At 59.1% G+C, this 113,186-nt stretch carries 109 protein-coding genes, 1 tRNA gene and 4 pseudogenes (2 of these 114 cut by a window edge); 84 read left to right on the top strand and 30 right to left on the bottom strand.

The genetic code is table 11. From position 1 onward, the window contains the following. The 37 genes and pseudogenes from AMM33_RS02070 to AMM33_RS01895 form a co-directional block, all read left to right on the top strand. Positions 1-377, top strand: the end of a protein-coding gene (locus AMM33_RS02070; protein WP_090138308.1) for a lipoprotein-releasing ABC transporter permease subunit. 892 nt of this gene lie to the left of the window's left edge; only the last 377 of its 1,269 coding nucleotides appear in the window; its start codon lies off the left edge, out of view; it ends in the stop codon at positions 375-377. Positions 378-600: 223 nt separating this feature from the next. Next, positions 601-1,296: a lipoprotein-releasing ABC transporter ATP-binding protein LolD gene (gene lolD, locus AMM33_RS02065; protein WP_090138736.1), complete on the top strand. Its 696-nt coding sequence runs from the start codon at positions 601-603 to the stop codon at positions 1,294-1,296. Between the two features lie 18 nt (positions 1,297-1,314). Next, on the top strand, positions 1,315-2,160 hold the full coding sequence (locus tag AMM33_RS02060) for a TatD family hydrolase (protein ID WP_090138306.1): 846 nt from the start codon (positions 1,315-1,317) through the stop codon (positions 2,158-2,160). Next, positions 2,157-2,717 (top strand): DNA-deoxyinosine glycosylase, encoded by a 561-nt coding sequence (locus tag AMM33_RS02055; RefSeq protein ID WP_090138304.1) that lies wholly within the window; start codon positions 2,157-2,159, stop codon positions 2,715-2,717. The genes AMM33_RS02060 and AMM33_RS02055 overlap by 4 nt, the downstream gene beginning before the upstream one ends. Further along, positions 2,714-3,484, top strand: coding sequence for a class I SAM-dependent methyltransferase (locus tag AMM33_RS02050; protein WP_090138302.1), 771 nt, complete (start codon positions 2,714-2,716; stop codon positions 3,482-3,484). Before AMM33_RS02055 ends, AMM33_RS02050 begins: the two co-directional genes overlap by 4 nt. 158 nt (positions 3,485-3,642) lie before the next feature. Then, positions 3,643-4,131 (top strand): tripartite tricarboxylate transporter TctB family protein, encoded by a 489-nt coding sequence (locus AMM33_RS02045; RefSeq protein ID WP_090138301.1) that lies wholly within the window; start codon positions 3,643-3,645, stop codon positions 4,129-4,131. A gap of 13 nt (positions 4,132-4,144) precedes the next feature. Continuing rightward, positions 4,145-5,656 carry a tripartite tricarboxylate transporter permease gene (locus tag AMM33_RS02040; protein ID WP_090138299.1) on the top strand — a complete coding sequence of 504 codons (1,512 nt, stop codon included), beginning with the start codon at positions 4,145-4,147 and terminating at the stop codon, positions 5,654-5,656. A gap of 431 nt (positions 5,657-6,087) precedes the next feature. Next, positions 6,088-6,387 carry an H-NS histone family protein gene (locus AMM33_RS02035; protein WP_090138297.1) on the top strand — a complete coding sequence of 100 codons (300 nt, stop codon included), beginning with the start codon at positions 6,088-6,090 and terminating at the stop codon, positions 6,385-6,387. A gap of 362 nt (positions 6,388-6,749) precedes the next feature. After that, positions 6,750-7,304 (top strand): transcription termination/antitermination protein NusG, encoded by a 555-nt coding sequence (locus tag AMM33_RS02030; protein ID WP_090138296.1) that lies wholly within the window; start codon positions 6,750-6,752, stop codon positions 7,302-7,304. Positions 7,305-7,361: 57 nt separating this feature from the next. Next, the gene (gene uppS, locus AMM33_RS02025; RefSeq protein WP_255350660.1) at positions 7,362-8,081 is read left to right on the top strand and encodes a polyprenyl diphosphate synthase; all 720 of its coding nucleotides are present in this window, start codon (positions 7,362-7,364) and stop codon (positions 8,079-8,081) included. Between the two features lie 246 nt (positions 8,082-8,327). Continuing rightward, entirely contained in the window at positions 8,328-9,200 is an 873-nt protein-coding gene (gene rfbA / locus AMM33_RS02020; protein WP_090138294.1) for a glucose-1-phosphate thymidylyltransferase RfbA, read from the top strand. Positions 9,201-9,302: 102 nt separating this feature from the next. Then, entirely contained in the window at positions 9,303-9,710 is a 408-nt protein-coding gene (locus tag AMM33_RS02015) for a type VII toxin-antitoxin system MntA family adenylyltransferase antitoxin (RefSeq protein ID WP_194945180.1), read from the top strand. Further along, a complete protein-coding gene (locus tag AMM33_RS02010; protein WP_090138290.1) occupies positions 9,700-10,116 on the top strand; it encodes a type VII toxin-antitoxin system HepT family RNase toxin in 417 nt (138 codons plus the stop codon). Before AMM33_RS02015 ends, AMM33_RS02010 begins: the two co-directional genes overlap by 11 nt. Before the next feature lie 6 nt (positions 10,117-10,122). Continuing rightward, positions 10,123-10,407, top strand: coding sequence for a nucleotidyltransferase domain-containing protein (locus tag AMM33_RS02005; protein ID WP_090138288.1), 285 nt, complete (start codon positions 10,123-10,125; stop codon positions 10,405-10,407). Further along, entirely contained in the window at positions 10,404-10,865 is a 462-nt protein-coding gene (locus AMM33_RS02000) for a hypothetical protein (RefSeq protein WP_090138286.1), read from the top strand. Before AMM33_RS02005 ends, AMM33_RS02000 begins: the two co-directional genes overlap by 4 nt. A gap of 66 nt (positions 10,866-10,931) precedes the next feature. Then, on the top strand, positions 10,932-11,231 hold the full coding sequence (locus AMM33_RS01995; protein WP_228767896.1) for a nucleotidyltransferase domain-containing protein: 300 nt from the start codon (positions 10,932-10,934) through the stop codon (positions 11,229-11,231). Further along, on the top strand, positions 11,228-12,589 hold the full coding sequence (locus AMM33_RS01990) for an RNA-binding domain-containing protein (protein ID WP_090138285.1): 1,362 nt from the start codon (positions 11,228-11,230) through the stop codon (positions 12,587-12,589). Before AMM33_RS01995 ends, AMM33_RS01990 begins: the two co-directional genes overlap by 4 nt. A gap of 4 nt (positions 12,590-12,593) precedes the next feature. Next, positions 12,594-12,785: pseudogene (locus AMM33_RS01985) on the top strand (dTDP-4-dehydrorhamnose 3,5-epimerase family protein); the annotation flags it as partial. A 121-nt stretch (positions 12,786-12,906) separates the two neighbouring features. Continuing rightward, positions 12,907-13,353, top strand: coding sequence for a DUF2442 domain-containing protein (locus AMM33_RS01980; protein WP_090138283.1), 447 nt, complete (start codon positions 12,907-12,909; stop codon positions 13,351-13,353). Between the two features lie 125 nt (positions 13,354-13,478). Further along, positions 13,479-14,825, top strand: coding sequence for an ATP-binding protein (locus tag AMM33_RS01975; protein ID WP_053170384.1), 1,347 nt, complete (start codon positions 13,479-13,481; stop codon positions 14,823-14,825). Between the two features lie 8 nt (positions 14,826-14,833). Beyond that, a complete protein-coding gene (rfbC, locus tag AMM33_RS01970; protein WP_090138281.1) occupies positions 14,834-15,385 on the top strand; it encodes a dTDP-4-dehydrorhamnose 3,5-epimerase in 552 nt (183 codons plus the stop codon). A 7-nt stretch (positions 15,386-15,392) separates the two neighbouring features. Continuing rightward, positions 15,393-16,853 carry a phosphomannomutase gene (locus AMM33_RS01965; protein WP_090138279.1) on the top strand — a complete coding sequence of 487 codons (1,461 nt, stop codon included), beginning with the start codon at positions 15,393-15,395 and terminating at the stop codon, positions 16,851-16,853. A 6-nt stretch (positions 16,854-16,859) separates the two neighbouring features. After that, positions 16,860-18,344 carry a mannose-1-phosphate guanylyltransferase/mannose-6-phosphate isomerase gene (locus AMM33_RS01960; RefSeq protein ID WP_090138277.1) on the top strand — a complete coding sequence of 495 codons (1,485 nt, stop codon included), beginning with the start codon at positions 16,860-16,862 and terminating at the stop codon, positions 18,342-18,344. Beyond that, complete coding sequence (locus AMM33_RS01955) at positions 18,344-19,135, top strand: ABC transporter permease (RefSeq protein ID WP_090138275.1); 792 nt, start codon at positions 18,344-18,346, stop codon at positions 19,133-19,135. Before AMM33_RS01960 ends, AMM33_RS01955 begins: the two co-directional genes overlap by 1 nt. Next, complete coding sequence (locus AMM33_RS01950; protein WP_090138274.1) at positions 19,135-20,358, top strand: ABC transporter ATP-binding protein; 1,224 nt, start codon at positions 19,135-19,137, stop codon at positions 20,356-20,358. The genes AMM33_RS01955 and AMM33_RS01950 overlap by 1 nt, the downstream gene beginning before the upstream one ends. Next, on the top strand, positions 20,355-21,737 hold the full coding sequence (locus tag AMM33_RS01945; protein ID WP_090138272.1) for an FkbM family methyltransferase: 1,383 nt from the start codon (positions 20,355-20,357) through the stop codon (positions 21,735-21,737). Before AMM33_RS01950 ends, AMM33_RS01945 begins: the two co-directional genes overlap by 4 nt. After that, positions 21,734-25,378 carry a glycosyltransferase gene (locus AMM33_RS01940; RefSeq protein WP_090138270.1) on the top strand — a complete coding sequence of 1,215 codons (3,645 nt, stop codon included), beginning with the start codon at positions 21,734-21,736 and terminating at the stop codon, positions 25,376-25,378. Before AMM33_RS01945 ends, AMM33_RS01940 begins: the two co-directional genes overlap by 4 nt. A gap of 15 nt (positions 25,379-25,393) precedes the next feature. Then, on the top strand, positions 25,394-26,431 hold the full coding sequence (gene gmd / locus AMM33_RS01935; RefSeq protein WP_090138729.1) for a GDP-mannose 4,6-dehydratase: 1,038 nt from the start codon (positions 25,394-25,396) through the stop codon (positions 26,429-26,431). A 41-nt stretch (positions 26,432-26,472) separates the two neighbouring features. Beyond that, positions 26,473-26,895, top strand: a complete 423-nt coding sequence (locus tag AMM33_RS21695) for a hypothetical protein (RefSeq protein ID WP_194945179.1) — start codon at positions 26,473-26,475, stop codon at positions 26,893-26,895. 169 nt (positions 26,896-27,064) lie between these two features. Then, entirely contained in the window at positions 27,065-27,331 is a 267-nt protein-coding gene (locus tag AMM33_RS21690) for a helix-turn-helix transcriptional regulator (RefSeq protein WP_194945178.1), read from the top strand. After that, positions 27,324-27,770 (top strand): DUF6941 family protein, encoded by a 447-nt coding sequence (locus tag AMM33_RS01920; RefSeq protein ID WP_090138264.1) that lies wholly within the window; start codon positions 27,324-27,326, stop codon positions 27,768-27,770. Before AMM33_RS21690 ends, AMM33_RS01920 begins: the two co-directional genes overlap by 8 nt. Before the next feature lie 292 nt (positions 27,771-28,062). Continuing rightward, entirely contained in the window at positions 28,063-28,347 is a 285-nt protein-coding gene (locus AMM33_RS01915; protein WP_090138727.1) for a DUF2442 domain-containing protein, read from the top strand. A 255-nt stretch (positions 28,348-28,602) separates the two neighbouring features. After that, on the top strand, positions 28,603-28,800 hold the full coding sequence (locus AMM33_RS21685) for a hypothetical protein (protein ID WP_194945177.1): 198 nt from the start codon (positions 28,603-28,605) through the stop codon (positions 28,798-28,800). Positions 28,801-28,925: 125 nt separating this feature from the next. Continuing rightward, complete coding sequence (locus AMM33_RS01910) at positions 28,926-29,783, top strand: NAD-dependent epimerase/dehydratase family protein (RefSeq protein ID WP_090138263.1); 858 nt, start codon at positions 28,926-28,928, stop codon at positions 29,781-29,783. Further along, positions 29,780-30,913, top strand: coding sequence for a glycosyltransferase family 4 protein (locus AMM33_RS01905; protein ID WP_090138261.1), 1,134 nt, complete (start codon positions 29,780-29,782; stop codon positions 30,911-30,913). The genes AMM33_RS01910 and AMM33_RS01905 overlap by 4 nt, the downstream gene beginning before the upstream one ends. A 48-nt stretch (positions 30,914-30,961) precedes the next feature. Then, on the top strand, positions 30,962-31,282 hold the full coding sequence (locus AMM33_RS01900) for a type II toxin-antitoxin system PrlF family antitoxin (RefSeq protein WP_090138259.1): 321 nt from the start codon (positions 30,962-30,964) through the stop codon (positions 31,280-31,282). Next, positions 31,282-31,730, top strand: a pseudogene (locus tag AMM33_RS01895) (type II toxin-antitoxin system YhaV family toxin). The gene AMM33_RS01900 and the pseudogene AMM33_RS01895 overlap by 1 nt, the downstream one beginning before the upstream one ends. A gap of 116 nt (positions 31,731-31,846) precedes the next feature. On the opposite strand, the gene AMM33_RS01890 reads toward AMM33_RS01895, so the two are convergent. From AMM33_RS01890 to galE, 5 genes are all read right to left on the bottom strand, one after another. Further along, positions 31,847-32,977 (bottom strand): glycosyltransferase, encoded by a 1,131-nt coding sequence (locus tag AMM33_RS01890; RefSeq protein WP_090138257.1) that lies wholly within the window; start codon positions 32,975-32,977, stop codon positions 31,847-31,849. Between the two features lie 19 nt (positions 32,978-32,996). Then, the gene (locus AMM33_RS01885) at positions 32,997-34,217 is read right to left on the bottom strand and encodes a hypothetical protein (protein WP_090138255.1); all 1,221 of its coding nucleotides are present in this window, start codon (positions 34,215-34,217) and stop codon (positions 32,997-32,999) included. Further along, positions 34,217-35,287, bottom strand: coding sequence for a sugar transferase (locus AMM33_RS01880; protein ID WP_228767895.1), 1,071 nt, complete (start codon positions 35,285-35,287; stop codon positions 34,217-34,219). The genes AMM33_RS01885 and AMM33_RS01880 overlap by 1 nt, the downstream gene beginning before the upstream one ends. 261 nt (positions 35,288-35,548) lie before the next feature. Continuing rightward, complete coding sequence (locus AMM33_RS01875; RefSeq protein ID WP_194945176.1) at positions 35,549-36,748, bottom strand: O-antigen ligase family protein; 1,200 nt, start codon at positions 36,746-36,748, stop codon at positions 35,549-35,551. Between the two features lie 147 nt (positions 36,749-36,895). Continuing rightward, a complete protein-coding gene (gene galE / locus AMM33_RS01870; protein WP_090138250.1) occupies positions 36,896-37,909 on the bottom strand; it encodes a UDP-glucose 4-epimerase GalE in 1,014 nt (337 codons plus the stop codon). Positions 37,910-38,324: 415 nt separating this feature from the next. Between galE and AMM33_RS01865 the strand changes: the two genes are divergently transcribed. Further along, the gene (locus tag AMM33_RS01865; RefSeq protein ID WP_090138247.1) at positions 38,325-39,926 is read left to right on the top strand and encodes a capsule assembly Wzi family protein; all 1,602 of its coding nucleotides are present in this window, start codon (positions 38,325-38,327) and stop codon (positions 39,924-39,926) included. A gap of 133 nt (positions 39,927-40,059) precedes the next feature. On the opposite strand, the gene AMM33_RS01860 is transcribed toward AMM33_RS01865, so the two are convergent. Next, positions 40,060-40,959 carry a DMT family transporter gene (locus tag AMM33_RS01860; protein ID WP_090138245.1) on the bottom strand — a complete coding sequence of 300 codons (900 nt, stop codon included), beginning with the start codon at positions 40,957-40,959 and terminating at the stop codon, positions 40,060-40,062. A gap of 121 nt (positions 40,960-41,080) precedes the next feature. On the opposite strand from AMM33_RS01860, the gene AMM33_RS01855 reads away from it, so the two are divergent. After that, the gene (locus AMM33_RS01855; RefSeq protein WP_090138243.1) at positions 41,081-42,064 is read left to right on the top strand and encodes a quinone oxidoreductase family protein; all 984 of its coding nucleotides are present in this window, start codon (positions 41,081-41,083) and stop codon (positions 42,062-42,064) included. Between the two features lie 158 nt (positions 42,065-42,222). Here the strand turns inward: AMM33_RS01855 and AMM33_RS01850 are convergent, their stop codons facing one another. The 4 genes from AMM33_RS01850 to AMM33_RS01835 all read right to left on the bottom strand — a co-directional run bounded on the left by AMM33_RS01850 (position 42,223) and on the right by AMM33_RS01835 (position 48,159). Continuing rightward, the gene (locus AMM33_RS01850) at positions 42,223-43,377 is read right to left on the bottom strand and encodes an aminotransferase class V-fold PLP-dependent enzyme (RefSeq protein ID WP_090138241.1); all 1,155 of its coding nucleotides are present in this window, start codon (positions 43,375-43,377) and stop codon (positions 42,223-42,225) included. 173 nt (positions 43,378-43,550) lie between these two features. Next, the gene (gene lspA, locus AMM33_RS01845) at positions 43,551-44,066 is read right to left on the bottom strand and encodes a signal peptidase II (RefSeq protein WP_090138239.1); all 516 of its coding nucleotides are present in this window, start codon (positions 44,064-44,066) and stop codon (positions 43,551-43,553) included. Between the two features lie 31 nt (positions 44,067-44,097). Continuing rightward, positions 44,098-46,989: an isoleucine--tRNA ligase gene (ileS, locus tag AMM33_RS01840; RefSeq protein WP_090138237.1), complete on the bottom strand. Its 2,892-nt coding sequence runs from the start codon at positions 46,987-46,989 to the stop codon at positions 44,098-44,100. A gap of 132 nt (positions 46,990-47,121) precedes the next feature. Continuing rightward, positions 47,122-48,159, bottom strand: a complete 1,038-nt coding sequence (locus AMM33_RS01835) for a bifunctional riboflavin kinase/FAD synthetase (RefSeq protein WP_090138725.1) — start codon at positions 48,157-48,159, stop codon at positions 47,122-47,124. A gap of 185 nt (positions 48,160-48,344) precedes the next feature. Between AMM33_RS01835 and AMM33_RS01830 the strand changes: the two genes are divergently transcribed. From AMM33_RS01830 to AMM33_RS01815, 4 genes are all read left to right on the top strand, one after another. Next, positions 48,345-48,902 (top strand): HNH endonuclease, encoded by a 558-nt coding sequence (locus tag AMM33_RS01830; RefSeq protein ID WP_090138724.1) that lies wholly within the window; start codon positions 48,345-48,347, stop codon positions 48,900-48,902. Positions 48,903-49,036: 134 nt separating this feature from the next. Further along, positions 49,037-49,996 carry a DNA ligase gene (locus AMM33_RS01825; protein ID WP_228767894.1) on the top strand — a complete coding sequence of 320 codons (960 nt, stop codon included), beginning with the start codon at positions 49,037-49,039 and terminating at the stop codon, positions 49,994-49,996. Between the two features lie 63 nt (positions 49,997-50,059). Continuing rightward, entirely contained in the window at positions 50,060-50,350 is a 291-nt protein-coding gene (locus AMM33_RS01820; RefSeq protein WP_228767893.1) for a BrnT family toxin, read from the top strand. Beyond that, the gene (locus tag AMM33_RS01815; protein ID WP_090138235.1) at positions 50,316-50,609 is read left to right on the top strand and encodes a BrnA antitoxin family protein; all 294 of its coding nucleotides are present in this window, start codon (positions 50,316-50,318) and stop codon (positions 50,607-50,609) included. The genes AMM33_RS01820 and AMM33_RS01815 overlap by 35 nt, the downstream gene beginning before the upstream one ends. 191 nt (positions 50,610-50,800) lie before the next feature. Here AMM33_RS01815 and AMM33_RS01810 read toward each other — a convergent pair whose 3' ends face one another. Together AMM33_RS01810 and AMM33_RS01805 are read right to left on the bottom strand one after the other, a co-directional pair. Then, positions 50,801-51,916 (bottom strand): acyl-CoA dehydrogenase family protein, encoded by a 1,116-nt coding sequence (locus AMM33_RS01810; protein ID WP_090138233.1) that lies wholly within the window; start codon positions 51,914-51,916, stop codon positions 50,801-50,803. Positions 51,917-51,926: 10 nt separating this feature from the next. After that, positions 51,927-53,108 carry an acyl-CoA dehydrogenase family protein gene (locus tag AMM33_RS01805; RefSeq protein ID WP_090138231.1) on the bottom strand — a complete coding sequence of 394 codons (1,182 nt, stop codon included), beginning with the start codon at positions 53,106-53,108 and terminating at the stop codon, positions 51,927-51,929. 153 nt (positions 53,109-53,261) lie between these two features. On the opposite strand from AMM33_RS01805, the gene purN reads away from it, so the two are divergent. Then, positions 53,262-53,849: a phosphoribosylglycinamide formyltransferase gene (purN, locus tag AMM33_RS01800; RefSeq protein ID WP_090138229.1), complete on the top strand. Its 588-nt coding sequence runs from the start codon at positions 53,262-53,264 to the stop codon at positions 53,847-53,849. Positions 53,850-53,993: 144 nt separating this feature from the next. On the opposite strand, the gene AMM33_RS01795 is transcribed toward purN, so the two are convergent. After that, positions 53,994-54,230, bottom strand: a complete 237-nt coding sequence (locus AMM33_RS01795) for a DUF1653 domain-containing protein (RefSeq protein ID WP_090138228.1) — start codon at positions 54,228-54,230, stop codon at positions 53,994-53,996. Positions 54,231-54,282: 52 nt separating this feature from the next. On the opposite strand from AMM33_RS01795, the gene AMM33_RS01790 reads away from it, so the two are divergent. Beyond that, the gene (locus tag AMM33_RS01790; protein WP_090138225.1) at positions 54,283-55,575 is read left to right on the top strand and encodes an RsmB/NOP family class I SAM-dependent RNA methyltransferase; all 1,293 of its coding nucleotides are present in this window, start codon (positions 54,283-54,285) and stop codon (positions 55,573-55,575) included. A gap of 112 nt (positions 55,576-55,687) precedes the next feature. Beyond that, positions 55,688-56,902, top strand: a complete 1,215-nt coding sequence (locus tag AMM33_RS01785; protein ID WP_090138719.1) for a DesA family fatty acid desaturase — start codon at positions 55,688-55,690, stop codon at positions 56,900-56,902. A 258-nt stretch (positions 56,903-57,160) separates the two neighbouring features. Here the strand turns inward: AMM33_RS01785 and rpmG are convergent, their stop codons facing one another. From rpmG to trxB, 3 genes are all read right to left on the bottom strand, one after another. Beyond that, positions 57,161-57,331 (bottom strand): 50S ribosomal protein L33, encoded by a 171-nt coding sequence (rpmG, locus tag AMM33_RS01780; protein ID WP_006298735.1) that lies wholly within the window; start codon positions 57,329-57,331, stop codon positions 57,161-57,163. Positions 57,332-57,357: 26 nt separating this feature from the next. Further along, positions 57,358-57,591, bottom strand: coding sequence for a 50S ribosomal protein L28 (rpmB, locus tag AMM33_RS01775; RefSeq protein WP_026039317.1), 234 nt, complete (start codon positions 57,589-57,591; stop codon positions 57,358-57,360). Between the two features lie 396 nt (positions 57,592-57,987). Further along, the gene (gene trxB / locus AMM33_RS01770; protein WP_090138717.1) at positions 57,988-58,947 is read right to left on the bottom strand and encodes a thioredoxin-disulfide reductase; all 960 of its coding nucleotides are present in this window, start codon (positions 58,945-58,947) and stop codon (positions 57,988-57,990) included. A 162-nt stretch (positions 58,948-59,109) separates the two neighbouring features. Here trxB and AMM33_RS01765 point away from each other — a divergent pair, with 162 nt between their 5' ends. The 10 genes from AMM33_RS01765 to AMM33_RS01720 all read left to right on the top strand — a co-directional run bounded on the left by AMM33_RS01765 (position 59,110) and on the right by AMM33_RS01720 (position 70,700). Next, positions 59,110-61,581, top strand: coding sequence for a DNA translocase FtsK (locus tag AMM33_RS01765; RefSeq protein WP_090138223.1), 2,472 nt, complete (start codon positions 59,110-59,112; stop codon positions 61,579-61,581). 56 nt (positions 61,582-61,637) lie between these two features. Next, complete coding sequence (gene lolA / locus AMM33_RS01760; RefSeq protein ID WP_228767924.1) at positions 61,638-62,252, top strand: outer membrane lipoprotein periplasmic chaperone LolA; 615 nt, start codon at positions 61,638-61,640, stop codon at positions 62,250-62,252. Positions 62,253-62,268: 16 nt separating this feature from the next. Beyond that, entirely contained in the window at positions 62,269-63,561 is a 1,293-nt protein-coding gene (locus AMM33_RS01755; RefSeq protein WP_090138220.1) for a replication-associated recombination protein A, read from the top strand. A 189-nt stretch (positions 63,562-63,750) separates the two neighbouring features. Next, positions 63,751-64,680: a branched-chain amino acid ABC transporter permease gene (locus AMM33_RS01750; RefSeq protein ID WP_053170323.1), complete on the top strand. Its 930-nt coding sequence runs from the start codon at positions 63,751-63,753 to the stop codon at positions 64,678-64,680. Between the two features lie 17 nt (positions 64,681-64,697). Beyond that, positions 64,698-65,774 (top strand): branched-chain amino acid ABC transporter permease, encoded by a 1,077-nt coding sequence (locus tag AMM33_RS01745; RefSeq protein ID WP_090138218.1) that lies wholly within the window; start codon positions 64,698-64,700, stop codon positions 65,772-65,774. Between the two features lie 11 nt (positions 65,775-65,785). Continuing rightward, a complete protein-coding gene (locus AMM33_RS01740; protein WP_090138715.1) occupies positions 65,786-66,559 on the top strand; it encodes an ABC transporter ATP-binding protein in 774 nt (257 codons plus the stop codon). A 1-nt stretch (position 66,560) separates the two neighbouring features. Beyond that, a complete protein-coding gene (locus AMM33_RS01735) occupies positions 66,561-67,277 on the top strand; it encodes an ABC transporter ATP-binding protein (protein ID WP_053170317.1) in 717 nt (238 codons plus the stop codon). 290 nt (positions 67,278-67,567) lie between these two features. Then, entirely contained in the window at positions 67,568-68,791 is a 1,224-nt protein-coding gene (locus tag AMM33_RS01730; RefSeq protein WP_090138216.1) for an efflux RND transporter periplasmic adaptor subunit, read from the top strand. A gap of 9 nt (positions 68,792-68,800) precedes the next feature. Further along, positions 68,801-70,024: an ABC transporter permease gene (locus tag AMM33_RS01725; protein WP_090138713.1), complete on the top strand. Its 1,224-nt coding sequence runs from the start codon at positions 68,801-68,803 to the stop codon at positions 70,022-70,024. 1 nt (position 70,025) lies between these two features. Beyond that, positions 70,026-70,700 (top strand): ABC transporter ATP-binding protein, encoded by a 675-nt coding sequence (locus AMM33_RS01720; RefSeq protein ID WP_228767923.1) that lies wholly within the window; start codon positions 70,026-70,028, stop codon positions 70,698-70,700. A gap of 9 nt (positions 70,701-70,709) precedes the next feature. Here the strand turns inward: AMM33_RS01720 and AMM33_RS01715 are convergent, their stop codons facing one another. Together AMM33_RS01715 and radC are read right to left on the bottom strand one after the other, a co-directional pair. Then, positions 70,710-71,708 carry an adenosine kinase gene (locus AMM33_RS01715; protein ID WP_090138711.1) on the bottom strand — a complete coding sequence of 333 codons (999 nt, stop codon included), beginning with the start codon at positions 71,706-71,708 and terminating at the stop codon, positions 70,710-70,712. 249 nt (positions 71,709-71,957) lie between these two features. Continuing rightward, complete coding sequence (gene radC, locus AMM33_RS01710) at positions 71,958-72,629, bottom strand: RadC family protein (RefSeq protein WP_090138212.1); 672 nt, start codon at positions 72,627-72,629, stop codon at positions 71,958-71,960. 130 nt (positions 72,630-72,759) lie between these two features. Here radC and AMM33_RS01705 point away from each other — a divergent pair, with 130 nt between their 5' ends. The 7 genes and pseudogenes from AMM33_RS01705 (at position 72,760) to ltrA (ending at position 78,299) form a co-directional block, all read left to right on the top strand. Continuing rightward, entirely contained in the window at positions 72,760-73,203 is a 444-nt protein-coding gene (locus AMM33_RS01705) for an FKBP-type peptidyl-prolyl cis-trans isomerase (RefSeq protein WP_090138210.1), read from the top strand. Continuing rightward, positions 73,203-74,135, top strand: coding sequence for a 4-hydroxy-3-methylbut-2-enyl diphosphate reductase (gene ispH / locus AMM33_RS01700; RefSeq protein WP_090138208.1), 933 nt, complete (start codon positions 73,203-73,205; stop codon positions 74,133-74,135). Before AMM33_RS01705 ends, ispH begins: the two co-directional genes overlap by 1 nt. A 191-nt stretch (positions 74,136-74,326) precedes the next feature. Further along, a complete protein-coding gene (gene serS, locus AMM33_RS01695; RefSeq protein WP_090138206.1) occupies positions 74,327-75,637 on the top strand; it encodes a serine--tRNA ligase in 1,311 nt (436 codons plus the stop codon). Continuing rightward, positions 75,637-76,116, top strand: a complete 480-nt coding sequence (locus AMM33_RS01690; protein WP_228767892.1) for a hypothetical protein — start codon at positions 75,637-75,639, stop codon at positions 76,114-76,116. Before serS ends, AMM33_RS01690 begins: the two co-directional genes overlap by 1 nt. A 37-nt stretch (positions 76,117-76,153) precedes the next feature. Continuing rightward, a tRNA-Ser gene (locus tag AMM33_RS01685) sits at positions 76,154-76,244 on the top strand. Positions 76,245-76,333: 89 nt separating this feature from the next. Then, a complete protein-coding gene (locus AMM33_RS21680; RefSeq protein WP_194945174.1) occupies positions 76,334-76,507 on the top strand; it encodes a hypothetical protein in 174 nt (57 codons plus the stop codon). 427 nt (positions 76,508-76,934) lie between these two features. Next, a pseudogene (gene ltrA / locus AMM33_RS01675) lies at positions 76,935-78,299 on the top strand (group II intron reverse transcriptase/maturase). Between the two features lie 103 nt (positions 78,300-78,402). On the opposite strand, the gene AMM33_RS01670 reads toward ltrA, so the two are convergent. The 5 genes from AMM33_RS01670 to AMM33_RS01650 all read right to left on the bottom strand — a co-directional run bounded on the left by AMM33_RS01670 (position 78,403) and on the right by AMM33_RS01650 (position 83,403). Beyond that, positions 78,403-79,005, bottom strand: coding sequence for a LuxR C-terminal-related transcriptional regulator (locus AMM33_RS01670; RefSeq protein ID WP_090138709.1), 603 nt, complete (start codon positions 79,003-79,005; stop codon positions 78,403-78,405). 102 nt (positions 79,006-79,107) lie between these two features. After that, entirely contained in the window at positions 79,108-80,400 is a 1,293-nt protein-coding gene (locus tag AMM33_RS01665; protein ID WP_090138202.1) for a tryptophan--tRNA ligase, read from the bottom strand. Between the two features lie 41 nt (positions 80,401-80,441). Next, on the bottom strand, positions 80,442-81,110 hold the full coding sequence (locus AMM33_RS01660) for a site-2 protease family protein (protein WP_090138200.1): 669 nt from the start codon (positions 81,108-81,110) through the stop codon (positions 80,442-80,444). 82 nt (positions 81,111-81,192) lie between these two features. Further along, positions 81,193-82,404, bottom strand: a complete 1,212-nt coding sequence (locus tag AMM33_RS01655) for a M20 aminoacylase family protein (RefSeq protein ID WP_090138199.1) — start codon at positions 82,402-82,404, stop codon at positions 81,193-81,195. Between the two features lie 21 nt (positions 82,405-82,425). Beyond that, on the bottom strand, positions 82,426-83,403 hold the full coding sequence (locus tag AMM33_RS01650) for a tripartite tricarboxylate transporter substrate binding protein (RefSeq protein WP_090138197.1): 978 nt from the start codon (positions 83,401-83,403) through the stop codon (positions 82,426-82,428). 121 nt (positions 83,404-83,524) lie between these two features. Between AMM33_RS01650 and AMM33_RS01645 the strand changes: the two genes are divergently transcribed. Further along, entirely contained in the window at positions 83,525-84,508 is a 984-nt protein-coding gene (locus AMM33_RS01645) for a LysR family transcriptional regulator (protein WP_090138195.1), read from the top strand. A 126-nt stretch (positions 84,509-84,634) separates the two neighbouring features. Here AMM33_RS01645 and AMM33_RS01640 read toward each other — a convergent pair whose 3' ends face one another. Then, a complete protein-coding gene (locus AMM33_RS01640; RefSeq protein ID WP_090138193.1) occupies positions 84,635-84,916 on the bottom strand; it encodes a type II toxin-antitoxin system RelE family toxin in 282 nt (93 codons plus the stop codon). Next, entirely contained in the window at positions 84,906-85,154 is a 249-nt protein-coding gene (locus AMM33_RS01635) for a type II toxin-antitoxin system Phd/YefM family antitoxin (RefSeq protein ID WP_090138192.1), read from the bottom strand. The genes AMM33_RS01640 and AMM33_RS01635 overlap by 11 nt, the downstream gene beginning before the upstream one ends. Before the next feature lie 148 nt (positions 85,155-85,302). Between AMM33_RS01635 and AMM33_RS22315 the strand changes: the two are divergent. Further along, positions 85,303-85,533: pseudogene (locus AMM33_RS22315) on the top strand (DUF6429 family protein); the annotation flags it as partial. 36 nt (positions 85,534-85,569) lie between these two features. Here AMM33_RS22315 and AMM33_RS01625 read toward each other — a convergent pair. After that, positions 85,570-87,573: an AsmA family protein gene (locus AMM33_RS01625; RefSeq protein ID WP_090138190.1), complete on the bottom strand. Its 2,004-nt coding sequence runs from the start codon at positions 87,571-87,573 to the stop codon at positions 85,570-85,572. Between the two features lie 11 nt (positions 87,574-87,584). On the opposite strand from AMM33_RS01625, the gene AMM33_RS21675 reads away from it, so the two are divergent. Both AMM33_RS21675 and AMM33_RS01620 read left to right on the top strand, forming a co-directional pair. Then, positions 87,585-87,908, top strand: a complete 324-nt coding sequence (locus AMM33_RS21675; protein ID WP_194945173.1) for a hypothetical protein — start codon at positions 87,585-87,587, stop codon at positions 87,906-87,908. A 282-nt stretch (positions 87,909-88,190) separates the two neighbouring features. Next, positions 88,191-89,492: a PQQ-dependent sugar dehydrogenase gene (locus AMM33_RS01620; protein ID WP_090138707.1), complete on the top strand. Its 1,302-nt coding sequence runs from the start codon at positions 88,191-88,193 to the stop codon at positions 89,490-89,492. A gap of 30 nt (positions 89,493-89,522) precedes the next feature. Here AMM33_RS01620 and ppc read toward each other — a convergent pair whose 3' ends face one another. Then, entirely contained in the window at positions 89,523-92,378 is a 2,856-nt protein-coding gene (gene ppc, locus AMM33_RS01615) for a phosphoenolpyruvate carboxylase (protein WP_090138188.1), read from the bottom strand. A 167-nt stretch (positions 92,379-92,545) separates the two neighbouring features. Here ppc and hemC point away from each other — a divergent pair, with 167 nt between their 5' ends. From hemC to AMM33_RS01595, 4 genes are read left to right on the top strand one after another with little or no spacing between them, the layout of a single operon-like run. Next, positions 92,546-93,463: a hydroxymethylbilane synthase gene (gene hemC / locus AMM33_RS01610; RefSeq protein WP_090138187.1), complete on the top strand. Its 918-nt coding sequence runs from the start codon at positions 92,546-92,548 to the stop codon at positions 93,461-93,463. Positions 93,464-93,483: 20 nt separating this feature from the next. Beyond that, positions 93,484-94,299: a uroporphyrinogen-III synthase gene (locus AMM33_RS01605; protein WP_090138705.1), complete on the top strand. Its 816-nt coding sequence runs from the start codon at positions 93,484-93,486 to the stop codon at positions 94,297-94,299. Then, a complete protein-coding gene (locus tag AMM33_RS01600) occupies positions 94,296-95,339 on the top strand; it encodes a uroporphyrinogen-III C-methyltransferase (RefSeq protein WP_090138186.1) in 1,044 nt (347 codons plus the stop codon). Before AMM33_RS01605 ends, AMM33_RS01600 begins: the two co-directional genes overlap by 4 nt. Before the next feature lie 9 nt (positions 95,340-95,348). Continuing rightward, a complete protein-coding gene (locus AMM33_RS01595) occupies positions 95,349-96,635 on the top strand; it encodes a heme biosynthesis protein HemY (RefSeq protein ID WP_090138183.1) in 1,287 nt (428 codons plus the stop codon). Positions 96,636-96,876: 241 nt separating this feature from the next. Here the strand turns inward: AMM33_RS01595 and AMM33_RS01590 are convergent, their stop codons facing one another. After that, positions 96,877-99,936, bottom strand: coding sequence for an Rne/Rng family ribonuclease (locus tag AMM33_RS01590; protein WP_090138182.1), 3,060 nt, complete (start codon positions 99,934-99,936; stop codon positions 96,877-96,879). Positions 99,937-100,514: 578 nt separating this feature from the next. On the opposite strand from AMM33_RS01590, the gene AMM33_RS01580 reads away from it, so the two are divergent. From AMM33_RS01580 to AMM33_RS01565, 4 genes are read left to right on the top strand one after another with little or no spacing between them, the layout of a single operon-like run. Further along, a complete protein-coding gene (locus AMM33_RS01580) occupies positions 100,515-101,516 on the top strand; it encodes an RluA family pseudouridine synthase (protein WP_090138178.1) in 1,002 nt (333 codons plus the stop codon). Further along, on the top strand, positions 101,488-102,156 hold the full coding sequence (locus tag AMM33_RS01575) for an HAD family hydrolase (protein WP_090138176.1): 669 nt from the start codon (positions 101,488-101,490) through the stop codon (positions 102,154-102,156). The genes AMM33_RS01580 and AMM33_RS01575 overlap by 29 nt, the downstream gene beginning before the upstream one ends. A 14-nt stretch (positions 102,157-102,170) precedes the next feature. Next, entirely contained in the window at positions 102,171-102,536 is a 366-nt protein-coding gene (locus AMM33_RS01570; RefSeq protein ID WP_090138174.1) for a Rieske (2Fe-2S) protein, read from the top strand. 2 nt (positions 102,537-102,538) lie between these two features. Continuing rightward, positions 102,539-103,549 (top strand): S49 family peptidase, encoded by a 1,011-nt coding sequence (locus AMM33_RS01565; RefSeq protein ID WP_090138172.1) that lies wholly within the window; start codon positions 102,539-102,541, stop codon positions 103,547-103,549. Between the two features lie 108 nt (positions 103,550-103,657). On the opposite strand, the gene AMM33_RS01560 is transcribed toward AMM33_RS01565, so the two are convergent. Then, a complete protein-coding gene (locus tag AMM33_RS01560) occupies positions 103,658-104,416 on the bottom strand; it encodes an SAM-dependent methyltransferase (RefSeq protein WP_090138170.1) in 759 nt (252 codons plus the stop codon). Further along, the gene (locus tag AMM33_RS01555) at positions 104,413-105,039 is read right to left on the bottom strand and encodes a Maf family nucleotide pyrophosphatase (protein ID WP_090138703.1); all 627 of its coding nucleotides are present in this window, start codon (positions 105,037-105,039) and stop codon (positions 104,413-104,415) included. Before AMM33_RS01555 ends, AMM33_RS01560 begins: the two co-directional genes overlap by 4 nt. 41 nt (positions 105,040-105,080) lie before the next feature. Between AMM33_RS01555 and AMM33_RS01550 the strand changes: the two genes are divergently transcribed. The 9 genes from AMM33_RS01550 to AMM33_RS01510 form a co-directional block, all read left to right on the top strand. Continuing rightward, positions 105,081-105,626 carry a YceD family protein gene (locus AMM33_RS01550; RefSeq protein ID WP_090138168.1) on the top strand — a complete coding sequence of 182 codons (546 nt, stop codon included), beginning with the start codon at positions 105,081-105,083 and terminating at the stop codon, positions 105,624-105,626. Between the two features lie 141 nt (positions 105,627-105,767). Continuing rightward, on the top strand, positions 105,768-105,950 hold the full coding sequence (gene rpmF / locus AMM33_RS01545; protein WP_005794249.1) for a 50S ribosomal protein L32: 183 nt from the start codon (positions 105,768-105,770) through the stop codon (positions 105,948-105,950). 112 nt (positions 105,951-106,062) lie between these two features. Next, on the top strand, positions 106,063-107,124 hold the full coding sequence (plsX, locus tag AMM33_RS01540; protein WP_090138166.1) for a phosphate acyltransferase PlsX: 1,062 nt from the start codon (positions 106,063-106,065) through the stop codon (positions 107,122-107,124). Continuing rightward, positions 107,121-108,098, top strand: coding sequence for a beta-ketoacyl-ACP synthase III (locus tag AMM33_RS01535; protein ID WP_090138164.1), 978 nt, complete (start codon positions 107,121-107,123; stop codon positions 108,096-108,098). Before plsX ends, AMM33_RS01535 begins: the two co-directional genes overlap by 4 nt. Before the next feature lie 91 nt (positions 108,099-108,189). Next, positions 108,190-109,140: an ACP S-malonyltransferase gene (fabD, locus tag AMM33_RS01530; RefSeq protein ID WP_090138162.1), complete on the top strand. Its 951-nt coding sequence runs from the start codon at positions 108,190-108,192 to the stop codon at positions 109,138-109,140. Beyond that, positions 109,137-109,880, top strand: coding sequence for a 3-oxoacyl-ACP reductase FabG (gene fabG / locus AMM33_RS01525; protein WP_090138160.1), 744 nt, complete (start codon positions 109,137-109,139; stop codon positions 109,878-109,880). Before fabD ends, fabG begins: the two co-directional genes overlap by 4 nt. A gap of 62 nt (positions 109,881-109,942) precedes the next feature. After that, positions 109,943-110,179 (top strand): acyl carrier protein, encoded by a 237-nt coding sequence (gene acpP / locus AMM33_RS01520; protein ID WP_019427049.1) that lies wholly within the window; start codon positions 109,943-109,945, stop codon positions 110,177-110,179. A 6-nt stretch (positions 110,180-110,185) separates the two neighbouring features. Next, positions 110,186-111,430, top strand: a complete 1,245-nt coding sequence (fabF, locus tag AMM33_RS01515; RefSeq protein ID WP_090138158.1) for a beta-ketoacyl-ACP synthase II — start codon at positions 110,186-110,188, stop codon at positions 111,428-111,430. Between the two features lie 620 nt (positions 111,431-112,050). Next, positions 112,051-113,186, top strand: partial view of a DegQ family serine endoprotease gene (locus tag AMM33_RS01510; RefSeq protein ID WP_369802394.1) — the 5' portion only. The gene runs 286 nt beyond the window's last position; only the first 1,136 of its 1,422 coding nucleotides appear in the window; it begins with the start codon at positions 112,051-112,053; its stop codon lies off the right edge, out of view.

Here is a 113,186-nt window from a genome sequence, read left to right as displayed (position 1 = left end):
CGCTGGTGATGACGGTGACCGACAAGCGCGCCGACATCGCCATCTTGCGCACTCTGGGGGCCAGCCCGCGCAGCATCATGGGCATTTTTGTGGTGCAGGGCGCCACGGTGGGCGTGATCGGCACGCTCAGCGGTTTGGGGCTGGGCCTGTTGGTGGCCTTCAACATCGACGTGATCGTGCCTGCGCTGGAGCAGCTGTTCAACGCCAGCTTTTTGCCGCGCGACATTTACCTGATCAGCCGCATGCCCAGCGAGCCGCTGGCCAGCGACATATGGCCGATTGCCATCATTTCTCTGGTGCTGGCGTTTCTGGCCACGCTCTACCCCAGCTGGCGCGCCAGCCAAGTGAACCCGGCGGAAGCCCTGCGTTATGAATAAACTTTCTCTGCCTACGCTGCCCGAGACCTTGGGCTCTTTGACGGCGCCCAGCTTGGGCTCTTCGGCGGCGCCGACCCCTGAGGCTGCCGATTTGCCGCCTGCGGTGGACACCCTCCCTTCGGCAAGCCCCGCCGTGGCCTGCACCTCGCAGGCCAGCCTGCCTCTGGAAAGCTTGTCCCCGGCAAGCACGTCTGTTTCCAGCCAGATCGAATCAAACCCACCCCTGAACAGCCCAAAAGCCCATGTCGTCTTGAAGGCCCAAGGCCTGACCAAGCGATTCACCGAAGGCCGACTCGATGTGACGGTGCTGCAAGGCGTGGACCTGCAGGTGCACGCGGGCGAGACCCTGGCCATCGTGGGCGCTTCGGGCTCGGGCAAAAGCACGCTGCTGCATTTGCTGGGCGGTCTGGATGCGCCTACCAAAGGCAGCGTGCAGTTGCAGGGCCAATTGCTCTCGGCCTTGAGCGCGGCTGAACAAGGCCTGTGGCGCAACCGCTATCTGGGTTTTGTCTACCAGTTTCACCATTTGCTGCCCGAGTTCAGTGCCCTGGACAACGTGGCCATGCCGCTGTGGATTCGCCGCCAAAACCGTCGCGATGCGGCCCTGGTGGCCGCGCAGTGGCTGGCGCGTGTGGGCCTGGACAAACGCTTGCACCACCGGCCTTCCGAGCTGTCCGGGGGTGAACGCCAGCGTGTGGCACTGGCCCGCGCCCTGGTGAACGAGCCCGCTTGCGTGCTGGCCGACGAGCCCACCGGCAACCTGGACCGCGAAACGGCCGACGGCGTGTTTGCCCTGATGCTGCAGCTGGCGCGAGAGCGTGGCACCGCCTTTGTGGTGGTCACGCACGACACCGCGCTGGCCGCGCGTTGCGACCGGCAGCTGCACCTGGTCAAGGGCGTGCTGCAAGCGGCCGTTTGACCGGCGGCACATCGCGCCATGTGGATCGACACCCATTGCCATCTGGACGCGGCCGAGTTTGACGCCGACCGCGACGCCGTCAGGGCGCTCGCGCGCCAGCAAGGGGTGGGGCTGTGCGTGATCCCGGCGGTGCAGCGCAGCCACTGGCAGGCCGTGGCCGATCTGGCCGCTCGCCACGGCGATGCGTATGCGCTGGGCATCCACCCGCTGTATGTGCCGCAGGCTGACAAGGCCGATGTGCTGGCGCTGGACCAAGCCCTGGCCGAACGCCAGGGTGACCCGCATCTGGTGGCCGTGGGCGAGATCGGGCTGGATTTTTTTGTGCCCGCGCTGTGCACGCCCGCCATGCGTGAGCGCCAATGGTTTTTCTACACGGCGCAGCTTCAGCTGGCGCAAAAGCATGGCCTGCCCGTGATCTTGCATGTGCGCCGTTCGGCCGATCTGCTGCTCAAGGGCTTGCGCCAGGTGGTGGTGCCTGGCGGCATCGCGCATGCCTTTAATGGCAGCATTCAGCAGGCGCAGGCCTTTGTGGCACTGGGTTGGGCGCTGGGTTTTGGCGGGGCGCTGACTTACGAGCGGGCTTTGCAATTGCGCCGCCTGGCCACCGAGCTGCCCGAAAGTGCCCTGGTGCTGGAGACCGATGCGCCCGACATGCCCCCGCATTGGCTCTACCAGACGGCCGAGCAGCGCGCCTTGGGCCTGCCGCAAGGGCGCAACAGCCCGGCCGAGCTGCCGCGCATTGCCCAGCAGCTGGCCCCGTTGCGCGGCATGCCGATGGCGGCGCTGGCGCAGCTCACCACCGCCAATGCCCAGCGGGCCTTGCCCCGGCTGGCCGCGCTGGCCGCACGGGTGGTGCATGCATGAGTGCATCCCCTCTGTTGCAAGGTCTGGCCCCGCTGGTCTCGGCGGGCACCCGGGTGCTGGTGCTGGGCAGCTTTCCGGGCGTCAAGTCTTTGCAGGCGCAGCAGTATTACGCGCACCCTCAAAACCAGTTCTGGCCCATCATGCAGGCGCTGTGGCCCGATGCCGGGTGGCCTGCAGAACGCGACTACGCCCGCCGCTGCCAATGCCTGCTTTTGCTGGGCGTGGGGGTGTGGGATGTGTACGCCGCCTGCGCGCGAGAGGGCAGTCTGGACAGCGCCATCCAGCAGGGCCAGCTCAATGATTTTCCGGGCCTGCTGGCGCAATGTCCGCAGCTGAGCACCATCGCCCACAACGGCGGCGAGAGTTTCCGGCATGCCAGAACGGTCAAAAAAGCGCTGGAAGAAACCGGTTTGGCCGGGCGGGTGACGATTCATCGCCTACCATCGACCAGTCCGGCCCATGCGTCCTGGACCTTTGAGAAAAAACTGGCCGCCTGGCGTGCCGTGATGACACCCCCCGATGCCGCCCCTGTCCTGCCCAACCTCAACACACCATGAGTCGAAAAAAAGCTGGCGACCCAGCCATTGAACTGCCCGAAGTCAACTTCTCCGAAGATGGCGAAATCCGTTACCTGCACCTGGGCACCGAGTGGATTCAGGGCTCCATGTTTCTGGATCGGCCCTATGACATCGAGCTGGAATATGTGCAGCGCATGTTTGGCTGGCTGCTGTTTTTTCCGCACGCAGACGTCAAGGGCGCACACGCCATGCAGCTGGGGCTGGGCGCGGGCACGATCACCAAGTTTTGCTACAAAAAACTCAAGATGACCTGCACCGCCATCGAACTCAACCCCGGCGTTTTGCATGCCTGCCGGGGCTGGTTTCGATTGCCGCCTGACGATGAGCGCCTGCGCGTGGTGCTGGCCGATGCCTTGCAGGAAATTCAAAAGGAAGAATGGCGCGGCACCGTGGATGCCTTGGCGGTCGATCTGTACGACGAAGAGGCCGCAGCGCCCGTGCTGGACACGCCCGACTTTTACCGCCATTGCCGGGACCTGCTGACCCCGCAAGGTGTCATGACGGTCAACCTGTTTGGCCGCTCGTCCAGCTACGGCGAAAGCGTGGAGAAAATCTGCGCTGCTTTTGGTGAAGACGCGGTCTGGGCTTTCAAGCCCACCCGCGAAGGCAACGCCATCGTGCTGGCGCAGCGCACCGCCTCGCGCCCCAAGCGTGATCAACTCATGGCCGCAGCCGAAAACATCCAGGAAAAATGGGACTTGCCCGCCCCCAAATGGTTGCGTGTGTTCAAGCCACTGACGACATGACCTCCAGCGCACGTTGCGACCAAATCAAACCGGAAAAAAACACCCGCGCATCAGGGTAAACCAGCGCTTTGTCACCCTCGGGATATAGGTGTAACCCACATCCGCCACAGGGGCATCTTCACGCAGAATCTCCCCAACTCAATCAGAGGAGATATCTCGTGAACATCAAGAGTCAAAAAGACTTTTTCGCCGGGCTGTTCTACACCGTAGCAGGTGCAGCCTTTGCCATTGGCGCGACCAATTACAACATCGGCATCGGTGCCCGCATGGGGCCGGGTTATTTCCCGTTGTTGCTGGGCATTTTGTTGGCTGTTATCGGTGCCTTTGTCATGTTCAAAGCATTGACGGTCGAAACCCAAGACGGTGAAAAAATTGGCAAATGGGCCTGGAAGCCTTTGTTCTTCATCATCGCCGGCAACTTGTTGTTTGGCCTTTTGTTGGGTGGCCTGCCCAGTGTGGGCGTGCCCGCCATGGGTTTGATCGTGGCCATCTTTGGCACCACCTTGGTGGTCAGCTTGGCGGGTGACACTTTCAAGCTCAAAGAGGTCTTGATTTTGGCCACCATCCTGTCCATTGGCAGCTACTGCGCTTTCGTGCTGCTGCTCAAGCTGCAGTTTCCGGTCTGGCCCACCTTCATCACCGGTTGAGGAGAATTAACTCATGGAACTGTTTGACAACCTTGCACTCGGTTTTGGGGTGGCGTTCACCTTTCAAAACCTGATTTACGCTTTTGTGGGTTGCCTCTTGGGCACCCTGATCGGTGTATTGCCCGGCGTGGGCCCAGTGGCCACGATTGCCATGCTCTTGCCCGCCACTTACGCGCTGCCCCCCGTGGCTGCGCTGATCATGTTGGCCGGTATTTACTACGGCGCGCAATACGGTGGCTCCACCACCGCCATTTTGGTCAATTTGCCAGGCGAAGCCTCGTCGGTGGTGACCATGATCGACGGCTACCAAATGGCCCGCAAAGGTCGCGCCGGCCCCGCTTTGGCCGCTGCCGGCATGGGTTCTTTCTTTGCCGGTTGCGTGGGCACCTTGATCTTGGCCGCTTTTGCAGCGCCCTTGACCGAAGTGGCCTTCAAGTTCGGCCCTGCTGAATACTTCTCGCTCATGGTCCTCGGTTTGATCGGTGCTGTGGTCTTGGCCTCTGGCTCCCTGATCAAAGCGGTCGGCATGATTGTGTTGGGTCTGTTGATGGGCCTGATCGGCACCGACGTGAACTCGGGTGTGGCCCGTTTCAGCTTCGACATTCCTGAGTTGACCGACGGCGTGGGCTTCATCGTGATCGCCATGGGCGTTTTCGGTTATGGCGAGATCATCTCCAACCTGTCCAAGCCCGACGAAGAGCGCGAAGTCTTCACGGCCAAAGTGACCGGTTTGATGCCCAGCGCTGAAGACTTCAAGAACATGGTGCCTGCTGTGTTGCGCGGCACCGCTTTGGGCTCGGCCCTGGGCATCTTGCCCGGTGGCGGTGCCTTGTTGGCAGCTTTTGCGGCTTACACCATCGAGAAGAAAACCAAACTCCGTCCAGGCGAAGTGCCTTTCGGCCAAGGCAACATCCGCGGTGTGGCGTCGCCTGAATCGGCCAATAACTCGGCTTCGCAAACTTCCTTCATCCCCTTGCTGACGCTGGGCATTCCGCCCAACGCCGTGATGGCTTTGATGGTGGGCGCGATGACCATCCACAACATCCAGCCCGGCCCTCAGGTCATGACCAGCAACCCCGAGTTGTTCTGGGGCCTGATCGCCTCGATGTGGATTGGCAACGCGATGTTGATCATCTTGAACCTGCCCCTGATCGGCATCTGGATCAAGTTGCTGTCGGTGCCTTATCGCTGGTTGTTCCCGGCCATCGTGCTGTTCTGCGCCATTGGCGTGTATTCGACCAACAACAACACCTGGGACATCTGGATGGTGGCCATGTTTGGCGTGATTGGTTACGTCTTCATCAAACTCGGCATGGAGCCAGCGCCTTTGCTCTTGGGTTTCATCCTGGGCCCGATGATGGAAGAAAACCTGCGACGCGCCATGCTCTTGTCGCGTGGTGACTGGAGCGTGTTTGTCACGCGCCCCTTGTCGGCGGGTTTGCTGGCTGCGGCCTTACTGCTTTTGATCATCGTGGCTTTACCCTCGATCAAATCCAAACGCGAAGAAGCCTTCGTCGAGGAATGACCTGCGCCTGAAGCACTTGTGCTGCACATCAAAACGGCCTCCTTGGAGGCCGTTTTTTTTTGATGGTTTGCGTTCGCTGATGAAGCCCAGCCAAATCAATAGCGGCAGGAATCACCCTCCCGGGGCGATGAATGGTGTCATGCGGCCTGTCGGTGCTTGCATTGCCAACGATGGTTGTGAAACCCCCTGGAAAACCATCGTCGGCAACACAAAAATTGCATAGCCGAAACAAATTCAAACATCTTGTGGCCTGACCCATAATATCGGTGCGACATTTTTTGAATGTCGGTTCAATGTATGGAAAAAAGCAAAATTAGATCGAAGAAATGCCCGTATTGAAGCTCTAAAAATTCAGTTGGTTTAAAAAAATCAATGTGATCCAGATTATTTGATGTATATTTCAGACTCGTTATTTTTAATCAGGAGTTAACATGACCCAAAGCTACAAAGAATTATTGGCACAGCGTGAAGCCTTGGAATTGGCCATTGCTCAAGCCCGCCAAAATGAAATTTCCAGCGCAGTCGCTAAAGTGCGCGAGTTGGTTGCCGAATATGGCCTGACTGCACAAGACATATTCCCTGGCCGCGCAGGCAAGCCAGCCAGCGCCAAAGCAGTCAGCAAAGTGGCGGCCAAATACCGTGACCCAGCAACTGGCCAAACCTGGACGGGTCGAGGCAAAGCACCCAAGTGGATCGAAGGTCAAGACCGCACGCCTTTCACGATCGCTTGAGTCTTATGAGTCATTCATTTTTTTCTACTACTCTGATCAATCCTTATTGATCGAAGCACCCTGTTTGGCGAGGAGCCCACCCATGAGGACGCTGATTCTGGTTCATCCAGAAATCCACTTCCGAAACCGGACCTCTGCACACGCAAGGTGGCTGTCAGCCTGAATCGCACAATGGAAGCCCCAAGCTGCATGGCATTGAATCAATAAATGAAAATTGATAAAATTAATTTTCATTTGAAAATTAGCTGAGTTGTTGAAAATGCTAAACCCCGCTTTGCGGGGTTTTGTTTTTCAATATTGATTTCAGCTGCAAAGCCAAAGTTAAAATCTACGTTAAACATTGTTCAATAACGACTTCGCGCATGCCCTTCATCCAAGAGACAACCAATCCCTTTTCTAGCGAAAACCCAGACGCAGGTCGTTGGTACTTGGCTTACACCAAACCCCGTCAAGAACAAATCGCGCATGTCAATCTGGAACAGCAGGCATTTGAATCATATTTGCCGCTTTACAAGAAATTCAAGAAAACAGAACAAGGCCCCGTGGCCTTGTTTGAGCCCATGTTCCCGCGCTATATCCTGTTTCGCCCGGGCAAACCCGAGCAAAGCATCTCAGCCGTGCGCAGCACCAAAGGCGTGGCCACCATCGTGCGTTTTGGTTTTGAGCCTGCACTTTTGCACGACGATTTGGTCCAGCGCATCCGCCAGCTCGAACAAGATCGCAACCACGCCACTTTGCAAGAGTTGAGCAACATCAAAGCCGGTCAAACCGTGAGACTCAAACACACAGCCCTCAAAGGCATCGAGGGGCTTGTGCAAAATGTGTCCAGCAAACGGGTGGCTGTTTTGCTGGAAATACTTGGACGCCCCACCTTGGTTCAACTCGAACACCATCAAGTCGAACTTACCCACGCCTGATTCAAGAGCGCATTCAAGCCACTAAAATCGTTACCCCCATTCAGCACCGGCCATCACTTGTCTTCCACCCCCTCCACCACACTTCCCGCCCACATTGCCATCATCATGGACGGCAACCGTCGCTGGGCCAAGAACCGCTTCATGCCCGCCGCCCTGGGGCATGCAGCTGGCGCCAAACGGGTGCGTGACATCGTTAAAGCCTGTTCGGCATTGGGCGTTTCGCAATTGAGCTTGTTTGCATTCAGCACCGAAAACTGGAAACGCCCCGAAGAAGAAGTCAGCAGCCTCATGAGCCTGTTCATGACGTACCTGCAAAAAGAGATCAACAACATGAACGCCAACGGCGTGCGGCTCAAAGTGGTGGGTGACACGGCGCGCTTTGGCCCCCTGCTGCAAGACCTCATCGCCAAAGCCGAAGCGCAAACCGCTGCCAACACGGCCATCACCGTCAACGTGTGCGCCAATTACGGGGGGCGCTGGGACATGATTCAGGCCGCCCAAGCCTGGCAAAAAGCCCATCCCCACCTGAGCTTGCAAGACATGACGGAAGAGGGCTTGTCGGCATACCTCAGTACTTCGTACGCCCCAGAAGTCGATCTGCTCATTCGCACAGGCGGCGAGTCACGCGTCAGCAACTTCATGCTCTGGCAAGCCGCCTATGCAGAAATGTTCTTCACGGACGACCTGTGGCCTGATTTCACACCAGAGCGGCTCAAGCAAGCCATTGAATGGTTTTCTAGGCGGGACCGCCGTTTTGGATCATCCGCGCCCTTGTGAGAAAAATGCCAATTTCATCAAGAAAATGATGATTTGATTTTTTAAATGAATCAATAGGCATGCATTATTTCAATTCCCCCATTGTTCTTAAGAATACAATGCTTGACCTTCTGAATACAGGGTTGGTGGGTGGACTTGCACTGCAATGGTGCATCTGATCTCTCTCTGAAGTCTGCAACGCCTGCGTTGCCGGACTGCGGTAGCCTGCATTGAACAATGCGGTAGCGCCTACAAAACAAACAAAACATGTCCAATCGCAAAGGCATCATCCTTGCCGGGGGCTCCGGCACGCGCCTGTACCCTGTGACGCAGGCCGTCAGCAAACAGCTCATGCCGGTCTATGACAAACCCATGGTGTATTACCCGCTGACCACACTCATGTTGGCGGGCATCCAAGACGTGCTGCTCATCAGCACGCCGCAAGATACACCTCGATTTAACGAATTACTGGGCGATGGCAGCCAGTGGGGCATGAACATTCAATATGCGGTGCAGCCCAGCCCCGATGGATTGGCCCAAGCCTTCATCATTGGCAAAGACTTTGTCGGCAACGACCCCAGTGCCTTGGTCTTGGGGGACAACATCTTTTACGGCCATGATTTGGTCAAACTGCTTGCCAGCGCCAACCAGCGCAACGCAGGCGCCAGCGTCTTTGCCTACCATGTGCACGATCCCGAGCGCTACGGTGTGGTCGACTTTGACGATCAGCAACGCGCGCTCAGCATTGAAGAAAAACCCAAGGTCCCCAAAAGCAATTACGCAGTCACCGGCTTGTATTTCTATGACAGCCAAGTCTGCGACATCGCAGCCGACATCCAGCCCTCGCACCGTGGCGAACTGGAAATCACGGATGTCAACAAACGCTACTTGGAGCTGGACCAACTCAATGTTGAAATCATGGGCCGAGGCTATGCCTGGCTCGATACCGGCACCCACGACAGCCTGCTCGAAGCCGCTGGCTTCATCGCCACCTTGCAAAAACGCCAAGGCCTCATGGTGGCCTGCCCCGAAGAAATCGCCTTCCATCAAAAGTGGATCAACGCCGAATCGCTGCAAAAACTCGCTCAGCCCTTGGCCAAAAACGGCTACGGTCATTACTTGTTGAACTTGCTGAAGTAAACACTGAATGGCCACGCTTGGCTCGCAATGACAAATCAGAAACCGTCATTGCGAGCAGCTAAGCGTCGTGGAAATCCAGAAAAAAATCCACAACACCCCAACATGCCTCTGACCCCTGTCCCAATCGACACCATCAAAAGCACCGCCCATGCCGTGCTGGCTCAGCGAGCCGGTTTGGCTTTTGCTGTGCTGGTGGGCAGCCGGGCAGCGGGTACCGCGCACGAAGGCAGTGATTGGGACATCGCCATCCAATGGGCCAGAAGTACGTCGGCCACCGAAAAATTGCTGGCCACAGAACTGTTGCGCCAGGATTTGCGCCATGCCCTGCAAGTGAGCGAAGACCAAGTTGACCTGATTGATCTGGCCGATGCCCGCCTGGCCATGCGCGCCTTGGCGGCAGAAGAGGGCGTTCCCCTGCACATTGCCGATGACTTGGGGTGGGTGCGATTTTTGCAAAACACCTGGGCGCAGCTCGAAGATAACCAATGGCGTAGCCAACATGCGGCTTGAGCTTTACCAACAAGAAACCGAGCGACTGGCACGCGACCTGCAGGCCATGCTCGATGACGTGAGCCAACGCCTGCACCAACATCAAGCCTTGTCTGCCCTCGAGCAAGCGGGTGTTCTGCATGCATTGCAGGTGCTGACAGAAAACGCTATCGGTAAAGCCAAATTGCTCATCAAGCAACGCCAGCAAACCGTGCCCGTCTCGGCCTACGATGCATTTGCGCAACTGCACAGAGACCACACCATTGACGACCAAGCCATGCGCCATTGGACGGCCGCCATTGGTTTGCGTAACCGCATCGTGCATGACTACCTCAATGTGGACATGACCGTCATCGAAACCCTGGTCAAAGAACGCCAATATCAGCTTCAAGTCCAATTTTTGTTGAAGCCGATTTTTTCTGCTTAAGCGGCCATGCGCCTGACCCCCTCCCAAATCCACACCATCAAAAGCACCGCCCACGCCGTGCTGGGTGAGGGCGTGCAGGTCACGCTGTTTGGCTCTCGGGTGGATGACACAGCCAAAGGCGGCGATGTGGACCTTTACGTTGAAGCCACGCAACCCGATTTGATGAAAAAAATCCGTTGCAAAGTCAGCCTTCAAGACCAACTGGACATGCCGGTGGACCTGATCGTCAAACCCTTTGGCGACCGCAGCCCCATCGCCTTGATAGCCAAACTAGAAGGCATTCGCCTGTGAGCGAACACATCGCCCTCATCTGGAAAAAGCTGGACCACCTTGGCCGCATGCGCGAATACCTGAGCTATTCCATTGCTCAAGTTGCTGCCCTGTTGCCCATCCAAAACTGGCAAGCGCTGCAGCCCGACCAGCACGAAACGCTGGCCGCCTTTCGCATCCGCTTCAGCGAATACCAAGAGCACATGGGCAAAACCATGAAAGCCGTGGCTGTGGAGGAAGAAAAACCCTCTGAGCCCTTCACGGCTGTTTTGCTCTACATGGAAAAACTCGGCTGCATCGACTCTGTGGACCGCTGGAAAGACATCCGCGAACTGCGCAACGCCGTCAACCACGAATACGAAGACGACCCAGCGGTTCTTCACGAGTTTTTTGGCCAAATGATCCAAGCCGCCCCAGAGCTCTTGCGCTGGCACGAGCAACTCATTGCCTTTTGTCAAACAACCTATTCCACCCATTGATACCTGTAGGAGCTTGCCCTGCAAGCGAATGCCAGCCAACCCAAAGCTTCAGCAAGAACCGCCCACATGCGCCTGACCCTCGCCCAAATCGACATCATCAAAAGCACCGCCACCGCCGTGCTGGGTGAGGGCGTACAGGTCACGCTGTTTGGGTCTCGGGTAGATGACGCGGCCAAAGGCGGTGATGTTGACCTGATGATCGAAGTGAGTCGGGCCTTGCCCGAGCCTGCCGTGGTCTCGGCCCGCATTGCCAGCAGGGTCTCGCGAGCCATGCATGGGCGCAAGGTGGATGTGCTCCTCAAAGCGCCCAACTTGCTGGAACACCCCATTCACCGCATCGCTGCGCAACAAGGGGTTGCTTTGTGATTCAGCAATGGATCGACGCAGGCGAGACGCAAACGCAGGAATTCAAGTCCTCGTTTGACAAAGCCTGCATCGAAACTCTGGTGGCATTTGCCAATGCCAAAGGTGGGCATGTGCTTGTCGGCGTCACAGACCAGGGAACCGTGCAAGGCACCACCCTGGGCAAAGAAAGCCTCAACGAATGGCTGGTGCAAATCAAATCGGCGACCAGCCCTAGCATCATTCCCGAGCTGGAGGCTTTCTCAGTCAATGGCAAAACCCTCGTGGTCATCAGCGTGGCGGAGTTTCCCGTCAAGCCAGTCAGTACCAAAGGGCGTTATTACAAACGGGTCAGCAACACCAACCAAGCACTCAACGCCAATGAAATCAGCGATCTGTATATGCAGTCGCTCCAGATCTCGTGGGATGCCTACCCCGCGCACAATGCCCATCTGCAAGACTTGTCCATGGTCAAAGTGGACCAATTCGTGCAACAAGTCAACGCGGGTGGCAGATTTGCACTGGGCACCACCGACAGCCTGACGGCCGTGCAAAAGCTCAACTACATCAGCCAGGGTCAACCCACTTGGGCCGCCATGCTGTTGTTTGCTAAAGAGCCATTGCGGCACAACATCCATATTGGCCGCTTCAAGACACCCAGCTTGATCATTGACGACCGGCAAATCACCGACACCCTGTTTGAGGCGGTCGATCAAGCCATGCGTTTTATCGTTTCTTATGTGCCCGTGGCATTTGAAATCACGGGCGCAGTGCACCGCAAAGAGCGGTTTGCATACCCCTTGGCTGCCCTGCGCGAAGCTTTGCTCAATGCGGTCGTCCATCGCGACTACAAAGACGGATCAGACATCCAGGTCAAGATTTTTGACAACAGCATCAGCATTTTCAGTTCCGGTACCTTTTATGGGGGCCTGACTGTGGCCGAAGTCCAAGTCGATAACTACCGCTCCAGCCTTCGCAACAAACTGGTCGCCGAAGCCTTCTACCTGACCACCGGCATTGAAAAATACGGCAGCGGCTTCATCCGCATCCGCAAAGCTTTGCAGGACTACCCGGAAGTACACTTCGACATTGCCGAAAAATTCGGTGGGGTGATGGCAACTTTTACAAAGTCGAAGTCGCAGGATGAGGGGGTAAGTGGCGGAGTAAGTGGCGGAGTAAGTGGCGGAGTAAGTGGCGGAGTAAAAAATACCGAAGACCTGAGCCGCCTCATTGCCACAAAGCCCGGCATGAACACAGCGGCGCTCATTGTGCAAAGCGGTGTGACTCAACGCACCATCGAACGCTGGCTCAAGCAACTCAAAGACCAAGGAAAAATCGAATTTCGTGGTGCCCCAAAGACAGGCGGCTACTTTCCTCTTTAACACCATGCCCTACACCGTCACCCCCACCCACATCCCCGACCTGCTCATCCTCGAGCCCAAGGTCTTTGGCGATGCGCGGGGCTTCTTTTTTGAAAGCTTCAACCAGCATGACTTCAACCAGGTCACTGGCCTGGATGTGAACTTTGTGCAAGACAACCACAGCCGCAGCGCTCAAGGCGTGCTGCGCGGCCTGCACTAACAGCTGCAACGAGCCCAAGGCTAACTGGTGGGCAAACCCAAAGTCGCTGAAGTCACCGCAGCCTTGGTGGCCGTCGATGCCCATTTGAAGCAGCTCAGAACTCACTGGAGCCAATTGCATGACTAAAGCCAACACACCCGAATGGATCAAGGCAGAAATGGCCCGTGTTGAGGAAGCGCAAGCCAGGGGGCAAGTTGAGCAAGCCTCGCGTCTACGCGCCTCTTCTGCACACTACGACACACGAAAAAAGCTGATTGTCATTGCGCTCGAAAACGGCTCATCTTTTTCTTTCCCGCCCCAACTGGCACAAGGGCTGGGTAATGCACAAGCTTCAGAGTTAACCGACATTGAAATCTCGCCACTAGGCACCGGACTGCACTGGCCCAAACTGGATGCCGACTTGACCGTCGAAGGCCTGCTGGCAGGACTTTTTGGTAGCCGCAGCTGGATGCGCACACATGCAGCCAAAGCAGGCCGCGTTAGATCAATAGCCAAAGCCCAAGCCGCCAAAGTCAATGGGGCCAAGGGCGGACGCCCACGCAAATCTGCGGCGGCCCCAGCTTGAAACGTGAATCCATGCCCTACACCGTCACCCCCCCCCACATCCCCGACCTGCTCATTGTTGAGTCCAGCTCAGCCGCCTAAATTTATTTGAATTTGTCCTTTTTAAAAGGATAATATTCAAAATATATGTTGTTTTCAGATAGTCAAATAGACTCGGTCTACACGGAAAAAATCGTGGATGCGCAAACGCGCTCCATGCCCGTCATGACCCGACGCGATGTCTGGCTGCCGCAAGTGCAGGGCAAAGCGCTGGCCGTGATTGGCATGCGCCGGGCCGGCAAAACCACGTTTTTGTGGCAGCTCATGGCCCAGCGCGTACAAGCTGGTACGCCGCGTGAAGGGCTGGTTTATTTCAGCTTTGAAGACGAACGACTCGCAGGCTTGCAAGCATCTGACCTCGACCGGCTGGTGCAAACCTACTACCGGCTTCATCCAGAGTGGCGCGACCAACGCCGAGCCGCTTTCTATCTAGACGAGATACAGCTTGTACCGGGCTGGGAAACCTTTGCCCGCCGCTTACTGGACTCCGAAAACATCGACCTCTACCTCTCGGGTTCTTCTGCACGCATGCTCTCTCGCGAAGTGGCCAGCAGCATGCGGGGCCGCGCCCTGGAGGCCACCGTCACACCCTTCAGCTTTCGAGAAATGCTGCGCCACATTGGGCATGAACCCACACAGGAATGGTACAAACTCACCAAAGCCAGCCATTCACAACTCGCGCACGACCTGGACCAGTACCTGGAGCAAGGCGGATTTCCAGAAGCGCAAGGCTTGGACACACGCAGCCGCCACGCCCTGCTGCGCAATTACGTAGACGTTTTGCTGTTGCGCGACGTGATAGAGCGCCACAACCTCAGTCAGCCCCAGGTGCTGCGATGGATGGTGCAACAACTCTTGGGCAACGCTGCAGGCAGCTTTAGCATCAACAAATTCCATGCCGACCTCAAGTCGCGAGGCGTTGCTGTGGGCAAAGACACGTTGCACCAGCTTCTGTCTTATTTAGAAGACGCGTTTTTACTCACCAGCATCAGCATCTGCAGCAGCTCGGTTCGACAAAAACAAGTCAACCCCCGCAAGGTCTACCCCGTCGATACCGGGCTGATCGCCTTGTTTGACCGATCCGGCAAAGCCAACACCGGCCATGCACTCGAATGTGCCGTCTTGCACCAACTGCTGCGCAACGGTGCCGAGGTGAGCTATGTTCACACGCCCGGCGGGTTTGAGGTGGATTTTCATGCCCGCTATCCCGATGGGCGCGAAGCACTGATTCAAGTCTGTGCAGACATCAGCTCACAGGACACCTTGACGCGAGAAATCCGTGCGTTGCAAGACGCCCGGAAGCAATTGACGCAAGCACATGCACAACTGATTGTGCTGATGCCGCCACCCAGTGACCTGAGCTGGCCGTCTGACATTGAACTCACCCTGGCCAGCGCCTGGCTGCTCAATGATCAAATGAGCCACAGCAATTGATCCAATCCATGCCCTACACCGTCACCCCCACCCACATCCCCGACCTGCTCATTCTCGAGCCCAAGGTCTTTGGCGATGCGCGGGGCTTCTTTTTTGAAAGCTTCAACCAGCAAGACTTCAACCAAGTCAGCGGCTTGGATGTGAACTTTGTGCAAGACAACCACAGCCGCAGCGCCCAAGGCGTGTTGCGTGGCCTGCACTACCAACTGCAACAACCACAAGGCAAACTGGTCCGCGTCGTTCGTGGCGCCGTGTTTGATGTGGCCGTGGACATCCGCAAAAGCTCCCCCACCTTTGGCCAATGGGCCGGGGTTGAGCTGACCGAAGACAACCACAAACAATTTTGGGTGCCGCCGGGCTTTGCGCACGGCTTTGTTGTCCTGACGGACACCGCAGACTTCTTGTACAAAACCACCGACTACTACGCCCCGGCACACGAGCGCTGCATAGCCTGGAACGACCCGGCCATCGGTATCACTTGGCCCCAAGGGCTGACGCCGCAACTATCTGCCAAAGACCAACTTGGCAAAGCTCTTGCACAAGCCGAACTCTTTGCCTGATCAATTTATGTTTCTCAAAGATCTAGCCCCCACAGTAGGTTTTGGCACCAGCGGCGTGCGCGCTTTGGTGGTTGATTTGACCGCGCCTGTTGTGGCCACGTATGTGCGGGTGTTCATTCAGCACCTGCGCCAAACAGGCCAGTTGCCCGCAGGAACCAGCCAATGCGTTGTGGGTTGGGACTTGCGCCCCAGCAGCCCATCCATCGCTGCCGCTGTCTGCGCAGGCCTTCAAGCCGAGGGTCTGCAAGCTGACTGGGCAGGCTGCCTGCCTACCCCCGCCCTGGCCCTACGCGCTTTGCAAACCGGCAACCCCGGCATCATGGTCACAGGCAGCCACATCCCGTTTGACCGCAACGGCATCAAGTTTTATACCGCCCAAGGCGAAATCCTCAAGGCCGACGAAGTGGCCATGCAAGCCATCTCGGTCGAAGCCTTGCTGCCTCAAGACGGCCAACTACCCAACTTGGCCGAATGCCTGGCGCAAGTGCATGCGCAGTCAGGCAGCAGCCCAGCACTGGCCGCCTATGTGGCCCGCTATACAAACCTCATGCCCGCACAAGCCCTGCAAGGCCTGCGCATTGGCGTGTACCAACACAGCGCCGTGGGCCGCGACATGCTGGCGCAACTGCTCAGCCAGCTGGGTGCTCAGGTCACCAGCCTGGGCCGCAGCGACCATTTTGTCCCCATCGACACCGAAGCCGTCTCTGCCGCCGACGAAGCCATGGCCGCCGCTTGGTGTGCGCAGCACCAACTCCACGCAGTGGTGTCTACCGACGGCGATGGCGACCGCCCCTGGGTGTGTGACGAACAAGGCCGCTTCATGCGCGGCGATGTGCTGGGCACACTGACCGCGCTGTGGCTAGGTGTGCAAACCGTGGTCACCCCCGTCAGTTCTAATACCGCACTTGAAAAGTCAGGCCACTTTGGCCACACGCAGCGCACCCGCATTGGCTCGCCGTATGTGATCGAGGCCATGCAAGCCCTGCAAGCCCAAGGCCACAACAGCGTGGCCGGTTTTGAGGCCAATGGCGGCTTCTTGCTGCAGACCGCGCAAAAAGGCCTGCAGCCCCTGCCCACGCGTGACAGCACTTTGCCCATCCTGGCCGTGTTGGCCATGGCCCAGCACAAGCAGCAGCCCGTGTCTGCATTGCCCAGTCTGCTGCCTGCACGCTTTACCCAGGCCGACCGCATCCAGAACCTGCCCACAGCCCAGAGCCAGCAACTGATCCAAAACCTGGCCCAAGACAAAACCGCGCTGCAAACATTTGTTCAGTTCACCGACAGCCAAGCTGTGCATACTGACCAGACCGATGGCCTGCGCATCACCCTGGCCGACGACAGCATCATCCACCTGCGCCCCTCGGGCAACGCCCCCGAACTTCGTTGCTACACCGAAGCCAGCACACCAGAGCACGCCCAGCAGTTGCTGACGGCAAGCCTGAACCAAATAAAAACAATCCTTAGCTAAACACCCATGAAACTGATCTCAGTCGTCCTCTCCGGCGGTGCCGGCACGCGCCTTTGGCCTGCATCCCGCCAAGCCTATCCCAAGCCCTTCATGAAGCTGGGCGGCAGCGCCCTTCTGGAGCAAGCAATTGCCCGTGGCCAAGCATGCGGCACCGACGACGTGCTCATCGTCACCAACCAAGACCACCTGTTCCTCACGCAAAACCTGGTGGCCGAAATGGCCCAGCCCCCCCGCGTGAGCTACTTGCTCGAGCCCAAAGGCCGCAACACCGCCCCCGCCATTGCCTTGGCCGCTCTGGCCGTGGCTCAGCAGCACGGGCGTGATGCCGTCATGCTGGTGCTGGCGGCAGACCATTTGATTCCTGATACCTCAGCCTTTGTGGCCAATGCCCTGCAAGCGGCCCGCCATGCCCAGCAAGGCCAGCTGGTGGTCTTTGGCATCCAGCCCACCGGCCCTGAGACCGGCTTTGGCTACATCGAAGTGGCCAAAGTGGGCGGCGAAGCTCAGCCCGTCATTCAATTTGTCGAAAAACCCAACCTGGCCACGGCCCAAGAGTATCTGGCCACAGGCCGCTACTACTGGAACAGCGGCATGTTCTGCTTTACGGCGGGTACGATGCTGGACGCCCTGGAACAGCACGCACCCCAAGTGCTGAGCGCCGCACAAAACGCCATGGCCAGCAGCCAAGCCCAAGCCGGGCAGGGCACCACAACCACAGTCGGTGCTACACAAAGCATCACCCGCTTTGAAGCCCACGCCTTTGGCCTGCAGCCCGACATCAGCATCGACTATGCCGTCATGGAACGCGCCACCAACGTCACCCTGGTGCCCGCCAAGTTTGGCTGGAGCGACGTAGGCGCCTGGCCCGCCGTGGCCGCAGCGCACACCGCAGACGGCAAGGGCAACACCATGGCCTGCGACGACCACATCGACTGGATCGACGTGGACACCAGCAACACCCACATCCACATCGACACCCAAGGCCACAAACAAGTGGTGGCCACCATCGGCATCCACAACGCCGTCATCGTGCACACACCCGATGCCCTTTTGATCGCAGACAAAGCCCAAGCCCAAGACGTCAAAAAAGTCGTGGACGCCTTGAAGCAACGCCACATCGACAGCGCCCAATACCAAAGCACGGTGCTGCCCTCATCGGTCAATCGACCCTGGGGCACCTACACCACGCTCAAAGAAGAGGGCGGCTACAAAGTCAAACGCATCACAGTGCGACCGGGCGAGAGCTTGAGTCTTCAATACCACCACCACCGCGCTGAGCACTGGACGGTGGTGCGTGGCCATGGCATCGTGCAAATTGGCGATGTTGAATACCCCACGGGCCCGGGCGAATACCGCTATATCCCCCTCAAAGAAACGCACCGCTTGACTAATACGGGCGAAGAAGAACTGGTGCTGATCGAAGTGCAGGTGGGCGACTACTTGGGCGAAGACGACATTGTGCGCCTGCAAGACAACTACGGACGCGCCTGATGAACTTGATCAAAGCCCTTTGGGCTTACCGCGGCTTCATTCTGGGCAGTGTTAAGCGCGAGTTCCAAAGCAAGTACCGCAATTCTTTGTTGGGTGCCGCCTGGACGGTCATCAACCCCTTGGCCATGATCGTTGTGTACACAGTCATTTTTTCTCAGGTCATGAGAGCCAAATTGCCTGGCATGGACAGCACTTTTGGCTACAGCATCTACCTGTGTGCAGGGTCCCTGACTTGGGGCCTGTTTGCTGAGATCGTGGGCCGGGGGCAAAACATCTTCATTGACAACGCCAACCTGCTCAAAAAGATCAGCTTCCCGCGCATGACGCTGCCCATCATTGCGGTACTCAACGCTTTGGTGAACTTTGCGATCATCTTTGGCTTGTTCTTGGCCTTTTTGGTGGCTGCTGGTTTTTGGCCTGGCTGGGTGTTTGTGGCGGCTGTGGCGGTGCTGGCGGTGCAGTTGCTCTTGGCCATTGGCCTGGGCATGGTGCTGGGCGTGCTGAATGTGTTTTTCAGAGACGTGGGCCAATTCTTTGGCATCTTTCTTCAGTTCTGGTTTTGGTTTACGCCGGTGGTGTATCCGGCGAGCATATTGCCCGAGCAAGTCAAACCCTTCATGGCCATGAACCCGATGTACCCCGTCATTGCCAGTTATCAAAGTATTTTTGTGAGCCAGCAATGGCCTGACTGGTCTGCGCTGGCTTACCCGTTGGTGCTGGGCCTGGTGTTGTGCGCTTTGGGTCTGCGCATGTACCGCCAGTATGTGGGCGAAATGGTGGACGAACTCTGATGGGCACGATTGTTGTTTCCAACTTGGGCAAAGCCTACAAGCAATACCCCAACCGCTGGTCGCGCTTGCTGGAGTGGATCACCCCTGGTCAATCCAAGCGACATCAGCTGAAGTGGGTGCTGCAGGGCATCAATTTCACCGTCAACGCAGGCGAGGCCGTGGGCATCATCGGCATCAACGGTGCAGGCAAAAGCACCTTGCTGAAACTGATCACCGGCACCACCCAACCCACTACCGGCAGCGTGCACATGACCGGCCGCGTGGCTGCAATGTTAGAGCTCGGCATGGGGTTTCACTCCGACTTTACGGGGCGGCAAAACGCTTTCATGGCAGGGCAGTTGTTGGGCATGAGCACCGAAGACATTGCACGTCTGATGCCCGAGATAGAAGCCTTTGCCGAGATTGGCGACTACATCGACCAGCCCGTGCGCGTGTACAGCAGCGGCATGCAAATGCGCTTGGCCTTCAGCTTGGCCACGGCCATGCGGCCAGATGTCTTGATCGTGGACGAAGCCCTGTCGGTGGGCGATGCGTATTTTCAGCACAAGAGCTTTGACCGCATCCGTGAGTTCCGCAAGCAGGGGACCACGCTGCTCATCGTGAGTCATGACAAAGGTGCCATCCAGGGCATCTGCGACCGAGCCATCTTGCTCAACGCGGGACACCTGGCTATGGAAGGGGAGCCCGAGGCAGTCATGGATTACTACAACGCCATGCTTGCCGACCATCAAAATCAAGAGGTCAAGCAAGAAGTGCGTGAAGATGGCAAGGTTCAAACCATTTCGGGCACGGGTGACGCGGTGGTCACTGCCATAACTTTGGTTGATAGCCAAGACAGACCTCTTGAAGTGGTTGACGTGGGTCAGCCTGTGCGCTTGCGCATTACCGTTCAGGCGAACAAAGCCATTGAAAGATTGGTGTTGGGCTACGGTATCAAAGACCGTTTGGGTCAAGTTATTTACGGCACCAACACACACCTGAAGGAGCAGCCTATAGTGGATGTCTCATCAGGTGATAAGTTCCATTTTGAAATTGCTTTTCCTGCAAATTTAGGCCCAGGCACCTACTCTGTACAAACTGCTTTAACTAGTACAGATACGCACTTGAATAACAACTACGAGTGGCGTGATCTAGCACTTGTATTCAATGTGATCAACATCAACAAGCCGCATTTTGCAGGTTGTGCCTGGATTGACCCTGTCATAGAAATCACACCCGCATGAGTTTTATTTCATACGCCCAGAACTATGAAGACGTGATGCTCTGGCGAGCACTTAAGCACGTTGAAAGTGGTTTTTACATCGATGTAGGCGCCGCTTGGCCAGACGAACATTCTGTGACCAAAGCCTTTTATGACAGAGGCTGGCGCGGCATCAACATTGAACCTAACCCAGTGCATCATGCTTCGCTTGTGAAGCAACGATCACGCGACATTAACCTTCAGTTGGCTATTGGCGAGTGTGCTGGTCAGTCGACGATGAATCTGGTTGGTGACACGGGCTTGTCAACGCTCGATGCAGGCATTGCAGACCAACACAAGGATGGTGGCTGGGGCGTTGTTGAACAAACCGTTAGCGTTGATACCTTGGCCTCTGTTTGCGCGCAGCATTTACCGACAGGGCAAGAGGTTCACTTTTTAAAAGTTGATGTTGAAGGCTTCGAAGAACACGCTTTAAGAAGTAGCAATTGGACCGACTTTCGGCCTTGGATTGTGTTGGTTGAGGCGACCTTGCCCATGACCCAGCAGGAATCTTATGAAAGCTGGGAACCGATTTTGCTGGGGGCAGATTATCTTTTTGCGTATGCTGATGGACTGAACCGCTATTACATTGCAAAAGAGCATGAAAATTTGGCATCAGAGTTTAAATACCCGCCTAATTTCTTTGATGACTTCCTTTTGATAGGCCAGCAAAAAGCCGAAGCCAAAGCCCAGCAAGCCGAAGCTAAAGCTCAGCAGGCCGAAGCTAAAGCCCAGCAAGCTGCTGCCAAAGCTCAGCAGGCAGAAGGCAAAGAGCAGCAAGCCGAAGCCAAAGCCCAGCAAGCTGCTGCCAAAGCTCAGCAGGCAGAAGGCAAAGTGCAGCAAGCCGAAGCCAAAGCCCAGCAAGCTGCTGCCAAAGCTCAGCAGGCCGAAGCCAAAGCCCAGCAGGCCGAAGGCAAAGCTCAGCAAGCTGAAGCCAAAGCGCAGCAAGCCGCTGCTACTTCACATGCCCATGTGTCGCAACTTCATGCGGTTTATAACAGCACTTCTTGGCGCATCACCGCGCCGCTTCGCTGGCCAGTGCACCAGCTGAGTTTGTTGCGCGCTCATGGTTTCAAACAAAGAGCAAAAGCGGCAGCTAAAAAAATATTTCGCAAAATCGTGATATGGATTGTCGCTAAGCCCAAGCTCAAAACTATTGCAATAAAAGTCGCAAATAAACTGGGTTTGGCAGTGCATCTAAAGCCTGTTGTAGTTACTTTGTTTCAACCTGCTAGCTCACCACCTAAGCTATTGAATAATTTGGGTTTAGAGATAAATCATGGAGGCATTTATCTAGACAAGCGTGCGGCACGCGTATTTGCCGACTTGCAAAATGTAGTTAATGGGACGTATGGGCAATGAGAGTACTAATTGATTTGCAAGGTGCACAAACAGAAAGTCGATTTCGTGGTATCGGTAGGTATTCTTTGTCGCTGGCGCAAGCGATGGCAAGAAATGCGGGAGATCATGAAATTTGGGTGGCAGTTAACAGCACATTCCCTTCTGGAATAAAAGAGATAGAGGCTGCGCTAGATGGATTAGTGCCAGCTCAGCAAATTCGTCATTTCAATACATTAAAAGAAATTGGTTGGCCAAATTCAGCCAATACTTGGCGCAGGCGTTCTTCTGAGTACATGTGGGAATCCTTCTTAGAGGGCGTTCAGCCCGATTTTATTCATGTCTCAAGTTTGTTCGAGGGCGCGGAAGCCGGGGCTGTCACTTCGGTTGGTAAGTTGCCCAAAGTAAGAGCTGCAAATGCAGTCACTCTGTACGACTTGATTCCTTTATTGAACCCCGATAATTACCTAGCATCAGATTGGGTTCGCAATTGGTATTTTGACAAAGTTGAATCACTCAAACGTGCTGATCTTTTATTATCAATTTCTCAATATGCGCGGGAGGAGGCCCTGCAAGCCTTGGATATAGACCCAGGTCGCATAGTGAACATGTCTTCTGCGATATCACCATACTTTAAGCCAGTGTCAATTGGCAGTGCAGAACGTGCGATGCTAAGGGATAAATTCGGAATTTTGGGTCGTTATGTCATGTACAGCGGCGCTATGGAACCTCGAAAAAATGCTGAAGGATTGCTAAAAGCTTTTTCTATGCTTGGAGTTGGTTTATTGGGTGAAACTCAATTGGTCATTGCAGGCAAGGTTGCAGAGCATGATCGAAACAGATTCGCTCACTTGGCAACCAAGCTAGGAATTGACAATAGAGTAATTTTTACGGGATTTATCAGCGATGAAGAACTGATTGCGCTTTATAGCGCAACTGCTGCATATGTTTTTCCATCACTTCACGAGGGGTTTGGGTTGCCAGCCTTGGAGGCAATGGCGTGTGGTGCCCCGACAATTGGATCGGCTACAACAAGCATTCCAGAAGTGATTGGCCGGGAAGATGCACTGTTCGATCCAACCGATCCTGCTGCAATTGCTGGGGCTATTCGGCGTGTGCTTGAAGATTCAGATTATGCAAATAGACTGCGTCTGCATGGGATAAATCAGTCGAAGCGATTTTCTTGGGATAACACGGCATGCGCTGCCTTGACTGCAATGGAGGCTACTCATGCAAAACGCCCGCATAGACAACGTGTTTGGCCTTCTTCACGCACAGAGATGAATGCTACTTATGTTCAGTTGATTCAATCTATAGGCAATATTGATGCTGTCCATAACGATACGGATCTTAAAGAAGCTGCCGCATTAATTGGCAACGGTATGGCAGCCAATGAAAGCTTGGCTCGTGCGGGTGTGTTGCCAAATTCAATCAGGTGGCGGGTGGAAGGCCCTTTTGACAGCAGCTATAGCCTTGCTTTGGTTAACCGTTCTTTAGCTGAAACCTTGGACCACCGTGGGCATCAGGTAGCTCTGCACTCCACCGAAGGCCCTGGTGATTTTGAACCATCGTCCAGTTTTCTGGATGCGAACCCTAAGCTGTGTGAACTGCACCGGGCAGCTGCATTACTTTCTGCGGACCAAGCCGATGTAACAAGCCGGTTACTTTATCCACCGCGCGTTTCAGATGTCGTTTCAAGAATCAACTTGTTGCATGCCTACGCGTGGGAGGAGAGTGGTTTTCCTCAGCAATGGGTAGCTGATTTCAATGACTCGTTACAAGGAATCTCATGTCTATCTGAGCACGTTAGAAAAATCATGATAGACAACGGTGTCGCTGTTCCATTGGGCGTTTGTTCGAGTGGCGTTGATCACTGGGATAAAGTTATCGCCGATTCGAGCTACCCGGTCCCTGGAAAAGGATTTCGCTTCCTGCATGTTTCATCATGTTTCCCGCGCAAAGGTGTAGATGTCATGTTGCGGGCTTATGGTCAAGCCTTTAACGCTGATGACAATGTCAGTTTAGTTATCAAAACTTTCCCTAACCCACACAATGAAGTCCATAAGTGGCTCGAAGAGGCGCGGCAAGGTAACCCCGCATACCCAGATGTTCACATCATTGAGGGGGACATTGGTGACAGCCAGATCAAGCATTTGTATGCCTCTTGCAATGCTTTGCTAGCACCCAGCAGAGCAGAGGGTTTCGGGTTGCCGATGGCGGAAGCCATGCTGATGGGGTTGCCTGTAGTGACCACAGCGTGGGGCGGACAACTTGACTTTTGTAACGAGCAAACGGCATGGCTGGTTGATTACAGCTTTGTTCGCGCTGAAACGCATTTCAATTTGTCAAACTCAGTCTGGGCGGAGCCAGATGTGGATCATTTGGCTCATACGATGCGCGAAGTACATGCAGCCGAGCCTGCCATCCTCAAAGATCGAGTCAACGCCGCTGAACATTTACTGCGGTCACGATTCAAATGGAGTGACACTGCTCAAAGACTCGAACATGACGTTCGTCGCTTTTCTGTGGATTCGAATGTCCCTGAAACTCGTACAGGTTGGATCACAACTTGGAATGCCCGATGTGGCGTGGCAACCTATGCCAGCAATTTGGTGGCCGGTTTCAATGCGGCGCCCATGATACTTGCTGCACAAGCAGATGACCGTACTTTTTTGGATGAATCAAATGTTGTTCGTTGTTGGCAGCAAGGTGAAGGTGACAATCTGGACCAACTGGAGGCGGAAGTTGAACGACTGAATCTGAACACCTTGATCGTTCAATTCCAATATTCATTCTTTGACTTTCCCCACTTTGCATCTTTTTTGAAGAGGCAAAAATTAGCTGGCCGTGTCGTTATAGTCATGATGCATGCCACAGTCGATGCGCCAGAGAACCCTCGAAAGCAGTTGCGCTTCATTGCAGAACAACTTGCCCTGTGTGATCGTGTGCTGGTTCACTCTATTCATGATCTCAATCGACTCAAAAAGATCGGAGTTGAGCGAAATACGGCATTGTTCCCGCATGGAATCATGGAGCCTTTAAAAGGTCATCAGACTTTTGACAATGAACTACTACATATTGCATCCTACGGTTTTTTCTTGCCTCATAAGGGCTTGCTAGAGCTTATTGAAGCAGTTGGATTGTTGGTCGACCATGGGGTTAATGTAAAGTTGACAATGGTCAATGCTGAATATCCAGTCGATATTTCTCGGAATTTAATAGATTCTGCTAAAACGCGAATTCATCAATTGGCTTTAGAGCATCGTGTAAAAATCGTTACGGATTTTTTACGTGATGATCAAAGTATGGCTGAGTTAGTACAAGCCAATATAGTGATTTTCCCTTATCAAGGTACAGGTGAATCTGCAAGTGGTGCTGTGCGTTACGGTTTGGCTTCGGGTAAGCCAGTCGTCGTCACACCATTGGCTATCTTTGATGATGTAGAAGATATTGTTCATCATCTACCAGGAACCAGCCCTGTTGATATCGCTAATGGTTTAAGAAAGTTGTTTAATGCATTGAGTTGTGAAGACCAGGAAGTTAAAAAAATTCAGCAAAGCGCCGAAAAATGGACAGCAGAGCATCGATATCCTGCATTGGCTCGAAGATTGGAATTAATGAGTCGGCAGTTGCTACGACAGCGAGTAGAAAAAAATGATTGTTAAATGGAAAATTTGAAAATGACAAAAACCACCATAATCACCGGCATCACAGGCCAAGACGGCGCTTATTTGGCGCAACTGCTGCTCGACAAGGGCTACACCGTCTACGGCACTTACCGCCGTACCAGCTCAGTCAACTTCTGGCGCATCGAAGAGCTGGGCATCCAAAACCACCCCAATTTGCATTTGGTCGAATACGACCTGACCGACTTGGGCTCCAGCATCGCCTTGGTGCAAAAAGTCCAGCCCGACGAAATCTACAACCTGGCCGCGCAAAGCTTTGTGGGTGTGTCTTTTGACCAACCCAGCACCACCGCGCAAATCACCGGCATTGGCTGCCTCAACCTGCTTGAAGCCATTCGCTTGGTCAATCCCAAGATCCGCTTTTACCAAGCCAGCACTTCCGAGATGTTTGGCAAAGTGCAAGCGATTCCGCAGATCGAAAGCACACCTTTCTACCCCCGCAGCCCTTATGGCGTAGCCAAGCTCTATGCGCACTGGATGACCGTCAACTACCGCGAGAGTTACAACATCTTTGGCTCCAGCGGCATTTTGTTCAATCACGAAAGCCCGCTGCGCGGACGCGAGTTTGTGACCCGCAAGATCACCGACAGCGTGGCCAAGATCAAGCTCGGCCAGCTGGACTGCCTGGAGCTGGGCAACCTGGACGCCAAGCGCGACTGGGGATTTGCCAAAGAGTATGTGGAAGGCATGTGGCGCATGCTGCAAGCCGACGAGCCCGACACCTTTGTGTTGGGAACGAATAGGACGGAGACGGTACGCGACTTTGTGCGCATGGCGTTCAAGGGGGCAGGTATTGCGGTTGACTTCAAGGGCAGCGAAGAAGATGAAACTGCCATTGACACCGCCACCGGCAAAACGGTGATGTGCATCAACCCCAGGTTTTACCGCCCCGCCGAGGTGGAGTTGCTGATTGGCGACCCGGCCAAGGCCAAAGCCAAGCTGGGCTGGGAGCCCAAGACAACGCTGGAGCAGCTGTGCCAGATGATGGTGGAGGCTGATTTGCGTCGCAATCAGGCGGGGTTCTCTTTCTAACGTTGGCCGTGGCACAGTCGGTATAACGGTATTGATATAAAATGCCTCGCTTGCTGGTTACCGATTCTTTTGAGTCTGATTTGGATGCGTTGGAGGCAACGGGCCTGCAGTCTGATCTGGATGCGGTTGATGCAGCAGATGTGCTCATGGATGAAGTTGCGGGTAACTTGGATGTGCTTGATGTTTTGTTCAAGCCGGGTTTGCGTGATGGCCACAATCCTCTTTTCGAAGTCAAACGCTTTGAAGAGGCTTGGCAAGGCGGCTACAACATCTTGATCCTGAAGTATTGGGATTTTTTGGGAGCCTTGGCCGATTACCGGATTTTTGTGGGCTATGACGCCCAAAAGGAAACCTACTATGTCTTGGCAATCACTCAACGTTCAATCGCCTACGACACTGGGCACGATGCCTACAACCGTTTATTGGTGCGATACCGCTCGTGCGACATTCCAGCATGGCGTTGATATGGGGTCAGTTGTCACCGGGGTGTTGTCGGTTCAGGTCACCATGCTAAGAGCTGATCAATGGGTTGCGATGGAAGTCCAGCATGCACCAGACGTGCATGGGCAAGATGCTTTTGCTTTTGTAGAGAGGCGAGCACGCGATCCGCAACGGGCTGCAAGGCTCAAAACCATGCGCCAACGCATGGGGCACGCCTTGGAGCAGCACAGCCAACCACTTGGTTTGGTCGGTCTGCGTTTGCGTGCGGGCTTGTCACAGCAGCAATTGGCGCACTTGATGGACACGCAGCAACCCAGTGTGGCTCGCTGGGAGCGTGAACCCACAAGCATGCGCGTGGGCACCATGTTGCGCTTGGCCAAGGTTTTGGGGGTGGATGAAGGCACCATGGCAGCAGCCATCAGCACTCAACAGTTAAATGAAGAGCTGTCGCATGCATGAGGGGGACAACATGGTTTTAACTTGCCTGTATTGCGATGATGTGCGTTTGGAGGCCGATGGGCGTTCATCCATCCTAGGCTGGTATGCGCAAGATGTGCTGGTGGCGCCACCCGGTGCCTTTCCGCTCGTATTGCACAGTCTTGCGGTGGTTCTGCTGTTGCGCTTGCCCGCTGGCAAGGCTGTTCCAGACTTGACGTTGAAGATGCTTGTCGGCGATGAAGTTCGCTATTCAGTGGCGGCTTCTGAGCAGGACTTGCAGGCCATGTTGGCGGATGCACAAAAGGCAATTGATGAGCATGGTGCGCAGACCATACGTGTGATCATGAAATTCCCCAATTTGACGATACCCAGCCCTGGGCCTCTGTGCTTTGAAGCCAAGTTGGGGGAATCTGAGGTCCGCAGCAATCCCTTGCATATTCAATTGCAACGTGAAGACTGAAAACCACAAACAAGGCTAACAAGCACTTGCTCACCAATATGGTTTGGGCGAGATTGTTGAGTTTGGGTCCATGGCCGCGGGTGACAGAGCAACTGTGCCAGATGATGGTACGGGCTAATCAGCGCCGCAATCAGGCGGGGTTCTCGTATTAATAAACCTAAGCTCTACGATTATTTCGGCATCGTGCTCAGGCGTTGGTGGAATCCCGTTCAGACGCTATAGTTGGCAAGTGGATTGATTTCTTTGTTTTGAACAAACTTGTTCAAGCAGAGTCCATTACACGGTGGATCAAATGAACACCCACAAGACCTTGAACATCACCGATGCCATATTGCTGGATGCTTACCGTGTGGCTTTGACGTTTGATGACCGCAAAGCCCAATCGGTTGATTTCAAACCCTTCTTGACATCGTCTCACCATCCATCTGTTCGGGCTTATTTGGACCCTGTCCGTTTTTCGCAATTTGAGTTGCACCATGGTGAACTGGTATGGGGCGACTATGATTTGTGTTTTCCGATCATGGATCTCTATAACAATACATTGCTCCACGATGGTGAGCATTTGGCTGCGGCATGAAGCAAAAAATTCTTCTCACAGGTGCGGCCGGTTTTACCGGCCTTTTTTTTAAGTCGGCCGCCGAGGCCGCTGGCCACCAGGTGGTGGTAGGTGAGCAGACTAGCCTCAACGAGAGACCTTGCGCCACTTTATGTGCTCGGCGCAATCAGGATAGGTTTTCTTTTTGAAGCACAAGATGTGCGGTTCGGTACAATCCAAAGTCTGCAAAGCAGATCTTAATGATCGGGCTTGGCATCAAGACACAAGGAGGTATTCATGTCTGAATTGATCTTGAAAGTATTAAGGCAGGCGGGTCGTGCTATTCATAACCCGTTTGCCATGAACAACGGCTATGTGTTACCTCGGAATGGTGATGCACGAATTGACGCAATCAAACTGTCGGGTGATATGCGTGTCGTTGGTCGCGACCTGAAAAAAACCGCTACCCAAGCGCTGCAGCGTCATGCCAAATAATCACACTCGCATGCAAGCTCGCCCTGGAGAGGTGGCGGTATCGCAGACCACAACGGATGCGCCCTTGCTTTGGTAGGCTTGGTTGCTACTTTTATTGGCGGACGCAAGTCTGCAGAGGTTAAAAAGTGAGCTTAAAAATTCTTCTCACAGGTGCGGCCGGTTTTACCGGCCTTTTTTTTAAGTCTGCCGCAGAGGCCGCTGGCCACCAGGTGCTGGCTTTACAGGCCGACCTGACGGACAAGGCCGCTGTGGCGGCAGAGGTCTTGCAAGCCGCGCCCGATGCGGTGGTGCATTTGGCCGCCATCAGCTTTGTGGGGCATGCAGACGACACGGCGTTTTATGGCGTCAATGTGGTGGGCACCATGAATTTGCTGGCGGGCTTGGCGGCTTTGCCGGTCAAGCCGAGCAAGGTCTTGCTGGCCAGCAGTGCCAATGTGTATGGCAATTGCGATGCGTCGCCCATCACAGAGGCGCAACCAGCGGCCCCGGTGAACCATTACGCCATGAGCAAACTGGCCATGGAGCACATGGCGCGCACCTATCTGGACCGTTTGCCGGTGGTGTTCAGCCGGCCTTTCAATTACACGGGGCCGGGTCAGGCGCCTAACTTTTTGATCCCCAAGCTGGTGAGCCATTTTGCCCAGCGTGCGCCAGCCATTGAGCTGGGCAATTTGCATGTGGAGCGGGAGTTCAACGATGTGCGCATGGTGTGCGACGCGTATTTGGCTTTGCTGGCCCATGGCGTGCCGGGCGAGGTCTACAACGTGTGCTCTGGGCAGCCTTACACCTTGCAGCATGTGATTGCTTTGCTGTCCGACATGACGGGCCACACCATGGATGTGCGGGTCAATCCGGCTTTTGTACGGGCCAATGAGGTGCACCGTTTGTGTGGCAGTGCTGACAAGTTGTTGGCATGCACAGGGCCATTCAAGCCGTATGCACTGGAGGACACTTTGGCCTGGATGTTGGAAAGTCAGAAATGAAGGTCGGTTTTGGTACGACGGTTTGGGGACGAGGGCTGGCCAATCACCAGTTGGATGGCATCGGGTATTACACGCAAGAGGTTTTCCGCAGGCTCGATCTTGACCACGTGCAGTTACGCCCGGTGGTGTTTGGCAATGCGGGAGCCGAGCAAATCGATGGGCATCAGACGATTCGCTTGGGTCGCTACAGCATATCTGCGGCTTTGGCCGCTGTGACGGATGTGCCATTTGCGGGTAGCAGTTTGCTGGCCAAACACGTGGATATTTTTCATGCCACGGATCACTACACGCCCAAGCTCAAGGGGGTGCCGGTGGTGGCGACTTTGATGGATGCGATTCCTCTGTCGCATCCGCAGTGGGTGAGCAGCCGTTTGCGTGGTTTAAAGAATTGGCTTTGGCGCACATCGGGGCACTGGGCAGACCAGGTGATCACGATTTCGGATTTCTCGCGCACCGAGGTGGCCAAGCATTTCCGGATTCCGGAGTCCCGCATCACGGTGACGCCCTTGGGGGTGGATGACCGGTATTTCGAGCGTTTGTCGGGTGATGCCGCCGAGGCTGTGCTGGGCAAGTATGGTGTGCCTGACCGCTTCTTTGTTTTTGTGGGCACTTTGCAGCCGCGCAAAAATGTGGAGCGCATTGTGCAGGCGCACGAGGCGTTGCCTGCAGCATTGCGTGCGCAATGTCCGCTCTTGATTGTGGGCCGCAATGGTTGGGGTTGTGACGATTTGGTGGCCAAGCTCAATGCGTGCACTGCGGACGGGCCTGTGCGCTGGTTGCAGAGCGTCAATGATTTCGAGAAGCGGGTTTTGATGCAACGTTCGACCGCCTTGGTGTTCCCGTCGCTGTTTGAGGGCTTTGGCTTGCCGGTGTTGGAGGGCTTTGCCAGTCAGACGCCGGTGATCACGTCCAACAGCACGTCTTTGCCCGAAGTGGCTGCCGACGCGGCCTGGATGCTGGACCCGTTGGATGTGCACGCGATGGCCGATGCGATGGCCACTTTGGCCACCGATCAGGCTTTGGCAAGGGACTTTGCGGCCAAGGGCTTGGCGCGTGCCCGTGCCTTCACATGGGATGCTTGCGCGGCACAGACCCTGAAGGTTTATGAGCGGGTGCTGAGCAGGGCTTGATGGGGTAAGGAATTATCCTTACAGTTGCGGCCTTGCAGGAGGATTCACATGACCACGCTTCACGAAGTTGCCACCATCACTTCCAAAGGCCAAATCACCTTGCCTAAGTCGATCCGCCAAGCGCTTGGCGTGGACTATGGTGGCAAGGTGGCGTTTGATTTGCAGGGCTCACAAATCATCGTGTCGCAAGCCGTGAGTGGTGTTCATGAAGACCCGGCCATCGGGTGTTTTTTGACATTGCTGGAGTCCGATATTCGAAACGGCCGCCATCTGTCTGGCTTGCCAGATGAGCTTGCGCAGGCCATGTTGGCGACTTTGGCCCAGTCTGATGATCTGGACTTTGACATCACTGGAGACGTTGCGCTTTGATGCAACGCCATGGCTGGAATCTGCTTTTTCACGAATGTTTGATCGAGCAGCTTCAAAGCTTGCATGCCGCTGCACAGCGGGCGCAAGCGCAAGATCCTCAGGGCTTTGAGTCGAATGGCAACGTCAGGTTGTTTGCTGCTGTCTCTAAATTGATTTTTGAGGCTGTGCCGAGTGATCCTAACCGTGAAGAATATCGGCAAGGCAACACGATGGGCGCTGATTATCGGCATTGGCGGCGTGCGAAGATTGGCCGAAGGTTCCGTCTTTTTTTCGGTTTGACTCCAAGTCCAGGATGATCATTTTTGCTTGGGTGAATGATGAAAATACCTTGCGATCTTCGGGCAGTAAAAGCGATCCCTGTGCTGTTTTCCAACGCATGCTGGAGCGCGGCCATCCACCGGATGACTGGGCTGCACTCTTGTCGCTGAGCCAAACCGATTGGAAGTAGCTGGGGCTCAAACCAGCTCCCTGAATTTCTTCGCGAGACATATTTGGCCGTCATCGCGAGGAGCTTGCGACGCGGCGATCCAGTGGCTTCGCTAGCAACGGTGATGCCCTGTTGGGCTAACGCTGGTTGAGCAAGGCTTGATAGAGCTGGATGTGCTGCTCGCCCATGGCCTGGAGTGAGTAGTTGCCCAGTGCGTGGGCTTGGGCTTGTTGCCCGAGTTGGGTACGCAGGGCTGCATTGCTAAGAGTGTTCATGGCTTGCGCCAGCGCAGGCGCGTCGTGTGTGGGCACGGTCAGCCCTGTCACGCCATGGGGATTGACGGCGTTGACACCGTTGTTGAGTTGCGTGCAGATGACGGGTTTGCCGCAGGCCATGGCTTCGAGTTGAACCAGGCCAAATGCTTCTGCCGTGGTGACGGACGGCAAGCAAAATACATCGCAGGCGTGGTAGTAAGCCGGCAGGTCTTCATCGCTGATGCGGCCTGTGAACTTCACTTTGTCGGTCAATCCCAGTGTGTGCACTTGCTGCCGCAGCTCGGGAGTCAGAGGACCGTCTCCCCCCAAAATCAAATACGCGTCGGTGTGCTGCATCGCTTCGATCAGCACGTGAAAGCCTTTGTAGCTCACGTGGCGGCCGAGCGTGAAGACAAGCAGTTGGCCTCGGGCTTGGCTGCGGATTTGTGCTGCTCGCTCGGCAATGCCGGGGGTGAGGCGCAGACCGTCGTAGTTCATGCCAAAGGGAATGATGTGGCAACGCTCGGCGGGGTAGTCTGCAGGGATCTGGGTGCTGCTGGTGTAGTGGGCCGCAGTGGGCGCGATCAAGGCTTTTGCACGCATGATTTCGCGGCGCTGGAATGGGCGGTACGGCTTGAGCAGATTTTTTTGTTTGACGATGTCGCTGTGCCAGGTGATCACGCGTGGAATGTGGGCGGGCATGCACATGGACACGAGGTGGCTCATGGGGTCCGGAAAGTGCAGGTGGATCAGGTCGAAGGGTTTTTCTTGGTGCAGTAGCCGCGCTTGCAGGACCATGGCTGGGCTGATGGCGGTGCTGAAGTACACGCCAAGACTTGCGGCTTCGACCATGCGGTAGCCGTCGACCGTTTGGTCGGTGCTTTGCAAGGTGGGCGCTGCAACCAGGTCGCACACTTCAACGCCTTGGGCGGTGAGCGTTTGGCACAGTGCTTGTGCGTGCATTTGCACACCACCAATGATTTTCCAGAAGCGACCGAGTTGGAGTATGCGCATGGGGTTGTGGGGCGGTCAGTCAGGCGGCGGGTTGGGCTTTGAGCATGAGTGCGCACAGGATCAAGGTCATCACGGTGTTGGCGATGGCCAGCAGGTGGATGTGGACGACAGGCCCTAGCGGCAAGCCCAACCAGGGTGTGGCGAGGATGGCTATGCCGATGAGCTGGGTGGTGATGCCCAGCTTAGAGAATTTGATGGCCAGGCCTTTGGCGAATGACAGGTGGCCAAAGGTGGCGGCCCAGCAGCCGCCCACGTGCCAGATGACCATGGGCAGCCAGTAGTCTGACAGGCCGTGCCAGCGTGTGGGCAGGATGCTCCAGTGCACCAAGCCATCGATGAGCAGGCCAAGACACACCACGATGCCGGAGCTGGCCATGGCCACCCACAGGCCGCTCATTTGCTTTTGTTCGGGGTTGGCCAATACAACTTGTTGCCAGGCGGTGTGCACCAGCGAGGGAATGAAGCCCATGAGCCGCATGAGTGTGAGCAGCCACCCAGCGTGTTCGGGGCCGTAGGCGTTTTGCCAGACGATGGCCAGGCCTGTGAAGAAGAGGCCGTCAATCAGGGTTTGGCTCAGGCGCAGCAGGGTACTGCGGTCGTCTTTTTGTGTGCTGGGTCTGGGTGGGGTGCTTGGGCTGGTCTGCGTTGCTGGGTGGGGGGTGAAGGCGCCTTTGAGCCAAATTGCTCCAACAGCAAAGCCGGCCAGGGCGGCCAGGAGGAGGACAGGGCCTTGCCATTGCAGCAACGCACCGATGCTGGCCAGCACTGCGGCAATGAGGGGGGGCAGAACCCTGGCCATGGCGCTTTGGCGTGCTGTGCCTGCCCGCAACAAATAGGCTTGGGCCAGGTACCATGTCATTTGACTGAGGGCGATGGCCAGAGCCCAGGCAAGGTAGGTCAGAGATGGTTGCAATTTGCTGAGCCAGATGGCAATACCTGCGCCCGGCAGCATGAGCAGCATGCGAAGCACGCTTTTGCCAAAGGCTTGGCGAGTGGCCAGGTGCAGGTCTGTGTGCCGGTTGGCCAGCAAGGTGGTGGTGCTTTGCGCCAGGGCCAATGCGTTCCAAAAGAAGGCAATTTGGCTGATGACGAAGTAGACCGCGACTTGCCCGGGTGAAAACAGGCCCAGCAGCAAGATGGCAAATAGGCCCTGAATGCCAAAGGCGCTTATGTTGGCCAAGGCCAAGGGCGCTGAGCTGCTGGGGATTTTGGCGAGCAAACGCTGTAGCCAATGCGCCATCAGCGGGCTCCGTGACCGGTGAGGATGGTTTGGATGGTCTTGACGACGATCAACAGGTCGAGAGCCAGCGAATAGTGGCTGACGTAGTAAAGGTCGTAGCTGAGTTTGACGGCGGTTTCTTCTTCAGAGGCGGCGTAGCCTTGCATGACTTGTGCCCAGCCTGTGATGCCGGGGCGCACCAGGTGCCGGTAGGGGTAGCTGGGGATGCTGATGGCGAATTCATTGACGAAGGTGTGTTGTTCGGGGCGCGGGCCGATCAGGCTCATGTGACCCATGACCACGTTGGCCAGTTGGGGTATTTCGTCCAGGCGGCTTTTGCGTAGAAAGTGCCCCAAGCGTGTGATGCGTATGTCGTTAGCTTGCGCAAATTGGGCGGTGGCATTTTTTTGCTCGACCATGGTGCGGAATTTCCAGATGCGAAATGGCCGTCCATGCAGGCCGGTGCGCATTTGGCTGTAGAGGGCAGAGCCTTTGGAGTCCAGTTTGATGGCGATGGCCACAAGCATGCCCAGTGGAATCCAAGCGGGGGCCAGTCCGATCACGATGATCAGGTCAACCAGGCGTTTGAAGCTGTCGTAGGCGGGGTTGCCGTCGGGTTGCCACAGAGGGTTGCTCAGGGTGAGTGTGCTTTTGCGCCCGGTCAGTGATTCGGCCACCGCCGCCACGCTGTACAAGCGGATGTGCTTGAGTTTGATGGTGGCCAGTTGTTGTTTCTGGCGATCGTTGAGTTGGTGCTCTTCGCTGACGAGGGCGCCATCGCTGGCGGGGGGCATGTCGTGGGCATCGTTCCAGTTGACCAAAGTGATGTGTTGGTCAAGCAGGGCACTGTCGTTGTCCAGGTGTTGCGTCAGCTCTTGGGGTGTGAGTTCGTCCAGGCAGATGAGTTGGAGTTTGTCTTGTTGTTGGAAGTAGCGCTCGACCAGCCAAAACCAGAAGGTGGTGAGCAAGGCGACAAGCAGAACGGCGCTTCGGGCATAGGGTTTTTGTAGCAGTGCAAAGGTCAGCACCATCAGCAAGTAGGGAGTGATGGTGTTGATCAACAGCAATGTGCGTTGCTCTGCTGCGGGCATGTGCACGGAACGGTAAAGTAGATGTGCGGCCAGTGAATAGGGAGCAATGCACCAGATGACCGTTTGTGCAAAAAGGGGGGTGACCCAGTTCCAACTTTCAAGTATCAGACCCATCAAATAGGCTGGAATGAGCAATGCAGATCCGCCCAATGCGCCTGCCAGATGCCTGTATTGACGCCTGGCATGTGATGAAGCTAAATTATTTTTATGTATACGTGTGTTCACATGCAGTTTCGATGCTGATGAGCGGTTGTTTATGCCTCAAGCGGCATGACGTCTGAGTTGTATCCAGAGCCATGCCGATGTGACAACCAGAAGTGCATTGGGTTTGTCGTAAACCAAGGCGGCACTGATGAGGCCTTCCATGAAATAGCTGCCCAGCAATGCAGCTGCCAGCAAAGCAGTTTCTGGCTGGGTTTTGAAGGGTTTGATGATCATGGCGCGTGTGCTGTAGCCCAGGCTGATCAACATGACGATCAATCCGACAAGGCCGCCTTCGACCAGTGTTTGCAGAAATTGTTGGTGGAAATGCCGGTGACCAAATACATCTTTAAGTGGGGCACCGTATTGCTGCAGTTCATAGGGGCGGACTGATGCACTCAGACCCAGCCAGGGGTGGTCGCAAAATGCAGCCCAGCCCACACGCCACATTTCCAGTCGTGCGCCGACCGAACTCAACACGGCTTTGGGGTCTTGGTGGCGCAACTCAAAGTAGTTGACGACCTCGTTGAACCCGAGGACAAATTTGTCCCATCGTATGGCCACAAGCAGGCCCAGCAGGCCCAAGATGATCAAGGCGCCCACGATCGCCTTCCAGATGGTGATGTGACGGCGCTGACGATAAGCCAATATGCCTGCCGCGAGTGCAATGAACTCCAGCAGTTCCTGGCGTCGGAAGCTGATGACCAGAATGATCAGTGTGCACAGCACGGCCAATCCCTGGATGGCTCGCCAACGGGGTGGGGTATCGTCAGGCCGGGTCAGGGCAAGCAGGTTCCAGGCGCCCATGGTCATGGCCAGTTGGGCCAAAAGGCCTGTGCCGCTGGCACCGGGGTTGATAGCATCCCAGCCGGTCAATGCATAGGTGCTGCGCCAAAGGGCCGTGAAGATCAAGCCCAGTGCAATGGCCTTGTCGGCCTGCGCCTGTGTGGTTTTGCAGCGGTTAAGCCCCAACAGTACCAGAGGCCAGAACAGAAAATACAGGTGCCAGCCAGCGTTGGATAAGGCCAGCATGGGTTTGTCGGACCATGCCACGCTCAGCAGTTTGAAAAACAGGATGGACATGAAGGACAGGGCAAGCCATTTGTCTTGCGTCGTCCAAACCCAATGGCTTTCTTTTTGTGGATGGCGCCATGCTTGCCAGGCGGCCCCCATGCCCATGAAGCTGAATACAAGCAAGCCAAGCACTGGGGCGCCAAACAGGGCGGCAAAGAAAAAGAACACGGGCAAGTAAGTCAGCATGGCAATACGGGCAAATAGGTAGATGGATGATAACAACTGCTGTGCCTGTTGCCTCATTCGGTATGCCCCTGGTCACTTGCCCCGTGTGTGACGGTCTGGACATGATGGAGCCCTGATCATTTCCAGGGGCTCTGAAAGCAGATCCCCTCAATACCCCTCAGGATTCTTCGATTGCCAGCGCCAGGCATCGGCACACATGCGGTCAACGTCGAGTTGTGCTTTCCAGCCCAGGGCGGTTTCGGCCAGTTGGGTGTCTGCAAAGCATGACGCCACATCGCCGGGGCGTCGTGCCACAAATTGATAGGGAATGGCCACGCCGGTCACGCGTGCAAAAGTGTCGGCCAGTTCCTGCACGCTCACGCCGCGTCCGGTGCCCAGGTTGACTGTGATGCTGGCTTGTTTGTCTTGCAGGTAGCGCAGCGCCGCCAGGTGGCCTTGGGCCAGGTCCACCACGTGGATGTAGTCGCGCACGCCGGTGCCGTCGGGTGTGGGGTAGTCCTTGCCGAAAATGCTCAGAAATTCACGCTTGCCCACAGCCACCTGGGTGATGAAGGGCATCAGGTTGTTGGGGATGCCGTTGGGGTGTTCACCGATGGTGCCGCTGATGTGGGCGCCCACCGGGTTGAAGTAGCGCAGGATGGCCACATGCCAGCGCGGGTCGGACACTTGCAGGTCACGCAGGATGTCTTCGCACATGAGCTTGGTGCGGCCGTAGGGGTTGGTCACTTGCAACTGGCTCGATTCAGTGATGGGCACTTGGCTGGGGTCGCCATAAACGGTGGCCGATGAGCTGAACACGATGCGCCGAACACCGGCGCGGTCCATGGCTTGCAACAGGGTGAGTGTGCTGCCAATGTTGTTGTCAAAGTAGCGCACGGGCTGGGCCACCGATTCGCCCACGGCTTTGAGGCCTGCGAAATGGATGACGCCGCTGATAGTGTGCTGGGCAAATACGGTGTCCAGCGCTGCGCCGTCGCGCACGTCGGCCTGGACAAAGCTGAATTTTTCGCCACAAAGGGCGTTGAGCCTTTCCAGCACCCGGATGCTGCTGTTGCAGAGGTTGTCCACGATGACCACGTCGTGGCCTGCCTGCATGAGTTCAACTGCGGTGTGCGAACCGATGTAACCGGCGCCGCCGGTGATGAGGATTTTGGATGACATTGGCAAATTGTAAGTGGGGGCCTGTATGTCGCTCCTTGCTGGCGCCCCGTCAAAGCCGTGCAGGCCGCTGCCCACAGTGATCGGTGCAAATGCCCACCGCACACGCCTTACTTGCCCATGCAAAAAACATCTGTGCGCAAACCCTCAGTGACCTTGAAATTGATTTTGCCCAGACGCTCTCAGGCCAAGTAGAGTTTGTTGCTTGGTGGTGGCCTGCTTCAAGCCTTCGGAGATTGTGATGTTCGGGGGGGGTGTTAGAGGTATTGCCGAACAAAGACAAATTAATTGGGATCTGACCCCAATTAAATTAATTGGGGTCAGATCCCAATTAAATCTTCCGCAGGGGCCGCAAGATGGGAGAAGGCAATGGGCAAAGTTGTTCATTTTGTGAGTCAAGTCATGGATTCAGGTATCAATGAAAAACGCACTTGTTGCCTTGTTTTGGGCCTTGCTGCTTGCCATGGCTCAGGCGCAGACGCAGCCTCAGAGGCCCATGGACATGGCGGCCAGCGTGCCTTACACGCCGTCTTGGACTGCAAGGCACCATTTGCAGTGGCTGGTTGATCATGCGGGTTTGCAGATCACCACCAGTCATTGGCCTTTGCCTGCAGCGGCGGTCGAGTTGTCTTTGGCGCAAATGGTGTTCAAGGGTGAAGGCCCAAAGGGTTCGTCGTGGGGGGATGGGGCATTGACGGATATCCAGGCCGCTGAATTGGCGCGGGCGTTTGTGTTGAAGGAGTTGCAGGCTTTGCGTTCAAGTGGGCGCATGCAGTTGCATGTGCGTTCTGAGTCTGAGGCCTTGAATGGGTATGGTGAAAACTACACGCCCGGTACCAGTGCGCAAATATCGACAGCCGAAGGTCGTCAGGCATGGGGTGATTTGTCCGTGGCCGGGCGATTGGGTGCACGTCTTGAGGCCAGCCCCAATTCATTGCAAACGCAGTTCAGAGGCATGGGAACAGAGGGGCGGTACGCCTTCAAACCTGAGGGTAGCGCCGCAGTGTTGGGTTTTGCAGGCTGGAACGTGCAGGCTTTTTCTCATCGGTTTTGGTGGGGGCCGGGTTGGCAAAGCAGTATGGTCAACGGGCACAACAACCCTGCATGGTCGGGCGTTGGTGTTCAGCGTGGCAGTGTGCTTCCCTCTGTGAGCCCGTGGTTGAGCTGGATGGGGCCTTGGAACTTGGATGTGTTTGTGGCCAAGGCTCAAGATCCCTTGGTGGTCGCAAACCAGCCGACTGGATTTTTGTTTTCAGGCATGCGTTTGACATTGAAGCCGCAGCCGTGGCTTGAAGTGGGGTTGAGCAGAGGTTTGCAAACTGGGGGTAAGGGGCGTCAGGGTGGGCTGAGTAACTTTGTGAAAGCCATGCTTGGTCAGCAGGTCAATGCCTCTGCCCAAGATTCTTTCGTTGACAGCAGCGGCCAGATTGCAGGCTTTGACGTCCGTTTGTCGTGTCCTCCATCCTGGGGCTTGTGGCTGGGCTCTTGCGCTGCTTACACGCAGTGGATGGGCGAGGATGCGGCCGGAAAAATTCCCTTGCCCTATAAGTTCATGACGCTTTGGGGCGTGGAGAGCACTGTGGGTCAGGGTCGGCATCGCGTGTTTGCCGAATGGGCCAATGCGAATGCGTACAGCTTGCCGTGGGACAAAAAACAAGCTTTTCCAGGGTATGTCAATGGGGTTTACGGCCAGGGCTATACGCAGGGTGCGCGCTGGGTGGGGCCTGCACAGGGCGCGGGCTCGAGGGTCGTGACGCTGGGCTGGATGGATGCCGACAGTCAACGGCAACTGAAAGTGCACAAAGGACGGATCAACACCAGTTTGGGGGCCTATGACCCCAGGGTGAATGCACCGCGTGGGGATGTGTGGGGTATCGGTGCCAGTCAAGTGTTGACCTGGAAGGGGATGACTTGGACGCCCGAGCTGGCCTACACCGAACTGTCTGAAGGCCTGGATCAGCGGGCCAGCAAACTCAAAAATTGGCGTGTGGGCTTGCAGATGTCCGTGCCGTTTTATTGATCCGGCCCTGTGAAGTCTGCAGGGTGACTTCAACCTTGCACCTTGTGGGAGCTAGCCCTGCTGGCGATTAGACGCGGGCAACACACGGCTCAGACTTCACAGGGCCGAATCAAGAGGCAGAACCAGGCTGGCATCACCGCCGCGATGACACCCAGATGCCCGCAATGATCAGCGCAAAGGCCAGTGCGTGGTAGGCGTGTGGAAGTTCGCCGAGAAAGGCTGCAGACAGGATGGCGGCAAACAGGGGGGTGAGGTTGGCAAAAAAACCGGCCATGGCCGGGCCGGCTTGCTGCACGCCTAGGCCCCAACAGCGGTAGGCCAGCACCGCTGGCCCCACAGCCACAAAGGCCAGTGTGGCGATCAAGGGCCAGCCCCAGGTGATGTGGGCATCGGTCAGGCCCCATTCGAGCCCGGCAAACAGGCTGGACCAGCCCAACCCAAACACCACTTGCGCGAGCAAGAAGGCCGCCCAGTCTTGGCGAATGGCTTCGGGCTCGTCTTTGCGGCTGAGCAGCCAGCTGTAGGCTGACCAACAGGCCGTGGCCAGCAGGATGAAAAAGTCCCCCACGACGAGGCGCACATTCAGCAGCTGCGCGGGGTCACCCCGTGACAACACAATGGTGACGCCCACAATGGAGAAGACGGCCCCCAGCGCTTGTGCTCGGCGCACCGGTGTCTGAAAAAACAGCGCCCCGATGGCCAGCGTCCAGACCGGGCCGCTGGCGGCCACCAGTGTCACGTTGAGCGGGGTGGAGGTTTGCAGTGCCAGGTATTGCAGCGCGTTGTAGCAGCCCACGCCCAGCAAGCTGAGCAGGCCAAAGCGCCGCCAATGCGACCACAGCCCGCTGCCAGAGCGCAGCACCCAGCTGGCCAGCGGCACCAAAATCACAAAGGCCAGTGCCCAGCGCAAAAAGTTCAGGGTTATGGGCGGCACCAGGGGGCTGACCATGCGGCCCACCACGGCATTGCCCGCCCACAAAAGCGGCGGAATGGTCAGCAACAGCGCGGTGACCGGAGAGAGTTTTTGAGACATGCGGCGACTGTATCGGTATTCGGGTTTTCCCCCTGTCGCGCAGCTGTCCTTGGGGGTCTGTCAAGGCCTGCAATTCGTGGCAAAGTCACGCATCGTTTGTTTACCCCTACAGGAGAACTCCATGAGCCTTGCAGTCCAGATCGACCAGAACGGCGGTCCCGAAGTCATGAAACTGGTCGATGTCACGGTGGGCGAGCCCGGCCCTGGCGAGATCCGCATCCGCCACAAAGCCATCGGCCTGAACTTCATTGACGTGTACCAGCGCGGTGGTTTGTACCCGCTGCCCATGCCTTTGAAATTGGGCATGGAAGGCTCGGGCGTGGTGGAAGCCGTGGGCGAAGGCGTGACGCACCTGAAGGTGGGCGACCGCGCAGCGTATGCCAGCCAGCCGCCCGGCAGCTACTGCGAAGTGCGCGTGATGCCCGCCAAGTGCGTGTGCAAGCTGCCCGATGCGATCTCGTTCGAGACCGGTGCGGCCATGATGCTCAAGGGCCTGACAGCGCAATATTTGCTCAAGCGCACGCTCCCACAGGGCGGCTTGAAAGCCGGTGACTTTGTGCTGTTCCATGCAGCCGCTGGCGGTGTGGGCTTGATCGCTTGCCAGTGGGCCAAGGCTTTGGGCCTGCGCCTGATCGGCACGGCGGGCAGCGATGCCAAGTGCGCACTGGCTTTGGACAATGGCGCCGAGTTTTGCATCAATTACTCCACCGAAGACTTCCAGGCCAAGGTCAAGGAAATCACCGGCGGCAAAGGTGTGAAAGTGGTGTACGACTCGGTGGGCAAAGACACTTGGGACAAGTCGCTGGACTGCCTGGCTCCGTTTGGTTTGATGGCCAGCTTTGGCAATGCCTCAGGGCCTGTGGCCCCGTTTGCGCCGGGCATCCTCGGCCCCAAGGGCTCGATCTATGTGACGCGCCAGACCTTGTTCAGCCACATCACCACTCGCGAAAACACCCAAGAGATGGCCGATGATTTGTTCGAGGCTGTGACCAGCGGCAAAGTGAAAATCCACATTGACCAGACCTTCCCACTGGCGCAAATTCAGGACGCCCACATCGCCCTGGAAGCCCGCAAAACCACGGGCTGCACGATCATCACCTTGTAACAGCCAGTTGATTGGGCTGATTTCGTAGGAGCCCACCCCTGTGGGCGATGGTTTTCAAGGGCGTGTCCCACGCCCATCGCCCACAGGGTGGGCTCCTACAAATACCTTCTTGATCCTGAACCCTCGCCTATGGGCGGACTCCTGATTTAAAAAACTTCTCAGGCCGCCAGTTTCTCGGCTTCTGCCGGTGCCACCGCATCCAAGGCGGTGCGCAGTTGCTGCAAAGTGCGTTGCACGTTGTGCCATTTTTCCAGGCCAAACAGGCCCATTCGGAAGGTGCGGAAATCGGCGGGTTCGTCGCATTGCAGCGGCACGCCGGCGGCGGTTTGCAGGCCTTCGGCCAGGAATTTCTTGCTGCTTTGGATGTCGGGGTCGGTGGTGTAGCTGACCACCACGCCAGGGGCTTCAAAACCCGGCGCGGCCACGCTGGGAAAGCCGCGCTCGGCCAGCAACTGGCGCACGGCTCGGCCCAGTGCCATTTGCTCCTCACGCACCTTGTCAAACCCATAAGCATCGGTTTCAACCATCGCATCACGCAGGCGCAGCAGGGCGTCGGTGGGCAAGGTGGTGTGGTACATGTGGCCACCGCCTTCATAGGTTTCCATGACCTGCAGCCACTTTTTCAGGTCCATCGCAAAGGTCGTGCTGGTGGTGCCGTCAATCGCCTGGCGGGCGCGTTCGCTCAGCATGACCATGGCGCAGCAAGGCGAGCTGCTCCAGCCTTTTTGTGGCGCGCTGATCAACACATCCACGCCCGTGGCCTTCATGTCGACCCACATGGCACCCGAGGCGATGCAGTCCAGCACCAGCAAACCGCCCACCGCGTGCACCGCGTCGGCCACGGCTTTCAGGTAGTTGTCGGGCAGCATCATGCCGGCGGCCGTCTCCACATGTGGGGCGAACACCAAAGCGGGTTTTTCGGCGGCAATGGCGGCAGTCACCTCGGCAATCGGGGCGGGTGTCCAGGCGGCTTGCGAGCCGTCGGCGATGCGTCGGGCCTTGAGCACGCTGTGGCTCTTGGGGATCTGGCCCATGTCAAAAATTTGGGTCCAGCGGAAGCTGAACCAGCCGTTGCGTATCACCATGACGTGCTGGTTGGTGGCAAATTGGCGTGCCACCGACTCCATGCCAAAGGTGCCGCTGCCCGGCACCAAGGCGACCGAGTGGGCCCCGTACACGGTTTTGAGCATGCGCGAGATGTCGGTCATTACGCCGCCAAAGCGCTTGGACATGTGGTTCAAGGCGCGGTCGGTGTACACCACCGAAAATTCGAGCAGACCATCGGGGTCAATGTGGGGCAGCAATCCGGGCATGGGGATCTCCGTGGTGAAAAAATCAGGTTGTCCAGCTTACATGAGATCTGGCCATTGTGGGTGTTGGCCATTGGGCGGTGCGAATGGCCTCATCAGTCGCTTCGCGCCAGGAAATCGGCCATCCGCACCGTCCAATGGCCAACTCGGTGGGCTTCAAGTGATTGCGATGTAACTTAACGCCCGCGCCGCACCCGCAAGATTTCGTCCAGGATCAACAGCGCAGCGCCCACGCTGATACCGGCATCGGCCACGTTGAAGGCCGGGAAGTGCCAGGTGCCCCAGTAGAAGTCCAGAAAGTCGACCACATAGCCGTGCAGCAGGCGGTCAATGACGTTGCCAATCGCCCCGCCCAAAATGAGCGAGATGGCCAGGCCAAAGAGTTTTTGGCCGGGGTGGGCCCGCAGCATCCAGACCATGAAGAGGGCCGCCGCCACGCCGATGCCCGTGAAAAACCAGCGCTGCCAGCCACCCGCACCTGCCAGAAACGAGAACGCTGCGCCGTGGTTGTGCACCCGCACCAGGTTGAAAAACGAGGTGATGGGCGTGCTGTCTCCGAGCTGGAAAGCGCCCAGCACCAGCACCTTGGTGAACTGGTCGAGCAGCAGCACCAAGAGGGCGATGCCCAGCCAGAGCGCCATGCCCGGGCTTTTGCTGGCGTAGCTTTTGCCGATTTTTTTGCTGCTGGCCATGGGTTTGCCTCGTGTGGTTGGTGCGTGAAGGTCAGGCCACGCTGCGGGTTTCGCCAGCGCCGTAGAGGTTGCTCACGCAGCGCCCGCAAATCGTGGGGTGATCCGCGTCGTGGCCCACGTCGTCGGCGTAGTGCCAGCAGCGCTCGCACTTGGTGGCCTGGCTGGCAGTGACCTGCACCGCCAATGCTTCGCCTGCCTGCAAAGTCACTTTGGAGGTGATGAACACGAACTTGATGTCCGTGCCCAAGCTGGCCAGCAAGGCATGGTCTGCGGCTGGCGCAGTGAGGGTGATCTCGGCTTGCAGCGACGCGCCCACCTGGCCTGCGGTGCGCAGGTTTTCGATGTCCTTGTTCACCAGGTCGCGGATTTCGCGGATGCGGGCCCACTTGGCGAGCAGAGCGATATGTTGAGGTGCATCGGCCGCGCCGAAGTCGCTGAAGGTTTCCAGGAAGATGGACTCCGATGTACCGAAAGTCTTCCAGGCTTCTTCGGCCGTGAACGACAGGAAAGGTGCCATCCAGCGCAGCATGCCGTGGGTGATGCGGTAGAGCGCCGTTTGTGCGCTGCGGCGGGCCAGGCTCTTGGGTGCTGTGGTGTACAGGCGGTCTTTCAGGACGTCCAGATAGAACGCGCCCAGGTCTTCCGAGCAGTAGATTTGCAGCTTGGAGACCACGGGGTGGAATTCGTAAGCGTCAAAGTGGGCACGGATGTCGGCTTGCAACTCGGCGGCGCGGGCCAGGGCAAAGCGGTCGATTTCCAGCAGCTGGTCGTCGGGCACCGTGTCAGTGGCCGGGTCGAAGTCGCTCACGTTGGCCAGCAAGAAGCGCAAGGTGTTGCGGATGCGGCGGTAGGCGTCGACCACGCGGGCGAGGATTTTGTCGTCGATGTTCAGGTCGCCCGAGTAGTCGGTGCTGGCCACCCACAGGCGCACGATTTCCGCGCCCATCTTGGAGTTGATGGTTTGTGGCTCGACGGTATTGCCCAAGCTCTTGCTCATCTTGCGGCCTTGGCCGTCGGTGGCAAAGCCGTGGGTCAACAGGCCTCGGTAAGGGGCGCGGTCGTACAAGGCGCAGCCCAGCAGCAGCGAGCTGTGGAACCAGCCGCGGTGTTGGTCGTGGCCTTCGAGGTACAGGTCCGCTTCAGGGCCTTCGGCATGGAAGGGCGCAACGCCATACGCGTCTTTGTGGCTGGTGCGCAGCACATGCTGGAAGGTGGAGCCGGAGTCAAACCAGACTTCCAGAATGTCGGTGCTCTTGGTGTAGCTGGGGGCGTCGGCTGCGCCCAGAATCTCTTCCACCGTCACGCGGCTCCAGGCTTCGATGCCGCCTTTTTCGACGATGTCAGCGGCTTGATCGAGGATTTCCATGGTGCGCGGGTGCAACTCGCCACTGTCCTTGTGCAAGAAGAAGGGCACGGGCACGCCCCATGAGCGCTGGCGCGAGATGCACCAGTCCGGGCGGTTGGCGATCATGTCGCGCAGGCGGGATTTGCCGTTTTCGGGGTAGAACTGGGTTTGTTCGATCGCGTCCAGTGCCAGCTGGCGCAGGGTCTTGGGCGCTTTGTCCTTCGTGAACACGCCCTCGCCTTCGTCCATGCGCACAAACCACTGGGCGGCCGCGCGGTAGATGACGGGCGTCTTGTGACGCCAGCAGTGCGGGTAGCTGTGGGTGATTTCCACGGTGGCCATCAGGCGGTCGCTCTGGCCCAGCACCTCGATCACGCGGGCGCAGGCTTTCCAGATGTGTTGGCCGCCAAAGAAGGGGAGCTCTTGCGCATACACACCGTTGCCTTGCACCGGGTTGAGGATGTCGTCGTAGGCCAGGCCGTTGGCCACGCAGGAGTTGAAGTCGTCCACACCATAGGCGGGCGACGAGTGCACGATGCCCGTGCCGTCGGTGGCGGTCACGTACTCGGCCAGGTACAGAGGGGACTTGCGGCGGTAGCTGTAGGGACCGCCTTCTTCGGCGGTCACGGTGTCGTGCAGCGGGTGGCGGAAGACGAGGCCACGCAGTTTTTCGCCCACGGCGGTGGCGACCACGGTGCCTTGCAGTTTGTAGCGTTCCAAACACTTCTCGACCAGGCTGGCGGCCAGCATCAGCACGCCGCGGGGCGTGTCCACCAGGGCGTATTCCAGCTCGGGGTGGGCGTTCAGGGCCTGGTTGGCAGGGATGGTCCAGGCGGTGGTTGTCCAGATGACGGCAAAGGCCTTCTTGCTGTTTTCACCGGGCAGCTTGGTCAAGCCAAAGGCAGCAGCCAGAGCGGCGTTGTTGTCGGCTTCAAAAGCCACGTCCAGCGTGTCACTCTTTTTGTCGGCGTATTCGATCTCGAACTCGGCCAAGGACGAGCCGCAGTCAAAGCACCAGTACACGGGTTTCAGGCCACGGTAGACAAAGCCGCGTTCGATCACGCGTTTGAAGGCGCGTATTTCACCGGCTTCGTTGGCCGGGTCCATGGTGCGGTAAGGGCGTTCCCAGTCGCCCAGCACGCCCAGGCGCTTGAAGTCTTCGCGCTGCTGGCCAATTTGCTCGGTGGCAAAGGCGCGGCTCTTGGCTTGCATGTCGTCGCGACTCAGGTTGCGGCCGTGCAGTTTCTCTATCGCGTTTTCGATCGGCAGGCCGTGGCAGTCCCAGCCGGGGATGTATTGCGCGTCAAAGCCAGCGAGTTGCTTGGACTTGACGATCATGTCTTTGAGCACTTTGTTGAGCGCGTGGCCGATGTGCAGTTTGCCGTTGGCGTAAGGCGGGCCGTCGTGCAGCACAAACAGCGGGGCGCCTTGCCGGGCGGCACGCAGTTTTTTGTACAAACCGCCATCGTTCCACTCGCTCACCCAGCCCGGCTCGCGCTTGGGCAAATCGCCGCGCATCGGGAAGGGGGTGTCCATCATGTTGATGCGGGTGTCGGGGTTCTGGGTTTTGTCGGTCATGGTGCGTCGGGTCGAGAGGGCTTCGACAAGCTCAGCCCGAGCGGCTGAGCCATTCGGAGAGATCAAGAGGGGGTGGGCCGTGGAGGTCGTTTGCCCTGAGCCTGTCGAAGGCGGCAAACGAGGGCCGGAGCGTCAAATTCGGTCGCGGGTGGTCTGGCGGCTGGTTTCACCATGGCGCGAAGCAAACCAGGCTTGTGCATCGTCGCAGTCTTTGGCGATGCCCCGTGTCAGGGCGTCCAGACCGTCGTATTTCAGTTCGTCGTGTAATTTATGCAGCAAGTCCACGCGGATGATTTTACCGTAGCCCCCCTCGGCCCCCAGCTGGGCGGGCCAGTCGAAGGCATGGGTCTCCAGCAGCACACGCCCGCCGTTCACGTCATTAGGGTCGAGTGAGGGGCGGATGCCTAAGTTGGCCACGCCCTTCAGGGCTTGATCGGTCAGGCCATGCACCTGAACCACAAAGATGCCACTGGCGGCGGGCTTCCAATGCGAAAAGCGCAAATTCAGCGTGCGAAAGCCGTCGCCCGCGCCTTCTGCGGTGGCGGCCAACTCGCGCCCGAGCTTGCGCCCATGCACCACATGGCCGCTGATGCTGTAAGGGCGGCCCAGCAGGGCCTGCACCGCTGGCAGGTCGCCTTTGGCCAGCGCATCGCGCACGGCCGAGCTGGACACGCGCAGGCCGCGCACCTCGTAGCTGTTCATGCGGGCCACGTCAAAGCCCAAGTTTTGCCCGGCCGCGTCGAGCATGGCGTAGTCGCCAGCGCGTTTCGCGCCAAAGCGGAAATCGTCGCCCACCAGCACATAGCGCACGCCCAGGCCCTGCACCAGTACCTGCTGGATGAAGTCTTCGGGCGACTGGCTGGCCAGGCGGGCGTCAAAGGGCACCACCACCACTTGGTCGACGCCGCAGCGCTCGAGTTCTTGCAGTTTGTCGCGCAGCGTGGCGATGCGGGCCGGGGCCAGATCGGGCTTGTTCAGGGCCTTGGCAAAGTAGTCGCGCGGGTGGGGCTCGAAGGTCATGACGCAGCTGGGCACGCCCCGGTGCGCGGCTTCGCTGCGCAAGAGGGCCAGCATGGCTTGGTGACCGCGGTGCACGCCGTCGAAGTTGCCAATGGTCAGGGCGCAAGCGGGGGCCAAGTCGGGGTGGTGGAAGCCTCGGAAAACCTTCATGTGCTGGAGCCGTTGTGGTGTGCTGGACTTGGGGCTTTTGGCCCTTGTCATGGTTTTGAGAAATTCAAAGGGTATATTGTGACTGAGCCCGCTCCGTTTAGACCCCGGCACCACGCCTGATCTGACCGGATCGAGACAGTCCCGTTTCCATGTCCGTGCTGTGCATCTGTGCCAAGGAGTCGTTTGTGAAGGTCTTGAAACTCTCAGCCCAAGGGCTGCCCCAGTCGTGGATTTCGCTGGAGCAAGCCGTCACCCATTACGCCGCCGACGAGGTGCGCTGGGAAGTGGGAGGGCAAGTGGCCGTGTTTCATGGAGGCCACAACGCCATCACGGGCGAGCAATCCATCATCACCGTCAACAGCATCATTGGCACCCAGGGTGTGCCCCGCATCAACCCGTTTGACATGCGCCCGGGCTTGACCAACTCCAAACTTTTTGTGCGCGACCGCAATGTGTGCGCCTATTGCGGCGGGGATTTTGATGAGGCAGACCTGACTCGCGAACACATCGTGCCCCTGTGCCAAAACGGCCCCGACCACTGGATGAACGTGGTCACGGCCTGCCGCTCGTGCAACCACCGCAAAAGCAGCCGCACCCCCGAGCAAGCCAAGATGCCTCTGCTGTACGCGCCCTATGTGCCCAGCCTGTGGGAAGACTTCATCTTGCGCAACCGCCGCATCCTGAGCGACCAGATGGAGTTTTTGATGGCGCATGTGCCCAAGAGTTCGCGTTTGATGGCCTGAGCGAGACGGCCAGGCGACGCGGCTTGCGCGGATGCGCAAAGCGTCGCATCATCACTTCCTGAAAACAAAAGACCCCGCGCCAGATTGCTTTTTTTAGGCAACTCTGGGTCTAGGGGTGCTCAGGGAGACCGACCATGCCCCATCCATCTTTGGCCTTTTTGCCGGACCTCGACCCGGCCCCACTCAAGGGCCGCGCTTCGCGCCAGCCTCAGGCACCCACTTCGGACCTGGGTCGACGCGCCAGCTTGTCTGCGCTGCTCTTGTCGCCTTGGCTGATGCCTAGCGTTTGGGCCCAGGCCTTGGGTCCGGTTCCGTCAGGGGCCGCGAGTGGCGTTCAGCTGGCCATGCCTTGGCCTCCGGGGCGTTCGCCACAAGAGTTTTCAGTCAGTGAAAAATTCGATGGCATTCGGGCCGTCTGGGATGGGCAGGTCTTGCGTTTTCGCAGCGGCCGGGTGATTGCGGCCCCGGCTTGGTTTTTGTCGGCGCTGCCACGGGTCGCGCTCGACGGCGAGTTGTGGATGGGGCGGGGGGCGTTTGACCGGCTCTCTGGCGTGGTGCGCCAGACCGAGCCTGACGACGAGGCTTGGCGGGCGGTGAAGTACCTGGTGTTTGACGCGCCGGGCCATGCTGCCCCGTTTGTCCAACGGGTGGCTTTTTTGCAATCCACACTGGCGCAAGCGCAGCAGCCTTGGTTGATGCCCGTGGCGCAGCGAGAGGTGAGCGACGCCCGCGCTTTGCAGGCCTTGTTGCAGGACACAGTGCGGCAAGGCGGCGAGGGGCTGATGCTGCACCGGGCCGATGCCCTCTGGCAGCCCGGCCGCACCGACGCGCTGTTCAAGCTCAAACCCGAGCTGGACGAGGAGGGACTCGTAGTGGGCCACCAGCAGGGCAAGGGACGTTTCCTAGGCATGACCGGGGCTTTGCTGGTGCACATGCCTTCAGGTCAGCGCTTTGCCTTGGGGTCTGGATTGAGCGATGCCCAGCGCCGCAACCCGCCGCCCGTGGGGGCCTGGGTGACTTACCGCTACCGCGAGCGAACGCCCTCGGGCTTGCCGCGTTTTGCGTCTTTTTTACGGGTGCGCGAGGCGGAGTGAGCCATCAAGGATATTCAGAACATCTAAAAACTTGCAATCTTTATTTAATGTGCATACAATAAAATGGTGAAGATTGGATTTGATCCAGCCAAAAACGCCACCAATAGAGCGAGCCGAGGTTTGCCGTTTGAGCTTGTCGAGCAGCTTGACTGGGCCCATGCGCTGATGGAGGAAGACACCCGCAAAGCCTATGGAGAGCGGCGATTTCAGGTGCTGGGGTTCATCGGGGGGCGGTTGCACGCCGTTGTTTTCACGCCGCGCGAAGGCAAGGTGCATGTCATCAGTCTGCGCAAGGCCAATTCGAGAGAGGTCAAGAGATATGCCAAAACGCCCAAACCCAGAGCTGATAGATGACGACAACCCGGAATGGACGGATGCAGACTTTGCCCGCGCCCGCCCTGCATCAGAGGTGTTGCCCGAGCTGTTCGGAACCCAGGCCGCACAGACGATGCTCAAGCCACGCGGGCGACCACGCTCTGAGGTCGTCAAAGAACGCATCACCATCCGCTTTGATGCAGATGTGTTGGAAGCTTTCCGGTCCACCGGCAAGGGTTGGCAGACCCGAATGAATGACGCCATGCGTGACTGGGTGCGAGCCCACTCCCCGGTGTAGTTCGCAGACAAACCCACTGGAAGTTCTGAGCAATGACAAAGGGCCCCTTGTGGGGCCCTTTGTCATTGGTATGTCAGATCGATGGCGAGTGATTGTTTGGCCACCAGGCGGGACGGCGGCGCTGGTCGGGCGATGTGGCAAAGCGAAGCGCCTCTGAGCTCGGCCAGCGCCGCCGTCCCGCTCTACCCGATTCAGGCAAACACGCCCGCCGTCTCCTGCATCCGGGCTGACACTTCGCCCAGCTGGTGCAGGGTGTCGCCAAAGCTCATGTCCAGTTGCGTCAATTTCTTGAAGTAGTGGCTCACGATGTACTCGTCCGTGACGGCAATGCCGCCGTGCAGCTGCACCGCTTGCTGGCCGATGAAGCGCATGGACACGCCCAGCTGGTACTTGGCACGGGCCAAGGCGCGGCGGCGCTCGTCAGCAGGCGCATGCAGTTTCAGGCTGGCGTAGTAGCTCATCGAGCGGCCCAACTCCAGCTGCATCTTCATGTCGGCCACGCGGTGACGCAGGGCCTGGAAGCTGGCGATGTTCACACCGAACTGCTTGCGCGTGTTCATGTAGTCCACGGTGATGGCCAAAGTCTTGTCCATCACGCCGACGGCTTCGGCGCAGGTGCAGGCGATGCCAATGTCCACCGCCTCTTCCAAAGCGGCCGGGCCGTTCAAGGTGATCAGTTGCGCGGGGGCTTGGTTCATCACCACTTCGGCGGCGCGTGAGCCGTCTTGTGTGCCGTAGGCCTGAGTGCTCACGCCGCTGGCGCTGCGCTCGACCAAAAACAAAGCGATTTGACCGTTGACGGCGGCGGGCACCACAAAAGCGTCGGCTTGGTCACCCACGGCGACCACGCTTTTGGTGCCGCTCACGGCCCATGCGCCGCCAGACTCGCTGGCCTGGGCGGTGCAGCGGTTCAGCTGATAACGGGCACCGCGCTCTTGCTGCGCCAGCACGACGATCGCTTCGCCTGCCGCCATGCGCGGCAACCAAGTGGCTTGCAGGGCTGCGGGGGCGTGGGTTTGCAGCGTGGCGCTGCAAATCAGCGTTTGGGTCAGGGGTTCGAGCACGATGCCGCGCCCGAGTTCTTCCATGGTGACCATGGCTTCTGTCGGGCCCATGCCCATGCCGCCGTGATCTTCGCTCACGTACAGGCCCGTCAGGCCCAGTTCGGCCATTTCGCCGTAAGCGGCACGGTCAAAACCGCCGGCTGCGACGATGGCGCGGCGGCGGTCAAAGTCATAGCCCTTGTCCACCCATTTGCGCACCGCGTCGCGCAGTTGTTGCTGGTCGTCAGAAAAATCGAAATCCATGTGTGTCTCCTTAACCCAGAACTGTCTGGGCGACGATGTTGCGTTGCACTTCGTTGCTGCCGCCGTAAATGGTGGTCTTGCGCATGTTGAAGTAGTTGGCGGCCAGTGGCGCATTGGCCAGCGTGCCGCCGGGGAAGTCGCCTTGCCAGCCGGCGTCCATGGCTTCGAAGATGAAGGGCAGGGCAAAGGGGCCCGCAGCCTGCATCATCAGCTCGGTGTAGCGTTGCTGGATCTCGCTGCCCTTGATCTTCAAAAGGCCTGCGATGTCGAGCGAGTTCTTGCCCGACTTTTCGGCGGACAGGACGCGCAGCACCAGCATTTCGAGTGCCACGATGTCGACTTCGAGCTTGGCGATTTCGTCGCGGAAGCGCATGTCGTCGTACACGCCTTCGGCTTTGGCGATGCGCTTCAATCGCTCGAGCTCGCGCTTGGCGCGGTTCACGTCGGCGATGTTGGTGCGCTCGTGGGCCAGCAGGTGCTTGGCGTAGTTCCAGCCCTTGTTTTCTTCGCCCACCAGGTTCTCGGCTGGCACTTCGACGTTGTCAAACCAGACCTCGTTGACTTCGCACTCGCCGTCGAGCAGTTTGATGGGGCGCACGGTGATGCCGGGCGACTTCATGTCGATCAACAAGAAGGAAATGCCGGTTTGGGGCTTGCCCTCGGTGCTGGTGCGCACCAGGCAGAAGATCCACTCGCCGTATTGGCCCAGCGTGGTCCAGGTTTTCTGGCCGTTGACGATGTATTTGTCGCCCACGCGCTCGGCGCGGGTTTTCAGCGACGCCAAGTCAGAGCCGGAGCCCGGCTCGCTGTAGCCCTGGCTCCACCAGACTTCGCCGCTGGCGATGCCGGGCAAAAAGCGCTGCTGCTGCTCGGCGTTGCCAAAAGCCATGATGACTGGGGCCACCATCACGGGGCCAAAAGGCACGACGCGGGGGGCGCCGGCCAGGGCGCATTCTTCTTCGAACAAATGCTTTTGCACGGCGGTCCAGCCCGGGCCGCCAAACTGCGTGGGCCAGCCATGGCCCAGCCAGCCTTTTTTGCCCAAAATCTTGGCCCAGCGCTGCATGTCCTCTCGGGTCAGGCGCATGGCGTTGTGCACTTTTTGTGAAATGTCAGCGGGCAAGTTTGCCTTGACCCAGGTGCGGATCTCGTCGCGGAACGCGAGCTCTTCGGGGGTGAATGCCAAATCCATGGGGGAATCTCTCCGTTGGGGGTGGGTGTTTTTGAGTGCAGTTCAAGCAAAATCAAACGACCGTGCTTTTTATCATGCGCAGACCGATTCGGCTTGTCCTTGGTGCGACAAAAGTCTTGTCAAGGCTTGAGGGCAGGGATAATCGCCCACTTCATGAAAAACATCGTTATTTTGATTTCAGGTTCGGGCTCCAACATGGGGGCCATCTTGCATGCGGCCGAGCAGGAACGTTGGGCTGAACGCTTGAATGTGCGGGTGGCCGCCGTGATCAGCAACAAGGCCGATGCCCAAGGTCTGGCCTTGGCCCAATCGCAGGGCGTTGCCACAGCTGTGTTGGACCACAGGGCGTTTGCCAGTCGCGAGGCGTTTGATGCGGCCTTGATGGTTCAGATTGACCAGTTCTCGCCCAGTCTTGTGGTGCTGGCCGGTTTCATGCGCATCCTGACACCGGGTTTTGTGGCGCACTATGCCGGGCGCTTGCTCAATATCCATCCTTCTTTGCTGCCAGCTTTTCCCGGGCTCAACACACACCAGAGGGCCATTGATGCGGGTTGCAAGTTCGCTGGGGCCACGGTGCATCAGGTCACAGCCGATCTGGACCATGGCCCCATCTTGGCGCAAGCGGTGGTGCCGGTGCTGGCGGGTGACACGGCCGCCATGCTGGCGGCGCGGGTGCTCACGCAAGAGCATTTGATTTATCCGCGTGCCGTGGCTCAATTTCTGTGGACCCAGAACACGTAGCTTGGTGGCTTCAGCTCCGACATGGGGCTGTGCCGGAGCCTGCAATGTCGAAGCTGAAGCTGCCGACCTGCGAAGAGTCCGTGTTGCAGCTTGGTGGTTTCAGCTCCTACATGGGCAAGCGCTGACCGTAACTGCATCAGACGTTCAATCCCCCACGCGCTCAAAGCGCGGCTGCAATTGGCCATTGAACTCGACCACTTCGGTAAACATGGCGGCGGGCCGCACCCAAAGGCCTTGTTCGCCATAGAGCGCCTGGTACAGCGTCATGGGTTGCAGGTCTTCGCTGTGGCGCACGGTACCCAACACGCGGTACTGCCCGCCTTTGTAATGATGGTAGAGGCCTTTGGGCGTTTCAATCAGGGGCGGCAAAGTTTCGGTCATGTGATTCCTGTGGGTTTTTGGGCAAAGGGCAGGAATGGGACAATACACCCCTATGCATCCAAAAGCCCTTTTAGACGCCTGCGCCGATCTGGTCAGGCTGGTCCTCCAATTTGAACATCCCGCCGACGCTGTCGTGTCGCGCTATTTCCGTGAACACCGCTCTTTGGGCCCCCGCGAACGCGCCACTTTGGCCGAAACCGCTTTTGCGGTGCTGCGCAAAAAACTGCTGTTCGAGCAGCTGGCCCGCTCGGGCTCCGGCCCCAAAGAGCGCAAGCTGGCGATTTTGGGTTTTTTTGGGCCGCGCGATTTTCTGGCCTCAGCGCTCAACGACACCGAGAAAAAATGGCTCGCGACCTGTGACGCGATTCCCGCCGACGCCCTGATGGCCCCGCACCGCCACAACCTGCCCGAGTGGATGGCCCAAGCCCTGCAAGCCCAATTGGGCGAGGATTTCTGGGACTTGGCCGAGCATTTGCAGCAGCCCGGCACGCTGGACCTGCGCGTGAACATGCTGCAAGCCAAACGCAGCGACATCCAAAAAGAGCTCGCGCAAGCGGGTATCGCTTCCGAGCCCACGCCTTACTCGCCTTGGGGCCTGCGCCTGCAAGGCAAACCCGCTTTGCAAAAAACCGACGCTTTCACCCGGGGCGCGATCGAGGTGCAGGACGAAGGCTCGCAGCTGCTGGCCTTGCTGGTGGACGCCCACCGGGGCGAGATGGTGGTGGACTTTTGCGCGGGCGCGGGCGGTAAAACGCTGGCGCTGGGCGCAGCCATGCGCAGCACGGGCCGTTTGTACGCGTTTGACGTGTCGGGCCACCGCCTCGATGCCCTCAAACCCCGCATGGCCCGCAGCGGCTTGTCGAATGTGCACCCGGCCGCCATTGCGCACGAGCGCGATGAACGCGTCAAGCGCCTGTCCGGCAAGATCGACCGTGTGCTGGTCGATGCGCCTTGCTCGGGGCTGGGCACCTTGCGGCGCAACCCCGACTTGAAGTGGCGGCAAAAACCCCAAGCTGTGCAAGAGTTGACCGAAAAGCAGCAAGCCATCTTGCAAAGCGCCTCGCGTCTGGTGAAGTCTGGCGGTCGTTTGGTGTATGCCACTTGCAGCGTGTTGCCCGAGGAAAACGAGCTGATTGCGCAAGCCTTCAGCGCCGCCAACCCGGATTTCATGCCCTTGAATGTGGCCCAGGAACTGGAGCGCCTCAAAGTGCCCGATGCAGCCCGCTTATGTACGCCAGAAATGGCCGACTCGGGGCAGATTCAGGCTTCGGGCATGTATTTGCGACTGTGGCCACACAGACACGGTACGGACGGATTTTTTGCCGCAGCGTGGGTTAAAAAGTAATATTTTTTCCGGTAAATGTCATTGAGACAGTTGAAAACACTGTCTTTTTTGTGCCGAAAAACTTAAAATCGACAAATTGCCTGAAATCAGGCGTTATGAGAAAGACAAAGACATGTTGTTGCCTGATTGGGCTTTTTTGGATGCGGTGGTGCAGTGGATGGGCCACGGCCTGTTTGATTTGTCCTGGTGGCAAATGGTGTTGATCACCTTGGGCCTGACCCACATCACCATTGCCAGCGTCACCATTTTCCTGCACCGTCACCAGGCCCACCGCGCCTTGGACCTGCACGCCATTCCCTCGCACTTCTTCCGTTTCTGGCTGTGGTTGACCACAGGCCAGGTGACCAAGGAGTGGGCGGCCATTCACCGCAAGCACCACGCCAAGTGCGAGCAAGCCGAAGATCCGCACAGCCCCCATGTGCATGGCATCAAAACCGTGTTGTTCACGGGCGCCGAGCTGTACCGCAAGGAATCCAAGAACTTGGACACCCTCAAGCGCTACGGTCACGGCACGCCTGATGACTGGATTGAGCGCAACCTGTATTCCAGATTTTCCTGGCAAGGCGTGGCCCTGATGTTGATCATCGACGTGGCCTTGTTCGGCTTTATTGGCTTGACAGTCTGGGCTGTGCAAATGGCATGGATCCCGATCACGGCGGCCGGCATCATCAACGGTGCAGCCCACTACTGGGGTTATCGCAACTTTGAGGCGCACGACGCCAGCACCAACATCTCGCCTTGGGGCATCCTGATCGGTGGTGAAGAGTTGCACAACAACCACCACACTTACCCCACATCGGCCAAGCTGTCGGTCAAGCCTTACGAGTTCGACATCGGCTGGCTGTATATCCGTGTGCTCGAAACCCTGGGCATGGCCACTGTCAAGAAAACACCTCCCCGCTTGGCTTATGGTGACATTCGTCCTGTGGCCGACGAAAAGACTCTGGAAGCCTTGATCGCCAACCGCTACGAAGTGATGGCGGGTTATGCCCGCAATGTGCGAGCTGTGATGCAGGAGGAAGCCGGCAAACTCAAGCTAGATGCAGATGTCTTGCAGACGGCCAAACGTTGGTTGCACCGCGACGCGGCCAAGGTGCCGGCTGATGCGCAAGTTCAGCTCACGCAGGCCCGTGCGGCCAGCCCGGTGCTCGACAAAATGCTGCAAATGCGTGAAGAACTCAGTCAGATCTGGCTGAACACCTCACACTCGCGTGAGCAGTTGGCGGCTGACCTGCAAGCCTGGTGCCGCCGCGCCGAAGAAAGCGGCATCGCTGCTTTGCGTGACTTCTCTGAAAAGCTGCGCGCCGTGCGTCAGACCGCCGCCTGATTTTCAAGCGAACACATCCAGACAGGGCCTTCGGGCCCTGTTTGTTTTGGGGAGGGTTTCCGGGTTGCGGCCCCCGTAGGTCGGTACTCGAAGAGTCCGACGTTGTTGGCGTCCCAAGGGTACATGCCAACATGGGCGTGGATGATGGGTAAGCATTTGTCGGGGTCTTCGACAGACGACCTGCAACCACCACTGTTTCGGACATAAAAAAACCCGCTGTGTGAACAGCGGGTTTTTTGTTGCAAGGCTCAGGCTGAATTACTTCAGCTTGATTTCCTTGTATTCAACGTGCTTGCGAGCTTTGGGGTCGAACTTCATGATCGACATTTTCTCGGGCATGGTTTTCTTGTTTTTGCTGGTCGTGTAGAAGTGACCAGTGCCAGCTGTGGATTCCAGCTTGATTTTTTCGCGTCCGCCTTTGGTTGCCATGGTGTATGACTCCTAATGTTCTGGGTTTAGGCTTGACCGCGTGCGCGCAGGTCTGCGAGCACGGCATCGATGCCGTTTTTGTCGATCAGGCGCAGAGCAGCGCTGGAGACGCGCAGACGCACCCAACGGTTTTCTGTTTCAACCCAGAAACGACGGTATTGCAGGTTCGGCAGGAACCGGCGCTTGGTTTTGTTGTTGGCGTGGGAAACGTTGTTTCCCGTCATTGGGCCTTTGCCCGTTACGTCGCAAACGCGTGCCATGTGGACACTCCGATACTTTTTAAACAGCCGGTGCCGATGGGTCTCGTGCAGATTTGCACGGGGCCTGGCGCTCCAGCCTCACCTCGCCAAGATGGGTGGCGGTATCCCAGATCGCTGGCTCCGTGATCCCGAATGACATTCCGGGCAGTTCCAGCAAAGCCTCAGATTATAGCCAGAAAGCAGGGGCTGGGACTCCTTGGTCGGTCTTTTGTGACCCATTCAGGGTGGTTCGAGCCTTGGTGGGGAGTCGTTGCGGGTGCCTGCCGGGGTTCAGAGGCGCTTCGCTTTGCCACATCACCCCGGCAGGCACCCCCTGCACCCATTCGCTGTTCGTTGGCAGTCAACTTCTGGATCGCAGGGCTCAGGTTTCCTTTCGAGTGCGATCGCGGCAGTGATTTAACCGTTGTTCTGTTCCAGAAAACGCTGCGCATCGAGCGCGGCCATGCAGCCCGTGCCCGCGCTGGTGATGGCCTGGCGGTACACATGGTCTTGCACGTCACCCGCAGCGAACACACCGGGCACCGAAGTTTGGGTGGCGAAGCCCTTCAAGCCGCTTTGGGTCACGATGTAACCGTTTTCCAGTGTCAGTTGGCCCTGGAAGATGTCGGTGTTGGGGGCGTGGCCAATGGCGATGAAGCAGCCCTTGAGCTCGACATCGTGCAGGCTATCGTCTTTGGTGCTTTTCAGGCGCACGCCGGTCACGCCCGAGGCGTCGCCCAGCACTTCTTCCAGGGTCTGGAAGGTTTTCAGTTCGATCTTGCCTGCGGCGACCTTGTCCATGAGCTTGTCGACCAGGATGGGCTCGGCCTTGAACTTGTCGCGGCGGTGGATCAAATAGACTTTGCTGGCGATGTTGGACAGGTACAGGGCTTCTTCAACGGCGGTGTTGCCGCCGCCCACCACGCAGCAGACCTGGTCGCGGTAGAAGAAGCCGTCGCAGGTGGCGCAGCCGCTCACGCCGCGGCCCATGAAAGCGGTTTCGGACGGCAGGCCCAGGTATTTGGCCGATGCGCCTGTGGCGATGATCAGGCTGTCGCAGGTGTAGGTGCCGCTGTCGCCGATCAGGGTGAAGGGGCGCTGCTCCAGCTTGACGGTGTGGATGTGGTCAAACACGATCTGGGTGTTGAAGCGCTCGGCGTGCTCCTGAAAGCGTTGCATCAGGTCCGGGCCTTGCACGCCATGCACGTCGGCGGGCCAGTTGTCCACCTCGGTGGTGGTCATGAGCTGGCCGCCTTGCGCCATGCCGGTGATCAACAGGGGTTTGAGGTTGGCGCGGGCGGCATACACGGCGGCGGTGTAACCGGCGGGGCCGGAGCCGAGGATCAGGACTTGGGCGTGTTGGGTGCTTGTGGACATGAGGTGTGGTTTTTGAATATTCAGAGGAATGGCGTGCGGGATGCGCTGCATCCGGTGACGCCATTGTAAGAAACTGCCAAAAGCAGAGGGGTGTTGAGGGATTCGCGTGGGGCTGGGCGCGCCAAACGCGGGAGACTGATCGGGTAAGCTTGTGCCTGATTTATGACTTATTCACTGCACACCTTGACCAACCCGACGGCCCGCGCCGCGCCCACTGGCGAACCCAAGATGTTCTGGGCGCGTTTTGCTCAGGAAATTGCGCTGCTGATCGGTGGCGTCTTGCTCCTTTTGTGTCTGCTGGCCCTGTGGAGCTATCACCCCGCAGATGCGGCTTGGTCGACTTCGGGATCGGGGCTGATCGTGCGCAACTGGATGGGGCGCGCTGGCGCATGGGGCGCCGATTTGTCATATTTTTTGCTGGGCTACTCTGCCTGGTGGTGTCTGGCTGTTGCCGCAAGGGCTTGGTGGGGGGGCTTTGTGGCCTGGATAAGAGGGGCCGCGGCGCAGGAGAATATGCCTGCGCAGTCGCGTTGGCAGCGCAGTTACCTTGTTTTTTGGGTCGGACTTGCGCTTTTGCTGTCAGCCAGTGCCAGCATGGAATGGTCCCGTTTGTACCGTCTGGAGACCCATTTGCCAGGTCACAGTGGTGGCGTCTTGGGCTATCTTGTGGGGTCGCTGGGTGTGCGCTGGTTGGGCTTTACCGGCGCTGCTTTGGTGAACATTGCCGCCATAGTGGTCGGGGTGGCAGTGGTGTTTCGCTTTTCCTGGGGCAAGCTGGCCGAAGGCATTGGTGCCCGCATCGACGCCCTGATCCAGGCGCGCCACGAAAAACGTGAAATTCTGGAAGATTTGGCATTGGGCCAGCAGGCCTTGCGTGAGCGCGAACAAGCTGTGCCGCCACAGGCCATTGAGCCTCGGTGGGACATGGACGATGCGCCGCAGGCACAAGCGTCCAATGCCAAATTTGTGCCTCGAAGTGCAGACACAGACACCAACACCGCTGCTCCAAACGGGGGGCTTTTGGCTACCCCGGCATTGGCGCCGGTCATCGTGCAAACACCCCCTGCACCCCGGGTGATTGAGCCGCCTGTGATGGAGGTTCCGCGCAGCGATCGGGTGGTCAAGGAGCGTCAGAAACCCTTGTTTTCTGAATTGCCTGACAGCAAGCTGCCGCAGGTCGATTTGCTCGATGCGCTGACGTCCAAGCAAGAAACCGTGTCGCACGAGACGCTGGAGATGACCAGCCGACTGATTGAGAAAAAACTCTCGGACTTCGGTGTCAAGGTGCGGGTGGTGGCGGCTGCGCCCGGGCCGGTGATCACGCGCTATGAGATCGAGCCAGACATTGGCGTGAAGGGCTCACAGGTCGTGAACCTGGCCAAAGACCTGGCGCGTTCGCTCAGTCTGGTGTCGATTCGGGTGATCGAGACGATTCCGGGCAAGAACTTCATGGCATTGGAGTTGCCCAACGCCAAGCGCCAGTCGATCAAGCTCAGCGAAATCCTGGGGTCGCAGGTCTACAACGAAGCCAAATCCATGCTGACCATGGGCTTGGGCAAGGACATCATTGGTAACCCGGTGGTGGCCGATCTGGCCAAGATGCCGCATGTGCTGGTGGCTGGCACCACCGGCTCGGGCAAGTCGGTCGGTATCAACGCCATGATCTTGTCACTGCTCTACAAAGCCGAAGCGCGCGATGTGCGCCTCTTGATGATCGACCCCAAGATGCTGGAGATGTCGGTTTATGAAGGCATCCCTCACCTGCTGGCCCCGGTGGTCACTGACATGCGCCAGGCTGCCCACGGTTTGAACTGGTGCGTGGCCGAGATGGAAAAACGCTACAAACTCATGAGCAAGATGGGCGTGCGCAACCTGGCCGGTTACAACCAGAAAATTGACGAAGCCACGGCCCGCGAAGAGTTCATCTACAACCCCTTCAGCCTGACGCCCGACGATCCCGAGCCGCTCAAGCGTTTGCCGCACATCGTGGTGGTGATTGATGAGCTAGCTGATTTGATGATGGTGGTGGGCAAGAAGATCGAAGAGCTGATTGCGCGTTTGGCCCAGAAGGCCCGTGCGGCCGGTATCCACTTGATTTTGGCCACCCAGCGCCCCAGCGTGGACGTGATCACGGGCCTGATCAAGGCCAACATCCCGACACGCATTGCGTTTTCTGTGGGCTCCAAAATCGACAGCCGCACCATCCTGGACCAAATGGGCGCTGAGGCCTTATTGGGCATGGGTGACATGCTGTACATGGCCAGTGGCACGGGCTTCCCGATTCGGGTGCACGGCGCCTTTGTGAGCGACGAGGAAGTCCACCGCGTGGTGAGTTACCTGAAAACCCAGGGTGAGCCCGATTACATTGAGGGCGTGCTGGAAGGTGGTACGGTGGACGAGGATGGCGGCATGCTGGGCGAGGGTGACAATGGCGAGAAAGACCCAATGTACGACCAGGCCGTAGAAGTGGTGTTGAAAAACCGCAAGGCCAGCATTTCGCTGGTGCAGCGCCACCTCAAAATCGGCTACAACCGTGCCGCCCGTCTGGTGGAAGACATGGAAAAAGCAGGACTGGTCAGCGCCATGAGTGGCAGTGGTCAGCGTGAAATTTTGGTGCCTGCGCGCACCGAGTGAGTCTTATGAACATTTTTCGTCGTGATTGGATCGGTGTTTGGTGTCTGGGTGTGGCCATGCTGGCCAGCCCTTGGGTGCACGCCGATGGCCTGGAAGCCCTGTCGCAATTCATGAAGCAGGCCCGCAGTGGCCGTGCACAGTTCACGCAGGTGGTCACATCGCCCGCCAAAGCCGGGCAGCCGCCGCGTGTCAAAACCTCCAGCGGCAGCTTCGAGTTCCAACGGCCTGGCAAGTTCCGGTTTGACTACCGCAAGCCCTTTGTGCAAACCCTGGTGGCCGACGGCCAGACCTTGTGGCTGCACGATCTGGATCTCAATCAGGTGACGGCGCGCCCCCAAGCCCAGATGCTGGGCGCCACGCCTGCTGCCTTGCTCACGGCGGCCTCCGATCTGGAGGCCCTGAAAGCCGATTTCCAGTTCAAGTCCGAGCCCGACAAGGACGGTTTGCAGTGGGTGCGTGCCACGCCCAAAAGGTCGGAAGGCCAAATCCAGACTGTGCTCGTGGGCTTGCGCAGCACCGATCAAGGGGTGGTCTTGTCGGTGCTTGATGTGCAAGACAGCCTGGGCCAGCGCTCAGTGCTGAGCTTTTCAGTCTTTGAACTCAACCCCGCTTTGCCTACACAGACCTTTGCCTTTCGGGTGCCTGCCGGGGTGGATGTGATCCGTCCTTGAAGCCTTTTTGAACGCCATGCCTGCAGCCCCACCCCATGCGCCACTGGCTGAGCGCCTGCGTCCCCGTCACTTGGGTGAGGTGATTGGTCAGCAGCATTTGTTGGGCGAAGGCATGGCTTTGCGACTGGCTTTCGAGTCAGGCCAGCCGCACAGCTGCATTTTGTGGGGGCCGCCGGGCGTGGGCAAAACCACCATTGCCCGTTTGATGGCCGATGCCTTTGATGCCCAGTTCCTGAGCATCAGCGCGGTGCTGGGGGGTGTCAAGGACATCCGCGAAGCGGTGGAAAAAGCAGAACTGGCCCGCAGCGGCCTGCACCCGCAGCGCACCATCATGTTTGTCGATGAGGTGCACCGCTTCAACAAAAGCCAGCAAGACGCGTTTTTGCCGCATGTGGAAAGCGGGCTGTTCACCTTCATCGGGGCCACCACGGAAAACCCCTCGTTTGAGGTGAATTCGGCCTTGCTCTCTCGGGCGGCGGTGTACGTCTTGCAGCCGCTCAATGAAGACGATCTGAACAACATTGTGTTGCGCGCGCAATCCATACAAGCTGTGCCGCCCATTGAGCCCCAGGCCCTGAGCCGTTTGCTGGCCTATGCCGATGGCGATGCCCGGCGCTTGCTCAACACACTGGAAACCTTGTCGATGGCGGCCAAGCAGCAAGGCGTTGACCCTGTGACCGACGAGTGGCTGCTGCGCGTGCTGGGCGAACGCATGCGCCGCTATGACAAGGGTGGCGAGCAGTTTTACGACACCATCAGCGCCCTGCACAAATCCGTGCGTGGTTCGGACCCTGACGCAGCACTGTATTGGTTTGTGCGCATGCTCGATGGCGGTGCCGATCCGCGTTACATGGCCAGGCGATTGATCCGCATGGCCAGTGAAGACGTGGGCCTGGCCGATCCCCGGGCCTTGCGCATGGCGCTCGATGCCTGTGAGGTGTATGAGCGCCTGGGCAGCCCGGAAGGGGAGTTGACCCTGGCCCAATGCGTGATTTATCTGGCCATGGCGCCCAAGTCGAACGCCGCCTACAAGGCCTACAACGAAGCCCGCGCCTTTGTCAAAAAAGACGGCACACGCCCCGTGCCCATGCACTTGCGCAACGCGCCCACAAAGCTGATGAAAGACCTCGATTACGGCAAAGGTTACCGCTACGCTCACGACGAGGAAGATGGCTTTGCAGCGGGTGAGCATTACCTGCCCGATGGCATGGCCGATCCAGGTTTTTACAGGCCCGTGCGCCGGGGTTTGGAGATCAAAATCGCTGACAAACTGGAAGAACTGCGAAAGAAGAATTTGGCGGCAGGGTAATTCCGTAGGGAATTGAATACTGATGCCATGTTTTCTTTCACTACAATCCCGCCACCCCGCCAGGCCTTGCATCGATCTGGCGGGGTTTTTGCTAGTTGTCAGGGCTCACCCAAAAGGTGTTTCTTGACTTCATTACAACAACCGAAGCGTGGTCTGCTAAGCGCAGGTCAAAACACGGAGAAATGAAATATGGACGTCTTCCTGCAACAGGTCATCAATGGCCTGGTCATGGGCAGCATGTACGCTTTGGTGGCCTTGGGCTACACCATGGTGTACGGCATCATCAACCTGATCAATTTTGCGCACGGTGAAGTGCTGATGGTGGGCGCTTTGACGAGCTGGTCCGCCATCGGCATGATGCAGAGTGCCATGCCGGGCACCCCGGGCTGGATCATTTTGATCTTGGCCACCCTGATTGCCTGCGTGGTGGCTGTCGTGCTGAACTTCACGATTGAAAAAGTCGCCTACCGCCCGCTGCGCAACAGCCCCAAATTGGCCCCCCTGATCACGGCCATTGGCATGAGCATCTTGTTGCAGACCGTGGCCATGATCATTTGGAAGCCCAACTACAAAGCTTATCCCACCTTGCTGTCCAGCACACCGATCAATCTCGGTGGTGCGGTCATCACCCCCACGCAAATCATGATTTTGGGCGTGACAGCGGTGTCTTTGGCGGTCCTGATGTGGCTGGTCAATTACACCCGTTTGGGTCGCGCCATGCGCGCCACGGCTGAAAACCCCCGCGTGGCCGGTTTGATGGGCGTCAAGCCCGACATGGTGATTTCGGCCACCTTTGTGATCGGCGCGATTTTGGCGGCCATTGCAGGCGTGATGTACGCCTCCAACTACGGCACGGCGCAGCACGCCATGGGCTTTTTGCCCGGACTCAAAGCCTTCACGGCTGCCGTGTTTGGTGGCATTGGCAACTTGTCGGGCGCGGTGGTGGGCGGCATCTTGCTGGGCCTGATTGAGGCCATCGGCTCGGGCTACATTGGCCAGCTGACAGGCGGCGTGTTGGGCAGCCACTACACCGACATCTTTGCGTTCATTGTGTTGATCTTTGTGCTGACCCTGCGCCCTTCGGGCCTGATGGGTGAACGCGTGGCCGACCGGGCTTGATGGAAGGGACCCCTGTCATGAAAATCAACAAAACACTTCAATACATCCTGATTGGCGTGGCGCTCATCGTGCTGCCCCTGATTCTTCAGGGCTTTGGCAACGCCTGGGTGCGCATTGCCGACATGGCCTTGCTTTACATCTTGTTGGCCGTTGGCCTGAACATCGTGGTGGGTTATGCCGGCTTGCTCGATTTGGGCTATGTGGCTTTCTTCGCAGTGGGGGCCTACATGTATGGCCTGCTGTCGTCGCCCCACCTGTTCAACACCTTCGCGTGGATCGCGGCAGCCTTTCCGGAGGGCATGCACATGCCCATCTGGCTGATCGTGCCCGTGGGTGCGGCTTTGGCGGGCATTTTTGGCATGCTGCTGGGGGCGCCCACGCTCAAGTTGCGAGGGGACTACCTGGCCATCGTCACTTTGGGTTTTGGCGAAATCATCCGCGTGTTCATGAACAACCTGGACCACCCCGTCAACATCACCAACGGCCCCAAAGGGCTCGATCAGATCGACCCGATTTCCATTTTTGGCATCAACCTGGGCAAGAAACTGATGATCGGTGACTTCGAAATTTCCTCGGTGTCGCTCTACTACTACCTGTTCCTGAGCCTGGTGCTGCTGGCCATTTTGATCTCGCACCGTCTGGAGTTTTCGCGCATTGGCCGCGCCTGGATGGCCATTCGTGAAGACGAAATCGCGGCCAAGGCCATGGGCCTGAACACCCGCAACCTGAAGTTGTTGGCATTTGGCATGGGCGCCACATTTGGTGGTGTGTCGGGGGCCATGTTTGCAGGCTTTCAAGGCTTCATCTCGCCCGAATCCTTCAGCCTGATGGAGTCGGTGATGATCGTGGCCATGGTGGTGTTGGGGGGGCTGGGTTATTTGCCGGGCGTGATTTTGGGCGCGATTTTGTTGTCGGCATTGCCCGAAGTGTTGCGCTACGTGGCCGGTCCTTTGCAAGAGATGACCGGCGGCCGATTGGACGCGTCCATCATGCGCCAGCTGTTGGTGGCTTTGGCCATGATCGTGATCATGTTGATGCGTCCTCGTGGCTTGTGGCCATCGCCCGAACACGGCAAATCGCTCAAGACGAAATGAAAGACCTGCACATGACACAAGATACCGTTCTCCAAGTTGCAGGCATTTCCAAACGTTTTGGCGGTCTGCAAGCCCTGACTGATGTGGGCATGACCATCCAGCGCGGCCAGGTTTATGGCCTGATCGGCCCCAACGGCGCGGGCAAGACCACATTCTTCAACGTGATCACTGGCCTGTACACACCCGATACCGGCTCGTTTGAGCTGGCAGGCAAGCCTTACCAGCCCACTGCCGTGCACGAAGTGGCCAAGGCGGGCATTGCCCGCACGTTCCAGAACATCCGCTTGTTCGCCGAAATGACCGCCCTCGAAAACGTGATGGTGGGCCGCCATGTGCGCAGCCACTCCGGTTTGCTCGGGGCCATTTTTCGCACACCCGGCTTCAAGGCCGAGGAAGCCGCCATTGCCAAACGGGCGCACGAACTGCTGGACTATGTGGGCATCGGCAAATACGCCGACTACAAAGCCCGCACCTTGTCCTATGGTGACCAGCGTCGCCTGGAAATTGCCCGCGCTTTGGCCACCGATCCACAACTGATTGCCCTGGACGAACCAGCGGCCGGCATGAACGCGACCGAAAAGGTGCAATTGCGCGAGTTGATCGACCAGATCCGCAAGGACAACCGCACCATTTTGCTGATTGAACATGACGTGAAGCTGGTCATGGGCTTGTGTGACCGTGTGACGGTGCTCGACTACGGCAAGCAAATTGCCGAAGGCACGCCTGCAGATGTGCAGAAGAATGAAAAAGTGATTGAGGCCTATCTGGGCACGGGAGGGCACTGAGATGGCCAATGTTCTTTTGAAAGTCAAAGACCTGCAAGTCGGCTACGGCGGCATTCAGGCGGTCAAGGGCGTGAGCCTGGAGGTGCGCGAGGGCGAACTGGTGTCGCTGATCGGCTCCAACGGTGCGGGCAAAACCACCACCATGAAGGCCATCACGGGCACCTTGCCTTTGCAGGTGGGGGACATCGAATACCTGGGCAAGAGCATCAAGGGTCAAGGCCCTTGGGATCTGGTCAAGCAAGGCCTGGCCATGGTGCCCGAAGGCCGTGGCGTGTTCACCCGCATGACCATCACCGAAAACCTGCAAATGGGCGCGTACATCCGTTCGGACACAAAAGGCATCGCCGACGACATTGAGAAGATGTTCACCATCTTCCCGCGTCTGCGCGAGCGCAAGGACCAGCTGGCCGGCACCATGTCCGGCGGCGAGCAGCAAATGCTGGCCATGGGCCGCGCCCTGATGAGCCGCCCCAAGGTCTTGCTGCTGGATGAGCCGTCCATGGGCTTGTCACCCATCATGGTCGACAAGATCTTCGAGGTGGTGCGCGATGTTTACGCTCAGGGCGTCACGGTGCTGCTGGTGGAGCAAAACGCCAGCCGTGCCTTGGCCATTGCCGACCGGGGTTATGTGATGGACTCCGGTCTCATCACCATGACGGGCGTGGGCAAGGACATGCTCGAAGACCCCAAAGTCAGGGCCGCCTACCTGGGCGAGTGATCGCTTCAGGCGCTGAGATGCCAAAGGGCCGGTGCACCGGCCCTTTGGCTTTTTGGGGATGTACCCATGACCCATGCACTGCGGGTTGGCAGTCATCTGTCGGAGTCTTCGACCACCGACCTACGGCAGCGCGGTCCCCGTAGGTCGGCACTCGCAGAGTCGGACGACGCTTGGCGCCTATGACAGGCGATTTCTTGATCTGCATCAGGTGAGCATGTTCAGGCCTTGAACACAATGAATCTGATCTGCGCGGCGGTTTGGGCTGCCGGACGTGATTCATTGGGGAGTGGATGTTGGCTTTGACCTGGGTTCGCGCATACCGCTGGCATTTGCTGGTGGGCTGTGCCTTGTTTCTGGTGGCGGCGCTGGGATGGCACTGGTGGATGGGGCCGCAAGTGGTGGCGCAGTCCATCCAGCGCCGCGATTTGGTGCAGACCGTGGTGGCCACGGGGCGGGTGCAGACGCCGCACCGTGTGGACATGGGCGCTCAAATCACCGGAACGGTGGCCCGTGTGTCAGCGGTGGAGGGGCAGACGGTGCGTCAGGGCGAGGTGTTGATCGAGCTGGTGTCTGCGGAGTTGAATGCCTTGCAGCGGCAAGCCGAAATGGCCGTGGTGCAGGCCCGAGGGCGCTTGCGGCAGCTGCAAGACTTGCAAGCCCCTGTGGCGCAGCAAACCTTGCATCAGGCGCTGGCCCAGGCCAATCTGGCCCGATCTAACTGGCAGCGTCAAAAAGAGTTGTTTGACCAAGGCTTTGTCGGGCAAGCAGCCCTGGATGAATCGCGCAAAGCGCTGGCGCTGGCCGATGCACAGGCGCTGTCTGCCCGCAAGCAACTGGAATCGGCCAATCCATCGGGCAGTGAGCATGCGCTGGCTTTGGGGGCGGTGGCCGAGGCCCAGGCCAATGCCCAGACCGCCCGTGCACGCGCCCGCTATGCAAGGATTGAGGCCCCTGTGGCAGGACAAGTCATCACGCGCCATGTGGAAGCTGGTGATGTGGTGCAGGCGGGCAAGGTCTTGATGACGCTGTCGCCCGAAGGGCGCACGCAGCTGGTGGTTCAGATTGATGAGAAAAACCTGCACCTCATTTCACTGGGTCAACAGGCGCTGGCTTCGGCCGATGCCTATGCCCAGCAGCATTTCAAGGCGGTGGTGGCCTTCATCCATCCAGGCGTCAATGCACAAACCGGCGCGGTGGAGGTGCGCCTGGATGTGCCCGAGAAGCCCGAGTTCCTCAAGCAGGACATGACGGTGTCGGTGGACATGGAAGTGGCGCGGCGCGACAAAGCCCTGGCCTTGCCCCTGAATGCGGTGCATGACATCTCGAGCGGCGCGCCCTGGGTGTGGCGGGTGGTGGCGGGGCATGCCGAGCACACACCGGTGCAATTGGGCTTGCGCGGCGGGGACTGGGTTGAGGTGCTGCAGGGCTTGCGCGAAGGCGATGCGGTGCTGGAGGCGCCCGTCAATTTGCGTGTGGGTCAGCGCGTGCGCTTGCAGTCCGTCTCAGTCCCCTGATTGCAGGCCATGTACAAGACCTGGATACCGTTCGAATGGATTGTGGCCATCCGCTTTTTGCGCGAGGGGCGTTTGCAGACCGTGTTCATCCTGACCGGTGTGGCCATTGGCGTGGGCGTGATTGTGTTCATGTCAGCGTTGCTGGCGGGTTTGCAAAGCAATTTCATTCAGCGGGTCTTGTCGGCGCAAGCGCACATTCAGTTGCTGCCCCCAAAAGAAGTGACGCGATCACTGCGCGAAGACAGTGTCAATGCCGCCATTGTTCAGCCGCCCTTGCAGCGGCTCAAATCGATTGACCAATGGCAGGCCCTGCAACGCCAGATTGGCAGCATGCCGGGGGTGTTGGTGGTGGCGCCGGTGGTCAGTGGTTCTGCGCTGGCGGTGCGCGGCAGTGCCAGTCGGGCGATTTCGCTCACGGGAGTGGAGCCCGAGGCGTATTTTCAGATCGTCAAGCTGCCCGAAAAAATCGTGTTTGGCGAGCCCCGCTTGACGGGTCAGGACATCTTGATTGGCCTGGAGTTGGGCAGCGATCTGGGCGTGGGCGTGGGCGACAAATTGCGTGTGACCAACGCGTCAGGGGAGGCCTTCACCCTCACGGTGTCGGGCGTGTTTGACTTGGGGAGCAAAGGCGCCAACCAGCGCAGCACCTTTGTGGCACTGCGCACAGCCCAAAGCCTGTTGGGCTTGCCCGGCGGTGTCACCAGTATGGAAGTCACGGTGCGCGATGTGTATGCCGCAGAAATCATCGCCCAGCGCATCAGCTCTGCCCTGGGGGTGCAGGCCGACAGCTGGATCAAGAGCAGTGCACAGTTTTTTGCGGCTGTCAGTGCACAGACCACCGCCAACACGGCCATCCGCTTTTTTGTGGGCCTGTCGGTGGCGTTTGGCATTGCCAGTGTGTTGGTCGTGTCGGTGGTGCAAAAGTCGCGCGAGATCGGCATTTTGCGGGCCATGGGCATTTCCCGGGGGCAAATCCTGCGGGTGTTCTTGTTGCAAGGTGGGGTGCTGGGTTTCGGGGGCGCGGTGCTGGGTTGTCTGGTGGGGGCCGGTGGTTTGGTGCTGTGGCAACGCCTGGCGCTCAATGCCGATGGCACGCCCTTGTTTCCTCTGGTGCTGGACCCGAATTTGTTTGCGCTCGCCTTGGGCCTGGCTTCGATGACGGGCTTGCTGGCCGCCTTTGCCCCGGCCCTGCGGGCGGCCAGGCTCAACCCTGTGGAGGCAATCCGTGGCTGATGTGGTGGTTCAATTGCAAGGCGTGCGCAAGGCCTTCAACGTGGGCACGGGCATCGAGACCGAGGTCTTGCATGGCATTGACTTGAGGCTTTGGCGCGGTGATTTCTGTGCGGTGATGGGACCCTCGGGCTCGGGCAAAAGCACCTTGCTCAACATCATCGGCCTGCTCGACCGCCCCACCTCGGGCAGCTTGCAGCTGATGGGCGAAGAAACCACCACCCTGGGGGAAGCAGACCTGACCCGCTTGCGCGGTCACAGCATAGGTTTTGTTTTTCAATACCACCACCTGATCACGGCCTTCACGGCGCTTGAAAACGTGATGATGCCCATGCTGGGCGCCTCGGGTTTTCCGAATGCGGCCATGCGCGAACGGGCTGAGCAATTGCTGGAAAGCGTGGGCCTGACACCTTGGCAAAACAACCTGGCGGGCAATATGAGCGGTGGCCAGCAGCAGCGTGTGGCGCTGGCCCGTGCGCTGGCCATGAACCCCGCCTTGCTGCTGGCAGACGAGCCCACCGGCAACCTCGACACCAAAAGTGCCGATGCGGTGTTTGATCTTCTGCGGCGCATCAACCAGGCGCAGGGCACCACGGTGCTGCTGGTGACCCACAACACGGCGCTGGCCCTGCGCTGTGACAAGACCATCCAGGTGGTGGATGGTCTGATTCAGGCCTGATTCAGGGCTTCAGTGGGTCTGGAAGTGCGCGTAAATGGCCTGTGTTTGCGCCGTGCTCAGGCGGTTGCCGTGCTGACCGACCACGGCTGCAGCCGCACGGTTGGCCAGCGCCGCCGATTCTTCGGGGTTGTGGCCGTGGGTGATGCCAAACAAGAAGGCCCCGGCAAACATGTCGCCTGCACCATTGGTGTCCACCGCCTGGGTGGGTACGGCCGGGATGTCGGTGCGCTGCGCACCTTGCACCACGATGCTGCCCTTGGGGCCACGCGTCAGGCACACCGTGCGGGCCAGCTGCGACAACTGGCCGATGATGACCTCCAGGTCGGTGGTGCCGCACCAGGTTTGCGCTTCCTCTTCGTTGGCAAACAGATAGTCCAGGCCGTCTCCGATCATGGCCTCCAGCCCGGTGCGGCAGAAATTGATCATGCTCACATCGCTGAGCGTGAGCGCGGTTTGCACTTGGTGTTGCGTGGCGATCTGGCGACCTTGCACAGCCGCTTGCAGCCCTGTGGGCGAGGCGGCCAGGTAGCCTTCCATGTAGTAAATGCGTGATTTGGCAATGTCGTGCGGGTGCAAGGCGCTGGCGTCCAGCTCAGAGGTGGCACCCAAAAATGTGCACATGCTGCGCTCTGCGTCGGGCGTGACCAGCACCATGCAGCTGCCGGTTTGTCCGGGCTGTGGCCGGGTGTGGGTCAGGTTGGTGGCCACGCCGTTGGCTTGCAAATCCTGGCTGTAAAAAGCCCCCAGTTCGTCATCGGCCACGCGGCAAGAGTAAAACGCCTTGCCCCCCAGTTGGGCCAAGGCCACCACGGTGTTGCCCGCCGAGCCTCCTCCGGTGCGGCGGGCGTGCAAGCCCTGCACATGGCGCAGCAGTTCGGCGCGCTGCGGGGTGTCGATGAGGGTCATGTGGCGTTTGCTCACGCCCATGGTCTGCAGCAGTGCGTCAGAGACTTCGTATTCGGTATCGACCAAGGCATTGCCGATGGCGTAGAGGTGGTAATGAGACATGGTCAGCAGGGCAATGAAAAGCAGCGAGTTTACCGGTGCACCATGGGGGGCCTGGAATGGCATGTATGGCCAGTCAAACACGCATTGGTCGGTGCTGAAGCCGCCGACCTTCGGAAAACACGGTCCCCGTAGGTCATAGCTTAAGCTACGACATAGCTGGCTCTGGCGCAGGCCCCATGTCGGGGCTGAAGCCGCTGACCTGCAAATGACGCCCCATGTCGGCAAATTCCGACATGGGTGCACTTCGGTTCACATCAAACCCTGCTCTGCCATGGACAGGGCCTGTCCCTGGCCCACGATGATGTGGTCGAGCACGCGCACGTCGACCAGGGCCAACGAGGCTTTGAGCGATTGGGTCAGGGCTTCATCGGCGCGGCTGGGCTGGACCGAGCCACTGGGGTGGTTGTGTGAGAGGACTACGGCGGCGGCCTGGTGGTGCAGGGCGCGCATGACGACTTCGCGGGGGTAGACGCTCGTCTGGCTGAGCGTGCCTCGAAACAGCTCTTCCCAGGCCAGCAACCGGTTTTGGCTGTCCATGAACAGCACGGCGAACACTTCGTGGTTTTTATGGCCCAGCTGCAACTGCAGGTATTGCTTGACGGCATCGGGCGTGTGAAAGGCCTGGCGCTCTTGCAGCCGCTGGCTCAGCGCCCTGCGGGCGATTTCAAACACGGCCAGCAATTCTGCTTTTTTGGCCGGACCTAGGCCTTTGACGGTTTTGAGCGAGGCGGGGCTGGCTTGCAGCAAACCGGCAATGCCGCCCATGTCCAGCAGCTCCTGGGCCAGCTGGAAGACGTTTTTGCCCGCCATGCCGGTGCGCAGCAAAATGGCCAACAGTTCGACATCGCTCAGGGCCTGTGGGCCTCGGGCCAGCAATTTTTCACGGGGCCGCGCATCGGCTGGCAAGTCCTTGATGCTCATGTGAATGCCCCTCCCTGGAGCCGCCTGGTGCCTGACTTGCCCCTGTGCTGGAGCGGGTCGGCCCGGCTTTTTACAATAGTGGCTTCTTTATGCCTGTTCCGCCGCGATTGCGGCATTCCAGAAAACCCTTATGTCCACTGTTCAACCCGGTTCCTTTTTGACGCTCCACTACCGCCTGGCCGGTCCGCAGGGGGACATCATCAACACCTTCCTCGAGAAACCGGCGACCTTGTCGCTGGGTTCGGGTGAGTTGACACCTGCCATGGAGCAGCGCCTGATGGGCCTGCAAGAAGGCACCCGCACCGTCATGGAGCTGCCCGCTGGCGAGGCGTTTGGGGACCACAACCCCGACATGCAGCAGTGGGTGGCGCGCAAGCTGCTCAATGAGCTGGGTGATCCGATGGAAAAGTACGCCGCTGGCGATGTGGTGCAGTTTCCGACACCCGATGGCCTGGGCGCCTATGCGGGCACCGTTTTGCAAGTGGGCGAAGAGGGCGCGGTGCTGTTTGACTTCAACCACCCCTTGGCCGGGCAGCCGGTGACCTTTGAAGTGCAGTTGATAGGAGTCTTGTGATGACCACTGAAGTTTTGCTGGCCGAACCCCGTGGCTTTTGTGCGGGTGTGGATCGCGCGATTGATATTGTTGAGCACGCACTGGCCAAGTTTGGTCGGCCGATTTATGTGCGCCATGAAATCGTACACAACACCTATGTGGTCAACGACCTCAAGGCCAAGGGGGCGATTTTCATTGAGGAATTGTCCGAAGTCCCACCCGGTGCGACCTTGATTTTCAGCGCCCATGGCGTGAGCCTGGCGGTACAGCAAGAGGCCGAGCGGCGCGGTTTTCGCATCTTTGACGCCACCTGCCCCTTGGTCACCAAGGTGCATGTGGAGCTGGCCAAGTTGCACAAAGAGGGCTACGAATTCCTCATGATCGGCCACAAGGGCCACCCTGAAGTGGAAGGCACCATGGGCCAGCTCGACAGCGGCATCCATCTGGTGGAAGACGTGGCCGATGTGGCCAAGGTGCAACCCGCTCAAACCGAGAAGCTCGCCGTCGTCACCCAGACCACCTTGAGCGTGGACGATGCCGCCGAGATCGTGGCGGCCGTGAAGGCGCGGTTTCCGCAGGTGCGCGAACCCAAGCAGCAGGATATCTGCTACGCCACCCAAAACCGGCAGGACGCGGTGAAACTGCTCAGCCCCCAAGTGGATGTGGTCATCGTCGTGGGCAGTCCCACCAGCTCCAACAGCAACCGCTTGCGTGAGCTGGCCGATCGCCTGGGGACACCCGCTTACATGGTGGACAGTGCAGCAGAACTGCAGCCCCATTGGCTGGACAAGGCCCAAAAAGTGGGGCTCACGGCCGGGGCATCAGCGCCGGATGTGCTGGTGCAAGAGGTGATTGCGCGGCTGCGCGAGTTGGGCGTGGTGTCGGTGCGCACCTTGGACGGCATCCAAGAACACATCAAGTTCCCTTTGCCCAAAGGCCTCAAGCTGGATTGACGCAATGGTTTTCCACGCTTCGCTCGCCATGACGGTGTGAAGTGCGCTCGCCACGACGTAAGGATGGCGTGCTTTTAGTCATTGCGAGGAGCTTGTGACGCGGCAATTCAGTTGGGGCAGTCGCAAAGGGTATCAGCGCCAGCTGGGGCGCTTACAAATGCTGAGACAGCGTGGGTCACTACAATGCGCTCATGCTTGATATTGTTCTACTCCGCAAAGATCTGGACGCAGCTGTGGCGCGTTTGCAGGCCCGTAAAAACCCCCAGCCTTTTCTGAACGTTGAGGCCTTCCGCGCTTTGGAGGGGGAACGCAAAACCCTGCAAACCCGCACCGAAGAGCTGCAAAGCCAGCGCAACAGCCTGTCCAAGCAAATTGGCATGCTCAAGGGCAAAGGTCAGCATGCCGAGGCCGATGCGGTCATGGCCCAGGTGGGCGCCATCAAGGACGAGCTGGAGGCTTCGGCCCAACGCCTGGAAGTAATCCAGACCGAATTGCAGACCCTGCTGCTGGCAGTGCCCAATTTGCCGCACGAGTCGGTGCCTTTGGGCGAGGGCGAAGAAGGCAACGTCGAAGTGCGCCGCTGGGGCACGGTGCGTGCCTTTAATTTCGAGGTCAAGGACCATGTGGACATCGGCGAAAAGCTGGGCCTGGATTTTGAAACCGGCACCAAGTTGTCGGGTTCGCGCTTTACCTTCATGCGTGGCCCCATGGCCCAGTTGCACCGGGCTTTGGCCCAGTTCATGCTCGACACCCAGACCCGCGAGCACGGCTACACTGAGTGTTACACCCCCTACATCGTGAACGCCGACACGCTGCGCGGCACGGGCCAGCTGCCCAAGTTTGAAGCCGACTTGTTTGCCGCCAACAAGGGTGGCCAAGACGGCAGTGAAGACAACCAGGCCCTGTACCTGATTCCCACCTCTGAAGTGACGCTCACCAACGTCGTGCGCGACGAGGTGTTGGCCGAATCCGAATTGCCGATCAAGCTGACCGCGCACACCCCGTGCTTCCGGTCCGAAGCGGGCAGCGGTGGCCGCGATGTGCGCGGCCTGATCCGCCAGCACCAGTTTGACAAAGTCGAGATGGTGCAGATCGTGCACCCCGACAAAAGCTATGAAGCGCTGGAGGACATGACCAGCCACGCCGAAGCCATTTTGCAAAAACTGGGTTTGCCCTACCGCGTGATGAGCCTGTGCACCGGCGACATGGGCTTTGGCGCCAGCAAGACCTATGACCTGGAAGTCTGGGTGCCCGCTCAAAACACCTACCGCGAGATCAGTTCGGTGTCCAACTGCGAGGCCTTCCAGGCGCGTCGCTTGCAGGCGCGCTTCAAAAATGCCCAAGGCAAAAACGAGTTGGTGCATACCCTGAACGGCTCCGGCCTGGCTGTGGGCCGGGCCTTGGTGGCTGTGCTGGAGAATTACCAAAACGCCGACGGCTCGGTCACGGTGCCCGAAGTGTTGCGACCTTATATGGGCGGCCTGGCGCTGCTGAGCGCATGATGGCGCCCGTGGTTTCATCCCTGCCCAGGTCATTGCGGTCGGCATGTCTGGCCGCTTTGCTGGCCTGCGGCTTGCTCGGTTGTGCCAGCCAGGGAAGCACAACCCTGGCTGCTGGCGACCCCAACAGCCAAGTGCAAAACCCGACCCAATTGCTGGGCCAATTGCCTTTGCCCGCGGGCAGCCTCATTCGCGCTGACCAGTCACTGATCATTGGCGCAGGTGACAACTGGGTGGGCCGTGTGGTGTTGGATGTGGGGCGTGACTTTGACGCCGCTTTCCGCTTCTTTTTGGACACCTATCCCGCCCAGGGCTGGACCGTGGTGTCGGTGATTCGGGGTAAAACCAGCTTCATGGTCATGACCCGACAAGAGCGCACCGCCACCTTTGAAATGGTGGACGGCGGTGTGATGAGCAGCAGCTTGGTGAGTTTGACCATGGCACCACGCAATGCCGCGGTCATGGTGCCCAAGAAGCCCTGACGGCTCTGTTAGAATCACGGCTTCGACAAGAAACTCAGGAGCGATGGCAGAGTGGTCGAATGCGCCGGACTCGAAATCCGGTATACGGTTATACCGTATCGAGGGTTCGAATCCCTCTTGCTCCGCCAACGAATCAAACCCCGCTGCGTCGGGGTTTTTTTCTGTCCCCGTTGCGCATCATGGATGCGCTTTGTGGGGCTTTCATACGGGACTGTTCATGATCAAAATTCTGCGCTGTGTTTTTTCCGTCTTGGCCATGTCTGTATTGCTGCAAGCTTGCACGGTCTTGGCCATTGCCGACGCGGCAGGGTCTGCGGTGGTGTACGGTGTCAAGACCACGGTGAACGTGCTGGATGCCGTGACACCCGACATCGTCAACAAGAAAAAATAATCCCAGCAAAAAGGGCCTTCAGTGAAGGCCCTTTTTTGTGGTGCGCCCAGCATGGGCGCACACCTGCGGGTGCAAGTCCCGCTGCGAGCTGGTCACAATGAGCTTGAGTGTTGCGCAACTGCGTGAGGGCGACCGAGCGTGGGAAGGAAGCGTGGAGCGTAAATCGCGAGCCGATGAACAAGAACTGCATAGAAGGCGCAGCCAAGCAGGGCGAGTGGGCCTCAGACCACGAAGCTCTTGTGACCAAGGCTTGGGCGGCGTAGATGCGGCGGTTGTGCGATGAAGGTGTGTGACCCTTACCTGGGGAGATCTCGCCTTGTGCCTGAAAGGGCGACGGCTTGTGCCGGAGCGAGAAGTCAGCAGAGGTCGTAGTAGTTGGAGCCGGGGCCGCTGAGGCCACAAGGCAAGAGCGAAGGACCGAAGTCAGATGCCGGGCCAACCCGGGCGGGCAAGCGTAGCAAGCGGTGAAGCCGTGAGCGATCTTGCCAGCGACGAAGCCTGCGGTCCGCCTCTTGAGCACCCGCGCACAGGGTTGGCAAAGCCGACAACGGGCACTGGCGGCCTGCTGGAGGCGGCGCTGACGAGACAGAACCTGCAAGCGGCGTGGAAGCGGGTCAAGGCCAACAAAGGTGCAGCCGGTGTGGACGGGCTCGATATCGAGCAAACCGCCCGGATGTTGCAAACGAGCTGGCCGGACATTCGCCAAGCGCTGCTGGCAGGCAGCTACCGGCCCAGTCCGGTACGCAAGGTGTTGATTCCCAAGCCGGACGGCAGCCAGCGCGAGCTGGGCATCCCGACGGCGACAGATCGATTGATCCAGCAAGCCCTTTTGCAAGTGCTGCAACCATTGATTGATCCCACCTTCAGCGAACACAGCCACGGGTTTCGACCGGGCAGGCGTGCGCACGATGCGGTCAAGGCCGCGCGTGCATACGTCCAATCGGGCAAACGTGTGGTGGTGGACGTGGACTTGGCCAAATTCTTTGACCGGGTCAATGACGACATCCTGATCGACAGACGCAGAAAGCGCATCGACGATGCCGGAGTGATCCGACTGATACGGGCGTACCTGAACGCCGGGATCATGGATGGCGGGGTGGTGGTTGATCGCCATCTGGGCACGCCGCAAGGCGGGCCGCTCAGCCCGCTGCTGGCCAACGTGCTGCTGGACGAGGTGGACAAGGCGTTGGAGGCGCGAGGCTACAGCTTTGCGCGCTACGCCGACGACTGCTTGCGTGACGTATGCAGCAAGAAGGCTGGCGAACGGGTGATGACGTACCTGCGGAAACTGTACACAGGCTTGAAGCTTCAGATCAATGAAGCCAAGAGTGCGGTGGCCAACGCCTTGGGGCGCAAGTTTCTGGGGTATGCGCTGTGGGTGGCCAAGGGCCGGGAAGTCAAATGCAAGGTGGCTCAAAAGCCGCTGTAAAACTTCAAGGCCCGGATACGGCAACTCACGCGCCGCTCGGGCGGGCGCAGCATGGCGCAGGTGGTGGAGGAACTCAGGCCCTACGTGCTGGGCTGGAAGGCGTACTTTGGGATGGCGCAAACGCCGGGGGTCTGGCGAGAGCTGGACGAATGGCTGCGTCACCGATTGAGGGCCATCCAGCTCAAGCACTGGAAGAGGTCAAAGACGATCTACCGGGAACTGAAGGTGTTGGGGGCATCGCAAGATGTGGCCAAGCAGGTGGCGGGCAACTGCCACCGGTGGTGGCGCAACAGCGCGATGCTGCTCAACAGTGCCTTGCCTATTGCGTACTTTGACCAGCTGGGGGTACCCAGGCTGTCCTGACCTCAAGCTCTCGAACCGCCCGGTGCGGACCCGCACGCCGGGTGGTGTGGCAGGGGCGCCTCCTACAATGGAGGCCCCCTATGCCGATCGTTCAAGCGGGTGATCAGATACCCAGCCACCCGTTGGTGCGTGCAAAGTGCAGCGCCTGTGTGCGGCTGTTGACGCCCAATCGGCGGAACAGGCGCCAAAAGTGGACCTTGACCGTGTGTTCGCTGATGTCGAGTTTTTCAGCGATGTCGCGGTTGGACAGGCCTTGGTCGAGCATCAGGATCAGCTGTTTTTGCCGCTTGGACAGCTTGGTGGGCCCGGCCGTGGTGGTTTCTTCATCTGAAGGCTCCTCCTCAGTCACCAACAAGGTGCGCAGGGCTGCAATGATTTGATTGGGACTGCTCGATTTTTCGATGAAAGCATCGGCCCCCGCTTCAAGGCAGCGGTCTTCATATTCGCTGGCGCTGGAACTGGTGACCACAGCCAAGGGCACGTCCGGAAATTTGGACTTGAGTACCTGGACACCGGACATGCCCAAGGTGTCGGGCAGTTGCAAATCCAGGCAAAAAAGTTCCGCAGGTCCATTCTTCTCGACCGTGGATTCAACCACGTTCAATTTAGGGACGGGAATGATTTTGAGACCAGGTTTGACGCGGTGAACCAGCATGGTCAGCGCGTCGCGCATCAGGGGGTGGTCGTCGATGACGTAAACAGTCATGATTTGAATCTCGGCGTTAATCTGAAAGTATGAGGATATCAGACTTTTGTTGCTGTTTGCAAGTTTTTTGTTGAAAACAACAAAATCATTTTGGCGCAAAAGTCATAGAAGGTCGAGATTTTCGCAGACAAGGCGGTGTTTTTCGGGGGTCATCGGCTCGAAAACGGGCGCCAGTTCACTTAAGGCGGTGCTTTTTTCTTTTTGCAGGCGGGCAATGGTTTGACCGGCTTCTTGTGGTGACACAAAGGCCAGGCTTTGCAGGAGCACTTGGCCCTGTGCATCGACGAATTTGAAATAGAACTGTCCATCGTTCTCGCGGTATTGCTTGAAGCTGGGCAGGGACAATTTGTCGTCTTTGACTGCACGGGTCGAGGTACCCGAGGCCAGGGCACGCAGGCCCACGGCATGGCGCAATTCGCGCATGAAAGGCGTGGCCAATTGGCGTGCTTTGTCGGCGCCCGCCAGCAAAATCTTGTCGAGCTGGGCGGGGTTGTTGATCAGGCTTTGGTACTGCTCGCGCATGGGGGCCACTTCGCGGTCGATGCGCTCAAACAGCAGCTGCTTGGCATCGCCCCAGCCAATGCCATCGGCATAGGCTTTGGCCAGCGTGGCGGTTTCTTCGGCGCTGGCAAAGGCCTGGTAGATCTGGAACAGGGCTGAGCCTTCCGTGGCCTTGGGCTCGCCCGGTGCCTTGGAGTCGGTCACGATGGCGGCGATCTGTTTGCGCATCTGTGCAGCCGGGGCAAACAGCGGGATGGTGTTGTCGTAGCTCTTGCTCATCTTGCGGCCGTCCAGGCCGGGCAGCAGAGCCACGGACTCTTCGATCACCGCTTCGGGCAGCACGAAGTGTTCCCCATACAGGTGGTTGAAACTCGACGCCATGTCGCGCGCCATCTCGATGTGCTGGATCTGGTCGCGGCCCACCGGCACCTTGTGCGCCTTGAACATCAAAATGTCAGCACCCATCAGCACCGGGTACATGAACAGTCCTGCGCTCACATCGGTATCGGTGTCCTTGCCTGCTTCGTGGTTCTTGTCCATGGCCGCCTTGTAGGCGTGGGCGCGGTTGAGCAGGCCTTTGCCTGTGACACAGGTCAGCAACCAGGTGAGTTCGGGAATTTCGGGGATGTCGGACTGGCGATAGAAGGTGACCTTGTCGGTGTCCAGGCCCGAGGCGATCCAACTGGCGGCGATCTCCAGCGTGGAGCGCTGAATGCGTGCGGGCTCATCACATTTGATGAGCGCGTGGTAGTCGGCCAGAAAATAAAAACCGTCGTTGTGGGCGTTGCGGCTGGCTTGCACCGTGGGTCGGATGGCGCCCACATAGTTGCCCAGGTGCGGGGTGCCGGTGGTGGTGATGCCGGTGAGAACGCGTGTGCGGGGCTGGGAAGTCATGTGAATCGAGTGGGCGAAAGGTAAATCAAAAAAGCACTGGTTCAAGGGACCAGGAATGACAAGGGGCTGAGGACCATCTTGATCAGATCAAAGGTCACACCCATCAGGGGCTGCATCCACAAACTGCTGACCACGCCGGTGATGACCAGGGCCATCACGATGAAAAACCCCCAGGGTTCCATGCGGGAAAACATCAGCGCCTGGCGCATCGGCAGCAGGCCGACCACAATGCGGCCCCCATCAAGGGGTGGCAGCGGAAACAGGTTGAAAGCGAACATGACCACATTGGTGAGCATGCCGGCCTTGCACATCTCCAGAAAAAAGCGCTCGGTGACGCCGCTGCCCACCAGTACATAGAGCAGCACGCCCCACAACAAGGCTTGCAGCAAATTGGACGCTGGCCCGGCCAAGGCCACCCAGACCATGTCGCGTTTGGGGTGATGCAGGCGGTCAAAGCGCACCGGCACGGGTTTGGCATAGCCAAACAGGAAAGCGCCGCCAGTGCTGAAATACAGCAGCAGCGGCATCAAGATGGTGCCTATAGGGTCAATGTGGGGCAGGGGGTTGAGCGTGACGCGGCCCAGCATGGCGGCGGTCGAGTCGCCCAGGCGCTGCGCCACAAAGCCATGCGCCGCCTCATGTAGGGTGATCGCAAAGATCACCGGCAGGGCGTAGATCAGGACGGTTTGAATGAGTTCAGAGATATTCACCCCCCGATTGTCTCAGACCTCGGAGGGCACTTGCCTGATCCAGTCCCGCAGGTCTGGCCGCCACAGGGGCCAGACCTGCCCTTCACGCTGCGACTGGCAAGAAGCGCTCCACCAGCAAGGACCAGTAGGCCGAGCCTACGGCCACGTTCTTGTCGTTGAAGTCGTAGCCCGGGTTGTGCACCATGCAAGCGCCATGGCCGTCGCCCGAGCCATCGCCATTGCCAATCAACAAGTAGCTGCCTGGCACCTCTTCGAGCATGAAGGCGAAGTCTTCGCTGCCGTTCAGGGCGCGGCCCTGGCGCACCACTTTGTCGGCGCCCACCAACTCTTCGGCCACATCGCGGGCAAAATCGGTTTCAGCCAGGTGATTGACCAAGACCGGGTAGCCGCGTTGGTAGTCGATGTCTGCCGTGACACCATAGCTTTGGGCTTGGGCATGGACCAGTTCGGTGATGCGCTTTTCGAGCAGGATGCGCACATCGCGGTCCAGCGAGCGCACGCTCAGTTTGAGCGTGGCGGTTTGCGGAATCACGTTGTTGGCCACCCCGGCGTTGAACGCGCCCACCGTGATGATGGCCATTTGCTGCGGGTCGACATTGCGGGCCACGATGCTTTGCAGCCCCATGACGATGGCCGATCCGGCCACCACCGGGTCGGCGGCCACATGCGGCATGGCACCGTGCCCGCCCTTGCCATGCAAGGTGATGGTGACGTTGTCAGAGGACGCCATGGCCGAGCCGTCACGCAAGACCAGGTGGCCTTGCGGGTGGCTGGGCATGTTGTGCATGGCAAAAATGGCGTCACACGGGAACTGCTTGAACAGACCGTCTTCCATCATCTTCTTGGCGCCGCCCAAGCCTTCTTCGGCGGGCTGGAAAATCAGGTTCACAGTGCCCGAGAACGCGCCTTTTTGCGCGATGTGCTTGGCCGCTGCCAGCAGCATGGCGGTGTGCCCGTCGTGACCACAGGCGTGCATGATGCCCACGTTGCAGCTGGCATAAGGCAGGCCGGTGGCTTCGTCGATGGGCAGGGCATCCATGTCGGCGCGGATACCGATGCTTTTGCTGCCCGTGCCCTTTTTGATCTGGCCGACCAGGCCCGTGCCGCCCAGACCGCGCGTGACCTGGTAGCCCCAGGCGCTCAATTGCTCAGCCACCAGATCGCTGGTGCGGTACTCCTTGTAGCCCATCTCCGGGTGCTGGTGGATGTCGCGGCGCACCGCGATGAATTCATCCGCCTGGGCATGCAGGGCGTGCAGTTTGTCGTGCAGAAAAGCTTCGCTGGGTGCGTTCATGGAGGGCCTCTTGGGGGGGGATTACTGAGCTTGCAGATTAATCGATTTGGCAATGGCACGGTAGCGCTCGATGTCTCCAAGGTAAATGCGGGCCAGCTCGGCGGGCGTGCGCGAAGGCAACACCACGTTCCCGCTGCCTTCCAGGGCCTTGCGGGTTTCGGGCACTTCAACCGCCGCATAGAAGGCCTTGTTCAGGGTGTTGACCACAGCGTCCGGGGTGTTTTTGTGCACCTGCACACCGGCCCAGAGGTCAAAGTCCATGCCTTCCAGTCCCTTCATGGTGGCCATGGCCGGGAACTGCTTGAACAGCGCGTGCGGGGTTTTGGCGGTCACGGCCAGGCCCTGGACCTTTCCGTCGATGAGGGTTTGCGGAATCGATCCGGCCATGGGCAGGAAAGCCATGTCAATCTGGCCCCCCATCAGGTCGGTCAAGAGTGGTGCTATGCCTTTGTAGGGGACGTGTAGCATCTGGACTTTGGTGAGCTGGGAGAATTTTTCACCCACCAGGTGGTACAGCGAGCCGGGGCCCACGCTGCCGTAGCTCAGGGGTTTGTCGGCATTCTTGCGGGCCAATGCCAGCAGTTCATCCACGGTTTTGACGTTGAGCGAGTTGCGCACGGCCAGGATGGTCGTGGTGGTAGCGAATTGCGCCACCAGCTTGAAGTCTTCGGATTTGTACTTCACGCCCTGAATGGCCATGGGGGCCAGCACAAGCTCCATCGGGCTGCCCAGGCTCAGGGTGTAGCCGTCGGCGGGTGCGTTGACCAGTTTGCTCATGCCGATCGCACCACCGGCACCGCCAATGTTCTCGATGATCATGGGCTGGCCGAGTTTGGCCGCTGCGTCGGGCTGCACTTTGCGGGCAAAAAAGTCCGAGGGCCCACCAGCGGGGTAGGGCACGATCAGGCTGATGGGTTTGGCAGGGTAGGTTTGCGCCCAGGCAGCGCCCCAAGCGCTGGAGGCCACAACCAGGCTGCACAAGAGGGTTTTGATGTTCATGGTGTCTCCGATTGAATGTTTGAATGGGTGGGTGGTTCAAAAGCCACAAGCGGATCGTAGGAAGCCCAAATCCATGTGTCCAATGACTTATTTTTCTAATTTTCATTCTTAAAATGAATGCATGAACCTCAAACACCTGTCCCACTGGCTGGCTTTGGCCGAAACCGGGTCCTTCAGCCGCGCCGCTGAAAAGCTGCACATCACGCAGTCGGCCCTGAGCCGCAGCATCCAGGTGCTTGAAGACGAGCTGGGCGGACCTTTGGTGGACCGCATCGGCAAAAAAAACGAACTCACGCCCTTGGGCCTCACCGTGCTGGAGCGGGCGCGGCGCATCGTGCACGAAGCGGCCGAACTCAAGCAGGGGGCTGCCTTGCTGCAACAAGGGGGGCTGGGCAGCCTCAGGGTGGGGCTGGGCTCAGGGCCGGGCGCATTGCTCATGACCCCTTGGCTGCGCCATGTGGCTGTGCACCACCCCGGCGTGCAGGTGTCCATCGGGCGCGGCGCCACCGAATTGCAGCTGCAGCAATTGCGAGAGCGTGAACTCGATGCGCTGGTGGTGGATGTGCGCCGTGTGGCGCCTGCCGCCGATTTGCAGATCGAGGTCATGGCCGATTTGCGCGCCGGATTTGTCTGTCGCAAGGGGCATCCGCTGCTGCGTAACTTGAGTGAAGCCGCGCAGCACGGCGATACGGGGGCCATGAGCCAGACCATCACATTCGAAGCCTTGCTGGCTTACCCCATTGCCTCCACCCCCTTGTCGGACGAAGTGGCGCGCATTCTTGTGGCCCATTACGGGGCGGCCGCCGACCCGCAGCGCATGACCACGCTGCGCTGCGAGGAGATTGCCAGCCTGATGGACACCGTGCGCCACACCGATGCCGTTTACCTGGGCATCATCGCGGCGGCGCAACACGGCTTGAAAAGTGGCGAACTGGTCGAAATGCAACTGAGCCCGGCCTTTGTTGGTGCTGCTCGCCTGGCCCTGGTGACCCTGGCCGGTCGCACCGAGGCACCCATGATGGCCGTGTTCCGACGGTTTGTGGCCCAGCAGATGCAAGAAGCCCAAGCTGCTCTGGAAGACCGTGAGCCACCTGTTCTCCGGTAGACAGCCCTGCAGGCGATGGCTGGGGTGGTGGTGTGCGAGAGATTGCTGACAGGGCAAACCCCTACCAAAACACCCCACAGTCCTGCTCGGGATTTTGTGGAAAAGACAGCCCTGAGCCCACCGGTCTCAGCGCTGTGCCGCAGCGCGATAAACCACGTTGCGGTCTCGTTTGCCCATCGCGATCACCACCACCAGAACTTGTTGGTCGCGCACTTCGTAGACCAGACGGTATCCGACGCTACGCAGTTTGATTTTGTAGCGGTCGGGGTGGCCGCTGAGTTGGGATGCGGGTACGCGAGGCGCTTGCAGGCGTTCAGCCAGTTTCTTTTTCAGTTGTGTCCGAATGGCGCCGTCCAAGCGTTGCCATTCGGCCAGTGCCTCTTCCAGAAAGGCCAGCTCAAAGCTCATCGAGTTTGACCTTCACCACTTTTTGGCCTTTACGTGCCTCGGAGATGGCGTTGAGCTCCATGTCTTCCAGCTGCGCCATCATGCTTTCGAACCAAGCCGCCGGTACGCAATAAAAGGCAGGCTCATTGCGGTTGAGGATGGCCACAGGAAAGCCATCCCCGGCAGCCACTGTGCCCATGGGGTTGCGCTTGAGTTCCGAAATGCTGGCCACGGTTTCGGACAGGATTTGATGTGTCATGAGCTGATCCGAGTGCTTTTAAAGGTGCTCATGGTAGCACTCGAATCCGGTCCCAACAAGACTATTGTTCCGGCCCTGTGAAGTCTTCAAGGGTTCACGATGACGTAGGTTGGTGGCTACAGCCCCGAAAAGTGCCCGAGCCCAAGCAATGAGCCGTCATCATTTCCACCCCAAAAGGAGCGCCACGAACATGGATACAGAACGCATTGACAACGCCGTTTTGGCACTGTTGCAGCTGGGCCTGCACGAGGGCAACCGTGCCTGGAAAAGCTTTGACTGGGACGTGATGGAACGCTTGCACGCCAAGAGTTACATCCTCAAGCCCGTGGGCCAGCCCAAATCGGTGGTCTGCACAGAAGTAGGTTTGCAAGCGTCGGGTCGGCAGTTTGAGGGTGCTTTTCGGCACAACAAACCCTTAGCGTTTGGGTGTTCCAGTTGGCTGGGCTGCTTGCGGTTTTTTGTGCATGCGCGCTTTGCATGCGGCGGCTTTGGCTTCGGCCTCTTGTGCGTCACCCGCATCCACCAAGGGCAGCACAGACGTCAGCGGGTTCATCAGTCCCAGCAGCAGCGCTAAACCCAGCTTCATGCCCAGAGGGCCATTTTCCACGGTCACCAGCGGATGTGAAAAACTGCCCTGGATGAGCACAGGCGCGCGCAGCGTCAACACACTGAAATCCTTGGGCGCCACCATGGCACGCAAGTCCAGCTTTTCTGTGGCAAGGGATAGGCTGCCATCTGCCCAGAGTGTCGAGTCAGTGGTGTCAAGCACCCATAAACGCGGGCGCAGAGTGCCAGCCGACACACTCAGGTCTGCCAGAGCGCAGGCCAGTTTCAAGGCCTTATCGCCTTGGAAATACACGCCCAGAGATTCGGCCACATCCAGTCCCCCCATCTCCACCAGCAGATGCGACACCGTGCCATTGACCACGCTGGCATGGATATCACCCTCTAGCGTGGCCAGGATTTCAGCGGTGGAACGTCCTTGGCCTTGCACCTTGGCGTGACCCTCTAACAGACCAGACACATAAGGTGGCCGACCTGCGGGGCGCTTTTGATGAATCCAGCGCTGCAGTTGCACGCCGTCCCAATTCAGGGCAGCCACCCAGTTCGCAGTGTTTCGTTGGCCGTTGAGCGACAGGGTGCCAGCCAGATGGCCCTGGGCCGTTCGGGCCTCGATGCTGGACAGCGTGAGCACGCCGTTGATCAGCGTCAAATGCGCCTTGAAAGGACGCAGGGGCTCAAGCCACTGGGTGTGGGTGTCGACTTGCTGGAAGGCGATGTGCAGATCGGCATCCATGGCGCGTAAAGAGGCCAGATCAAAGGGCCGGGAAGGCAGGACCTTGGCTCGAGATGCGCTGGCGTTGGATGCCTGGGGCGCGCCTACGGCCGGTCCCAGATCCACCAGTTTCAAGCGTGTGCCGTTCAGCTGTCCGCTCAGCCGAGGCGGTGTGCTTGCTTTATCGAACACAAAGTCACCGCTGAATTGGCTGCTGCCCACGCGGGCTTTGTGCAAAGCCACGGTCCAATTTGCGCCGCTGCGCTGCACCTGACCATTGGCGTTGAAAGCCGGTGTGGTGGGCAGCGTCACGCCCAAGGGCTCACCGATGACTGCCAGTGACGGACCTTTCACGATGAACGTGCCGTCCAGGCCATTGAGGTGAAGAAAGTCGCGTGCAAGGCCTTCAAAATTCAGGCTGGCTTGGCCCAAGCTGGCCGCCAGCTTGACAGCCACCGGCGTGCCCTGACCCGCGTCCACTTCCCAAGGCAGTGCGCCGGTGGATTGCAAGGTGATTTGGAATGCGTTTTGCTGGTAGTGACCACGGGCGGTACTGCGTAAAACGCGGTTTTGTGAGACCAGCGGGGCGGAGGACGAGCGTGCAGGGCTGCTCAGGTTCAGTTGGGCTTCAAAGTTCAAGGCCAGGGGCACATCGGCGTAATGCACTGTGCCAGCGGGCAGATCGACGTTTTGAATGCGTGGCGGCTTGGGCGCAGCGCCACTCTTGGCCATTTGCCAGCTGGCTTGACCATCGGCCGTACGCTCCAGATAAACCGTGAGCTGCCGGGCAGCCAGGCTCTGCACAAGCAGTTGCTGCCCCTGCCATGCACGCCACACATCGCTGTAGCGCAGGTGCAAATCAACGTCTTGCGCCGACAGAAAATACGGCGCACGACTCCAGGCCGGTGCGCCGATTTCCAGGAAGCGACTTTGCAAACGGATGCCGCCCCAAAATTGCAGTGACACCAAGGCCTGGCCATTGTCTTTGGTCGCACTCAGGCGCACATCGCGCCCGAGCTTTTGTTGCAACTGACTTTGCAATGGCCCCGCCAGAAAAGGCCAGCCCATCGACTCACCCACGGCCAGGCCCACGCCCAAGATCAGCACCAAAGCCGCAGGAACCCAATGCCAAGGCTTGATCAAGCCAAAACCCCATGTTGCGCGACAAGAAGGCCGTGCGAAACACAGCACAAAACCTCAATCTTGTCAGGGTTCAATGGCTTGGACATGGCGGTTTCACAAAATTAAAAATCTCACTTTGCAACAGAGATATTTTTTATTCAGCGCGGCAACGAACTGACGTACTCCCGCAAAAATGGATTGTTTTCTCATTGAGTGAACCATGTGCAATTTCAGGAGGGGCCATCGTTTCATATTCATTTCCTTTGGCACGCGATAGCAAAACATGCGCCACAGAAAGGAAACGGTGTTCATTGCTGCGGGTATTTCAGCGCACCGTCATGGCTGTACTTTGCTGACACAGTGGCAACAATACCGTCAGCTTGAATGGCTGGCTTGTCTGGTGGCTTCATCCTCTTCACGGTGCCTTGCACCCCAGTCTTTAGCGGGAGATCACTGTGATGCGTTCTGCGAAAGACTTGAAAAATTTTGCCATCCTCACCACCGATAGCGGGTTCGGCCCCGCCGCAGGCCGGGCGGAAGATCAGCCATTTGGCTGGGTCGCCTTGAACCGCGATGTCACCAAAACCGCGTCAGTGTTGCTGTCCTGGCTCAGTGGAGTGGCATCAGCCTTGGGTGTGATGGCCGCACTGCTGCTGACGGCCTGCGGCGATGTGGCCAAGTTACCCGTATCGGCAGGCACAGGCCTCACGCCGATGCTGCCGCCACCCGTTTCCACGCTGATTCCTACCGTGCACATTGCACCGGCCGTGGGCTGGGCCAGCGGTGCCAAGCCAACGGCCGCACCCGGTACCCAGGTTGTGGCTTTTGCAAGGAACCTGAATCACCCGCGCTGGATGCTGGTGCTGCCCAATGGCGATGTGTTGGTGGCCGAGACCAATGCCCCACCCAAACCAGACGATGGCCGCGGCATCAAGGGCTGGGTGATGAGTTTTGTCATGAAGCGCGCCGGTGCGGCAGTTCCCAGCGCGAACCGCATCACCCTGCTGCGCGATACGGATGGAGACGGTGTGTCCGATGTGCGCACGGTGTTGCTGGACGGTCTGAATTCCCCATTCGGGATGGCGCTGGTGGGTGACAAGCTGTTTGTGGCCAATACGGATGCGGTGTTGCGATTTCCCTACTCACCCGGTGACACGCACATTCAGGCGGCCGGAGAGCCGCTGGTGACATTGCCAGGAGGGGCCATCAATCACCATTGGACCAAAAATCTGATCGCCAGTGCCGACGGACGCAGCTTGTATGTGGCGGTCGGCTCCAACAGCAATGTGGCTGAGCGGGGGATGGCTGTGGAAGCTGAGCGTGCAGCCATCTGGCAGGTGGATGTGGGCAGCGGCAGCCACCGCACATTTGCCTCTGGCATGCGCAATCCGGTGGGCCTGGCCTGGGAGCCGCACAGCGGCATGCTGTGGGCGGTCGTCAATGAGCGTGATGAACTGGGCAGTGATTTGGTGCCGGATTACCTGACAGCGGTGCACGATGGCGACTTCTATGGATGGCCTTACAGCTATTACGGCACGCATGTGGATGCACGCGTCAGCCCACAACGCCCCGATCTGTTGGCACGAGCCAAGGTGCCGGACTATGCCCTGGGTGCGCATGTTGCACCCTTGGGGCTGGCCTCTTCAGTGGGGACCACTTTACCTGCTGCATTTGCCAACGGCATGTTTGTCGGCCAGCACGGCTCGTGGAACCGCAAGCCTCACAGCGGCTACAAGGTGGTCTTTGTGCCGTTTGCGAATGGCCGACCGCAAAACCAGGCCCCCATTGATGTGCTGACCGGCTTTCTCACCGCCGACGGCCAGGCGCAGGGCCGTCCAGTCGGCTTGGCCCTGGATCGACAGGGCGCCCTTCTGGTGGCCGACGATGTGGGCAATACGATCTGGCGCGTGACAGCACTGCCGAACAAGCCGCCGAGTTAAGGCATCAATGGCTTGGATGCTCTTGACGCCTCAACCCGTGTTGCGCAACCCCGCCGCAATCCCGTTGATCGAGATGTGAATGCCGCGTTGCACGCGCTCGTCGGCCAAGCCTGCGCGGTAGCGTCGGATCAGCTCGACTTGCAAGTGGTGCAGCGGGTCGATGTAGGGGAAACGGTGGCGGATCGAGCGGGCCAGGGCGGGGTTGCTTTCCAGCCGATTTTTCTCGCCGGTGATTTGCGTGAGCGCATCGGCGGTGCGGTGCCATTCGGCCTCGATGGCGGAGAAGATTTTTTTGCGCAGGCGGGCGTCGCCCACCAGTTCGGCATAGCGCGAGGCCAGGGCCAGGTCGCTCTTGGCCAGCACCATGTCCATGTTGGACAGCAGGGTGCGGAAAAACGGCCACTGGCGGTACATCTTTTGCAGCAGGGCCAGCGCCGCTTTGCGCTCGGCCGCGTCGGGCTTGTCCAAAAAGGCCGCCACCGCCGAGCCAAAGCCCAGCCAGCCGGGCAAGGTCAGGCGGCATTGGCCCCAGCTGAAGCCCCAGGGGATGGCCCGCAGGTCTTCAATCTTCTCCAGCGCTTTGCGCGACGCTGGGCGCGAGCCGATGTTGAGCTGCGCCAATTCCTTGAGCGGGGTGGCGCCAAAAAAGTAGTCGGTGAAGCCGGGGGTTTCGTAGACCAGGGCGCGGTAAGCGTCCATGCTCGCTTCAGACAATTCGGCGGCAGCGTCCAAAAACGCCCGTGTGGCGGGTTTGGTGGGCTGCAGCAAGGTGGCCTCCAAAGTGGCGGCGACCAGGGTTTCGAGGTTGCGTCGGCCGATTTCGGGGTTGGCGAATTTGGCGCCAATGACTTCGCCTTGCTCGGTCAGGCGGATCTGGCCGCGCACGGTGCCGGGTGGCTGCGCCAGGATGGCCTGGTAGCTGGGGCCGCCGCCCCGGCCCACGGTGCCGCCTCGGCCGTGGAACATGCGCAAGGTGATGCCGTGGCTGCGTTCGAGTTTGTCAAACAGCTCGACCAGCGCGATTTCGGCGCGGTACAGCTCCCAGTTGCTGGTGAAGATGCCGCCGTCCTTGTTGCTGTCGGAGTAACCCAGCATGATGTCTTGCTCGCCACCCGAACGCTGGATCAGCGCGGCCACGCCAGGCAGGGCGTAAAAGTCGCGCATGATGGGCGCGGCGTTGCGCAGGTCTTCGATGGTCTCGAACAGCGGCACCACGATCAGGTCGTTGATCGCCTCGCTGTCGAGCGTGCCACGCAGCAGACCTGTTTCTTTTTGCAGCAGCAGCACTTCGAGCAAGTCGCTCACGGTTTCGGTGTGGCTGATGATGTAGTGGCGAATGGCCTGCCTGCCAAAGGTGCTGAGCATGCGCTTGGCGGTTTCAAAAATCGCCAGCTCCGACACGCTGTGTTCGCTGTAGTCCGCACCGGGCACGCGCAGTGGGCGGGCGTCGTTCAGCAGGCCCAGCAGCAGGGCTTGTTTGGCGTGCTCGTCCAGCTGGCTGTAATGCTTTTCCACGCGGGCGGTGGTCAGCAGCTCGGCCACCACGTCTTCGTGCTTGTCCGAGCTTTGGCGCAGGTCCACCGTGGCCAGATGGAAGCCAAACACCTCCACCGCACGGATCAGCGGGTGCAGGCGCTGGGCAGCCAGGGCTTCGGCGTGGTGGCTGCACAAAGACGCTTCAATCACCCGCAGGTCGGCCAAAAAGGCTTCAGCGCTGGCATAGGGGTTTTGCGGGGCCACCGCGTGGCGGGCGGCGTCACCACCGGTCAGATTTTTCAGGGTGGCGGCCAGGCGTGCATAAATGCCCGTGAGCGCCCGGCGGTAGGGTTCGTCCTGGCGGTGTTCGTTGGTGTCGGGTGAGCGCTCGGCCAGTGCCAGCATCTCGGGGCCAAACGGCACCAGCATGGCCGACAGCGACAACTCGCTGCCTAAAAAATGCACCTCGGTCAGGTAGTGGCGCAGGGCCACATCGCTTTGGCGGGTCAGGGCGTGTGCCAGCGTGGGGGCGGTCACATTGGGGTTGCCGTCGCGGTCGCCGCCAATCCACTGGCCCATGCGCAAAAAGCTGGCAATGGGCTGGCCGGGCAGGGCGTGTTCGAGTTCGGCGTAGAGCTTGGGGATTTCGCGCAAAAAGGTGGCTTCGTAGTAACTCAGCGCGTTTTCGATCTCGTCGGCCACGGTGAGTTTGGTAAAGCGCAGCAAACGCGTTTGCCACAGCTGCATCACGCGGGCGCGCATTTGCAGCTCGTTGGCAGCCAGCTCTTTGGGCGTCAGGGCGTCTTTGGCGGCGTTGACCACGGCGGCCCGGGCCTTGATGGCATCGCGTTCGGTCAGCAGGTGGGCGATGTCGCGCTCGGCGTCCAGGATGCTTTTGCGCTGCACTTCGGTGGGGTGGGCCGTGAGCACGGGCGAGACATAACTGGTGGCCAGCATGTCCGAGATGCTGCGCGGCGTGATGCCCGCCCAGCGCAGGCGCTGCAGCGCCACGTCGATGCTGCCTTCTTGCGTGTGGCCCGCCCGCTCATGGATGGCGCGGCGGCGGATGTGGTGGCGGTCTTCGGCCAGGTTGGCCAGGTGACTGAAGTAGGTGAAGGCGCGGATCACGCTCACGGCGCGTTCGCCGCTCAGGCTTTTGAGCAGTTTTTTCAGGGCCTTGTCGGCCTCGTGGTCGGCATCGCGCCTGAAAGCCACCGACAGCTTGCGGATCTGCTCGACCAGTTCAAAAGCCTCGGGGCCTTCTTGCACCCGGATCACATCGCCCAGAATGCGGCCCAGCAAGCGAATGTCTTCGACCAGGGGGCGTTCGCTGTCGCGTTTTTCGCTTTTGTTGGGGGCGCTGGCGCTGCTTTTGACGGGCGGGGTGGTTTTAGGGAGGGCCTGTTTCATGGGGTGCTGCGCAAAAAGGGGATATGGATCGGTGGGCAAATACTTTGGCAAGGGGGGCTGCGGCCGGTGTCAATCAGCCTTGACGTCATGCTAGCATCGCCAAGAGAGACAAAATTACCAATTGATTTCATTTTGATGGGATCAAAATTATTTTCAGGAACCCTACCGTGACCGAGACCACCCAACCCTCCATCGTCATCGCCACCCGTGAGAGCCGATTGGCTTTGTGGCAAGCCGAGCATGTCAAATCTTTGCTGGAGGGACTTGGCTGCTCGGTCAAGTTGCTGGGCATGACGACTCAGGGTGACCAGATCCTGGACCGCAGCTTGTCCAAAGTGGGCGGCAAGGGCTTGTTCGTCAAGGAGCTGGAGGTGGCGCTGCAAGAGGGCCACGCCGACATCGCCGTGCATTCGCTCAAAGATGTGCCCATGGATATGCCCGAAGGCTTCGAGCTGGCCTGCGTGATGGAGCGCGAGGACCCCCGCGATGCTTGGGTCTCGCCGCAATACGCCAGCCTGGAGGATTTGCCACAAGGCGCGGTGGTGGGCACATCGAGCCTGCGCCGTACGGTGTTGCTGCGGGCGCTGCGCCCCGATTTGAAAATCGAGCCCCTGCGCGGCAACCTGGACACGCGCCTGCGCAAGCTGGACGAAGGGATGTACGCAGGCATTGTGCTGGCGGCAGCGGGCCTCAAGCGCCTGGGCTTGTCTGAGCGCATTCGCCATATCTTTGAAACCACCGAGATGCTGCCTGCTGCAGGGCAGGGCGCACTGGGCATCGAAATTTGCAGCAACCGGCCCGATTTACGCGCCTTGCTGGCACCGCTGGCCGACAGCGTGAGCTGGCAGCGTGTAGCCGCCGAGCGTGCCGTCAGCCGCGCCATGGGCGGCAGCTGCTCCATGCCTTTGGCCGCGCACGCCACCATTGAGGGCGGTGTGCTGAAGCTGCAAGCGGCCTGGGGTGATCCGGAAGGGGCGGCCACGCTGGTGACCGCCGCCGAGGGTGTGCCCGCCCAAGACCTGGCCGGGGCCGAGGCTTTGGGTCTGCGTGTCGCGCAAGCCCTGCAACGCGACGGGGCGCATTGACGGGGTGGCTTGACATGGCCATGTCAGACCCAGGCCCTGCGGTCATCGTCACTCGGCCAGAGCGCGAAGCACTGCCCTGGGCCAAGGCTTTGCAAGCCGAGGGCCTGAAGGCCGAAATCTTTCCCCTCATCGAGATCGCCCCTTTGCCCGACGTTTCGGGTGTGCAAGCAGCCTGGGCGCAAGTGCCCGAGTGCCTGGCGGTGATGTTTGTCAGCGCCAATGCGGTGCGGTTTTTCATGGAGGCGCGGCCCCCAACACATGGCCAGCTGTGCCGGGCCTGGTCCACCGGGCCGGGCACACAGGCTGCCTTGTTGGAGGCAGGCTGGCCGCCGGAGCAAGTTGACTCGCCCCACGCGCAGTCTGAGCAATACGACTCGGAAGCCCTGTGGGCCGTGGTGGCCGACCAGGTGCGGGCCGCCGTGTCGAGGCCAAACCAAGAACAAGGGCCCAGCGCGGCGCCCAAGGTCTTGATCGTGCGCGGCGCCGATGCGCAAGGCCAGTTGGCGGGGCGCGACTGGCTGGCGCTGCAACTGGAGGCGGCGGGCGCGCAGGTCTTGCAAGCCGTGGCCTATGTGCGCCAGGCCCCCGAACTCAACCCGGCCATGCAGCAGCGTGCCCGTCAGGCCATGACCGATGGCAGCTGCTGGCTGTTCAGCAGCTCTGAGGCGGCGCAGCACTTGCTTGCCGCTTGTCCTGGGCTGGAATTGGGGCGTGCCCGCGCCCTGGCCACGCACCCGCGCATTGCGCAGCGTTTGCAGCAAGCAGGCTGGGGCCGCGTCGATCTGGTGCCAGCGGGCCTTGGCGCACAGGCGGTGTCTATAAAATCGCTGGCATGACTTCTTCGCCCGAAACTGTTCAACCCCATGCAGCGCCTTTGCCCGTGGCCTCACCCCCGTCGCGTCCTTGGGGCTTGTGGTTGGCCGGGGTGCTGGGGGCCTTGGCTTTGCTGGTGTCTGTTTTGCTTTGGCAAAAACTCTCGCGCATTCAGGAGCAACTGGCCCGCCAAAGTGCCGACGCCGGGCAGCAGTCGCTCGAAGCCAAAGCCTGGGCCAAGCAGGCACAGGAAACCGTGCAGGACAGCTCCGCCCGGCTGGCCTTGGTAGAGGCCCGGCTGGGCGAGGTGGCGCTGCAACGCAGCCAGCTCGAGGAGCTGATGCAGAGCCTGTCACGCTCACGCGATGAAAATTTGGTGGTGGACATTGAAGCGGCATTGCGCATGGCGCAGCAGCAGGCGCAATTGACGGGCAGCATCGAGCCTTTGCTGGCCGCACTCAAATCGGCCCAGCTGCGGGTGCAGCGTGCGGCGCAACCCCGTTTGGCGCCCTTGCAGCGCGCCCTCGAAAAAGACCTGGAACGCATGAACGCAGCGCAGGTGTTTGATTTGCCCGGCTTGCTGATCAAGCTCGATGAGGGCGTGGCCCTGGTCGATGGGCTGCCATTGGCGAACCAGCAACTGGCTGCAATTGGCGCGCCGCGTAACCCCTCCGAACAGGGGCAGGGCCCCTCACCAGCCCCTTGGTGGATGACCGGATTGGCGCAGTGGGGCGAGCAACTCAAGGGCTTGGTGCGTGTGAGCCGTATTGATTCGCCCGAGGCGGCTTTGCTCTCGCCGGAACAAGCGTTTTTCTTGCGCGAAAACCTCAAGCTCAAGCTGCTCAATGCGCGCTTGGGTTTGCTGGCCCGCCAAAAAGACGCAGCCCGTGCCGACTTGGCTTCTGCCGCGGTCATTGTGCGCCGCTATGCCGACGCCAGTTCCCGCAAAACTACACAGTTGTTGCAGATGCTGGAGCAGTCCGGCCAGCAGATGAAGGCCGGTGACATGCCGCGCCTGGAGGCGTCTTTGACCGCGCTGGCCACCGCCGCCGCTGGCCGCTGAGGAGGCCATATGCGCGCAGCACTTTGGCTTTTGAGTTTGTTTGCCCTGGCCGTGGCGGGGGCCTGGTTGGCCGGTCATAACAATGGAACGGTGGCATTTTTCCTGTCCCCTTATCGGGTAGATGTGTCGCTCAACCTGGTGCTGCTGGTGCTGGGTGGTGTGGTGTTGGTTGTGGTGCTGGCGCAGCAGGCCTTGTCGGCCCTGTTGTCTTTGCCCAAGCAGGCTCAGCGCTGGCGTGTGCAGCAAAAAGAACGCGCAGCCCATGCGGCTTTGCTGGAGGCGATCAGCCATTTCATGGCCGGGCGTTTTTTGCGCGCCCGCAAGGCTGCGCAAACCGTGCTGGACAAAGAAGCGCTGCTCAGTGAAGCGGGCATGAACCTCGACCATGCCGTTTCTTTGCGCACGGTGGCTCACATCCTGGCCGCGGAATCGGCCCATGCCTTGCAAGACACAGGGCTGCGTCAACAGCATCTGGACCAGGCCTTGTTGCAAGCCAATCAGGCAGATGCCGCTGACCGGCAGACGCTCACGGAAGGCGCTCATTTGCGAGCAGCGCGCTGGCTTCTTGATGACCGGGATGCGCAAGCCAGCCTGGCGCAATTGAAAGCGCTGTCGCCTGCTGTCGGGCGGCGCATGGTGGCCATGCGATTGCAGCTCACGGCAGCACGCCTGGCCGGTCAACCCGCCCAAGCGCTGGATACTGCTGCATTGCTGGCCAAGCACCGGGCCTTCACCCCGGAGGCGGCCGACAGCCTGGTGCGCGGTTTGATCATGGAATGGTTGACGCATGTGCATGATCCCGAGGCGACCCAAGGCGTGTGGAATGCCTTGAGCCCGGCGCAGCGCAGCATGCCCGATGTGGCGGCCGAAGTGGTTTTGCGCTTCATGGCGCAAGGCGGTTCGGCCTCTGTGGCGCGCCAGTGGTTGCTGCCTTTGTGGCCTCAGTTGCTCGCCGTTCCTGTCAAATGGACAGCCGATCAGCGCGTTCGCTTTGTGCGCGCCCTGGAAGCCAGCCTGGCCGATGTGGAGGCGGTAGATGCCCGTCAATGGCTGGCGCGCGTGGAGACGGCCCAGCAGGCCCAACCGCGAGACGCTCTTTTGCAGTACCTGTCGGGCATGGCCTGTTTGCGGCACCAACTGTGGGGCAAATCACACAACCTGCTAACCCAGGCCGTCAAGGGATTGCAAGACGCCGAACTGCGCCGACGTGCCTGGTGCGCCTTGGCTGAGCTGGCCGAACAACGCCAGGACTCTATTGCGGCCACCCAAGCCTGGAAGCAAGCGGCGCAAGTTTGAACCTATCAATCCGCACGCTGAAGTTTGAAAAGGGTGAAAAAGGTCATCTCGCAGGTCGCCACTCGCAGAGTCCGACATGATGGGTTTCGGCACAGGCCCATGTCGGGGCTGAAGCCGCCGACCTGCATCTTTGCGCTTTGAAAACTTCACAGGGCTGAATCAACAGCTTGAAGAGACAAAAAAAACCGGACCCTCAGGTCCGGTTTGTCTGATCCAGGCTGACGCGAGGTCAGCGCAGGCTTCAGAACGGCACGTTCAGGTCTTTCAGGTCTTTGCGTGTTTCCACCAGAACCAAGGGCCCTTCGTTGAGCACGACTGCGGGCGGACGCTCACGCGGCACGCGCACGGGCTGGGGTTCGGCGGCAATGGCGGCTTGCACGCTGGCGATTTTGTCTGCATCCGAGTTCACCCAAACCAGACCGGAGTCCTGAGCCACTTGCTGCAGGCTTTCAATGGGCAGCTTGTACGCGGTGACTGCCGGCAGGCCAGCTTGAGCGGGCGCTGGCTGGGACACCGAGGCAGCGGCGACAGGTGCCGCCGCAGGCTCTGGGGTGGGGGCTGCTGTAGGGGCAGCCGAGGGCGCGGCCACAGCCATCGCAACAGGTGCAGCCTCTGGACTGGGCGCTGGCGCAAGCGGTGCGCTGGCCAGCGTGCTCTCAGGCGCTGGAGCCTCGGCAGGTGCTGAAGTTTGTGCAGATTCGGGCACGCTTGGCGCCAGGTTTTCAGCGGCCAATGGGGCAGGCGTCACTGCGGCAGACGCTTGTTGTGCGCGTTGCTCAAAGTAAGAGCGTGCGGCCGGCCGGTCTTCACCCGTCGCGTTCTGGGCTGCGGGCGCTGCGTTGGACTCAGCCTGGCTATCGACATCGGCAGCGTTGTCTTGACGATCTGTACGAGGCTCACCAGCGCGTTCGCGACGGTCGCGGCCATAGCGGTCGCGTGAGCGGCGTTCGCGGCGTTCACCGTTGTTTTCAAACCCTGGGCCTGCTTCAGGCGAGGTTTGCGCATCTTGACCTTCGGTCACTGGGGCGGCATCTGCCTGGTTGAACTCGCTCGGGGCGCGTTCTTCGTTGCGGCGCTCGCCACGCTCGCCACGCTCGCCACGCTCGCGGCGACCTTCGCCGCGTTCGCCACGTTCACGGCGGCCTTGACCTTCACCACGTTCAGCGCGAGGGGCGCGTTCGGTACGGGCTTCGCTGCCTTCGCCGTTCAACTCAGCCGGGGTCTCGTTGCGCAGCTCTTGGCGCTGCTCTCCACGCTCGTTGCGACGGCCTTCGCGAGGGGGGCGTTCACCTGCTGGGCGCTCGGCACGTTCGCCGCGTGGGGGACGGGCTTCGCCTTCACGCAGTTCGTTGCGTCCTTCGCGGCCTTCACCTCTGCGCCCGCCTTCGCGGGGTGCGCGGACTTCAGCGGGGGCGCCTTCACCGCGGCCTTCGTTGCGGCGGCCACCACGGCGACCGTCTCGGCTGCCTTCGCGGCCAGTTTCACGGCGCTCGCCGTCACGGCGGCCTTCGCGGGATTTTTCTTCTTTCTTGTCAGCGACAGCAGGCGTTGCTGCGGTAGCGCCGCCGAACAGGCTCTTGATCCAGCCGAAGAAGCCACCAGCAGCTTGCGGGGCAGCTGCCGCAGCAGGCCTTGCTTTGGTTGCAGGCTTGGCAGCCACAGGGGCCGGGGCTTCGGCTTTGACCGGGGCCACAGGCGCTGGGGCATCGGGCAGCACGCCCTTGATGACCGGGGTTTGCTTGTTGGTGGGTTCTTGCGAACGGCGCGTCACGGTGGTCGCATCTTCGATTTCTTCGGCCATTTTGTAGCTGGCTTCGATGCGGTCCAGACGTGGGTCGTCGTGCTTCAAGCGCTCGAGCTTGTAATGCGGCGTTTCCAGCGACTTGTTGGGCACCAGCAGCACGTTGATGCGTTGCTGCAGTTCGATCTTGGCAATCTCGGAACGCTTTTCATTGAGCAGGAAAGACGCGACTTCGACGGGCACTTGGGCGTGCACGGCGGCGCTGTTGTCCTTCATGGACTCTTCCTGGATGATCCGCAGGATCTGCAGTGCCGAGCTTTCGGTGTCACGGATGTGGCCAGCGCCGCCGCAACGTGGGCAGGGGATGGACGCACCTTCGGACAGCGCAGGCTTCAAGCGCTGACGGCTCATTTCCATGAGGCCGAACTTGCTGATGGTGCCGAACTGCACGCGGGCGCGGTCCTGGCGCAGTGCGTCACGAAGTCGGTTTTCCACATCGCGGCGGTTTTTCGACTCGTCCATGTCGATGAAGTCGATGACGATCAGGCCGCCCAGATCGCGCAGGCGCATCTGGCGGGCCACTTCGTCGGCGGCTTCCAGGTTGGTGCGGGTGGCGGTTTCTTCGATATCACCGCCTTTGATGGCCCGGGCCGAGTTCACGTCCACCGACACCAGGGCTTCGGTGTGGTCGATCACAATGGCGCCGCCAGACGGCAACTGCACCGTGCGGGCATAGGCCGATTCGATCTGGTGTTCGATCTGGAAGCGGCTGAACAGCGGTGCGTCGTCGCGGTAGCGCTTCACGCGCGGGGCGAACTCGGGCATGACGTGGCTCATGAATTGCTGAGCCTGGTCGTAGATGTCATCGGTGTCGATCAGGATGTCGCCGATGTCGTTGTTGAAATAGTCACGAATCGCGCGGATGACCAGCGAGGATTCTTGATAGATCAGGAAAGCGCCTTTGCCCTTGGTGGCGCCGTCAATCGCGGTCCACAGCTTGAGCAAATAGTTCAAGTCCCACTGCAGTTCGGGCGCTGAGCGGCCGATGCCTGCGGTGCGGGCAATGATGGACATGCCTTTGGGGTACTCCAACTGGTCCATCGCTTCTTTGAGCTCGGCCCGGTCGTCGCCCTCAATGCGGCGGCTGACGCCACCACCACGGGGGTTATTGGGCATGAGCACCACGTAGCGGCCTGCCAGGCTGACGAAGGTGGTCAGAGCAGCCCCCTTGTTGCCGCGCTCTTCTTTTTCGACTTGCACCAGCAGGGACTGGCCCTCTTTGATGACGTCTTGGATGCGGGCCTGGCTGACGGACACGCCTTCGGCAAAGTATTGGCGCGAGATTTCCTTGAAGGGCAAAAAGCCGTGGCGGTCTTCGCCATAGTCCACAAAGCAGGCTTCGAGCGAGGGCTCGACGCGGGTCACGATGGCTTTGTAGATGTTGCCCTTGCGTTGCTCGCGGCCTTCGATTTCGATTTCGTAGTCGAGGAGTTTTTGTCCGTCGACGATGGCCAGGCGGCGCTCTTCAGCTTGCGTGGCGTTGATCAGCATCCGTTTCATGATGCGTTCCTTCTTTAATCAGTGTCGGCCGGGCGGTGCTGTTGGATTGCACGCGCACGACCGGTTTACGTTCTGACCCTTGAGGGGTCCACGTTGCCGCAGCTGACGCCTGAAACGAAGGGAATTGCCGAAGATGATCGACCACTCAGCTGCGCGTGAGCGCAGGAATGGGGATCGTGGCGCGTGGATGGGGCGAGGACAAAGGTGTGCAGAGATTCGTCCACTTCCGGGGGCTTCCCCCGGTGTCCAAGACAAACTGCCGGGCACAAGGCGTGACGACAGAGCCGGGCTTCGTGAGCCACTCCATCCACATCAGCATCGTTCCGAACAACACAACCATCTCGCTTTGATCCGTCCAGCAACTCTTCAAAGATGCTGGACTTGGGGAATTCCGTATCTGGGTTTCTGGGCGTCGACCTGACCTCCGGGGCGTTTTGCCACTGTTGGCGTTGGCCTTCAGTTTGCAAATCGAGCCGGGGGTGGCATCGACCATCTGGTTTGGCGCGGTGGTGGTGGACTAAACTCCTGTCCTCAGGAATTCATTTCCATTTGAATCAACCACTTACAGCCAATAGCCAGTGAATCACATTATAGGGGGCCAAACCGTGGCCACGGCACCTGCCGTGAAATGGTTGTTGGTGGACGAAGAATCTGCCGGTCAGCGATTGGACAATTTTTTGATGCGTCACCTCAAAGGGGTGCCCAAAACCCACGTTTACCGCATCATCCGCAGCGGCGAGGTGCGCATTAACAAAGGCCGCGCCAGCGCAGAGACCCGGGTCGAAACCGGTGATGAAGTGCGACTGCCCCCGGTACGAATTTCCGAAAAAGTCGGCGAAAAGGCCGCGCATCCGGCGCCGGGACGGGAATTTCCTACTCTTTTTGAAGACGACAGCCTCATGGCCATCGACAAACCAGCTGGGGTGGCGGTGCATGGCGGCTCGGGTGTGAGCTTTGGCGTGATCGAGCAGTTGCGTCAGGCCCGGCCCCAGGCCAAGTTGCTGGAGTTGGTGCACCGGCTGGACCGGGAAACCAGCGGTATTTTGCTGGTGGCCAAAAAGCGCAGCGCCTTGAAACACCTGCAAGACCAGTTCCGCGAGCGCGAGACGGGCAAGACCTATCTGGCGCTGGTCAAGGGTGAATGGCCCGCCAAGCTCAAGGTGATTGACCAGCCTTTGCACAAATTTTTGCTGCCCGACGGCGAGCGGCGCGTGAAGGTGACCACGATGGAAGACCCGGACGGCATGCGTTCCATCACGCTGGTCAAGGTGGCCGAGCGCCTGCCGGGCGCCACGCTCTTGGAGGTGACGATCAAAACCGGGCGCACCCACCAGATTCGGGTGCACCTGGCCTCGCAGGGGTATCCAATTGCTGGAGACGATAAATACGGTGATTTTGAGTGGAATCGCCAGATTCAAAAGCAGGGCGCCCGACCCGCACTAAAGCGCATGTTTTTGCATGCCTGGCGCTTGCAGTTCAACCACCCCGTGACCGCCGAGCGTGTGGCCCTGCAAGCCGATTTACCACCTGAATTGAAAGACTTCATCACACATGCCCGCCCAACGTCCTCGCCAGTTTGACCTGATCGCTTTCGATTGGGATGGCACTTTGTTTGATTCCACGGCCATCATCACCCGCTGCATTCAGCGGGCAGTGGTCGATGTGGGGGGGGCCGAGCCCAGCCGGGAAGCCGCTTCTTATGTGATCGGCATGTCTCTTTTGCCCGCGCTGGCCCATGCTGCGCCCGATGTGCCCCAAGACAAGTACCCGGCCTTGGGGGAGCGCTACCGCCACCATTACCTGGTGCATCAAAACGACATCAGCCTGTTTGAGGGTGTCTTGCCCTTGCTGGCCGATCTGAAATCGCGTCACCACTGGGTGACCGTGGCCACAGGCAAAAGCCGTCATGGGTTGAACGAAGCCTTGCAGGCGGTGGAATTGCGCCATGTGTTCGATGGCTCACGCACAGCCGATGAGACGGCGGGCAAGCCCAGCCCCTTGATGTTGCATGAGTTGATGCGCGAGTTTGGCGTGGAGCCCGAGCGCACCTTGATGATTGGGGACACCACACACGATTTGCAAATGGCGCTGAACGCGGGTTGCGCCAGTGTGGGTGTGAGTTATGGGGCGCATGAGCCCGAGGCCTTTCATGCCTTGAAGCCGCGCCATGTGGCGCACAGTGTGCGTGATTTGCACGACTGGCTGCTGCAACACGCTTGAGTGTGGAGATCCCCATGGAGCCGATGATCCCTTTGTGCAACAGTTCCGATTTGCTCAATGGCGGGCGGGCTGTTCCCTTTGACATTGTGTATGCCGGACAGACCTGCCGCGCTTTTGCCATCCGTTACCAGGGGCAGGTGCACGCCTACCTGAATCGTTGCACCCATGTGGCCATGGAGATGGACTACCAGCCAGACCGTTTTTTTGACGACACCGGGCGTTGGTTGATGTGCGCCACGCATGGCGCCACCTACCAACCCGAAACCGGCGCCTGCACGGGCGGGCCGTGCCGTGGCGGGCTGGTGAAAATAGACCTTTCAGAACGGGACGGTGTGGTTCACTGGCATACTGCCTACAACTTGAAACCCCTTGAATTTTGACCATGCAAGACCCTCTGGACAACGTGTCCGCAGTCCCTCCGGCTGATCCTGTTTCTTCTCCTGTTACAGCTGCGCAGACCGCATCGGCCTCAGGCTGGGAGCGCAAGGTGCTGGAACAGTTGGCCTTTGCCACGCTGCGTGAACAGCAAACAGCCCGGCGTTGGAAGGTCGGTTTGCGTCTGGCCTGGCTGGTCTTGCTGGCAGTGGTCTTTTGGCAGGCCTTCAGCTACACCACACCCACCATTAATCCCAGCTTGCCGCATACCGCGATGGTCTCCATTCGCGGCGAAATTGGCTCGGAGGGCGAAGGCAGCGCTGAAAATGTCATGGCGTCCATGCGCAATGCGCTGGAAGACTCCGGCTCGCAGGCTTTGGTGCTCTTGATCAATTCGCCTGGCGGCAGCCCTGTGCAGGCGGGCTTGATCAACGATGAAATTCACCGCCTCAAGGTGCTGCACAAAAAGCCGATCTATGCGGTGGTGGAAGAGTCTTGTGCATCGGCGGCGTATTACATTGCGGCGGCGACTGACAAGATTTATGTGGACAAGGCCAGCATCGTGGGCAGCATTGGTGTGCTGATGGATGGTTTTGGTTTTACCGGACTCATGGACAAGCTGGGCATCGAGCGGCGCTTGATGACAGCTGGGGCCAACAAGGGCTTTCTTGATCCCTTCAGCCCCCAAACCGAGGCGCAGCGCAAGCATGCACAGGCCATGTTGGACCAAATCCATGCCCAGTTCATCGACGTGGTCCGCAAAGGACGCGGCGAGCGCCTGAAGGAAACGCCGGAGATGTTCAGCGGCCTGTTCTGGAGCGGCCAGCAAGCCGTGGACATGGGGCTGGCCGATGCCTTGGGCAGCCTGGACGGCGTGGCCCGCGATGTGGTCAAAGCCCCTGAAGTGGTGGATTATTCGCGCCACGAAAACGTGGCCGAGCGGTTGGCCAAACGCTTTGGCGCGGCCGTGGGCGAAGGCGCTGTCCACGCCTTGCGCCTGGGCGCCACTGTTCGTTGATCTTTTGCGCTGAGCGGTTCAACGTCGCGATTTCGACGACCTGTTCTTGTAGGTCGGCACTCGCAGAGTCCGAAATTCTCAGCGTCAACCCTCTATGCAAGGGTTGTCTCAAGGCCCAATCGCATACACCGCCGGGGTGTGCGCATCGGGGCCTTTGAGGCCCTTTTTCCATTGGGCCACGCTGTGACTCTGGATGCGTGCCGAGGGCAGCGTGAGGCCGCTGGCTATGGCCAGGCGTGTGACGCCCTGAAGGCTTTGCAGCAAAGCGCTCAGCATGGCGGCGTTGCGGTAGGGCGTTTCAATCCACAGCTGGGTCTGACCTGTTTTGTGGGCCAGTGATTCCAGTTGTTTGAGCCGCGCACCCCGTTCGTTGGCGTCTTGTGGCAGGTAGCCGACAAAGGCGAAGTTTTGACCGTTGAGGCCACTGGCCGCCAAGGCCAGCAGCAAGGACACGGGGCCCACGAGGGGCACCACGCTCAGGCCCAGGTCGTGCGCTGCGCGCACCACCGAGCTGCCGGGGTCGGCCACCGCAGGCATGCCTGCTTCGCTGATCAAGCCCATGTCGTGGCCTTGCAAGGCGGCGGCCAGCAGCGGTTTGCCGTCAAAGCCGGACTGGTGATCGCCTTTTTTATGCACATGACGCGGCAATTCGGTGATCTGCTGTTCGGCCAGTGGCGCACACAGCGGGTGGGTTGCGCCCACGCGTTTGAGGAATGCCCGGGTTGTTTTGGCGTTTTCGCAGACCCAGTGCTGCAGGCCAGCGGCGGCGGCCAGTGTCGTGCTGGGTAAAACATCGGTGATGGGGGCTTGCTCTGTGCAGCCAAAATCCAGCGGCGTCGGAACCAGAAAAAGTCGGCCTGGGGTCATGGCGTGGCTCGCAACAGTTGGATTCCAGCCTGACGCAGCATGCGTGCGGTGCGGATCAGCGGCAAGCCGATCAAAGCGGTCGGGTCGTCGTTGTCAATGGATTCCAGCAAGGCGATGCCCAAACCCTCGCTTTTGGCGCTGCCCGCGCAGTCATAGGGTTTTTCAGCCTGTAAATAAGCTTCGATCTCTGCATCGCTCAGGTCGCGAAACACCACCCGCACAGCCGCCAAATCGACCGCTTCAAAGCCGGTGGCCAGACACACCACGGCGAGCGCGGTCTGAAAAATCACGGTCTGGCCACGCATTTGCCGCAGTTGTTGCACGGCGCGGGCATGTTCGCCGGGCTTGCCCAGCGGCTGACCAGCCAGGTCGGCGACTTGATCGGAGCCAATCACCACCGATTCGGGGTGTTTGGCGGCCACCGCTTGGGCTTTGGCCAGAGCCAGGCGCCGGGCCAGGTCGCTTGGGGATTCGCCTACAGCGGGTGTTTCATCCACGTCGGGAGCCGCGACGGTGAAGGGAATGCGCAGGCGTTCCAGGAGTTCGCGGCGATAGCGCGAGGTCGAACCCAGGACCACTGTGCGGCTGACCTGGCTGGAGGGAATGGGGGAATGGGGTGCCATGGAAGAAATGCTCATGGGGGTGATTCTCTTACACTGCGCACATGGAAAAAAAGTTTGATCCCCAACACTTGGATGTTGTGGCGTTTGCCCGCGATGAGGCCGTTTTGGAAGGGCAAGGTGCTTTGCAGGCCATGTCCCGTTTGTGTCAAGAGCAGGTCGATGGGGATGTGCTGGCCGGGCCCGTGGTCTGGCACCTGGAGGGGCGGCTGGAGCCCCAATCGGGTGGGGCTGACCATGTCTGGCTCGATTTGGAAGCTTCGGTGGCTTTGCCTATGCAGTGCCAACGTTGCTTGACGCCTGTTTTGGAGACAGTTCAGGCCCAGCGGTCTTTTCGTTTTGTGGCCGACGAGGCCACGGCTGCGGCGCTGGATGACGAGGCGGAAGAAGATATTTTGGTGGTCAGCCGCGACTTCGACGCCTTGGCGCTGGTCGAAGATGAGCTGATTTTGTCCTTGCCCCTTGTCCCTTTGCATGAGGTTTGCCCCGAGGCCTTGCCCATGTCTGCCGTAGACCCGGAGTTTGAGCAGGCCGCTGAGCGTCCCAATCCCTTCGGCGTGCTGGCGGGGTTGAAAAAGTCGTCATCTTGATCTCTTGGACTGAGCAATTGGGGAAAGTGTTCCGGCTTGGGCTATAATCAATGGCTTCGCCCAGTTTGACTGGGGGACACTGTCATCAACCAGAAGCTGCGTTGTATTTGCGCGGCCTCCACAAGCTTCCAAGGAGCCATCATGGCTGTTCAGCAAAACAAAAAATCGCCTTCCAAGCGCGGCATGCACCGTTCACACAACGCACTGAATGTGCCTGGTATCGCTGTGGAACCCACCACCGGTGAAACACACCTGCGTCACCACATCAGCCCCAACGGTTTTTACCGTGGTCGTCAGGTGTTGAAAAACAAATCTGAAGCCTGATCGGCGTCAGCCCTCAAGCCGCCAGAGGCCCGGCGCTACTTTTTAAGTAGCATCGGGCTTTTGTTTTTGTAGGTTTTGTTTTGTACTTTTCGTTTTTGAGCCCAAGGATTCCATGACCTCGCCCACTCCAATCACCGTGGCTGTCGATTGCATGGGTGGTGACCATGGTCCCCGCGTCACGCTGGCGGCCTGCCGCCGCTTTTTGTTGACCCATCCCGATGCACGCCTTTTGCTGGTGGGCCGTTCAGAAGCATTGGCCGGTTTTGTCGATCTTCGCGCCGAAGTGGTGGCTGCTACTGAAGTGGTCGAAATGGACGATCCGCTCGAAGTGGCGTTGCGCAAGAAAAAAGACTCGTCCATGCGCGTGGCCATCGAGCAGGTGCGTGACGGCAAAGCCGGTGCTGCGGTGTCTGCGGGCAACACGGGCGCGCTCATGGCGATTGCCCGCTATGTGCTCAAAACCATGGACGGCATTGACCGCCCGGCCATTGCAGGGCAGATGCCCAACTTCAAGGGCGGCGGCACCACCATGCTCGACCTGGGTGCCAATGTAGACTGCACGCCCGAACATTTGCTTCAGTTTGCCGTCATGGGATCGGCACTGGTCTCCGTCTTGCAAAACAAGCAAAACCCCACAGTGGGCTTGCTCAACATTGGCGAAGAGGCCATCAAGGGCAATGAGATCATCAAAAAAACCGGTGAATTGCTGCGCTCTGCGGGCAGTTCGGGTGATTTGAATTTTCATGGCAACGTCGAAGGCAATGACATTTTCAAAGGCACCGTGGACATTGTGGTGTGCGATGGTTTCGTGGGCAACGTGGCTTTGAAGGCCAGCGAAGGTCTGGCAACCATGATTGGCGGCTTCTTGAAAACTGAGTTTTCACGCAACATCTTCACGAAAATTGCAGCACTTTTAGCTTATCCGGTTCTATCTGCATTTAAAAATCGTGTAGACCACCGCCGCTACAACGGTGCGGCCTTGTTGGGGCTGCGCGGTCTGGTGTTCAAGAGCCATGGCTCGGCCGATGAGGTGGCTTTCGAGACGGCGCTGAACCGGGCTTATGATGCAGCCCGAAACCAATTGCTGGATCGCGTTCGTGAACGCATCGCGCATGCAGCTCCCTTGTTGATGGGGGCGCAAGCCGAGCGCTCAGAAGCGGTCACCACACCATGAGAATTTATTCCCGCATTCTGGGCACCGGCAGCTACCTGCCGGAAAAACGCCTGACCAATGCCGACCTAGCGGCCGAACTGGCGCAACAAGGCGTCGAAACTTCCGACGACTGGATCGTTGATCGCACCGGTATCCGTGCCCGTCACTTTGCGGCCGACCATCAGGGCAGCAGCGATCTGGCGACCGAAGCTGCACGCCAGGCGCTGGCTGCTGCAGGCATTTCGGCCCACGACCTGGACCTGATCATCGTCGCCACATCGACTCCCGATATGGTGTTTCCCTCGGTGGCGACCATGGTGCAGCACAAGCTGGGCACCGCAGGTTGCCCGGCGTTTGACGTGCAGGCCGTGTGCAGTGGCTTCATTTACGCGCTGACCATTGCCGACTCGATGATCCAGTCCGGCTCGGCAAAACGTGCTTTGGTGATCGGCTCGGAGGTGTTCAGCCGTATCCTCGACTTCAAGGACCGCACGACCTGCGTGTTGTTTGGCGATGGCGCAGGCGCGGTCGTGCTCGAAGCCTCGGATCAGCCCGGCATTTTGGCCACCGATTTGCACGCCGACGGCAAGTACAAGGACATCTTGTGCGTGCCCGGCCATGTCAACCGTGGCGGCATTTTGGGCGATCCGGTGCTCAAGATGGACGGTCAGGCGGTCTTTAAATTGGCGGTGGGTGTGCTCGAAGACACGGCCCGCGCCAGCTTGGCCAAGGCCAACTTGACCGATGCCGACATCGACTGGTTGATCCCGCATCAGGCCAACATCCGCATCATGCAAAGCACAGCGCGCAAGCTCAAGCTGGGCGCTGACAAGGTGGTCGTGACGGTGGACCAGCATGGCAACACCTCGGCCGCCTCGATCCCGCTGGCGCTGGACACAGCCGTGCGCGACGGGCGCATCCAGCGTGGCCAGACCCTCATGCTCGAAGGCGTGGGCGGGGGCTTCACTTGGGGCTCGGTGCTGTTGCGTTATTGACCCGCTCTTGATTTGACAGGCCCGGGGCGGCGATGCAGGGCACGCCCCATGTCACTTTCACGGATTCTTTCCTGATTAAAAAAATTTGCACATGACCACATTTGCTTTTGTTTTTCCCGGCCAGGGCTCCCAATCGGTGGGCATGCTGGACGCCTGGGGTGACCACCCCGTGGTGCTCCAAACCCTGAAAGAAGCCTCGGACGCCCTCGGCGAAGACGTGGCCCAACTCATACACGAAGGCCCTAAAGAAGCGCTGGCGATGACCACCAACACCCAGCCCGTGATGCTGGTGTCGGCTGTGGCCGCTTACCGCGCTTGGCTCGCCGAAGGCGGGGCCAAGCCGTCCGTCGTGGCCGGTCACTCGCTGGGTGAATACAGTGCCCTGGTGGCTTCGGGTGTGTTGACGCTCGCGCAAGCCGCCCCACTGGTGCGTCTGCGTGCGGCTGCCATGCAGGAAGCCGTGCCCGTGGGCGTGGGCGCCATGGCCGCCATTTTGGGCTTGGCCTCAGACAAAGTGATCGAAGGCTGCCAGGCAGCCCAAGCCACTTTTGCAGCGGGCAGCGCCGAAGTGGTTGAAGCCGTGAACTTCAACGACGCCGCGCAAACCGTGATCGCGGGCAGCAAAGCGGCGGTGGACAAAGCTTGCGAAGTGCTCAAGGGCATGGGTGCCAAGCGTGCGCTGCTCTTGCCCGTGTCGGCGCCTTTCCATTCGAGCCTGATGAAGCCTGCCGCTGAAAAGCTGCGCGAGAAACTGGCCACACTGACTCTGGGCGCGCCGCAGATCCCGGTGCTGAACAACATCGACGTGGCCATCGAAACCGACGGCGACCGCATCCGAGACGCGCTCTACCGTCAGGCCTTTGGCCCGGTGCGCTGGGTCGAGTGTGTGCAGGCCATCAAGGCCCGAGGCGTGACAACCCTGGTCGAGTGCGGCCCCGGTAAAGTGCTGGCAGGCATGACCAAGCGCATCGATGCCGAATTGACTGGCGTGGCGCTGTATGACCCCGCCACCCTGGCTGAAGTGAAAGGACTCCTCGCATGAGCGACACCCCAAAACAAGTGGCCTTGGTCACTGGCGCATCCCGAGGCATTGGCGCTGCCATTGCTTTGCACTTGGCCCAAGCGGGTTATGTGGTCATTGGCACCGCCACCAGCGACGACGGTGCCGCCAAAATCAGCCAAGCGCTGTCAGCCTTCCCCGGTAGCCGAGGTGCCAACCTGAACGTCAACGATGCGGCCGCAGGCGAAGCCCTGATCGACGCCATCGTCAAGGAGCACGGCGGCCTGCAGGTGCTGGTCAACAACGCGGGCATCACCCGCGACACTTTGGCCATGCGCATGAAAGACGACGACTGGGATGCGGTGCTCGACACCAACCTCAAGGCGGTGTTCCGCATGAGCCGCGCGGTGATCCGCCCCATGATGAAGCAGCGTTATGGCCGCATCATCAGCATCACCAGTGTGGTGGGCGCATCCGGCAACCCCGGCCAGGCCAACTACGCCGCCGCCAAGGCGGGTGTGGCCGGTATGACCCGTGCTCTGGCTCGCGAGCTGGGCAGCCGCAACATCACCGTCAACTGTGTGGCCCCCGGTTTCATTGCCACCGACATGACCGCCAGCCTGCCCGAAGAACAACACAAAGCCTTGTTGGGCCAGATTCCTCTGGGCCATCTGGGGCAACCCGATGACATCGCCCACGCCGTGGCGTATCTGGCTGGACCAGGCGCTGGCTATGTCACCGGACAGGAATTGCATGTCAATGGTGGCATGTTCATGGCCTGATTTCCGGAACGCCCTTCCGGACAGGTAAAATCTTCTTTTTTCACAACCCTCAGAGGGACCCCATGAGCGATATCGAAGCACGTGTCAAAAAAATCATTGCCGAACAACTCGGCGTTGAAGAGTCACAAGTCACCAACGAAAAAGCCTTCGTGGCCGATCTGGGTGCCGACTCCCTGGACACTGTGGAACTGGTGATGGCACTCGAAGACGAGTTCGGCATCGAGATTCCTGACGAAGACGCAGAAAAAATCACCACGGTGCAAGCTGCGATCGACTACGCCCAAAGCAAGAAGGCCTGATCGACGATGACCCGGCGCCGCGTTGTTGTCACGGGTTTGGGATGCGTCAGCCCCGTGGGCAACACGGTGGCTGAGGCATGGTCCAACCTGATTGCCGGTCAGTCCGGCATTGGTCCTATCACACGTTTTGATGCTTCAGCCATGTCCTGCAGGATCGTGGGTGAAGTCAAGAATTTTGACCTTGAGTCCTACATCAGCGCCAAAGAGGCGCGTACGATGGACCGCTTCATTCATTACGGCATTGCTGCTGCTTCTCAGGCCATTCAGGACTCCGGGCTGCCCACAGGCGATGCACTGAGTGAAGAAGAGGCATGCCGCATCGGTGTGGTCATTGGTTCGGGCATTGGCGGCTTGCCGCTGATCGAAGAAACCCACATTGAGTACACCGCACGCGGCGCGCGTCGTATTTCCCCATTTTTTGTGCCGGCCTCGATCATCAACATGATCTCAGGCCATGTCTCGATGCGCAGTGGCTTCAAAGGCCCCAACCTGGCCGTCGTAACCGCTTGCACCACAGGCTTGCACAGCATTGGCGAAGCTGGTCGTCTGATCGAATACGGCGACGCGGATGTGATGATTGCTGGTGGCTCCGAAGGCACGGTGTCGCCACTGGGCGTGGGTGGTTTTGCCGCCATGCGCGCTTTGTCGACCCGCAACGATGACCCCACAGCGGCTTCTCGCCCCTGGGACAAGGACCGTGATGGCTTTGTGCTGGGTGAAGGCGCGGGCGTCATGGTGCTAGAAGAGTACGAACACGCCAAAGCCCGTGGCGCCAAAATTTACGCCGAGCTGGGTGGTTACGGCATGAGTGCTGACGCCGGTCACATGACCGCGCCGAGCATGGACGGCCCCCGCCGCGCCATGCTCAGCGCCATGCGCAATGCCGGCGTCAATGTTGACCAGATCGACTACCTCAATGCCCACGGCACCTCCACGCCGCTGGGTGACATCAACGAAACCAATGCCATCAAGGTGGCTTTGGGTGATCACGCGTACAAGACCGTGATCAGTTCAACCAAGTCCATGACCGGTCACCTTCTGGGTGGTGCGGGCGGCATTGAGAGCGTGTTCACTGTGCTGGCGCTGCATCACCAAAAGGTGCCGCCGACCATCAACCTGGTCAACCCTGACCCCGAGTGCGATCTGGACTACTGTGCCAATACGGCACGCGATGTGAAAATCGATGTGGCCCTGAAAAACAACTTTGGTTTTGGCGGCACCAACGGTTCGCTGGTATTCAAGCGCATCTGACGCGAGACGCCCCCATGCAAAATGCCCCACCTGTGGTTTACCCGGTGGGGCATTTTGTTTGGAGTTGGGGCCTGGGTCTGCTGTGGGCTTTTCTTGGCGCATGGGGACTGATTCAATGGCAGTCTGCGAGTTCAGCCAGCCCGGCAGCGGTCATTACGGCATGGCTGGTTTGGTGTCTTTGTCTGACCCTGGCCACTGTGTGCTGGAGGCGTGAACTCACAAGCGACGATCAATTGGTCTGGAGTGGTGAGCAGTGGTTGTGGCGGGATTCTAAGGGTGTTGAGACAGCGCAGGATTTAAAGCCCGTGTGGGATGTTGGAGACGCTATGGTGTTGTGCATGCGTCCATCAGGGGCCTCAGTCGGGCATTTGTCTCACATTGTGTGGATGCACCGTCACTCGATGCCCCACGACTGGCATGGCTTTCGATGCGCTGTATATTCGCGCCCACCATTGCCGTATCCGCCCGCCCAATTTGTTCAAGGTTTGTAAAGTCATCTTGAACTTGTGAGGCAAGCCACAAACTTCAGAATGTTTTCTCGCAATGACATACACAAGGAGAGATGTGTGATCAAAAAATATAGGTTCAAAGCCAGATTGGCCAGTGTGTTGTTTATCGGCATGTTCAGCAGTGCGTGGATGTTGTCGCCAATGACTGCTGCGGCACAAAGTTCGGGTGTTGCGATTCGCGGATTGCCTGACTTCACGGAGTTGGTTGAACAAGTAGGTCCATCCGTCGTCAATATACGCACCCTTGAAAAAGTTCGTGTCGGAACCCCGGCGCCGGGCTCGCCTGATGATGAAATGCAGGAGTTGTTTCGCCGATTTTTCGGTGTGCCCATGCCCAGTGTTCCCAATGCGCCCAGGCAAGCGCCACGTCAAAATCGGCCTCAGGAAGAAGCCCAACCCCGTGGCGTGGGATCCGGCTTCATTTTGAGTGCGGACGGTTTCATCATGACCAACGCCCATGTGGTGGACGGTGCAGATGAGGTGCTGGTCACCCTGACGGATAAACGAGAGTTCAAGGCTCGCATCGTCGGGGCTGACAAGCGCACCGATGTGGCCGTTGTGAAAATTCAGGCCACGGGTCTGCCTGCCGTGCGCGTAGGGGATGTCAGCCGCCTCAAAGTGGGTGAATGGGTCATGGCGATTGGCTCGCCTTTTGGATTGGAAAACAGCGTGACAGCGGGCATTGTGAGCGCCAAGCAACGCGACACTGGTGAGTATTTGCCCTTTATCCAGACCGATGTCGCCATCAATCCAGGTAATTCCGGTGGACCGCTGATCAATATGCGTGGTGAAGTGGTTGGGATCAACAGTCAAATTTATTCACGTTCGGGTGGTTTCATGGGGATTTCCTTTGCGATTCCCATGGATGAAGCCATGCGGGTGAGCGAGCAATTGCGCAGCAATGGCCGTGTGAGCCGTGGACGCATTGGCGTGCAAATTGCGCCTGTCACCAAAGAAGTGGCCGAATCCATTGGTCTCGAAAAAGCGCAAGGGGTGCTGGTGCGCGGCGTTGAGGAGGGTTCACCCGCTGAAAAAGCCGGTATAGAAGCGGGTGACATCATCACCCGGTTTGAAGGCAAAGTCATTGATAAACCTGCTGATTTGCCCCGTGCTGTGGGTAACACCAAACCCGGAAGCCGGGCAACCATCACGGTATTTCGGCGAGGAAAATCACAGGAACTGAATGTGATGGTGGCCGAGATTGAAGCTGAAAAGCCGATCGCCGCAGCGCCCGATAAAAAAGCTCA

This window comes from Limnohabitans sp. DM1 (assembly GCF_001269385.1).
GTDB lineage: Bacteria > Pseudomonadota > Gammaproteobacteria > Burkholderiales > Burkholderiaceae_C > Limnohabitans_A.
Note: the sequence above shows the minus strand (reverse complement) of the source record. Positions and strands in the feature narration are given on the sequence as shown.

Excerpts from the sequence above, each read along its gene's own strand:
- AMM33_RS02060 (WP_090138306.1), top strand. The coding sequence starts at position 1,315 with ATGTGGATCGACACCCATTGCCATCTGGACGCGGCCGAGTTTGACGCC.
- AMM33_RS02055 (WP_090138304.1), top strand. The coding sequence starts at position 2,157 with ATGAGTGCATCCCCTCTGTTGCAAGGTCTGGCCCCGCTGGTCTCGGCG.
- AMM33_RS02050 (WP_090138302.1), top strand. The coding sequence starts at position 2,714 with ATGAGTCGAAAAAAAGCTGGCGACCCAGCCATTGAACTGCCCGAAGTC.
- AMM33_RS02040 (WP_090138299.1), top strand. The coding sequence starts at position 4,145 with ATGGAACTGTTTGACAACCTTGCACTCGGTTTTGGGGTGGCGTTCACC.
- AMM33_RS02035 (WP_090138297.1), top strand. The coding sequence starts at position 6,088 with ATGACCCAAAGCTACAAAGAATTATTGGCACAGCGTGAAGCCTTGGAA.
- AMM33_RS02030 (WP_090138296.1), top strand. The coding sequence starts at position 6,750 with ATGCCCTTCATCCAAGAGACAACCAATCCCTTTTCTAGCGAAAACCCA.
- rfbA (WP_090138294.1), top strand. The coding sequence starts at position 8,328 with ATGTCCAATCGCAAAGGCATCATCCTTGCCGGGGGCTCCGGCACGCGC.
- AMM33_RS02015 (WP_194945180.1), top strand. The coding sequence starts at position 9,303 with ATGCCTCTGACCCCTGTCCCAATCGACACCATCAAAAGCACCGCCCAT.
- AMM33_RS02010 (WP_090138290.1), top strand. The coding sequence starts at position 9,700 with ATGCGGCTTGAGCTTTACCAACAAGAAACCGAGCGACTGGCACGCGAC.
- AMM33_RS02005 (WP_090138288.1), top strand. The coding sequence starts at position 10,123 with ATGCGCCTGACCCCCTCCCAAATCCACACCATCAAAAGCACCGCCCAC.
- AMM33_RS01995 (WP_228767896.1), top strand. The coding sequence starts at position 10,932 with ATGCGCCTGACCCTCGCCCAAATCGACATCATCAAAAGCACCGCCACC.
- AMM33_RS01980 (WP_090138283.1), top strand. The coding sequence starts at position 12,907 with ATGACTAAAGCCAACACACCCGAATGGATCAAGGCAGAAATGGCCCGT.
- AMM33_RS01975 (WP_053170384.1), top strand. The coding sequence starts at position 13,479 with ATGTTGTTTTCAGATAGTCAAATAGACTCGGTCTACACGGAAAAAATC.
- rfbC (WP_090138281.1), top strand. The coding sequence starts at position 14,834 with ATGCCCTACACCGTCACCCCCACCCACATCCCCGACCTGCTCATTCTC.
- AMM33_RS01965 (WP_090138279.1), top strand. The coding sequence starts at position 15,393 with ATGTTTCTCAAAGATCTAGCCCCCACAGTAGGTTTTGGCACCAGCGGC.
- AMM33_RS01960 (WP_090138277.1), top strand. The coding sequence starts at position 16,860 with ATGAAACTGATCTCAGTCGTCCTCTCCGGCGGTGCCGGCACGCGCCTT.
- AMM33_RS01955 (WP_090138275.1), top strand. The coding sequence starts at position 18,344 with ATGAACTTGATCAAAGCCCTTTGGGCTTACCGCGGCTTCATTCTGGGC.
- AMM33_RS01950 (WP_090138274.1), top strand. The coding sequence starts at position 19,135 with ATGGGCACGATTGTTGTTTCCAACTTGGGCAAAGCCTACAAGCAATAC.
- AMM33_RS01945 (WP_090138272.1), top strand. The coding sequence starts at position 20,355 with ATGAGTTTTATTTCATACGCCCAGAACTATGAAGACGTGATGCTCTGG.
- AMM33_RS01940 (WP_090138270.1), top strand. The coding sequence starts at position 21,734 with ATGAGAGTACTAATTGATTTGCAAGGTGCACAAACAGAAAGTCGATTT.
- gmd (WP_090138729.1), top strand. The coding sequence starts at position 25,394 with ATGACAAAAACCACCATAATCACCGGCATCACAGGCCAAGACGGCGCT.
- AMM33_RS21695 (WP_194945179.1), top strand. The coding sequence starts at position 26,473 with ATGCCTCGCTTGCTGGTTACCGATTCTTTTGAGTCTGATTTGGATGCG.
- AMM33_RS21690 (WP_194945178.1), top strand. The coding sequence starts at position 27,065 with ATGCGCCAACGCATGGGGCACGCCTTGGAGCAGCACAGCCAACCACTT.
- AMM33_RS01920 (WP_090138264.1), top strand. The coding sequence starts at position 27,324 with ATGCATGAGGGGGACAACATGGTTTTAACTTGCCTGTATTGCGATGAT.
- AMM33_RS01915 (WP_090138727.1), top strand. The coding sequence starts at position 28,063 with ATGAACACCCACAAGACCTTGAACATCACCGATGCCATATTGCTGGAT.
- AMM33_RS21685 (WP_194945177.1), top strand. The coding sequence starts at position 28,603 with ATGTCTGAATTGATCTTGAAAGTATTAAGGCAGGCGGGTCGTGCTATT.
- AMM33_RS01905 (WP_090138261.1), top strand. The coding sequence starts at position 29,780 with ATGAAGGTCGGTTTTGGTACGACGGTTTGGGGACGAGGGCTGGCCAAT.
- AMM33_RS01900 (WP_090138259.1), top strand. The coding sequence starts at position 30,962 with ATGACCACGCTTCACGAAGTTGCCACCATCACTTCCAAAGGCCAAATC.
- AMM33_RS01890 (WP_090138257.1), bottom strand. The coding sequence starts at position 32,977 with ATGCGCATACTCCAACTCGGTCGCTTCTGGAAAATCATTGGTGGTGTG.
- AMM33_RS01885 (WP_090138255.1), bottom strand. The coding sequence starts at position 34,217 with ATGGCGCATTGGCTACAGCGTTTGCTCGCCAAAATCCCCAGCAGCTCA.
- AMM33_RS01880 (WP_228767895.1), bottom strand. The coding sequence starts at position 35,287 with ATGCCCGCAGCAGAGCAACGCACATTGCTGTTGATCAACACCATCACT.
- AMM33_RS01875 (WP_194945176.1), bottom strand. The coding sequence starts at position 36,748 with ATGCTGACTTACTTGCCCGTGTTCTTTTTCTTTGCCGCCCTGTTTGGC.
- galE (WP_090138250.1), bottom strand. The coding sequence starts at position 37,909 with ATGTCATCCAAAATCCTCATCACCGGCGGCGCCGGTTACATCGGTTCG.
- AMM33_RS01865 (WP_090138247.1), top strand. The coding sequence starts at position 38,325 with ATGAAAAACGCACTTGTTGCCTTGTTTTGGGCCTTGCTGCTTGCCATG.
- AMM33_RS01860 (WP_090138245.1), bottom strand. The coding sequence starts at position 40,959 with ATGTCTCAAAAACTCTCTCCGGTCACCGCGCTGTTGCTGACCATTCCG.
- AMM33_RS01855 (WP_090138243.1), top strand. The coding sequence starts at position 41,081 with ATGAGCCTTGCAGTCCAGATCGACCAGAACGGCGGTCCCGAAGTCATG.
- AMM33_RS01850 (WP_090138241.1), bottom strand. The coding sequence starts at position 43,377 with ATGCCCGGATTGCTGCCCCACATTGACCCCGATGGTCTGCTCGAATTT.
- lspA (WP_090138239.1), bottom strand. The coding sequence starts at position 44,066 with ATGGCCAGCAGCAAAAAAATCGGCAAAAGCTACGCCAGCAAAAGCCCG.
- ileS (WP_090138237.1), bottom strand. The coding sequence starts at position 46,989 with ATGACCGACAAAACCCAGAACCCCGACACCCGCATCAACATGATGGAC.
- AMM33_RS01835 (WP_090138725.1), bottom strand. The coding sequence starts at position 48,159 with ATGAAGGTTTTCCGAGGCTTCCACCACCCCGACTTGGCCCCCGCTTGC.
- AMM33_RS01825 (WP_228767894.1), top strand. The coding sequence starts at position 49,037 with ATGCCCCATCCATCTTTGGCCTTTTTGCCGGACCTCGACCCGGCCCCA.
- AMM33_RS01820 (WP_228767893.1), top strand. The coding sequence starts at position 50,060 with ATGGTGAAGATTGGATTTGATCCAGCCAAAAACGCCACCAATAGAGCG.
- AMM33_RS01815 (WP_090138235.1), top strand. The coding sequence starts at position 50,316 with ATGCCAAAACGCCCAAACCCAGAGCTGATAGATGACGACAACCCGGAA.
- AMM33_RS01810 (WP_090138233.1), bottom strand. The coding sequence starts at position 51,916 with ATGGATTTCGATTTTTCTGACGACCAGCAACAACTGCGCGACGCGGTG.
- AMM33_RS01805 (WP_090138231.1), bottom strand. The coding sequence starts at position 53,108 with ATGGATTTGGCATTCACCCCCGAAGAGCTCGCGTTCCGCGACGAGATC.
- purN (WP_090138229.1), top strand. The coding sequence starts at position 53,262 with ATGAAAAACATCGTTATTTTGATTTCAGGTTCGGGCTCCAACATGGGG.
- AMM33_RS01795 (WP_090138228.1), bottom strand. The coding sequence starts at position 54,230 with ATGACCGAAACTTTGCCGCCCCTGATTGAAACGCCCAAAGGCCTCTAC.
- AMM33_RS01790 (WP_090138225.1), top strand. The coding sequence starts at position 54,283 with ATGCATCCAAAAGCCCTTTTAGACGCCTGCGCCGATCTGGTCAGGCTG.
- AMM33_RS01785 (WP_090138719.1), top strand. The coding sequence starts at position 55,688 with ATGTTGTTGCCTGATTGGGCTTTTTTGGATGCGGTGGTGCAGTGGATG.
- rpmG (WP_006298735.1), bottom strand. The coding sequence starts at position 57,331 with ATGGCAACCAAAGGCGGACGCGAAAAAATCAAGCTGGAATCCACAGCT.
- rpmB (WP_026039317.1), bottom strand. The coding sequence starts at position 57,591 with ATGGCACGCGTTTGCGACGTAACGGGCAAAGGCCCAATGACGGGAAAC.
- trxB (WP_090138717.1), bottom strand. The coding sequence starts at position 58,947 with ATGTCCACAAGCACCCAACACGCCCAAGTCCTGATCCTCGGCTCCGGC.
- AMM33_RS01765 (WP_090138223.1), top strand. The coding sequence starts at position 59,110 with ATGACTTATTCACTGCACACCTTGACCAACCCGACGGCCCGCGCCGCG.
- lolA (WP_228767924.1), top strand. The coding sequence starts at position 61,638 with ATGCTGGCCAGCCCTTGGGTGCACGCCGATGGCCTGGAAGCCCTGTCG.
- AMM33_RS01755 (WP_090138220.1), top strand. The coding sequence starts at position 62,269 with ATGCCTGCAGCCCCACCCCATGCGCCACTGGCTGAGCGCCTGCGTCCC.
- AMM33_RS01750 (WP_053170323.1), top strand. The coding sequence starts at position 63,751 with ATGGACGTCTTCCTGCAACAGGTCATCAATGGCCTGGTCATGGGCAGC.
- AMM33_RS01745 (WP_090138218.1), top strand. The coding sequence starts at position 64,698 with ATGAAAATCAACAAAACACTTCAATACATCCTGATTGGCGTGGCGCTC.
- AMM33_RS01740 (WP_090138715.1), top strand. The coding sequence starts at position 65,786 with ATGACACAAGATACCGTTCTCCAAGTTGCAGGCATTTCCAAACGTTTT.
- AMM33_RS01735 (WP_053170317.1), top strand. The coding sequence starts at position 66,561 with ATGGCCAATGTTCTTTTGAAAGTCAAAGACCTGCAAGTCGGCTACGGC.
- AMM33_RS01730 (WP_090138216.1), top strand. The coding sequence starts at position 67,568 with ATGTTGGCTTTGACCTGGGTTCGCGCATACCGCTGGCATTTGCTGGTG.
- AMM33_RS01725 (WP_090138713.1), top strand. The coding sequence starts at position 68,801 with ATGTACAAGACCTGGATACCGTTCGAATGGATTGTGGCCATCCGCTTT.
- AMM33_RS01715 (WP_090138711.1), bottom strand. The coding sequence starts at position 71,708 with ATGTCTCATTACCACCTCTACGCCATCGGCAATGCCTTGGTCGATACC.
- radC (WP_090138212.1), bottom strand. The coding sequence starts at position 72,629 with ATGAGCATCAAGGACTTGCCAGCCGATGCGCGGCCCCGTGAAAAATTG.
- AMM33_RS01705 (WP_090138210.1), top strand. The coding sequence starts at position 72,760 with ATGTCCACTGTTCAACCCGGTTCCTTTTTGACGCTCCACTACCGCCTG.
- ispH (WP_090138208.1), top strand. The coding sequence starts at position 73,203 with ATGACCACTGAAGTTTTGCTGGCCGAACCCCGTGGCTTTTGTGCGGGT.
- serS (WP_090138206.1), top strand. The coding sequence starts at position 74,327 with ATGCTTGATATTGTTCTACTCCGCAAAGATCTGGACGCAGCTGTGGCG.
- AMM33_RS01690 (WP_228767892.1), top strand. The coding sequence starts at position 75,637 with ATGGCGCCCGTGGTTTCATCCCTGCCCAGGTCATTGCGGTCGGCATGT.
- AMM33_RS21680 (WP_194945174.1), top strand. The coding sequence starts at position 76,334 with ATGATCAAAATTCTGCGCTGTGTTTTTTCCGTCTTGGCCATGTCTGTA.
- AMM33_RS01670 (WP_090138709.1), bottom strand. The coding sequence starts at position 79,005 with ATGACTGTTTACGTCATCGACGACCACCCCCTGATGCGCGACGCGCTG.
- AMM33_RS01665 (WP_090138202.1), bottom strand. The coding sequence starts at position 80,400 with ATGACTTCCCAGCCCCGCACACGCGTTCTCACCGGCATCACCACCACC.
- AMM33_RS01655 (WP_090138199.1), bottom strand. The coding sequence starts at position 82,404 with ATGAACGCACCCAGCGAAGCTTTTCTGCACGACAAACTGCACGCCCTG.
- AMM33_RS01650 (WP_090138197.1), bottom strand. The coding sequence starts at position 83,403 with ATGAACATCAAAACCCTCTTGTGCAGCCTGGTTGTGGCCTCCAGCGCT.
- AMM33_RS01645 (WP_090138195.1), top strand. The coding sequence starts at position 83,525 with ATGAACCTCAAACACCTGTCCCACTGGCTGGCTTTGGCCGAAACCGGG.
- AMM33_RS01640 (WP_090138193.1), bottom strand. The coding sequence starts at position 84,916 with ATGAGCTTTGAGCTGGCCTTTCTGGAAGAGGCACTGGCCGAATGGCAA.
- AMM33_RS01635 (WP_090138192.1), bottom strand. The coding sequence starts at position 85,154 with ATGACACATCAAATCCTGTCCGAAACCGTGGCCAGCATTTCGGAACTC.
- AMM33_RS21675 (WP_194945173.1), top strand. The coding sequence starts at position 87,585 with ATGTTGCGCGACAAGAAGGCCGTGCGAAACACAGCACAAAACCTCAAT.
- AMM33_RS01620 (WP_090138707.1), top strand. The coding sequence starts at position 88,191 with ATGGCCGCACTGCTGCTGACGGCCTGCGGCGATGTGGCCAAGTTACCC.
- ppc (WP_090138188.1), bottom strand. The coding sequence starts at position 92,378 with ATGAAACAGGCCCTCCCTAAAACCACCCCGCCCGTCAAAAGCAGCGCC.
- AMM33_RS01605 (WP_090138705.1), top strand. The coding sequence starts at position 93,484 with ATGTCAGACCCAGGCCCTGCGGTCATCGTCACTCGGCCAGAGCGCGAA.
- AMM33_RS01600 (WP_090138186.1), top strand. The coding sequence starts at position 94,296 with ATGACTTCTTCGCCCGAAACTGTTCAACCCCATGCAGCGCCTTTGCCC.
- AMM33_RS01595 (WP_090138183.1), top strand. The coding sequence starts at position 95,349 with ATGCGCGCAGCACTTTGGCTTTTGAGTTTGTTTGCCCTGGCCGTGGCG.
- AMM33_RS01590 (WP_090138182.1), bottom strand. The coding sequence starts at position 99,936 with ATGAAACGGATGCTGATCAACGCCACGCAAGCTGAAGAGCGCCGCCTG.
- AMM33_RS01575 (WP_090138176.1), top strand. The coding sequence starts at position 101,488 with ATGCCCGCCCAACGTCCTCGCCAGTTTGACCTGATCGCTTTCGATTGG.
- AMM33_RS01570 (WP_090138174.1), top strand. The coding sequence starts at position 102,171 with ATGGAGCCGATGATCCCTTTGTGCAACAGTTCCGATTTGCTCAATGGC.
- AMM33_RS01565 (WP_090138172.1), top strand. The coding sequence starts at position 102,539 with ATGCAAGACCCTCTGGACAACGTGTCCGCAGTCCCTCCGGCTGATCCT.
- AMM33_RS01560 (WP_090138170.1), bottom strand. The coding sequence starts at position 104,416 with ATGACCCCAGGCCGACTTTTTCTGGTTCCGACGCCGCTGGATTTTGGC.
- AMM33_RS01555 (WP_090138703.1), bottom strand. The coding sequence starts at position 105,039 with ATGGCACCCCATTCCCCCATTCCCTCCAGCCAGGTCAGCCGCACAGTG.
- AMM33_RS01550 (WP_090138168.1), top strand. The coding sequence starts at position 105,081 with ATGGAAAAAAAGTTTGATCCCCAACACTTGGATGTTGTGGCGTTTGCC.
- rpmF (WP_005794249.1), top strand. The coding sequence starts at position 105,768 with ATGGCTGTTCAGCAAAACAAAAAATCGCCTTCCAAGCGCGGCATGCAC.
- plsX (WP_090138166.1), top strand. The coding sequence starts at position 106,063 with ATGACCTCGCCCACTCCAATCACCGTGGCTGTCGATTGCATGGGTGGT.
- AMM33_RS01535 (WP_090138164.1), top strand. The coding sequence starts at position 107,121 with ATGAGAATTTATTCCCGCATTCTGGGCACCGGCAGCTACCTGCCGGAA.
- fabD (WP_090138162.1), top strand. The coding sequence starts at position 108,190 with ATGACCACATTTGCTTTTGTTTTTCCCGGCCAGGGCTCCCAATCGGTG.
- fabG (WP_090138160.1), top strand. The coding sequence starts at position 109,137 with ATGAGCGACACCCCAAAACAAGTGGCCTTGGTCACTGGCGCATCCCGA.
- acpP (WP_019427049.1), top strand. The coding sequence starts at position 109,943 with ATGAGCGATATCGAAGCACGTGTCAAAAAAATCATTGCCGAACAACTC.
- fabF (WP_090138158.1), top strand. The coding sequence starts at position 110,186 with ATGACCCGGCGCCGCGTTGTTGTCACGGGTTTGGGATGCGTCAGCCCC.